Source organism: Mycobacterium sp. NPDC049093, assembly GCF_040704635.1.
GTDB lineage: Bacteria > Actinomycetota > Actinomycetes > Mycobacteriales > Mycobacteriaceae > Mycobacterium.
On sequence record NZ_JBEZJS010000003.1, the window covers coordinates 574,999 to 686,843 of the forward strand.

At 67.6% G+C, this 111,845-nt stretch carries 110 protein-coding genes, 5 tRNA genes and 1 pseudogene (2 of these 116 only partly in view); 63 read left to right on the top strand and 53 right to left on the bottom strand.

Translation table 11 applies throughout. From position 1 onward, the window contains the following. Positions 1 to 590 (bottom strand): annotated as a pseudogene (locus tag AB0876_RS13165) (TauD/TfdA dioxygenase family protein) (it extends 349 nt beyond the left edge of the window). A 298-nt stretch (positions 591 to 888) separates the two neighbouring features. On the opposite strand from AB0876_RS13165, the gene AB0876_RS13170 reads away from it, so the two are divergent. Then, positions 889 to 1,821, top strand: coding sequence for a LysR family transcriptional regulator (locus AB0876_RS13170; RefSeq protein ID WP_526042167.1), 933 nt, complete (start codon positions 889 to 891; stop codon positions 1,819 to 1,821). Beyond that, positions 1,818 to 2,834, top strand: a complete 1,017-nt coding sequence (locus AB0876_RS13175; RefSeq protein WP_526042168.1) for a ketopantoate reductase family protein — start codon at positions 1,818 to 1,820, stop codon at positions 2,832 to 2,834. Before AB0876_RS13170 ends, AB0876_RS13175 begins: the two co-directional genes overlap by 4 nt. On the opposite strand, the gene AB0876_RS13180 is transcribed toward AB0876_RS13175, so the two are convergent. Next, on the bottom strand, positions 2,797 to 4,098 hold the full coding sequence (locus tag AB0876_RS13180) for a cytochrome P450 (RefSeq protein ID WP_491838909.1): 1,302 nt from the start codon (positions 4,096 to 4,098) through the stop codon (positions 2,797 to 2,799). The genes AB0876_RS13175 and AB0876_RS13180 overlap by 38 nt on opposite strands. A gap of 118 nt (positions 4,099 to 4,216) precedes the next feature. Further along, positions 4,217 to 5,086 (bottom strand): polysaccharide deacetylase family protein, encoded by an 870-nt coding sequence (locus AB0876_RS13185; protein WP_526042169.1) that lies wholly within the window; start codon positions 5,084 to 5,086, stop codon positions 4,217 to 4,219. Between the two features lie 59 nt (positions 5,087 to 5,145). On the opposite strand from AB0876_RS13185, the gene AB0876_RS13190 reads away from it, so the two are divergent. Continuing rightward, entirely contained in the window at positions 5,146 to 5,502 is a 357-nt protein-coding gene (locus AB0876_RS13190) for a MerR family transcriptional regulator (protein ID WP_491838907.1), read from the top strand. Position 5,503: 1 nt separating this feature from the next. Here the strand turns inward: AB0876_RS13190 and AB0876_RS13195 are convergent, their stop codons facing one another. Continuing rightward, positions 5,504 to 5,908 carry a DUF302 domain-containing protein gene (locus AB0876_RS13195; RefSeq protein WP_491838906.1) on the bottom strand — a complete coding sequence of 135 codons (405 nt, stop codon included), beginning with the start codon at positions 5,906 to 5,908 and terminating at the stop codon, positions 5,504 to 5,506. A gap of 90 nt (positions 5,909 to 5,998) precedes the next feature. Between AB0876_RS13195 and AB0876_RS13200 the strand changes: the two genes are divergently transcribed. Next, complete coding sequence (locus AB0876_RS13200; protein WP_491838905.1) at positions 5,999 to 6,715, top strand: TVP38/TMEM64 family protein; 717 nt, start codon at positions 5,999 to 6,001, stop codon at positions 6,713 to 6,715. A 3-nt stretch (positions 6,716 to 6,718) separates the two neighbouring features. On the opposite strand, the gene AB0876_RS13205 is transcribed toward AB0876_RS13200, so the two are convergent. Then, positions 6,719 to 9,124, bottom strand: a complete 2,406-nt coding sequence (locus AB0876_RS13205; protein WP_491838904.1) for a Tex family protein — start codon at positions 9,122 to 9,124, stop codon at positions 6,719 to 6,721. Positions 9,125 to 9,229: 105 nt separating this feature from the next. Further along, positions 9,230 to 9,304, bottom strand: a tRNA-Val gene (locus AB0876_RS13210). A gap of 211 nt (positions 9,305 to 9,515) precedes the next feature. Here AB0876_RS13210 and AB0876_RS13215 point away from each other — a divergent pair. The 6 genes from AB0876_RS13215 to AB0876_RS13240 all read left to right on the top strand — a co-directional run bounded on the left by AB0876_RS13215 (position 9,516) and on the right by AB0876_RS13240 (position 11,338). Further along, positions 9,516 to 9,926 carry a hypothetical protein gene (locus AB0876_RS13215; RefSeq protein WP_491838903.1) on the top strand — a complete coding sequence of 137 codons (411 nt, stop codon included), beginning with the start codon at positions 9,516 to 9,518 and terminating at the stop codon, positions 9,924 to 9,926. 109 nt (positions 9,927 to 10,035) lie between these two features. After that, positions 10,036 to 10,108 (top strand) — tRNA-Gly (locus AB0876_RS13220). A 31-nt stretch (positions 10,109 to 10,139) separates the two neighbouring features. Then, a tRNA-Cys gene (locus AB0876_RS13225) sits at positions 10,140 to 10,213 on the top strand. A gap of 16 nt (positions 10,214 to 10,229) precedes the next feature. Next, a tRNA-Val gene (locus AB0876_RS13230) sits at positions 10,230 to 10,304 on the top strand. A gap of 204 nt (positions 10,305 to 10,508) precedes the next feature. Continuing rightward, on the top strand, positions 10,509 to 10,841 hold the full coding sequence (locus AB0876_RS13235) for a hypothetical protein (protein WP_526042170.1): 333 nt from the start codon (positions 10,509 to 10,511) through the stop codon (positions 10,839 to 10,841). A gap of 149 nt (positions 10,842 to 10,990) precedes the next feature. Next, the gene (locus AB0876_RS13240) at positions 10,991 to 11,338 is read left to right on the top strand and encodes a hypothetical protein (protein ID WP_526042346.1); all 348 of its coding nucleotides are present in this window, start codon (positions 10,991 to 10,993) and stop codon (positions 11,336 to 11,338) included. Between the two features lie 35 nt (positions 11,339 to 11,373). Here the strand turns inward: AB0876_RS13240 and AB0876_RS13245 are convergent, their stop codons facing one another. After that, the gene (locus AB0876_RS13245; protein WP_526042171.1) at positions 11,374 to 13,068 is read right to left on the bottom strand and encodes a serine/threonine-protein kinase; all 1,695 of its coding nucleotides are present in this window, start codon (positions 13,066 to 13,068) and stop codon (positions 11,374 to 11,376) included. A 136-nt stretch (positions 13,069 to 13,204) separates the two neighbouring features. Here AB0876_RS13245 and AB0876_RS13250 point away from each other — a divergent pair. Next, positions 13,205 to 13,277: transfer RNA gene (locus AB0876_RS13250), tRNA-Gly, on the top strand. Positions 13,278 to 13,293: 16 nt separating this feature from the next. Here the strand turns inward: AB0876_RS13250 and AB0876_RS13255 are convergent. Further along, positions 13,294 to 13,746, bottom strand: a complete 453-nt coding sequence (locus AB0876_RS13255) for a hypothetical protein (protein ID WP_526042172.1) — start codon at positions 13,744 to 13,746, stop codon at positions 13,294 to 13,296. Positions 13,747 to 13,757: 11 nt separating this feature from the next. After that, positions 13,758 to 15,389 carry an alpha/beta hydrolase gene (locus tag AB0876_RS13260; protein ID WP_526042173.1) on the bottom strand — a complete coding sequence of 544 codons (1,632 nt, stop codon included), beginning with the start codon at positions 15,387 to 15,389 and terminating at the stop codon, positions 13,758 to 13,760. Between the two features lie 156 nt (positions 15,390 to 15,545). On the opposite strand from AB0876_RS13260, the gene AB0876_RS13265 reads away from it, so the two are divergent. The 4 genes from AB0876_RS13265 to AB0876_RS13280 all read left to right on the top strand — a co-directional run bounded on the left by AB0876_RS13265 (position 15,546) and on the right by AB0876_RS13280 (position 19,602). After that, complete coding sequence (locus AB0876_RS13265; RefSeq protein ID WP_491838896.1) at positions 15,546 to 16,112, top strand: TetR/AcrR family transcriptional regulator; 567 nt, start codon at positions 15,546 to 15,548, stop codon at positions 16,110 to 16,112. A gap of 91 nt (positions 16,113 to 16,203) precedes the next feature. Then, a complete protein-coding gene (locus AB0876_RS13270; protein ID WP_491838895.1) occupies positions 16,204 to 16,857 on the top strand; it encodes a biliverdin-producing heme oxygenase in 654 nt (217 codons plus the stop codon). Between the two features lie 228 nt (positions 16,858 to 17,085). Beyond that, entirely contained in the window at positions 17,086 to 18,675 is a 1,590-nt protein-coding gene (locus AB0876_RS13275) for a PPE family protein (RefSeq protein ID WP_526042174.1), read from the top strand. A gap of 117 nt (positions 18,676 to 18,792) precedes the next feature. After that, complete coding sequence (locus AB0876_RS13280; protein ID WP_526042175.1) at positions 18,793 to 19,602, top strand: hypothetical protein; 810 nt, start codon at positions 18,793 to 18,795, stop codon at positions 19,600 to 19,602. Here AB0876_RS13280 and AB0876_RS13285 read toward each other — a convergent pair. Next, a complete protein-coding gene (locus AB0876_RS13285) occupies positions 19,599 to 20,657 on the bottom strand; it encodes a 3-deoxy-7-phosphoheptulonate synthase (RefSeq protein ID WP_526042176.1) in 1,059 nt (352 codons plus the stop codon). The two genes, AB0876_RS13280 and AB0876_RS13285, sit on opposite strands and share 4 nt — an antisense overlap. Before the next feature lie 269 nt (positions 20,658 to 20,926). Between AB0876_RS13285 and AB0876_RS13290 the strand changes: the two genes are divergently transcribed. Then, positions 20,927 to 21,862, top strand: a complete 936-nt coding sequence (locus AB0876_RS13290) for a LysR substrate-binding domain-containing protein (protein ID WP_526042177.1) — start codon at positions 20,927 to 20,929, stop codon at positions 21,860 to 21,862. A 43-nt stretch (positions 21,863 to 21,905) separates the two neighbouring features. Here AB0876_RS13290 and AB0876_RS13295 read toward each other — a convergent pair whose 3' ends face one another. Together AB0876_RS13295 and AB0876_RS13300 are read right to left on the bottom strand one after the other, a co-directional pair. Next, positions 21,906 to 23,042: a TDT family transporter gene (locus AB0876_RS13295; protein WP_526042178.1), complete on the bottom strand. Its 1,137-nt coding sequence runs from the start codon at positions 23,040 to 23,042 to the stop codon at positions 21,906 to 21,908. A 75-nt stretch (positions 23,043 to 23,117) separates the two neighbouring features. Further along, positions 23,118 to 24,278: a CynX/NimT family MFS transporter gene (locus AB0876_RS13300; RefSeq protein ID WP_526042347.1), complete on the bottom strand. Its 1,161-nt coding sequence runs from the start codon at positions 24,276 to 24,278 to the stop codon at positions 23,118 to 23,120. A 140-nt stretch (positions 24,279 to 24,418) separates the two neighbouring features. Here AB0876_RS13300 and AB0876_RS13305 point away from each other — a divergent pair, with 140 nt between their 5' ends. Next, positions 24,419 to 25,081, top strand: coding sequence for a FadR/GntR family transcriptional regulator (locus tag AB0876_RS13305; RefSeq protein ID WP_526042179.1), 663 nt, complete (start codon positions 24,419 to 24,421; stop codon positions 25,079 to 25,081). On the opposite strand, the gene AB0876_RS13310 is transcribed toward AB0876_RS13305, so the two are convergent. Next, a complete protein-coding gene (locus AB0876_RS13310) occupies positions 25,069 to 25,413 on the bottom strand; it encodes a winged helix-turn-helix transcriptional regulator (RefSeq protein ID WP_526042180.1) in 345 nt (114 codons plus the stop codon). The two genes, AB0876_RS13305 and AB0876_RS13310, sit on opposite strands and share 13 nt — an antisense overlap. Before the next feature lie 45 nt (positions 25,414 to 25,458). Between AB0876_RS13310 and AB0876_RS13315 the strand changes: the two genes are divergently transcribed. Continuing rightward, entirely contained in the window at positions 25,459 to 26,193 is a 735-nt protein-coding gene (locus AB0876_RS13315) for an SDR family oxidoreductase (protein ID WP_491838887.1), read from the top strand. 1 nt (position 26,194) lies between these two features. Here the strand turns inward: AB0876_RS13315 and AB0876_RS13320 are convergent, their stop codons facing one another. Continuing rightward, on the bottom strand, positions 26,195 to 27,535 hold the full coding sequence (locus AB0876_RS13320; protein WP_064879281.1) for a sensor histidine kinase: 1,341 nt from the start codon (positions 27,533 to 27,535) through the stop codon (positions 26,195 to 26,197). Between the two features lie 167 nt (positions 27,536 to 27,702). Here AB0876_RS13320 and AB0876_RS13325 point away from each other — a divergent pair, with 167 nt between their 5' ends. Genes AB0876_RS13325 through AB0876_RS13340 form a run of 4 tightly spaced genes read left to right on the top strand, consistent with a single transcriptional unit; the run spans position 27,703 to position 30,012 of the window. Then, the gene (locus AB0876_RS13325) at positions 27,703 to 28,449 is read left to right on the top strand and encodes a Clp protease N-terminal domain-containing protein (RefSeq protein ID WP_491838886.1); all 747 of its coding nucleotides are present in this window, start codon (positions 27,703 to 27,705) and stop codon (positions 28,447 to 28,449) included. A gap of 40 nt (positions 28,450 to 28,489) precedes the next feature. Next, on the top strand, positions 28,490 to 28,915 hold the full coding sequence (locus tag AB0876_RS13330) for a PPOX class F420-dependent oxidoreductase (protein ID WP_135361876.1): 426 nt from the start codon (positions 28,490 to 28,492) through the stop codon (positions 28,913 to 28,915). 45 nt (positions 28,916 to 28,960) lie between these two features. Beyond that, a complete protein-coding gene (locus AB0876_RS13335; RefSeq protein ID WP_491838885.1) occupies positions 28,961 to 29,494 on the top strand; it encodes a hypothetical protein in 534 nt (177 codons plus the stop codon). Continuing rightward, positions 29,494 to 30,012: a GNAT family N-acetyltransferase gene (locus tag AB0876_RS13340; protein ID WP_526042181.1), complete on the top strand. Its 519-nt coding sequence runs from the start codon at positions 29,494 to 29,496 to the stop codon at positions 30,010 to 30,012. Before AB0876_RS13335 ends, AB0876_RS13340 begins: the two co-directional genes overlap by 1 nt. On the opposite strand, the gene zapE is transcribed toward AB0876_RS13340, so the two are convergent. Next, positions 30,009 to 31,046: a cell division protein ZapE gene (gene zapE / locus AB0876_RS13345; RefSeq protein WP_491838884.1), complete on the bottom strand. Its 1,038-nt coding sequence runs from the start codon at positions 31,044 to 31,046 to the stop codon at positions 30,009 to 30,011. The genes AB0876_RS13340 and zapE overlap by 4 nt on opposite strands. Before the next feature lie 34 nt (positions 31,047 to 31,080). Between zapE and AB0876_RS13350 the strand changes: the two genes are divergently transcribed. The 3 genes from AB0876_RS13350 to aftC are packed head-to-tail and all read left to right on the top strand — an operon-like array spanning position 31,081 to position 34,783. Continuing rightward, the gene (locus AB0876_RS13350; RefSeq protein ID WP_526042182.1) at positions 31,081 to 31,851 is read left to right on the top strand and encodes a pyrimidine reductase family protein; all 771 of its coding nucleotides are present in this window, start codon (positions 31,081 to 31,083) and stop codon (positions 31,849 to 31,851) included. Between the two features lie 28 nt (positions 31,852 to 31,879). Then, positions 31,880 to 33,457: an alpha/beta hydrolase gene (locus AB0876_RS13355; protein ID WP_491838882.1), complete on the top strand. Its 1,578-nt coding sequence runs from the start codon at positions 31,880 to 31,882 to the stop codon at positions 33,455 to 33,457. A gap of 33 nt (positions 33,458 to 33,490) precedes the next feature. Beyond that, positions 33,491 to 34,783 (top strand): arabinofuranan 3-O-arabinosyltransferase, encoded by a 1,293-nt coding sequence (gene aftC / locus AB0876_RS13360; protein ID WP_491839346.1) that lies wholly within the window; start codon positions 33,491 to 33,493, stop codon positions 34,781 to 34,783. On the opposite strand, the gene AB0876_RS13365 is transcribed toward aftC, so the two are convergent. After that, positions 34,775 to 35,347: a class I SAM-dependent methyltransferase gene (locus AB0876_RS13365; protein ID WP_526042183.1), complete on the bottom strand. Its 573-nt coding sequence runs from the start codon at positions 35,345 to 35,347 to the stop codon at positions 34,775 to 34,777. The two genes, aftC and AB0876_RS13365, sit on opposite strands and share 9 nt — an antisense overlap. Before the next feature lie 92 nt (positions 35,348 to 35,439). Here AB0876_RS13365 and AB0876_RS13370 point away from each other — a divergent pair, with 92 nt between their 5' ends. After that, positions 35,440 to 36,183, top strand: a complete 744-nt coding sequence (locus AB0876_RS13370; RefSeq protein WP_491838880.1) for a helix-turn-helix transcriptional regulator — start codon at positions 35,440 to 35,442, stop codon at positions 36,181 to 36,183. Between the two features lie 33 nt (positions 36,184 to 36,216). Beyond that, positions 36,217 to 36,633, top strand: coding sequence for a peptide-methionine (R)-S-oxide reductase MsrB (msrB, locus tag AB0876_RS13375; protein WP_491838879.1), 417 nt, complete (start codon positions 36,217 to 36,219; stop codon positions 36,631 to 36,633). Between the two features lie 9 nt (positions 36,634 to 36,642). Here msrB and AB0876_RS13380 read toward each other — a convergent pair whose 3' ends face one another. From AB0876_RS13380 to hemE, 4 genes are all read right to left on the bottom strand, one after another. Then, positions 36,643 to 37,386, bottom strand: coding sequence for a class I SAM-dependent methyltransferase (locus AB0876_RS13380; RefSeq protein WP_491838878.1), 744 nt, complete (start codon positions 37,384 to 37,386; stop codon positions 36,643 to 36,645). A 216-nt stretch (positions 37,387 to 37,602) separates the two neighbouring features. Further along, positions 37,603 to 38,298: a hydrogen peroxide-dependent heme synthase gene (hemQ, locus tag AB0876_RS13385; RefSeq protein WP_526042184.1), complete on the bottom strand. Its 696-nt coding sequence runs from the start codon at positions 38,296 to 38,298 to the stop codon at positions 37,603 to 37,605. Positions 38,299 to 38,302: 4 nt separating this feature from the next. Continuing rightward, the gene (locus AB0876_RS13390) at positions 38,303 to 39,658 is read right to left on the bottom strand and encodes a protoporphyrinogen oxidase (RefSeq protein ID WP_526042185.1); all 1,356 of its coding nucleotides are present in this window, start codon (positions 39,656 to 39,658) and stop codon (positions 38,303 to 38,305) included. Continuing rightward, entirely contained in the window at positions 39,655 to 40,716 is a 1,062-nt protein-coding gene (gene hemE / locus AB0876_RS13395; RefSeq protein WP_491838876.1) for a uroporphyrinogen decarboxylase, read from the bottom strand. Before hemE ends, AB0876_RS13390 begins: the two co-directional genes overlap by 4 nt. A 156-nt stretch (positions 40,717 to 40,872) precedes the next feature. Here hemE and AB0876_RS13400 point away from each other — a divergent pair, with 156 nt between their 5' ends. Beyond that, positions 40,873 to 41,409 carry a DUF3000 domain-containing protein gene (locus AB0876_RS13400; RefSeq protein WP_491839345.1) on the top strand — a complete coding sequence of 179 codons (537 nt, stop codon included), beginning with the start codon at positions 40,873 to 40,875 and terminating at the stop codon, positions 41,407 to 41,409. 1 nt (position 41,410) lies between these two features. Further along, positions 41,411 to 42,676 (top strand): HRDC domain-containing protein, encoded by a 1,266-nt coding sequence (locus tag AB0876_RS13405; RefSeq protein ID WP_491838875.1) that lies wholly within the window; start codon positions 41,411 to 41,413, stop codon positions 42,674 to 42,676. A 12-nt stretch (positions 42,677 to 42,688) separates the two neighbouring features. On the opposite strand, the gene AB0876_RS13410 is transcribed toward AB0876_RS13405, so the two are convergent. Continuing rightward, positions 42,689 to 43,588, bottom strand: a complete 900-nt coding sequence (locus AB0876_RS13410) for an alpha/beta fold hydrolase (protein ID WP_491838874.1) — start codon at positions 43,586 to 43,588, stop codon at positions 42,689 to 42,691. A gap of 48 nt (positions 43,589 to 43,636) precedes the next feature. On the opposite strand from AB0876_RS13410, the gene AB0876_RS13415 reads away from it, so the two are divergent. Further along, entirely contained in the window at positions 43,637 to 44,140 is a 504-nt protein-coding gene (locus tag AB0876_RS13415; protein WP_491838873.1) for a phosphate-starvation-inducible PsiE family protein, read from the top strand. Here AB0876_RS13415 and dxs read toward each other — a convergent pair. After that, positions 44,137 to 46,050, bottom strand: coding sequence for a 1-deoxy-D-xylulose-5-phosphate synthase (gene dxs / locus AB0876_RS13420; protein ID WP_491838872.1), 1,914 nt, complete (start codon positions 46,048 to 46,050; stop codon positions 44,137 to 44,139). The two genes, AB0876_RS13415 and dxs, sit on opposite strands and share 4 nt — an antisense overlap. Before the next feature lie 28 nt (positions 46,051 to 46,078). Then, positions 46,079 to 47,371 (bottom strand): Na+/H+ antiporter NhaA, encoded by a 1,293-nt coding sequence (gene nhaA / locus AB0876_RS13425; protein ID WP_491838871.1) that lies wholly within the window; start codon positions 47,369 to 47,371, stop codon positions 46,079 to 46,081. A 188-nt stretch (positions 47,372 to 47,559) separates the two neighbouring features. Here nhaA and AB0876_RS13430 point away from each other — a divergent pair, with 188 nt between their 5' ends. After that, positions 47,560 to 48,648, top strand: coding sequence for a GGDEF domain-containing protein (locus tag AB0876_RS13430; protein ID WP_491838870.1), 1,089 nt, complete (start codon positions 47,560 to 47,562; stop codon positions 48,646 to 48,648). Positions 48,649 to 48,659: 11 nt separating this feature from the next. Here the strand turns inward: AB0876_RS13430 and AB0876_RS13435 are convergent, their stop codons facing one another. Both AB0876_RS13435 and AB0876_RS13440 read right to left on the bottom strand, forming a co-directional pair. Beyond that, entirely contained in the window at positions 48,660 to 49,877 is a 1,218-nt protein-coding gene (locus AB0876_RS13435; RefSeq protein ID WP_526042186.1) for a class I SAM-dependent RNA methyltransferase, read from the bottom strand. After that, on the bottom strand, positions 49,874 to 51,868 hold the full coding sequence (locus tag AB0876_RS13440) for an amino acid permease (RefSeq protein ID WP_526042187.1): 1,995 nt from the start codon (positions 51,866 to 51,868) through the stop codon (positions 49,874 to 49,876). Before AB0876_RS13440 ends, AB0876_RS13435 begins: the two co-directional genes overlap by 4 nt. 107 nt (positions 51,869 to 51,975) lie before the next feature. On the opposite strand from AB0876_RS13440, the gene AB0876_RS13445 reads away from it, so the two are divergent. Together AB0876_RS13445 and AB0876_RS13450 are read left to right on the top strand one after the other, a co-directional pair. Beyond that, the gene (locus tag AB0876_RS13445) at positions 51,976 to 52,650 is read left to right on the top strand and encodes a potassium channel family protein (RefSeq protein WP_088303980.1); all 675 of its coding nucleotides are present in this window, start codon (positions 51,976 to 51,978) and stop codon (positions 52,648 to 52,650) included. Continuing rightward, positions 52,650 to 53,318: a potassium channel family protein gene (locus AB0876_RS13450; protein ID WP_055113307.1), complete on the top strand. Its 669-nt coding sequence runs from the start codon at positions 52,650 to 52,652 to the stop codon at positions 53,316 to 53,318. The genes AB0876_RS13445 and AB0876_RS13450 overlap by 1 nt, the downstream gene beginning before the upstream one ends. 6 nt (positions 53,319 to 53,324) lie before the next feature. On the opposite strand, the gene AB0876_RS13455 is transcribed toward AB0876_RS13450, so the two are convergent. Next, the gene (locus AB0876_RS13455) at positions 53,325 to 54,020 is read right to left on the bottom strand and encodes a DUF3159 domain-containing protein (RefSeq protein WP_526042188.1); all 696 of its coding nucleotides are present in this window, start codon (positions 54,018 to 54,020) and stop codon (positions 53,325 to 53,327) included. After that, on the bottom strand, positions 54,017 to 54,388 hold the full coding sequence (locus AB0876_RS13460) for an OB-fold nucleic acid binding domain-containing protein (RefSeq protein ID WP_036444904.1): 372 nt from the start codon (positions 54,386 to 54,388) through the stop codon (positions 54,017 to 54,019). The genes AB0876_RS13455 and AB0876_RS13460 overlap by 4 nt, the downstream gene beginning before the upstream one ends. Before the next feature lie 134 nt (positions 54,389 to 54,522). Between AB0876_RS13460 and AB0876_RS13465 the strand changes: the two genes are divergently transcribed. Next, a complete protein-coding gene (locus AB0876_RS13465; protein WP_491838867.1) occupies positions 54,523 to 55,242 on the top strand; it encodes an alpha/beta fold hydrolase in 720 nt (239 codons plus the stop codon). 9 nt (positions 55,243 to 55,251) lie between these two features. Here AB0876_RS13465 and AB0876_RS13470 read toward each other — a convergent pair whose 3' ends face one another. Together AB0876_RS13470 and dut are read right to left on the bottom strand one after the other, a co-directional pair. Continuing rightward, on the bottom strand, positions 55,252 to 56,052 hold the full coding sequence (locus tag AB0876_RS13470; RefSeq protein ID WP_491838866.1) for a DUF3710 domain-containing protein: 801 nt from the start codon (positions 56,050 to 56,052) through the stop codon (positions 55,252 to 55,254). Beyond that, positions 56,052 to 56,516, bottom strand: a complete 465-nt coding sequence (gene dut / locus AB0876_RS13475) for a dUTP diphosphatase (RefSeq protein WP_526042189.1) — start codon at positions 56,514 to 56,516, stop codon at positions 56,052 to 56,054. Before dut ends, AB0876_RS13470 begins: the two co-directional genes overlap by 1 nt. A gap of 25 nt (positions 56,517 to 56,541) precedes the next feature. On the opposite strand from dut, the gene AB0876_RS13480 reads away from it, so the two are divergent. Further along, positions 56,542 to 57,021 carry a DUF3093 domain-containing protein gene (locus AB0876_RS13480; RefSeq protein ID WP_064884471.1) on the top strand — a complete coding sequence of 160 codons (480 nt, stop codon included), beginning with the start codon at positions 56,542 to 56,544 and terminating at the stop codon, positions 57,019 to 57,021. Between the two features lie 84 nt (positions 57,022 to 57,105). On the opposite strand, the gene AB0876_RS13485 is transcribed toward AB0876_RS13480, so the two are convergent. Beyond that, complete coding sequence (locus AB0876_RS13485) at positions 57,106 to 57,408, bottom strand: DUF4193 domain-containing protein (RefSeq protein WP_019344626.1); 303 nt, start codon at positions 57,406 to 57,408, stop codon at positions 57,106 to 57,108. Positions 57,409 to 57,573: 165 nt separating this feature from the next. Here AB0876_RS13485 and cei point away from each other — a divergent pair, with 165 nt between their 5' ends. Beyond that, positions 57,574 to 58,224: an envelope integrity protein Cei gene (gene cei / locus AB0876_RS13490; RefSeq protein WP_491838864.1), complete on the top strand. Its 651-nt coding sequence runs from the start codon at positions 57,574 to 57,576 to the stop codon at positions 58,222 to 58,224. Here cei and AB0876_RS13495 read toward each other — a convergent pair. Continuing rightward, complete coding sequence (locus tag AB0876_RS13495; RefSeq protein WP_491838863.1) at positions 58,198 to 59,046, bottom strand: inositol monophosphatase family protein; 849 nt, start codon at positions 59,044 to 59,046, stop codon at positions 58,198 to 58,200. The two genes, cei and AB0876_RS13495, sit on opposite strands and share 27 nt — an antisense overlap. A 157-nt stretch (positions 59,047 to 59,203) precedes the next feature. On the opposite strand from AB0876_RS13495, the gene ppgK reads away from it, so the two are divergent. Continuing rightward, entirely contained in the window at positions 59,204 to 60,025 is an 822-nt protein-coding gene (gene ppgK, locus AB0876_RS13500) for a polyphosphate--glucose phosphotransferase (RefSeq protein WP_491838862.1), read from the top strand. Between the two features lie 205 nt (positions 60,026 to 60,230). Beyond that, positions 60,231 to 61,676 carry an RNA polymerase sigma factor gene (locus AB0876_RS13505; RefSeq protein WP_491838861.1) on the top strand — a complete coding sequence of 482 codons (1,446 nt, stop codon included), beginning with the start codon at positions 60,231 to 60,233 and terminating at the stop codon, positions 61,674 to 61,676. A gap of 89 nt (positions 61,677 to 61,765) precedes the next feature. Here the strand turns inward: AB0876_RS13505 and AB0876_RS13510 are convergent, their stop codons facing one another. Beyond that, complete coding sequence (locus tag AB0876_RS13510) at positions 61,766 to 63,124, bottom strand: histidine phosphatase family protein (RefSeq protein WP_526042190.1); 1,359 nt, start codon at positions 63,122 to 63,124, stop codon at positions 61,766 to 61,768. Positions 63,125 to 63,491: 367 nt separating this feature from the next. On the opposite strand from AB0876_RS13510, the gene lipP1 reads away from it, so the two are divergent. Next, the gene (gene lipP1, locus AB0876_RS13515) at positions 63,492 to 64,421 is read left to right on the top strand and encodes a LipP1 family hormone-sensitive lipase (protein WP_526042191.1); all 930 of its coding nucleotides are present in this window, start codon (positions 63,492 to 63,494) and stop codon (positions 64,419 to 64,421) included. 16 nt (positions 64,422 to 64,437) lie between these two features. Here the strand turns inward: lipP1 and AB0876_RS13520 are convergent, their stop codons facing one another. Further along, complete coding sequence (locus AB0876_RS13520) at positions 64,438 to 66,033, bottom strand: flavin-containing monooxygenase (RefSeq protein ID WP_526042192.1); 1,596 nt, start codon at positions 66,031 to 66,033, stop codon at positions 64,438 to 64,440. A 266-nt stretch (positions 66,034 to 66,299) separates the two neighbouring features. Between AB0876_RS13520 and AB0876_RS13525 the strand changes: the two genes are divergently transcribed. Both AB0876_RS13525 and AB0876_RS13530 read left to right on the top strand, forming a co-directional pair. Continuing rightward, on the top strand, positions 66,300 to 67,076 hold the full coding sequence (locus AB0876_RS13525; protein WP_526042193.1) for an SDR family oxidoreductase: 777 nt from the start codon (positions 66,300 to 66,302) through the stop codon (positions 67,074 to 67,076). Positions 67,077 to 67,081: 5 nt separating this feature from the next. Continuing rightward, on the top strand, positions 67,082 to 67,873 hold the full coding sequence (locus AB0876_RS13530) for an SDR family NAD(P)-dependent oxidoreductase (RefSeq protein ID WP_491838856.1): 792 nt from the start codon (positions 67,082 to 67,084) through the stop codon (positions 67,871 to 67,873). Positions 67,874 to 67,943: 70 nt separating this feature from the next. On the opposite strand, the gene AB0876_RS13535 is transcribed toward AB0876_RS13530, so the two are convergent. Next, positions 67,944 to 69,026, bottom strand: coding sequence for an acyl-CoA dehydrogenase family protein (locus AB0876_RS13535; RefSeq protein WP_526042194.1), 1,083 nt, complete (start codon positions 69,024 to 69,026; stop codon positions 67,944 to 67,946). A gap of 127 nt (positions 69,027 to 69,153) precedes the next feature. On the opposite strand from AB0876_RS13535, the gene AB0876_RS13540 reads away from it, so the two are divergent. Continuing rightward, entirely contained in the window at positions 69,154 to 70,044 is an 891-nt protein-coding gene (locus tag AB0876_RS13540) for an IclR family transcriptional regulator (protein WP_526042195.1), read from the top strand. Between the two features lie 8 nt (positions 70,045 to 70,052). Here AB0876_RS13540 and AB0876_RS13545 read toward each other — a convergent pair whose 3' ends face one another. Beyond that, positions 70,053 to 71,150: an acyl-CoA dehydrogenase family protein gene (locus tag AB0876_RS13545; protein ID WP_526042196.1), complete on the bottom strand. Its 1,098-nt coding sequence runs from the start codon at positions 71,148 to 71,150 to the stop codon at positions 70,053 to 70,055. 74 nt (positions 71,151 to 71,224) lie between these two features. On the opposite strand from AB0876_RS13545, the gene AB0876_RS13550 reads away from it, so the two are divergent. Further along, on the top strand, positions 71,225 to 72,226 hold the full coding sequence (locus AB0876_RS13550; RefSeq protein ID WP_526042197.1) for an acyl-CoA dehydrogenase family protein: 1,002 nt from the start codon (positions 71,225 to 71,227) through the stop codon (positions 72,224 to 72,226). Here AB0876_RS13550 and AB0876_RS13555 read toward each other — a convergent pair. Next, the gene (locus AB0876_RS13555; RefSeq protein WP_526042198.1) at positions 72,176 to 73,612 is read right to left on the bottom strand and encodes a wax ester/triacylglycerol synthase family O-acyltransferase; all 1,437 of its coding nucleotides are present in this window, start codon (positions 73,610 to 73,612) and stop codon (positions 72,176 to 72,178) included. The genes AB0876_RS13550 and AB0876_RS13555 overlap by 51 nt on opposite strands. A gap of 145 nt (positions 73,613 to 73,757) precedes the next feature. Between AB0876_RS13555 and AB0876_RS13560 the strand changes: the two genes are divergently transcribed. From AB0876_RS13560 to AB0876_RS13575, 4 genes are read left to right on the top strand one after another with little or no spacing between them, the layout of a single operon-like run. Further along, complete coding sequence (locus AB0876_RS13560; protein ID WP_526042199.1) at positions 73,758 to 75,404, top strand: class I adenylate-forming enzyme family protein; 1,647 nt, start codon at positions 73,758 to 73,760, stop codon at positions 75,402 to 75,404. Then, complete coding sequence (locus tag AB0876_RS13565; protein ID WP_526042200.1) at positions 75,401 to 76,390, top strand: alpha/beta hydrolase; 990 nt, start codon at positions 75,401 to 75,403, stop codon at positions 76,388 to 76,390. Before AB0876_RS13560 ends, AB0876_RS13565 begins: the two co-directional genes overlap by 4 nt. Before the next feature lie 20 nt (positions 76,391 to 76,410). Beyond that, positions 76,411 to 77,208 carry an SDR family NAD(P)-dependent oxidoreductase gene (locus tag AB0876_RS13570; protein WP_526042201.1) on the top strand — a complete coding sequence of 266 codons (798 nt, stop codon included), beginning with the start codon at positions 76,411 to 76,413 and terminating at the stop codon, positions 77,206 to 77,208. After that, positions 77,208 to 77,981, top strand: a complete 774-nt coding sequence (locus tag AB0876_RS13575; RefSeq protein ID WP_526042202.1) for a glucose 1-dehydrogenase — start codon at positions 77,208 to 77,210, stop codon at positions 77,979 to 77,981. Before AB0876_RS13570 ends, AB0876_RS13575 begins: the two co-directional genes overlap by 1 nt. A 49-nt stretch (positions 77,982 to 78,030) precedes the next feature. Here AB0876_RS13575 and AB0876_RS13580 read toward each other — a convergent pair whose 3' ends face one another. The 4 genes from AB0876_RS13580 to AB0876_RS13595 form a co-directional block, all read right to left on the bottom strand. Next, positions 78,031 to 79,095: an alcohol dehydrogenase catalytic domain-containing protein gene (locus AB0876_RS13580; RefSeq protein WP_491838846.1), complete on the bottom strand. Its 1,065-nt coding sequence runs from the start codon at positions 79,093 to 79,095 to the stop codon at positions 78,031 to 78,033. Further along, positions 79,095 to 80,291 carry an LLM class flavin-dependent oxidoreductase gene (locus AB0876_RS13585; RefSeq protein WP_526042203.1) on the bottom strand — a complete coding sequence of 399 codons (1,197 nt, stop codon included), beginning with the start codon at positions 80,289 to 80,291 and terminating at the stop codon, positions 79,095 to 79,097. Before AB0876_RS13585 ends, AB0876_RS13580 begins: the two co-directional genes overlap by 1 nt. An 87-nt stretch (positions 80,292 to 80,378) precedes the next feature. Continuing rightward, a complete protein-coding gene (locus AB0876_RS13590; protein WP_491838844.1) occupies positions 80,379 to 81,017 on the bottom strand; it encodes a TetR/AcrR family transcriptional regulator in 639 nt (212 codons plus the stop codon). A 43-nt stretch (positions 81,018 to 81,060) separates the two neighbouring features. Beyond that, positions 81,061 to 81,435 carry a DUF952 domain-containing protein gene (locus tag AB0876_RS13595; protein WP_491838843.1) on the bottom strand — a complete coding sequence of 125 codons (375 nt, stop codon included), beginning with the start codon at positions 81,433 to 81,435 and terminating at the stop codon, positions 81,061 to 81,063. A gap of 159 nt (positions 81,436 to 81,594) precedes the next feature. Here AB0876_RS13595 and AB0876_RS13600 point away from each other — a divergent pair, with 159 nt between their 5' ends. Beyond that, entirely contained in the window at positions 81,595 to 81,786 is a 192-nt protein-coding gene (locus tag AB0876_RS13600; protein WP_055113266.1) for a DUF7455 domain-containing protein, read from the top strand. 64 nt (positions 81,787 to 81,850) lie between these two features. Beyond that, entirely contained in the window at positions 81,851 to 82,849 is a 999-nt protein-coding gene (locus AB0876_RS13605) for a YihY/virulence factor BrkB family protein (RefSeq protein WP_491838842.1), read from the top strand. Here the strand turns inward: AB0876_RS13605 and AB0876_RS13610 are convergent. Then, positions 82,839 to 83,075, bottom strand: a complete 237-nt coding sequence (locus tag AB0876_RS13610; RefSeq protein ID WP_055113262.1) for a DUF3039 domain-containing protein — start codon at positions 83,073 to 83,075, stop codon at positions 82,839 to 82,841. The genes AB0876_RS13605 and AB0876_RS13610 overlap by 11 nt on opposite strands. 77 nt (positions 83,076 to 83,152) lie before the next feature. On the opposite strand from AB0876_RS13610, the gene AB0876_RS13615 reads away from it, so the two are divergent. The 3 genes from AB0876_RS13615 to AB0876_RS13625 all read left to right on the top strand — a co-directional run bounded on the left by AB0876_RS13615 (position 83,153) and on the right by AB0876_RS13625 (position 85,581). Beyond that, complete coding sequence (locus tag AB0876_RS13615; protein WP_491838841.1) at positions 83,153 to 83,581, top strand: DUF3099 domain-containing protein; 429 nt, start codon at positions 83,153 to 83,155, stop codon at positions 83,579 to 83,581. Positions 83,582 to 83,698: 117 nt separating this feature from the next. After that, positions 83,699 to 84,688, top strand: coding sequence for a sigma-70 family RNA polymerase sigma factor (locus AB0876_RS13620; protein ID WP_268952398.1), 990 nt, complete (start codon positions 83,699 to 83,701; stop codon positions 84,686 to 84,688). Positions 84,689 to 84,891: 203 nt separating this feature from the next. Further along, a complete protein-coding gene (locus tag AB0876_RS13625; RefSeq protein WP_055113255.1) occupies positions 84,892 to 85,581 on the top strand; it encodes an iron-dependent transcriptional repressor DtxR in 690 nt (229 codons plus the stop codon). A 4-nt stretch (positions 85,582 to 85,585) separates the two neighbouring features. On the opposite strand, the gene AB0876_RS13630 is transcribed toward AB0876_RS13625, so the two are convergent. Beyond that, complete coding sequence (locus AB0876_RS13630; RefSeq protein WP_491838840.1) at positions 85,586 to 86,653, bottom strand: DUF4192 domain-containing protein; 1,068 nt, start codon at positions 86,651 to 86,653, stop codon at positions 85,586 to 85,588. A gap of 170 nt (positions 86,654 to 86,823) precedes the next feature. On the opposite strand from AB0876_RS13630, the gene sthA reads away from it, so the two are divergent. Beyond that, a complete protein-coding gene (gene sthA / locus AB0876_RS13635) occupies positions 86,824 to 88,230 on the top strand; it encodes a Si-specific NAD(P)(+) transhydrogenase (protein ID WP_526042348.1) in 1,407 nt (468 codons plus the stop codon). On the opposite strand, the gene AB0876_RS13640 is transcribed toward sthA, so the two are convergent. Further along, the gene (locus tag AB0876_RS13640; RefSeq protein WP_491838838.1) at positions 88,224 to 89,048 is read right to left on the bottom strand and encodes a trypsin-like serine peptidase; all 825 of its coding nucleotides are present in this window, start codon (positions 89,046 to 89,048) and stop codon (positions 88,224 to 88,226) included. The genes sthA and AB0876_RS13640 overlap by 7 nt on opposite strands. Before the next feature lie 171 nt (positions 89,049 to 89,219). Here AB0876_RS13640 and AB0876_RS13645 point away from each other — a divergent pair, with 171 nt between their 5' ends. The 3 genes from AB0876_RS13645 to AB0876_RS13655 all read left to right on the top strand — a co-directional run bounded on the left by AB0876_RS13645 (position 89,220) and on the right by AB0876_RS13655 (position 92,049). Further along, positions 89,220 to 90,245: a proteasome assembly chaperone family protein gene (locus tag AB0876_RS13645; protein WP_491838837.1), complete on the top strand. Its 1,026-nt coding sequence runs from the start codon at positions 89,220 to 89,222 to the stop codon at positions 90,243 to 90,245. Positions 90,246 to 90,280: 35 nt separating this feature from the next. Continuing rightward, positions 90,281 to 91,303, top strand: a complete 1,023-nt coding sequence (locus tag AB0876_RS13650) for an alpha/beta fold hydrolase (protein WP_491838836.1) — start codon at positions 90,281 to 90,283, stop codon at positions 91,301 to 91,303. 68 nt (positions 91,304 to 91,371) lie between these two features. Next, positions 91,372 to 92,049: a PhzF family protein gene (locus AB0876_RS13655; RefSeq protein WP_491838835.1), complete on the top strand. Its 678-nt coding sequence runs from the start codon at positions 91,372 to 91,374 to the stop codon at positions 92,047 to 92,049. Between the two features lies 1 nt (position 92,050). Here AB0876_RS13655 and nrdR read toward each other — a convergent pair whose 3' ends face one another. Together nrdR and AB0876_RS13665 are read right to left on the bottom strand one after the other, a co-directional pair. Further along, complete coding sequence (gene nrdR / locus AB0876_RS13660) at positions 92,051 to 92,506, bottom strand: transcriptional regulator NrdR (RefSeq protein WP_463745561.1); 456 nt, start codon at positions 92,504 to 92,506, stop codon at positions 92,051 to 92,053. Between the two features lie 164 nt (positions 92,507 to 92,670). Then, complete coding sequence (locus tag AB0876_RS13665; RefSeq protein WP_491838834.1) at positions 92,671 to 93,201, bottom strand: LysM peptidoglycan-binding domain-containing protein; 531 nt, start codon at positions 93,199 to 93,201, stop codon at positions 92,671 to 92,673. A gap of 242 nt (positions 93,202 to 93,443) precedes the next feature. On the opposite strand from AB0876_RS13665, the gene lexA reads away from it, so the two are divergent. Continuing rightward, the gene (gene lexA, locus AB0876_RS13670; protein ID WP_064884422.1) at positions 93,444 to 94,166 is read left to right on the top strand and encodes a transcriptional repressor LexA; all 723 of its coding nucleotides are present in this window, start codon (positions 93,444 to 93,446) and stop codon (positions 94,164 to 94,166) included. 48 nt (positions 94,167 to 94,214) lie between these two features. Here the strand turns inward: lexA and AB0876_RS13675 are convergent, their stop codons facing one another. Together AB0876_RS13675 and AB0876_RS13680 are read right to left on the bottom strand one after the other, a co-directional pair. Continuing rightward, a complete protein-coding gene (locus AB0876_RS13675; protein WP_491838833.1) occupies positions 94,215 to 96,518 on the bottom strand; it encodes an LGFP repeat-containing protein in 2,304 nt (767 codons plus the stop codon). A gap of 188 nt (positions 96,519 to 96,706) precedes the next feature. After that, complete coding sequence (locus tag AB0876_RS13680) at positions 96,707 to 97,867, bottom strand: acyl-CoA dehydrogenase family protein (protein ID WP_491838832.1); 1,161 nt, start codon at positions 97,865 to 97,867, stop codon at positions 96,707 to 96,709. Positions 97,868 to 97,968: 101 nt separating this feature from the next. Here AB0876_RS13680 and AB0876_RS13685 point away from each other — a divergent pair, with 101 nt between their 5' ends. Together AB0876_RS13685 and AB0876_RS13690 are read left to right on the top strand one after the other, a co-directional pair. After that, positions 97,969 to 100,257, top strand: coding sequence for a molybdopterin guanine dinucleotide-containing S/N-oxide reductase (locus AB0876_RS13685; RefSeq protein WP_491838831.1), 2,289 nt, complete (start codon positions 97,969 to 97,971; stop codon positions 100,255 to 100,257). 108 nt (positions 100,258 to 100,365) lie between these two features. Continuing rightward, positions 100,366 to 101,871 carry a PE-PPE domain-containing protein gene (locus AB0876_RS13690; RefSeq protein ID WP_491838830.1) on the top strand — a complete coding sequence of 502 codons (1,506 nt, stop codon included), beginning with the start codon at positions 100,366 to 100,368 and terminating at the stop codon, positions 101,869 to 101,871. 7 nt (positions 101,872 to 101,878) lie between these two features. On the opposite strand, the gene hflX is transcribed toward AB0876_RS13690, so the two are convergent. The 4 genes from hflX to AB0876_RS13710 are packed head-to-tail and all read right to left on the bottom strand — an operon-like array spanning position 101,879 to position 105,824. Then, positions 101,879 to 103,288, bottom strand: coding sequence for a GTPase HflX (hflX, locus tag AB0876_RS13695; protein WP_491838829.1), 1,410 nt, complete (start codon positions 103,286 to 103,288; stop codon positions 101,879 to 101,881). A gap of 46 nt (positions 103,289 to 103,334) precedes the next feature. Continuing rightward, positions 103,335 to 104,213 (bottom strand): diaminopimelate epimerase, encoded by an 879-nt coding sequence (dapF, locus tag AB0876_RS13700; RefSeq protein WP_526042349.1) that lies wholly within the window; start codon positions 104,211 to 104,213, stop codon positions 103,335 to 103,337. Between the two features lie 19 nt (positions 104,214 to 104,232). Next, positions 104,233 to 105,150, bottom strand: a complete 918-nt coding sequence (gene miaA / locus AB0876_RS13705) for a tRNA (adenosine(37)-N6)-dimethylallyltransferase MiaA (protein ID WP_526042204.1) — start codon at positions 105,148 to 105,150, stop codon at positions 104,233 to 104,235. Next, positions 105,138 to 105,824, bottom strand: a complete 687-nt coding sequence (locus AB0876_RS13710; RefSeq protein ID WP_491838828.1) for a class III extradiol ring-cleavage dioxygenase family protein — start codon at positions 105,822 to 105,824, stop codon at positions 105,138 to 105,140. The genes miaA and AB0876_RS13710 overlap by 13 nt, the downstream gene beginning before the upstream one ends. 227 nt (positions 105,825 to 106,051) lie before the next feature. Between AB0876_RS13710 and AB0876_RS13715 the strand changes: the two genes are divergently transcribed. Beyond that, positions 106,052 to 107,395 (top strand): DUF349 domain-containing protein, encoded by a 1,344-nt coding sequence (locus tag AB0876_RS13715; RefSeq protein ID WP_491838827.1) that lies wholly within the window; start codon positions 106,052 to 106,054, stop codon positions 107,393 to 107,395. 50 nt (positions 107,396 to 107,445) lie between these two features. On the opposite strand, the gene AB0876_RS13720 is transcribed toward AB0876_RS13715, so the two are convergent. Then, a complete protein-coding gene (locus AB0876_RS13720) occupies positions 107,446 to 108,096 on the bottom strand; it encodes an Rv2732c family membrane protein (RefSeq protein ID WP_491838826.1) in 651 nt (216 codons plus the stop codon). Beyond that, positions 108,084 to 109,673 (bottom strand): tRNA (N6-isopentenyl adenosine(37)-C2)-methylthiotransferase MiaB, encoded by a 1,590-nt coding sequence (miaB, locus tag AB0876_RS13725; protein ID WP_491839342.1) that lies wholly within the window; start codon positions 109,671 to 109,673, stop codon positions 108,084 to 108,086. Before miaB ends, AB0876_RS13720 begins: the two co-directional genes overlap by 13 nt. A gap of 158 nt (positions 109,674 to 109,831) precedes the next feature. On the opposite strand from miaB, the gene AB0876_RS13730 reads away from it, so the two are divergent. The 3 genes from AB0876_RS13730 to AB0876_RS13740 form a co-directional block, all read left to right on the top strand. Next, positions 109,832 to 110,560, top strand: coding sequence for an amino acid ABC transporter ATP-binding protein (locus AB0876_RS13730; RefSeq protein ID WP_491839341.1), 729 nt, complete (start codon positions 109,832 to 109,834; stop codon positions 110,558 to 110,560). A 24-nt stretch (positions 110,561 to 110,584) separates the two neighbouring features. Then, positions 110,585 to 111,394: a glutamate ABC transporter substrate-binding protein gene (locus tag AB0876_RS13735; protein WP_491838825.1), complete on the top strand. Its 810-nt coding sequence runs from the start codon at positions 110,585 to 110,587 to the stop codon at positions 111,392 to 111,394. Between the two features lie 63 nt (positions 111,395 to 111,457). Continuing rightward, on the top strand, positions 111,458 to 111,845 hold the 5' portion of the coding sequence (locus tag AB0876_RS13740) for an amino acid ABC transporter permease (protein WP_491839340.1). 293 nt of this gene lie beyond the right edge of the window; only the first 388 of its 681 coding nucleotides appear in the window; its start codon is at positions 111,458 to 111,460; its stop codon lies off the right edge, out of view.

Consider the following 111,845-nt stretch of genomic DNA (forward strand, 5'->3'; position numbering starts at 1 on the left):
GGGTGATACGTCACCAAGTTCGCCTCGCGTACCTTGCGATCCCGCTGGCTGCCGGCCACTGCCCGGGTGTTGAACTGGTGCCTGATGTCGAGCGTGTCGGCGAAGTCACGCAGATCCTTGGGCAGGTTCTCTTATGCCGCAACGAGATTGGTCCAGGCGGTGTCACCGCCGTAGGGCGGCAGGATGTGTGCCCGCAGGATCGACGCCGCGGGCGGGTTCACCAGTGCGGTGACGTCGGTGTGCCAGCTGTTGTCGTAGGAGGTGCGCTTGCGGCCCAGATGGCGCTCGTAACGGCGGCTGTCGATCGGCAGGATCTCGGGGAACCCGTCCGGCGCTTCCTCCTCGTGCGGATGGGCCGGAGTCACCTTGCCGAACTTCCCCGCGAAGGCGACCTGTTCCGCGTGGCCGATCTCCTGGTCCCGGAAGAAGATCACCTTGTAGGTGTGCAGCGCATCGCGGATCTCGTCCACGACACCGGCCTCCAACTCGTCGCGCAGATCGACACCGCGGACTTCGGCGCCGATGTAGCCGGCAACCGGCACGATGTCCAGACCCGTATCGGTGAGCGGCTTTTCGGTGACATCAGTCATCTGTGGACTCCCTTGTGGTGGCGTGATGGTGGGCTGGCGAGGCGTCGTTGACCGTCTCGCTCAGGTCAGAATCGACGCGCAGGTGGTGGTGAACAAGCGTCTGTGGCTACCGGAACCTTTCAGTGCGACTTAACATCTCAGGCACCGCCCGCAGGTGCGAGAATTACAACCGGCGTGATTCCTGCGCCCGGAATGTGCCAAAACCCCTGATCAGGGCGGCGAGACGGGCCCAACCGGCCGCACATGTCAGCGGCCGCGCCGATCTGTTCTGCGATCATCACCTCGCAGGAGGTGCCTGATGCTGGACTTACGTCGGATGATGCTGCTGTCCGATCTCGCAGACCTCGGCTCGGTGACCGCCGTGGCCGAACATCGCAACATCACGAGTTCTGCAGTATCCCAACAACTTCGTGTCCTGGAGGAAGAAGCAGGCGCAGTCCTGTTCCGTCGGGACGGACGAACCCTCGGACTGACCCGCAGCGGCCAGGTCCTCGCCGAGCATGTGCGTCGCGTCCTGGCCGCCGTCGACGACGCCATGAGCGCGGTCGCCGAAACCAGGGACCGGGTGGCAGGGCAGGTCGCCATCGCCACGTTCAACATGGGGATTCCGACGCTGGCCGTTCCCCTGATGCAACGGCTCAGCACCGCCGAGCCGGATCTACGTGTGCAGGTTCAGCAGGACACGAGTTCGGGCGCGTTGCGCCTGCTGCGTCAGGGTGAGGTCGACGTCGCGATCACCTGCCACTACGACGTCCTAGGCCCCGACTCCGCCGGCGGACTGACCACCGTGCCGTTGCTGTTCGAACCACACGTGCTGCTGGCGCCCACGCAGTCCCACCTGAGAATCCGCACCCAGGGCCTGTCCGCCCTGGCCGACGGGTTCTGGGTGACCGGCCCTCAAGGCTCCGGTCTGGAGATCGCCGCGACGCATGCGTGCCAGAGCGCCGGTTTCACCCCACAGGTCAAGCACCGGCTGATCGGCGCCCAGAACATCTGCGAGCTGGCGGCCACCGAGGTAGCGTCGGCCATTGTGCCCCGGTTGTCGGTTCCCTCCAGGCTGGAAGGACTGCTCGTGGACGACCTCACTCTCGGCGGACGCACCATCAGTGCCGTGGTGCGCGCCGGCCGGCAGCGCGATCCCAACATCGCACTGATCCTGCGCACGCTGCGGACGATCGCCGAACAGGCTTTGCCCGGACAGTCCACCGAGCCGCTGGGTGTCGCGTCGTGACCACGGCCCGACCGCTCGTGGTGTATGGGGTCGGCGCGATCGGCGGCGTGATCGCCGCACGGTTGCGGCTGGCCGGATTCGACGTGACAGCTGTCGCCCGCGGAGAGCACCTCTCCGCGATCCGCGCCCGAGGCCTCACCCTGGTGACACAGGCCGGTACCGATGCCGTGGCCCTCCCGGCCGCACCGAGCGCCCGCGACGTCGGCTGGTCGGCCAACCCGGCGGTGATACTCGCGGTCAAGAGCCACCAGACCGCCTCCGCCCTGGATGATCTCAGCGCCTACGCCCCGCCGGATACCGCGGTGTTCGTCGCGCAGAACGGAGTGGCCAACGAGCCCGCCGCGCTGCGGAGGTTCGCCAATGTTTACGGCGTCACCGTGATGCTCCCGGCAGCTCACCTCGACCCCGGCGTGGTCATTCAGCAGAGCCACCCGGTGGCGGGAATCCTCGATCTCGGCCGCTACCCCACCGGCCATGACGAGCCTGCCGAACAGGTCGCCGCCACGCTCCGCGAGTCCGGGTTCCATTCCTCGGTTCGCGACGATGTCATGGCGTGGAAGCACCGCAAGCTGATCGCCAACCTGGGCAATGGTGTGATCGCGGCATACCGTCCGGGACCCGACGCCGATGAACTGGTCGCTCGTGCCCGCACGGAGGCCGAACACGTGCTCACCGCGGCCGGCATCCCCTTCGTCACCGCCGAGCAGGATGCACTGCGCCGCGGGGATCTACTGCAGGGCAGGGTCAACGACGATTACCTGAGCTCCACGTGGCAGAGCGTGGCCCGAGGCCACACCCAGGTCGAAACCGACTGGTTCAACGGTGAAATCGTGCTTCAGGCCCGCCTGCACGGTCTGCGGGCGCCCGTCAACGAACTGATCCAGCGAGTCACCGCCGAACATGCCCGGGTGGGCCGCCCGGTGCGTTCACTGGACGCGACCGCCGCCCTCAAGAAGCTCGGGGCGGAGTCTCACCCTAGGCAACCGCGGTCCACGCAACCGGCAGGTGTTTGACGCCGTGCACGAACGCTGAACGCAGGATAGCCGGCTCGCCGATCGCCACGATGTCGGGAACCTGGCGACGCAGTTCATCGAAGGCCACCCGGATCTCCCGCCGGGCAAGATTGGCTCCCAGACAGAAGTGCACGCCGCCACCACCGAACCCGATGTGCGGATTGGGATTTCGCAACACGTCGAACCGCCATGGCTCGGCGAAGGCCTGCTCGTCACGGTTGGCCGAGTTGTACCACATCGAGACCTTGTCTCCCGCCTTCATCTGAACGCCGCCGCGCTCCACGTCCTCGGTGAGGGTGCGCCGCATGAAGATGATCGGTGACGCCCACCGAACGATCTCTTCGACTGCAGTCGGAGAGATCGTGTCGAAGTCGTTCCACCACCTGGCGCGTTCGTCGGGATAACGGCTCAGCGCCACCATGCCGTGGCTGATGGCGTTGCGGGTCGTATCGTTGCCCGCCGCCGTCAGCAGAATGAAGAAGGACGCGATCTCGTTGGACGACAACCGTTCTCCGTCTACTTCTGCCTCGACGAGACTCGTCGTCAGATCGTCTCCGGGATGCGCGCGGCGCTGTTCGGCCAGTGCCACGCCATAGCCGGCCAACTCGGTGGCGACCTGCAGATACCCAGTGAAATCGTCGGTGGACACCTCGTCGTCCCCAGCTCCCATGAGCACCGAGGTCCAGTGGAAGAGCTTGGCCTGATCTTCTTCTGGCACGCCCATCATGTCGCAGATGATCTGTAGCGGCAGCGGCGAAGCCACCTCCTCGACGAAGTCCGCAGTGCCATCCGGGTGTGCGTCCACCATGGCGGACACCAGCCGCTGGGCCCTGTCCCGCACGCTCTGCTCGATCCGCGCGATCACCTTCGGGGTGAAGGCCCGGTTGACGATGCACCGCAGCCGGGTGTGGCGGGGATCGTCCAGTGTGATCATCGACCCGAAGAACTCGGCAATCTCGGCGGGAACGTCGTTGAGTGTGGTGCTGGTCGGGCTGGAGCTGAACAGCTCGGGATGCCGGCTGGCGAAGTGCACATCGTCGTAACGGGTGAACGCCCAATGCCCGGCGCCGCCGGGAAATCCGGCGTATTCGGCCACCTCGAAGAATGAGATTGGCGCGTCGTGACGCAATGTGGCGAAGGCGCCGTCGCGAGCGTCGTCGTCACGCCCCCAGAAGTCGAGCGATCCGAGGTCGATCTCGGCAAGGGGTACCGATGGTGGCACGGCGCCGTTGTCACGGTGGGCGATGCCGGTGATTGCTGTCATCGTGGTCCTCCCGACCTTCCCGACGGCGCGGACCCCCGGTCACCGGCCCCACCGCCCTACCGCAGTCTGACACCCCGCACTGCGACGGTCCAGCATTGTGAGCCCAATCGTGCTGCGGCTATTGGCGTTCGCAATCAATCCGCACATGCGCGGCGATCTCGTCGCTGGTCGTCAACCATATGTCGGGTTGAGCGGCCAGAAATTGCAGAACCTGATCGAAGTACTTGTGCCGGAACGGTTGCCCGATCACGAAAGGGTGCAGCGCCAACGCCATCACCCGCCCGCTGATGGCCGAATCCGCGTGCAGCTGCTGATACTGATCGACCACCATCTGCACGAACTCAGCTCCGGTGAAACCGTTCCCGAAGATCAGCAGATCGTTGAGCTCGACCGAATACGGCACACTGAGCATGCCCGGGACCGCCAACGGATAGGGCTGGTCATCGTTGGTCCAATCGAGGACATAGTGAAAACCGAGTTCGGCCAACAGTTCCGGAGTGTGCGCGGTTTCGGTCAGGCCCGGCCCCATCCAGCCCTGCGGGCGCCGGCCCGTCGCGTCGGCGATGTCGTCGGCAATGGTGGTGAGAATCCGACGCTCCTCGTCGACAGCCAACCCGGTGTGCAGAATCGAGTTGGTCTGCCCGTGCGCCAGCCATGCCCAGTCCCGTTCCACACCGGCGGCGACGATCTGCGGATGGTGTTCGATGACGGCCGTGTTCAGCAGCACGCTGGGACGGATACCGTGCCGGTCGAGGGCCTCGATGGTGCGCCAAATCCCCACCCGCGCGCCGTAATCCCGCCAACCGTAGTTGAGCGCATCCGGGGTCAGCTCCGCCGTCCCCGGCCAGATACTCGTCGAGGGCCGATCGACGAGGAAATGCTCGACATTGAGTCCGATGTACACCGCCACTCGGGCGCCACCGGGCCAACGGATCGGCGGGCGTTCGGTGATCGGACTGTAGGCGAAAGGCGGTTGCGACGTGGTCATGGCGAACCTTACGAGCTCACACCAATGTCAGGGTCAAGTCGGGTGGGTATAACTGGCATATGCGCATAGGCGAACTCGCGCGTCGCACCGGGGTCAGCCAACGGTCGCTGCGCTACTACGAAGAGCAGGGACTGTTGGCGTCGGACCGCACATCTGGTGGGCAACGCGAGTATCCGGAGAAGGCTGTCGACCGCGTGATCCGCATCCAGGAGCTCTACGCCGCCGGACTGCACAGCCGCACCATCTCGTCGCTCCTGCCGTGTATGCGCGACACCGACGGCGGGCCGGCCCCTCAGGCCACGCCCCGGCTCCTCACCGAGCTGACCACCGAACGCAACCGGCTCGAGCAGGCAATCAGGGACCTGTCGACCTCACGCGAGATTCTCGACGGCGTGATCGACGCGGCATCGGAGTGATCTAAAGACTGTCGAGTGCTGCCTGCAGGCGGCGGCCGACCTCGGCGGCGATATCGGCCAGTGCCGGCTCGTCGGTCACCTCGGCCATCAGCTTGGGGTTCATCGCCTCGACGACGACCACGTCCTCACCACCGCGGCCGGTGCGCAACACCACGTTGCACGGCAACAGCACGCCGATCGGCGGAAACGCGGCGAGCGCCTTCTGGGCGAACTGGGGATTGCAGGCACCCAGGATCAGGTAGTCCCCCACCTCGTCACCGGCACCACCGCCCAGTTTGGCGTTGAGCGTGGCCCTGATGTCGATCTCGGTCAATACACCGAACCCCTGGTCGGCAAGCGCGTCTCGCGTGCGCGCGACCGCCTCATCGAACGGGCCTCTCGTGGTGGCCACCAACGCGATGTCCATCTCCTGGTTCCTTTCGTCCCGTCGTCGCACCCCGATTGACCTCACGCTACGCGCCGCGATGCCACGCGGTACGGAACAATCGTGGACGCCATGACTGACGACGACGATCCCCCCGCCATCAACCGGCGACCGCACATCCTGCGGCTCGTCGCCTTCGCGGCCTTTCTGTTCGGGCTTTTCTATCTGGTGGCCGTCGCGCGCGTCATCGACGTCGGCGACATCCGGGCCCTGGTCGCCTCGACGGGGCCCGCCGCGCCACTGGCGTATGTCGTGGTGTCGGCCTGCCTCGGTGCACTGTTCGTCCCGGGCCCGATCCTGGCCGCGGGCAGCGGGGTGTTGTTCGGTCCGGTGTTGGGCACCTTCGTCACCTTGGGCGCAACGGTGGGCACCGCGGTGGTGGCCAGCCTGATCGGGCGACGCGCCGGCCGCGACAGCGCCCGGGCTCTGCTCGGGGCGCAACGGGCCGATCGACTGGACCACCAGATCGAACGGGGCGGTCTGTGGGCGGTGGTCGGACAGCGGTTCGTTCCCGGACTGTCCGACGCCCTGGCGTCCTATGCGTTCGGAGCCTTCGGGGTGCCGTTGTGGCAGATGGCAGTCGGGGCGTTCATCGGCTCGGTGCCGCGCGCATTCGTCTACACCGCGCTGGGCGCGTCGATCGGTGATCTGTCGGCCCCGCTGGCCTATACGGCGATCGGGGTGTGGTGCGTCACCGCCGTCGTCGGGGCGTTCGCCGCCCACCGCGGCTACCGCTCCTGGCGCCGCCACCACTCCGGGGCTGATCAGGCCCCGGAGCAGACGCCCTAACCGCTACTTGCCGAAGCCGGCGTTGCGCAGCGCCTCGGCCATCGAGCCCATGGGCTGATTCGAGTCCCGGCGACCGGAGTTGTTGCCGCGGTTCTGGTTTCGCCGGTCACCGCCGCGCCCCTGATTGCCACGGCCTTGGTTGCCACCACTGTCACGACGGTTCTGGCCGCCCTGACCGCCACGATCGTTGCGGTCGGGGCGCTTTCCCTGCTGCGGAGTGTCGTTGAGCCGCAGGGTCAGTCCGATCCGCTGCCGTTCCACGTCGACCTCGACGACCTTGACCTTGACCACCTGACCCGACTTCACCACCTCATGCGGGTCGGAGATGAACCGGTCGGCCATCGCCGAGACGTGCACCAGTCCGTCCTGGTGCACGCCCACGTCGACGAAGGCGCCGAAGGCGGCCACGTTGGTCACCACGCCCTCGAGCACCATGCCGGGCTTGAGGTCGGCGACCTTCTCGACGCCGGCGGCAAAGGTGGCGGTGGAGAACGCCGGCCGGGGATCACGCCCGGGCTTCTCCAGTTCGGCCAGGATGTCGGTCACGGTGGGCACACCGAACCGCTCGTCGGCGAAGTCGGTCGGCTTGAGACCCCGCAGGGTGCGCTCGTCACCGATGAGCTCGGCGAGCGTCACGTTGGAGCGGTCGAGGATGCGCCGAACCACCGGATAGGACTCGGGGTGCACCCCGGAGGCGTCCAGCGGGTCCTCCCCGTCGCGGATCCGCAGGAAGCCCGCGCACTGTTCGAAGGCCTTGGGGCCCAGCCGCGGAACGTCCAGCAGCGCTTTGCGGCTGCGGAAGGCACCGGCGCTCTCACGGTGGGCCACGATGGCCTCGGCCAGGGATTCGGTCACCCCCGACACCCGGGCCAACAGCGGCACCGAGGCGGTGTTGAGATCCACCCCCACCGCGTTCACCGCGTCTTCGACGACGGCATTGAGACTGCGCGCCAGCGAGCCTGGCGTCACGTCGTGCTGGTACTGCCCCACCCCGATCGACTTCGGGTCGATCTTGACCAGTTCGGCCAGCGGATCCTGTAGACGACGGGCGATCGAGACTGCGCCGCGCAGCGTCACATCGAGGTTCGGCATCTCCCGCGCCGCGTATTCGGACGCCGAGTACACCGAGGCACCGGCCTCGCTGACCATGGCCTTCGCCGGCGCGTTCGCCCCGGCCGACCGGATGTCGGCGATCAGCTCACCGGCCAACGCGTCGGTCTCGCGCGAGGCGGTGCCGTTGCCGACGGCGATCAACTCGACGTTGTGCCGGGCGATCAGGGCCGCCAGTGTGGCCTTGGCCTGGTCCCACTGCTTCTGCGGCTGGTGCGGGAAGATCGCGCACGTGTCGACCACCTTGCCGGTGGCGTCGACGACGGCGACCTTGACCCCGGTGCGGAAACCCGGGTCCAGACCGAGAGTGGCGCGGGTGCCGGCCGGCGCGGCCAACAGCAGGTCCTTGAGGTTGCGGGCGAACACGGCCACCGCCTCCTCCTCCGCGCGCTGCCGGAGCCGGATGCGGGCGTCCACAGCGGCCGAGATCATCAGCTTGGCGCGCCAGGCCAACCGCACAGTGGTGGTCAGCCACGGAGTGGCCGGGGCCTTGGCAGCCATGTCGATGCCGAGCGACTGGGCGATCATCGCCTGGTAGAGGTCGTCCTCACCGCCGTCGAAGTTGAGTGACAGCGCCTGTTCCTTCTCGCCGCGCAGCACTGCGAGCACCCGGTGTGACGGCATGTTCTCCAGCGGCTCGGAGAACTCGAAGTAGTCCCGGAATTTCTGCGCGGCTGGGCTTTTCGCCGCTTCTTCGGACCACGGGCCGGTGCGCAGCGAACCGTCGGCCCAGAACTTTTCGCGGGTCGCGCCGACCAACTCGGCATCCTCGGAAGCCCGCTCGATGATGATGTGACGGGCACCTTCCAGTGCGGCGGCCGCGTCGGCGACGTCGTCGTTGAGGAACTCGCCGGCCACCTCGTCGGGCACCAGCGTCGGATCGGCCAACAGCCGCTCCGCCAGCGGCTCCAGCCCGGCCTCCTTGGCGATCTGGGCCTTGGTGCGCCGCTTTGGCTTGTAGGGCAGGTAGATGTCCTCGACCCGGGCCTTCGTGTCGGCGGCCATCAGGGCCGCCCTGAGCTCGTCGGTGAGCTTGCCCTGCTCCTCGATCGAGGCCAGCACGGCTTCCCGACGCTGGTCGAGCTCACGCAGGTAGCCCAGGCGTTCTTCGAGCGTGCGCAGCTGTCCGTCGTCGAGACTGCCGGTGACCTCCTTGCGGTACCGGGCAATGAACGGGACCGTCGCGCCCTCGTCCAGCAGCGCCACGGTGGCGACGACCTGTCCCTCGCCCACGGCGAGTTCCTCGGCCAGACGGGCAGTTACAGATTTGATGGTTCCGACGGTCACGCTCTGAGTCACGTCGGAGGACCCTACCGAATCGGACGGACAACACTCCGTCACCGCCACGTGTGTGTCCGGCCACGAAAAAACGGCCCCGGATTTCTCCGAAGCCGCCTGAGGTGCTGGTGGTCCCGGCTGGGTTCGAACCAGCGACCTTCCGCGTGTGAGGCGGACGCTCTCCCACTGAGCTACGAGACCGTGGGAACGACGTCGAACACTAGCACGCGTTTCCGGTCAGACCCGAATCGGTATCCAGCCGATCGACTTGTTTGATTTGCCAAATATGCACGCCGATGCGGGCGTATGGTCACCCGTCATGGTTCACCTGCGGGTCCGCTGGCCGGCGGTCAGCGGCGCAGTTTTTGCTGCTAGTGCACTATTTTCGGGTTGCCACAGCGCCCCGGGCGCCATGACAGATCAGGCACCGGCCGTAACGCCCAACATCCAGAGCGTCGCCGACCTGGTGAACCGGCAGGTCACAGGCCCGACGAGCTTCGACTCACCGTCGGGCAACGTGCGGTGCTACCTCGATACCGCGACCGCGCGTTGCGACATCATCGAACGTAACTGGGCCCCGCCCCTACGACCGGCCAGTTGCGCGTTCGACTACGGCCACGGGATGACGCTGAGCCCCGGGCGCCCCGCGCAATTCGCATGCGCCGGCGACACCGCGCCGCGCGCGGACCTCCAACTGGCCGACCGAGACTCGATCACCGCAGGGGTGCTGCGCTGCGAGAGCACTGCGACGGGCATCACATGTCTCGACGTGAAGAGCCGCCACGGGTTCACGCTCTCCCGGCAGGCCTATCACCTGTTCTGAAACACCGTTTTTGACCGCGCTTTGCCCTCCCGTAATGGGGATTTGTGTCTGCGCACGTCGGTGGACTAATGTTCTGCATCGCGACGGGCGACGATCTCGCTCGTGGCGCGCGGATGTAGCGCAGTTGGTAGCGCATCACCTTGCCAAGGTGAGGGTCGCGGGTTCGAATCCCGTCATCCGCTCGAAGGTGCGATTTGTGGCATCAACCCCAGTGGTGGAGTGGCCGAGTGGTGAGGCAACGGCCTGCAAAGCCGTGCACACGGGTTCGATTCCCGTCTCCACCTCCAAGAAGGTTTTCAACCCGCGCGATTAGCTCAGCGGGAGAGCGCTTCCCTGACACGGAAGAGGTCACTGGTTCAATCCCAGTATCGCGCACCATAGTTTTACGAGGTGAGGTCCGGTTTTTACCGGGCCTTTCTTGTTTCTGGGCCCTGGTGCAAGGTTCGGCTCCCGGTCGCGATGGAGACTTTCGGCCGAGTGGCCGAACAGGTGATACGCCACCCGACGATCGACCTACACCCAGCACACCACGAAGCTCACTGATCCCTCAGAAGGCCTGATTCCCAAAGTAAGTGGGGGACGATGATCACATTCTCCAAGCCGACCAAGCGGCGTGTTCTTCGATCGCTGGTGGCCGTGGTGCTAGCGAGTTGCGTACTGACTGGCACCGCGGTCTGCATCGGGTTCATCGTCAACCACGAGGGCGAACCTGTATCGGGCGGCGAGTATGTGCACCTGGCGCTGCTTAGCCTGACGCTATGGGGACCGATGTACCTCGTCATCGTCTGGCCGCTCAGCGTTCCACTCATCGCCGGTATCACGGCTCTGGTCGCCTATACCCACGTAGGCGACGACAAAACCGCACTGCCTGATGACCCGAAAGTCAGCTTTCCAGAAGACAATCCCGAGCAGTAGCCCATTCCCGTCGCCTGAATGTGAAGCAATCGACACGATCGAGTAGCCGACAGATGCCCTGCCGGACGGAGTGGTCGGACGTAGCGAGCGAGTAAGGCATCTCGTTCGATCAACGGGTCGTTCGAACATATGATCGATCCGTGGGCGACATGCAGGCCATCGGCTACGGCGGGCAACCCGTCCGTGACGCGTTCCGCGTCGTACGGCCACCCGAGCCCGTCCTGGTCGACCTGGTCGCTCTGTTCCCCCGCGAACCACACCTCACGGGCCGCTACCACCCGTTGGGCATCCAGATGAGCAAGGTTGTCGAAGGCACGCTGACCTGCTGGGCGCTGTGCGAACAAGGCCAGTGGTGGGGCCTCGTCACCTACCCCATCCGCTTCGGCGCGAACGAAAAGACAGTGATCCACTGGATCCCCGCATGGGTACTCAAGCCTCATGTGGGACAAGGAGAAAAGGCTTCGCAAGGTGTTCGAAAGCGTCGCCGACGAAGCTGATCGGAACGCTGCCGATCCGCCGCCCGCACCGGTACCTACGCCGGCGGGAGGGGCTGAGCGGCGGCCGGAATGGGGTTCGGGATGATGGCGCCGATCGCCGGCGGTGGCGCCACCGGAGGGGCGGGCGGCGGAGGAGGAGGCAGCGCAGGGCCCGGCGGCAGCGGCGGGGGCAATTGAGGTGGGGGCGGCAACGGATCCACAACCGCGGCAGGGTCGGCGATCGGGCTGCCCGGTGGAACTTCGTCGAGCCGGCTCGCGAGAACCGGGACGGTGATCACCGCACCTTGCAGCCCACACTCGTTGGACTGGATGGTGGTGGTTTGAGCGCCGGCCAGCCCGCCGTCGGGCTGCGGTGTCAAAGCCAAGGCCGTATCCGTTGCCTGTGTCAGCCCGACGTTCGGGGCCTCGCAGGGCAGTGAGCCCTGCCCCGGATCCCCCTGCCAAGAGTTGTTGATGAAGCGGAATACCGCCGTCATGCCGCCGCCATCGAGGTAGGGAACGGCATGGTTGGTGCTGTCCATGCGTGTCGACGTCGTGACACATCCCGAGGGCGTACAGGCCGATCGGAATGCCCACCAGTAGCTTGCGATCTGGTTGCCCGCCGCGGGCCAGGGGTTGCCGTTGAGAGTGGCGTGGGGGTTGTCGTAGTCGAGGCGGTAGAGGCCGTCGAAGACCGGGCTGCTGGGCGCTGGGATGGCCGCCGCGTTCGTGGCGCCGGCAACGGCTGTGCTCGGTGGTGGGCTCGGCTGCTCGCTGGCTGCGGCGTCAGCGGATGGCCACAGCTGCCACATGCCGACACCGGCGACGACGCAGACGGCGGCGGTCGCCGCTATGGGCACCCAGCCTGGCGTCTGGGGCAACCGAAACCCGGGCGGAGACATCGGGGCAGCTGACGCCGGCGCCAAAGTCACCGCGGGCAACGGGGTTTCATCGGCCAGGGCGTGGGCAAAAGTGCCGCAGCTGACGAATCGGTCAGCCGGGTTCTTGGCCAGAGCTTTGGCCAGCACCGGATCGAGGTCGGCCAGCTCGGGCCGCACGTCGGCCAACGCCGTCGGTTTGGAGTTGACGTGGCGGCTGACGACAACAGCCGGATTGGGATGCTCGAACAGCTGCGTCCCGGTCAACAGGTGGTAGGCGGTGCAGGCCAGCGCGTACTGATCTGCGCGGCCATCGACGTCCTCCCCCATCAGTTGTTCGGGCGCGGCATAGCCGGGGTTGTCCGCAGCCTCGGCGTTGCGTGCGACACCGAGGTCGACCAGAACGGCGTGCGGCTCCGCATCACCAGGGGCGTCGGTGACGATGATGTTGGCCGGCCCGACGTCGCGATGCAGGGAACCGTGCTTGTGTGCGTAGTCGAGCGCACCGGCGACCGCGATGATGATGCGGAAAACCTGTTCGCGCGGCATCCCGTCGGGGTACCGCTGATCGAGGAGACCAGCGAGATTCGCGCCGTCGACGAAGTCCCTCGATATCCAGAACTGACCGTTGTGTTCCCCGCGGCCACGGACCCTGGCGATGCTGGGATGCCACAACGCGGCGGCCACATCCGCCTCACGGTTAAACCGCTCCCGGTATCCGGGCTCGTCGGACCAGTCCTTGGGCAGCACCCGCAGCGCCTCACTGCCACGACGCCGGGGATGCTGAGCGACGTAGACCTCCCCCGCCCCGTCCGGCCCCAGCGGGCGAACGATCCGGAACACGGAGAACGTCTCATCGACGTTGAGCGCCATCCAGGAATCCTACGAGCTGGCGGCCGCGCCGTATACGTTGCCCCGCAATGCAAGTCAAAACCGAGGGATTTGTGTCTGTGTGCGTCCGTGGGCTACTGTTCGGCTTCGCGACGGGCGACGATCTCGCTCGTGGCGCGCGGATGTAGCGCAGTTGGTAGCGCATCACCTTGCCAAGGTGAGGGTCGCGGGTTCGAATCCCGTCATCCGCTCAGAAGGCCGAGTCGGTCAGCGCGCCACCGCGTACCGCTCGGTTGTCCAGCGGCCCAGTTCTGTGCGCCAGGTGAGCTCGACCTCGGTCTCGCCCGCAGCGGCCAGCACCACACCCAGGCTGACGGAGTCACCCGGATCCACCGAACTCACGGTTTTCTCGGCCGACCCCGATGAGTTCGACGCCTTGGCCGTGACCGAGCGAGCCTTGTCGCGCCCCGTGTTCTCCACTCGCATGACACCGTCTTCGGCCCAGACGACACGCCACGCGACGAACGACTTCTCCGTCCCCAGCTCGCGACCGCGAGCCGCTTCATCCATCACCTGCCCGATGAGGATCCCGAGCTGAGCCTGGTTCACCCGAATCCGCTTGGCGAGCACTTCGTTGCGCCACGCCACGGCACCGATCGCGAGCAAGACCGGCCAGAACAAGAACACCACACCGACGACCCACCCGAACAGTCCACCCACAAGTGCGCAGACTATGCGAAGCGGCCGATCGCGTCCTGAATCCGCGGGGTCAGCGCGGGATCCCAACCCTTCGGCGCGAGGATGTCGACCCACAGGTCAGCGGCATCCGGTCCGAACGCATGCCCATACCCGTAGGGCACGTCGGCGGAGAAAATCATGTCCAGCGTGACCTGCCAGAAGGTGACCAACGGTAGCCAGCGCATCCCCGGGTCCACGTCGGGCCCCAGCGGTTCCCGCAACCAGTCCGGCCGGTGCAGCAGCAGGTCGAACGACCACCACGTGATCGGATCGCTGGCGTGCTGCCAGAACACCACACGTGGAAACTCCCAGGGCTCAGCGAGATTCACGTCGGAGGTCCGGGAGGCGAAGCGGATATGGCGTCCTCCGTCGATCACCGGTAGTCGTTGCAGCGAGCCGGGATCCCGGTTGGCGGTGAGTCTCCCCCACGGCTGCGCGAAGTTGGGCGTTCCCACCAACAACGCGCCATCGGTGCGGCTGACGATATCGGCGCCGGAGGCGAACGCCGACTGGCCACCGAAGGAACCCAGGCTCTCCCCGAACACCACCAGTTTCGGCCGCTTGATCTCCGGCAGCGCCGCCCAGACCCGGCGCACCGCTTCGAACAATGCCTGCCCTGCCAACGGTGGGGTCTCCCGGTCTGCGATGAAGGACAGCGCGCTGGGCAGGAACGAATACTGCATCGACGCGATCGCGGTATCCCCGCCATTGACGTATTCGAGGGCGGCCGCCACATTCGGGTTCACCCAGCCACGCCCGGTGGTGGTCACCACGGCCAGCACCTTGCGCTCGAAGGCGTGGGTGCGGTGCAGCTCGGCGACCACCTGCCCGGCGATGCCGTCGACGCTGTCGGCGGAGGTGCGGCCGGCGTACACCCGGATCGGCGTACGTGCCGGGGTGCCGGTGACGGCCGAGATCTGTTCGGCGCTGGGGCCACCGGCCACGAAACTTCGGCCTTCACGCCCGAGGGTGTTCCACGCCTGCGCCGACGCCGGCGAACCGGAACGCTCCGGCACGCTCGGCTGCGTCACGCCCTCGACGGTGCTCTTGTCGGCCGCCTTCGCAGAACGTTCGGCCATGCTCAGCAGGCCGCGGTGCAGGGCGCCGTCGAGCCCCATCACCACCAGCGTCACCACGATCACCACGGCAGCCAACCGGGCCACCGGACCGGGCACGAACCGGCCACCGATATCAGTCAAACGATGGGTGGCCCAACGTAATCCGCGCCCGATCGCCACGAGCGCCAGTGCGATCACCAGGGCGAGGAGCAGCACCAGGAAGTAGAACGACCGCTCGGCACGAGGCATGCCGATCAGGTCGCGCAGAATCTGCTGCCACCATGACCCGAGCACCAGGAACGTCGGGACAACCACGGCGGCGGCACCGGCCAGTGTCCACCACCCGATCCGGCGGGTGCGCGCGGACCATTGCGGGCTGATCCCGCAACGCCGCACTACCCACGCCGTCGCGCACCCCAGCCCGTATCCGATCCCGACACTGATACCCGTCGCGACGCCCTGCAGATACCACGCCCGCGGCAACAGAGACGGGCTCATCGACCAGGCGAAGAACAGCAGCGCGACGGCCAATCCGACCGGATGCAGGGCGCGCGCGGCTTGTGCCACGCGCCCACGGATGGGTAAGTCCCGCAAGGCTCGCAGCACGACGTACCGCCCTTCATTCAGTTGGGTATCGAGACTGTAGTGGACGGCGGGTTCTCCACCTGCCGGCTAAGGCTGGACTAACAGAATTCGCAGGCAGGGCGGGCGTTAGACTCGAGCGTGCCCAGGATCAGCGCCTCATCGGTCGAAGAACACCGCGAGCAGATCCAGCAGCGCATCTTCGAGGCATTCGCCGCCCTGATGACCGAGCACAGCTTCGACGCGATCACCATGGCCAAGCTCGCGGCCGAGGCCGGCATCGGGCGGACCGCGATCTATCACCACTTCCCGGACAAAGAGTCGGTGGTGATCGCATTCGCGTCCCATGAGACGAGCCGCTACCTCGACGGGCTGCGCAACGCCCTGTCCGAGGTGGACGATCCCGTTGGGCGACTGAGGGTTTACATCCGGCACCAGCTCGAAGCCGGGCAGGAATTCCACATGGGCATGGGCATGCAGCTCTATGGCGCCCTGTCGGACGAGACCATGCTGGCCATCCGCGATCACGTGGTGGCGGTCGAGGACGTGCTGCGCGAGATCCTCGCGCAGGGCGTGGCCGACGGGCAGTTCACCGTCGACGACGAGGCCGCCACGATGTCGCTGATCCACGCGTGCCTGGCGCCACGCCACCTTCCGGTGGCCGCCATCGAGCAGTTTGTCCTGCGCGCACTGTCCGCAAAAACGTAGGTCCCCACGGCGCGCGACCCGGTGCTAGGTTTCCTGACAGATTGTCGGCATGATGTTGACAACCTGTCGTTAAAACACCTGGAGCCAGAGTATGCCGAGCGCCGTTGCCCCCGAGACCGTCCGATCGCTGTCCGTCGCCATGCGCGAGGACTCGCGAAGCGAACACGAGGCCGCCGAGCAATCGTCGTTCATGTCGGAGTTGCTCAGCGGGCGGGTCAACGGCCAGGGCTACGTTGATTACCTGCTGCGACTGCGCGCGGTCTATCGCACCCTGGAGGACACGGTCCGAGCCCGACGGACCGACCCGGTCGTCGGCGCGTTCCATGACCCGATGCTGGAACGGTTGGCCACGATCGACGCCGACCTCGACCATTGGGCACCGGACTCAGCGCGCGAGGTCCACTCCCCCGCCGCCCAGGCCTACTGCACCAGGATCGCCGAATCTGATTGGGGTGGAGCACTTCTGGCCCACCACTACACCCGTTACCTCGGCGACCTGTCCGGCGGCCAGGCCATCGGCCGAGTCCTCGACCGGTCCTTCGACCTGGACGGCGCCGGACTGTCGTTCTACGAATTCCCGATGCGCCCAAAGCCGTACAAGGACGCTTACCGGGCCCGGCTCGATGGTCTCGACCTCGATCAGGGCGACATCGACCGCGTCGTCGACGAGGTCAAGGTGGCCTTCGCGCTGAACCAGGCGCTGTTCGACGAACTCACCGCCAACCTGCCGGCCTACCGCCGCTGACCCACGCTCAGACGAACTGACGATTGCGCCATCCACATAGGAACTTCATACCCCAAATCGGCAAAAGTTAGCTTATGCTAACCATACTTAGCCACTGGGGGAGCAAAGCGATCGAGAGGAGAACCGGGCTGCTGGCACGCGCTGCATCCCGGACAACGCGATGACTATCTGCACCCCCGTCCACCCGTCGGCAAACGACGCCACGTCGCCCGTCCTGGACGGTCTGTCATGACCACCCCGGTGTGGATGGCGCTGCCTCCCGAAGTGCATTCAGCTCTGCTCAGCAGCGGTCCGGGCGCCGGGCCACTGCTGGCGGCGGCAGGGGCATGGGCCTCGTTGAGTACCGAATACTCCTCGGCTGCAACCGAATTGACGACAGTGATGGGTACGGTGCAGGCCGGGGCGTGGGAGGGGCCCAGCGCCGAGCGGTACGCGGCGGCGCACCTGCCCTACCTGGCCTGGCTGGGCGCCACGAGCGCGAGTAGCGCACGGGTGGCCGCCCAGATCGAGACGGCAGCGGCCTCGTACACCGCCGCTCTGGCAGCGATGCCGACGCTGGCCGAACTGGCGGCCAACCGCACGACCCTCGGTGTGCTGGTGGCCACCAACTTCTTCGGGATCAACACCGTCCCCATCGCGGTCAATGAGGCGGACTACGTACGGATGTGGATCCAGGCCGCGACCACGATGACGGTCTACCAGGCGTCCACCGAGGTTGCGGTGGCGACCACACCGCCGTCGACGGCGGCACCGGTACTGCTGGCGCCGGGGGTCGGGGAAGCGGGCTCCGGGTCGGCGACGATGATGCAGTCTGCCGCTGTGGCCCGGGCCGGCGAGTCGGGCGCTTCCCTCAGCCTGAGCGATGTGCTCAGTTCGTACGAGGAGTTCATCGAGTGGATCAAGGCCAACGATCCGATCGGGAACTGGCTGGCCGAACAGTCTGAGCATTTCTACGGGATGTACGACCAGCTCAGGGAATTCATTCTCGAGCCCTGGCGGATCCCGCAGGTCCTCGCCGAGATCATCGCCGATCCGTCGTTGTTGTTCAGCACCTACATCAACGCGTTCTTCCTCGGCGCGTACACCGCAGTCTTCGCCGTGCTGGGCACTCCGCTGTACGCCGCGGCGGTCGCCGCGGCCTCCCCCGCGATGCTCGGCCTGCTCGGGATCGTGGGGCTGGCCCAGGCATACGACATTCCGATCGACGCGCCGGCCGAGGAGATCGCCCGCGCCGAGCCGCCCGCGGTCGCCGCGATGCCCGGCTCTGCCGCGCCGGCATCGGTGGCGGCGGGCGCCGCACCTGCGCCTGCACCTACCTCCGCTCCCGCCGCCCCTGCACCGTCGACTCCCACTCCGATGCCCGCCGGAGCCGAGCCCGCCCTGTATGCGGTGCCGGGCGGGGGTGCCGGATTCGGTTTCGGCGCGACGTCGCGGTACAGCGCCACCGCCAGGGCTTCGGACTCGGTAGGAGCGTCCGCTGCGGCTGCCGCCACGGCCGCGGCGATCAACAAGCGCCGGTCGCAGGCCCGCAAGCGACGCAGCGGAACCGCCAAGGACCGCGGTTACCGCTATGAGTTCATGACGGCCGACGGTGTCGCCGCACCGCCGTCCGGGCAACCCGTCACCACGAGCGCCTCCGAGAGTGGGGCCGGAAACCTCGGATTCACCGGAACCGCAGTGAAATCGACTGTTGCCGGACCGGCCGGGCTGACCACGTTGACCGACGACGCCTTCAGCGACGGAACGACGATCCCGATGATGCCCGGTAGCTGGCAGTCCGGGGCGGACGCCCCGCTCGCGACAGAGGATGACGCCTAACCGATCCATGTTGAGTCGGTGAGCAATTCGTGAGAACCCGCGGGATCTGCCGTCCACGGGCAGCGACACCCGGGAACTCATGGCAATACTGGTGATTCCGCCGGAAGGGAGCACCAGGTGAGCAGTGGCACCACACAGTCGTCCGCCTGGGAGAGCACGCTGCCGCACTTCTCCACCGTCGAAAAGCACGGCCACATCACCGTGTCGGTCTCCCGACCGTCAGAAACGCTGCGATTCTTCGCGGCACTCACCTTCATCCTGTGGGTACCAGTCGCCGTCGGCGCAGCATTCTGGATCCACAGCATGCAGACCCGTGACCCGTCGACCTGGTTGGGCATCGCCGCGATCGTCGGCTCGTTTCTTCCCGCCATCCTGGCGACCATCGTCGCCGACGAGGCCCGCGACACCTTCGGCCAGCGCAGCACCGGCAACCGGGTGGCCCTGATACCCGCCCTCGCCGGCGTCGCGGTCGGCCTGCTCGGGGCAGCGGTGTGGATCGGCGGCTGGACCGGCGGGGCCCTGGCGCTGGTCAGCGTGGCGTGCTCGGGCGGCGCAGCGCTGGCCACCGCGGGGGCGTGGCGGGGCATCCGCCATACCCGTCGCCGGCAAGACCGGCTGGCGGCCCTGCGCCGGCACGGTGCGCGTTCGCCCGGCGAACTCCGCAACGTGGAATTCCTGACGCGCTGGACCGGCGACGACCCCGAGTTCACCGTCACCGTCGCATTCGAGGGACCGACCGGACGCCGGTTGGTGAGGGCGAACATGGTCGCCCATCACTCCCGGGTTCCGCTGGCCGGCTCGCGCGTCGTGGTCTTCAGCGCACCTCACGACACGGGCGACGACGTCCTCATCGAACTCGACGCGGCCAACCCGCCCAAGTTCGACCGTGACCCTGGCGGCCGGTACCGCAAACCGAGCGGCAACTAGCCCGCGCGCTTGGCAAGCTCGCGCAGCACCAGATCGGTTGCGTCCCAATCCATGCACTTGTCGGTGACGGACTGGCCGTAGGTGAGCGGCCGGGCCTCGGGCGACTGCGCCCCGGCGACCAGGAAGCTCTCCAGCATCACACCGCTGACCGGCAGACCGTCCCGCACCATCTGAGCGACCTCGGTGGCCACCACTGCCTGGCGGACGTGATCCTTGCCGGAATTGGCGTGGCTGCAATCGATCACCACACGGCCGGGCAGCCCGGCGCCGGTCAACTTGGCCGCGGTCGCGACTACTGCGTCGGCGTCGTAGTTCGGTCCCGCGGTGCCACCACGCAGGATGACGTGGCAGTCCTCGTTGCCTGCGGTGTTCACCAGCGCACCGCGGCCCATATCGTCCATCCCGAAGAAGACATGTTGAGCGGCAGCGGCTTTCACACCGTCGACCGCGACCTGGATGTTTCCGTCGGTGCCGTTCTTGAACCCGACCGGCATCGACAGGCCCGACGCCAGCTGGCGATGTACCTGCGACTCGGTGGTCCTGGCGCCGATGGCTCCCCACGCCACGGCGTCGGCAATGTACTGCGGGCTGGTCGGTTCCAGGAACTCGCACCCGACGGGCAGGCCGATGTCGATGGTGTCGAGTAGGAGTTGACGAGCGACGCGCAAGCCGCGGGTCACGTCGAAAGTGCCGTCCATACCGGGGTCGTTGATCAGGCCCTTCCAGCCGATCGTGGTGCGCGGCTTCTCGAAGTACACCCGCATCACGATCTTGAGCTGATCTTTGAGCTCGTCGGCCACCTTCACCAGGCGGCTGGCGTACTCCAGCGCGGCCGCGGGATCGTGCACCGAACACGGGCCGACGACGACCAGCAGCCGGTCGTCCCGACCTGCCAGGATGTCGGCGATCTCATCGCGGTCGCGGGCCACCCGCTCCGCGCGGCGCTCCCCCAGCGGGAATTCGGTCAGCACATCGTGCGGGCTGGGGATCGCGCTGAAACTGCGAACCCGTCGGTCCGATGTGGCTGGGGCTTTGGCGATCTGCGCCAAGTTCATTTTCGAGGTGCCTTCCTGGTGGTGGGCACCTGCAAGAGTTCCGGCGCCCTGTAACGACGAAAGGCAGCGACCGATGGTCACTGCCTGGGCTCCGGGTGGATGCGTGCTTAGTGCTGCGCTTTATCGGCTCCGCCCGGAGCCTCGATAAAGCGCCAATAGCTGGCACACACGCCGATAGTCACGTCGGCCAGGCTACACCACGTCCGGCGCGACGCCCCAACCGGTGCGTTCACAACCGTGATTTGTGACCACGCCCTACGATCCTGGGCATGCCGCTCAGCCCCCGGATGCCCGAGCTGGCAGCGTTCGAAGTGCTGCTGGCGATCGCGCGTGCCGGCAGCATCGGAGCCGCCGGTCGTGAGCTGGGTCTCACCCAGCAGGCGGTGTCGGCGCGGCTGGCCTCGATCGAATCGCAGACCGGGGTGCGGCTGGTACAGCGCAGCCCCTGCGGTTCGCAGCTGACCGCGGCCGGTGCGGTCGTCGCCGAGTGGGCCGACCAGTTGCTCGACGTCGCGGGGCGGGTGGACGCCGGCCTGGCGTCGATGCGTACCGAGAGCCGCGATCGCGTCACCGTCGCGGCCAGTCTCACCATCGCCGAACAACTCATGCCGCGCTGGCTGGTGTCGCTGCAGGCCGACGCGGCACGTCGCGGAGTGAACGCACCCGAGGTCATCCTCACCGCGGCCAACAGCGATCAGGTGATCGCCGCCGTCCAGGACGGGTCGGCTGACCTCGGCTTCATCGAATCCCCTGGCGTGCCGACCGGACTGCACAGCCGGGTGATCGCCCATGACGAGCTGGTCGCCGTGGTGCCCCCGGATCACAAGTGGGCCCGCAGATCGGCTCCGGTCAGCCCCGTCGAGCTCAGCGAAACACCTTTGGTGTCAAGGGAAACCGGTTCGGGCACCAGGGATGCCCTCAGTTCTGCGCTGCGGTCCGCGCTGGGTCAGTCGAGCCGGCAGGCCGACCCGGCGATCGAACTGTCCTCGGCAACCGCGATGCGTGCCGCGGTGCTGGCCGGCGCCGGGCCCGCCGTGATGAGCCGACTGGCCGTCGAAGACGACCTCACCCTGGGCCGGCTGCGTGAGGTACCCGTCGACGGACTGGACCTGCACCGCGAACTGCGGGCCATCTGGTCGGGTGGCCGCACCCCGCCGGCCGGGGCGGTGCGCGAACTGCTCAGCCACATCGCCTCGGCGCGTTGAACCCGGGCCACCGGAACCTGGTGCTCGATCCGTGCCGGTGACTTCAGCCGCGCAGTAGCCGACCGGTCCGCACCCCGCGAAGGGTATTGGTCGCGACGGTGGCCCATGCGGCCAGCAGCAGCACGTACAAGGCGACAGCCAGCCAGGAAATGGCGACGGCACCAGTGGCGACGCCCAGTGCAGACGCTCCCGTCACACAGGTCCCCACCGGGAAGGTGAAGCTCCACCAGGTCAGGCTGAATGACAGCCCACGGCGCGCACCATGCACAGTGAGTGCCGTCGCGAGGCAGAACACAAACGCTCCGAAGCCGCCCATCACCAGGCCGTAGACAATCCCGAAGGCGTGCAGAGCGGAGACCGTGGCACTGTCGGTGAGCACCGAGCCGGCATGGGCGGCCAGCAGATTGGCCGCGGTGATCGACTGACCGACGACGCCGAGCACGATCCACACCGTCGGAATCGCCTGCACCTGACTGAACCCGCCGTGCATGAGCCGCGAATACACCATGGTGGTGGTGATCAGGCCCGCCAGCAGGCTCAGACCGAACATGGCATAACAGGCGACCAGCAAGGTCATCCCCGCTTGTCCCGGACCGAGGTGCGACAGCAGCAGGGCGCCGGTGGAGGCCGAGACCATGGGTGACACCACTGGCATCATCCAGGCCGGCACGGCCTCGACGTCGGCGTGATCCTCACGGGTGATCATCGCGAACGGAAGCCACAGGCTGACAACCAATCCCAGCGCCGTGCCGGCGATCCACAGCACTACGTCGAGGGCCAACGCCGCGGACGGGCCGACGATGCCCGGCCCGAAAAGCAGCGCACCCGCTCCGACGGTGAGCAGCGCCATCGCCGGGGCACCGTAGAACTGCCCCACCACCTGGTGTCCGGCATAGGCCTTCGCCTGTGCCCGATGCCGGATCCAGTGCGTGGCGAAGGCCGCGGTCAGGATCACCAGCACGGTGGCGGCGAGAATCCATACCGCAGTGCCGAACTCGTGCAGCCCCGGCAGGTGCAGCGGCAGCGTGGCCGCCGCCGTCGCGACGATTCCGGTGCCCATCACCGAGGCGAACCAATTCGGCGTGATGTGCCGGAAGGCCGAACTCGCAGTGTCCAATTCGGCCAGCAGGGCGGTATGGAACGGCCTTGCCGCGGTATAAGTCGCCGTGTAGGTGGTCACCTCACCATGCTGGTGGCCGCGACCGGTCAGCGGTAGGCACCCCGATCTTGTGGCGTCACAAGCCAGGCTTGTGACTCACACGTATCGGTTCCGGCCGGCCAGCGCGCCCGCCACCATCTGCACCAGGTAGATGACCATCACCATGGCAAACGGCGCCGTCCAGCCGGCGGTCATGTCGTGAAGCAGCCCGAACGAGAACGGACCCACACCGGCAAGAAGATAGCCGAAACCCTGCGCCATGCCGGAGAGCCGTGCGGTGTCCTCCGCGTTACGCGCGCGCAGCGCAATCACGGTGAGCGCCAACGAGAACACGCTCATCCCGATGCCCACGAAGAAGCTCCACAGCAGCGGCGCCGCGCCGGGATCGACGAGCAGCCCGATCATGCCGATCATGCCGACCACGCCGAGCCCCACGATCCAGCCACTCTGGTGCTTCTGCTTGGCCGCCAGCGGCGGCACGATCAGGCTGATCGGGACGGCCAGGATGGACACCAACCCGAGCAGCAGGCCGGCGTCGGTCTTGCTGACCCCGCTGTCGATGAACACCTCGGGCAGCCAGCCCATGACGATGTAGGCCAGGAACGACTGGCAGCCGAAGAACAACGTGATCGTCCAGGCCAACGGACTGCGCAGCAGCGAGCGACCGGCCGTCCCCGACGAGGCCGCCTCGGTGCGGGCGGTGCTGATTCCCCGCGCGCCCACCAACCAGAACAGCAGCGCGAGAATGGCCACCAGCGCCCAGGCACCCAACGCGCCCCGCCATCCGCCGAGCAGAGGCTCCAGCGGTGGGGTGACCGCTGAACCCAGCGCCCCGCCGCCCTGCAGGGCCGCGGTGTAGACACCGGTCATCAGTCCGATCTGGGCCGGAAACGAACCCTTGATCACGACCGGGATGAGCACGTTGACCAGCGCAATGCCTCCGGTGGCGACCAGCGTTCCGCCGATCACCACGTACGGTCCGTCGAGCACCCGGGCCACCAGGCCGACGCTCAGAATCACCAGGGCGACCGAGATCGCCCGGCCCAAACCGATCCGGCGGGCCAGCCACGGCGCGGTCAGACCCGCCGCGGCGAAGCACAGGCCGGGCAGAGTGGTCAGCACGCCGGCCCACACGGCCGAGGCGCCGAGCGACTCCCGCATCTCGCCGAGAACCGGCCCGATGCTGGTGATCGCCGGACGCAGGTTCAGCGCGGTCAGGACCACCGCCACGATCAGCAGGGCACCGCCCGCCGCCATCTGTGCAGGGCGTACCTCTACGGCACCGTCGAGTTCGAGCTCCAGATCGTGCTCGTAACCGTTCAGCGTTTCCTTGCGCAGAGACCTACTCACCCGGTTATGATGCCATACATCCCATGATTGGATGAAAGGACTTTCACGTGCCGCTCGCCACAACGCGACGCACAGGCCTCGTCGACCAGGTGATCGAGCAACTGCGCACCCTGGTCACCTCGGGCGAATGGCCGGTCGACAGCCGCATCCCCACCGAGCCCGAACTGGTCGAGGCCCTCGGCGTGGGACGCAACACCGTGCGCGAGGCGGTCCGAGCCCTGGCACACAACGGCATCTTCGAAGTCCGGCAGGGTGACGGCACCTATGTGCGGGCCACCAGCGAGGTATCCGCGGCCCTGCGCCGGCTGTGCGGATCTGAGCTGCGCGACGTGCTGCAGGTCCGGCGCTGCCTTGAGGTGGAAGGTGCCCGCCTGGCCGCCGTCGCGCGCACCGAAGCGGACCTTGTCGAACTACGCGCCCACCTGGCACACACGGACACCACGGACCACGCTCAGTTCACCCACTCCGACACCGAGTTCCACCTGGCCGTCGTGCGGGCGTCGCACAATCCGGTACTCGTCGAGATCTACCGCGGGCTCCTTGAGGCGATCACCGCCAGCGTCGCGACGACGAGCGCGGGCCCCGGCGGGATGTTCCCGCACGACGATCTGGTCGAGGCGATCGCCGCCGGCGATGTGGAACGTGCCGGACAGGAGGCCGCAGGTTTCCTCGATGAACTGCTGGAGAGGTCCCCGGCTCAGGATTGCTGAGCCTTCCCCACCTTCCAGGACTCCGCCCAGTCCCACAGCCCCGACAGCGCCGCCCCCAACCCGGCACCGGCGACCGTCAGTTCCCAGGCCCCGGTTTCATTCTTGACGACCAGCCCGGCCGCCACGAGTTGTTGCAGCCGCTCCGACAACATGCTCGACGAGCAATTGCCCATGTGTCGGCGCAGTTCGAGGAATCCCAACGACCCCGGTTCGAGCTCCCAGATCACCCGCAATACCCAGCGCTGGCCCAGCAGCTCCATGACGGCCAGCATCGGCGCATTCGCCGGGTCTTCACCACGGCGAACGAACTCGGGTCCACTTGCGCTTCTCATTTAGAACCATCATATTGGTTCTAAATCAGAAGCACGGAGGCAGTCATGAAAGTCGCGCTCGTCACCGGCGCATCACGTGGGATCGGCGCCGAGGTCGCGCACCAACTCGGAGCCGCCGGCGTGCACGTGATCGTCAACTACCGCGAGAAGATCAAGCGGGCCAAAGCGATCGTCGACGCCATCGAGGCGAGAGGCGGCCAGGGGTCCGTCGCGGGGGCGGATGTGTGCGATCCCGATGCGACCGCCAACCTGATCGACCACATCAGGGATACATTCGGCCGCCTGGACATGTTGATACTCAACGCTTCCGGCGGCCTGGAGCGTGGCGCCGACGCGGGCTACGCGATGCGGATCAACCGCGACGCCCAGGTACGCCTGGCCGAGGCGGCGCTGCCGCTGCTCGCCCCCGGCGGCCGCATCGTGTTCGTCACCAGCCACCAGGCCCACTTCCACGGACAACAGCCGGTTCCCGACGATTACCTGCCCATCGCCGCGAGCAAGCGTGCCGGCGAGGACGCGCTGCGTGCGATGCAGTCCCGTTTCGACGACGCCGGTGTGTCGTTCGTGGTGGTGTCCGGCGACATGATCGAGGGCACGATCATCGTGCGGCTGCTGGCCCGCCGAGACCCCGATGCCGTTTCGGCCAGACAGATTCACGGCACCTTGCCCACCATCGAGGAGTTCGCCTCGGCGATCGTCGACGCCGCGCTCGAACCGGTCACCTCGGGCGACACCGTGTATGTCGGCGGTGCCGATTACGTCGCCACCGCGCACCCCTGACTCAGAAGGGCGCGTCCTCCACCCGCCGGGTCAACGGCAGCTGCAGCAGCAACCGCGCGCCGCCCAGCGGGCTTTCCGTCAAAGCAGCTGTGCCACCGTGCAATTCGGCTTGCTGGGCGACGAGTGCCAGACCCAGACCGGATCCCGACCGCGACGCTGTCGATCCGCGGGCGAACCGCTCGAACACTTCGGCCCGCTCGACCTCAGGCACCCCGGAACCGTTGTCGTCGACGACGATCTGCACGTCGTCGGCCGAACTGACTGCGCTCAGCCGGATTTCGGTGGCGCCACCGTGCTTGACGGCGTTGGCGATGGCGTTGTCGATCACCAGACGCAGGCCCGCCGGCATGCCCAGCATCAATACCGTCGGCGAGGGCATCAGCGTGGCGCGCAGTCCCGGATACGTCCGCAGCGCGTCGTGCGCCGCGCGGTCGAGCAATTCGGTGACATCCATCGGCACGAAGTCCTCGACCGTGGTCAGCTCCCCCTGCGCCAGCCGCTCCAGGGCGGTCAGGGTGCCCTCGATGCGGCTCTGCGTGCGCATGACGTCCCCGATCACCTCCTTGCGCTGCTCGTCGGTCATGTCCAGCGTCGACAGCACTTCCAGGTTGGTACGCATCGCGGTGAGCGGGGTCCGAAGTTCGTGCGAGGCCACCGCGGCGAAATCGCGGGCCGATTCGAGCGCGGCCTTGGTGCGCTCCTGTTCGTTGCCGATGCGGGCCAGCATGCCCTCGACCGCCTCGGCGATCTGCACGGCCTCACGCACACCGCGGACCTGTACCTCGTCGGGCTTGGACTGGGCGTTGATGGCACGGGCCTGCTGAGCCAGCAGCCGGAACGGCGTGATCATCACCAGCGAGATCATCCAGCCCACCACGATGGTGCTGCCGATGACGCCACCGCAGATCAGCAGGACCCGCAGGTGCAGTTCATCGATCCGGCGCTGCGTCTCGGCCAGTGGTGCACCGAGCGCGATGGTCGCGGGGCCCGCCGTGAAGGTGCGTACGCGGTACTCGACGCCGTCGATCGTGGTGTTCGTGTAACCGTTTTCCAGCCGCGGAAGGACGATGTCGCTGGGCACCGAGACGCTGACGCCTCCGATGTGGGCGGTGCGGACGAGACCTCCGTCGTCGGGCATGGCCTTGTCCGCCGATCCCTGCTTGGTGGCGGTGAGCAGCGTGCTGACATCGCCGAGGCTGCTCAATGAATCCAGGCGCCGATCCAGCTGGCTGTACTGGTCGTTGGTCACGCCGATCCACACCCAGGTCCCGAGCGTGATGACGGTGACCACCACCGACAGCGCACCCACGATGACGATCGTGCGCAACGACAACACGCGCATCACCGGCCGCAGCACGGGGCGCAGCAGCGTCAGGACGCGATCTTCGAGATTCACCGGCGCTATCTTGCCCGATCCGGGCGAGCGGGCGCCGCCAGCACCGCACCGTCGACGCCCATCATCGTCAACTCATGGTTGACGATCAACTTTCGTCAACCTACAGTTGACGCATGAGCAAACCCGTCACCATCTCCAACCCCGTCCGCCTCGACGACCTCATCGGCGCGATCAAGAAGGCTCATACCGAACCGCTCGAGCAGTTGATCGATGCCGTGATCGCCGCCGATGCCCTCGGCGAGATCGCCGACCACCTCATCGGGCATTTCGTCGACCAGGCCCGGCGCTCGGGCGCATCGTGGACCGACATCGGCAAGGCCATGGGCGTCACCAAGCAGGCCGTCCAGAAACGCTTTGTGCCGAAGGTCCCCGATTTCGACCCGGCCGCCCTTGACCCCAACGCCGGATTCGGCCGGTTCACCCCGCGGGCCCGCAACGTCATCGTGGTCTCCCAGAACACCGCGCACGAAGCCGGCAACACCGAGATCACCCCTGATCACCTGCTGCTGGCACTGTTCGCCGAGCCCGACGGCCTGGCCGCCAAACTCCTTGTCAGCCAAGGAATCACCGCTGAGACAGCTCGCTCGAGCATCACCCTGCCGCCGCCCGCCGGGACGGTACCGGCACTGATCCCGTTCAGCGCCGCGGCCAAGAAGGCGCTGGAACTGACATTCCGTCAGGCACTTCGGCTCGGCCACAACTACATAGGGACCGAACACATCCTGCTCGCCCTCGCCGAGGCCGAAGGCGAGGACGGGCCCCTGCACCGACTCGGCGCGGACCCCGAACGGTTCGAGACCGAACTCGCCGCGGCCCTGGCGCCGTTCACCGCGGAAGGCCAGGACAGCGCCGAACAGTGAACCCGGGAATGAAAGCGTCCGCGCAACCGTAGAACCTGACGTGTTACTCAACGACGCCGCACGCGAATTCATCGGCGCAGGTGCCGATGCCACGCTGGTCACCCTGAACCCGGACGGGAGCCCACAGGTCACCCTGGTCTGGGTGGCGCTGCAGTCCACACCGGACGGCGACGAGCTGGTGACCGCGCACCTGGCCGAGCACAAGAAGGTGCGCAATGTCCGACGCGACCCCCGCGTGGCCCTGACGATCGTCGATCCCGGACGGGTGGGCGAAGCGATGCGCCCCTACCTGGCGATCACCGGTACGGCCCGCATCGTCGAGGGCGGGGCACCGGAACTCCTCAAGGAGCTGGCGCAGACCCTGGCCGCCCCCGATGTTCCGTTTCCGCCCAAGGACGCACCGCCCGGTTGGCTCACCCGCATCCGGATCGACAAGGTTGGCGGCGTCGGCCCCTGGGTGTCCTGACCCATCCGGCTGTAACACGTTTCAATTTGTGCGATCATGCCTGGCATGCCTCGCTGGTTTGCGCTCATGTTCACGGCTGTGGTCGCCGCCGTCGCCGCCCTGGTGGCCCCGCCGACGGCCTCGGCCGAAAGCGCCCCGATCGGCAACATCGGCCAGACGCTGCGGGTCGAGACCGACAACGGCGTCGTCGCCGACGTCACGGTGCACGACGTGCTCGCCAGCGACGTACCGCCCGGTTGGGGCTGGAACGGCTCGCCGCGCTGGCGCGCCCAGGGCGGCCCGTGGCGGGCCCCGATCACCGTGACCACCATCGCTGCACCCAACCCTTACGCGATGGCGCTGGCGTTCACGTTCAACGGCGTCACCCCTTACGCCGACGCTTACGCCCCCAAACACACCGATGCGCCCAACCGGCTCGAGGCAGCGCTGCGCAATGCGCCTCCGGGAGCCACCGTCAACGGCGACGTCTACTGGGACGTCTACCGCGCACTGGTCACCAATGTGGTGTTGACCGACACCAAGACGGGCAAGCACCTGGCGCAGTGGAACCTGTGGCAGCCGGGCGCGCCCCTGCCTTGATGATCGCCCGTGCCACGGCGGCGGACCTTCCCGAACTCGCCGCGGTGGCAGCCGCCACCTTTCCGCTGGCCTGTCCCCCGTCGGTGACGCCGGACAACGTTGCCGCCTTCATCGCCGAGAACCTCTCCGAGGCCCGCTTCGGCCAGTACCTCAACGATCCGGACCGGATCGTTCTGGTGGCGCGTGACGGCTCGATCACGGGCTACGCCATGCTGATTCACGGCGTGCCCGACGACGCCGACGTGCAGCGGGCAGTGACGCATCGACCCGCGCTCGAACTGTCCAAGATCTATGTGCTGCCCGATCGCCACGGCCGCGGTGCCGCGCAGGCCCTGATGACCGAGACGCTGCGGACCGCGACCGATTCCGGCGTCGCCTGCGTGTGGCTCGGGGTCAACCAGGAAAACCAACGCGCCCAGCGCTTCTACGCCAAGAACGGTTTCACCGTCAGCGGCACCAAGACGTTCCGGCTCGGGACGGGTGTCGAGAACGACTACGTGATGGTCCGGCCCGTCTAGGCCGTTCTCTGCGCGGCAGCCGTCAACGCCAGCAGACGCGAGGTGGCCCGCAGGTACTTCTTCCGGAAGCCTCCGGCGACCATCTCGGGGCTGAAAATGGTGTCCAGCTTGGTCCCCGACGCCAGCACCGGGACACCCGCGTCGTAGAGCCGGTCGGTCAGCGCGACCAGTCGCAGCGCGACGCTCTGGTCCTCGATCGGGTGCACCCCGGTGATGAACACCTCGGTCACATCCTCGATCAGAGCGTGATAGCGCGACGGATGCATGGTCGCCAGGTGCGCACACAGCACGTCGAAGTCGTCGAGGGTCGCGCCGACGACGCCCTCGGCCCGCTGCGCCACCTCGTCATCGGACAACGGCTCGGGCGCCGGTGGCAGATCGCGATGCCGGTAGTCGGGCCCCTCGATCCGGACGGTCGTGAATATCTGGGCCAGCGTGTTGATCTCGCGCAGGAAGTCCTGGGCGGCAAACCGGCCCTCGCCCAACTGCTCGGGCAGCGTGTTGGAGGTGGCCGCGATCGAGACGCCGCGCTCCACCAACGCCGAGAGCAACCGCGAGATCAGTGTCGTATTGCCCGGGTCGTCGAGCTCGAACTCGTCGATGCACACCACCGAATACTCGGAGAGCAGGTCGATGCACTCGTTGTAGCCGAACACGCCGGCCAGCTGAGTCAGCTCGCCGAACGTGGCGAACGCGGTCGGGGCGTCCCCCTGGGACAGCGTGTAATACGTCGAGGCCAGCAGGTGGGTCTTGCCGACGCCGAACCCGCCGTCCAGGTACAGCCCGACCCCGGGCAGGACCTCGCGCTTGCCGAACAGCTTCTTCTTGCCCGCCCGGCGAATCGCAGCCTGTTCGCAGAATTTGCGGCAGGATTCGACCGCGGCGGCCTGGGACGGTTCGGCCGGGTCCGGCCGGTAGCTGTCGTAGCTGACGTCGGCGAACGTCGGCGGCGGAATCAACTGTGCGACCAACCGCTCCGGAGTGACGGTGGGATGACGATCGGCGAGATGAGCGACGCCGCTGGACCCGTGCATTCAGGCAGCGTAACGACGTGCTCCAATTCAGTTCATGTCCGATGACACCGCCGGGACAGACCTGACCGTGCTGGGAAACGTCGACAAGATCGCCGACGGTCAGCTGGCTCAGTACTACGCCTACCCCGATGACCTGCAGCGATGTTGGGTCCGGGGCAACATGATCAGCAGTCTGGACGGCGGCGCCACCGAGGACGGCAAGTCCGGCGGGCTGGGCGGTCCGGGCGACCGGGCTGTGTTCAATCTCATGCGCCAGAGCGCCGACGTCATCCTGATGGGCGCGGCGACGGTGCGGATCGAGAACTACTCCGGTGTACAGCTGTCAGCCGCCCAACGGCAGGAACGCCAGCGGCGCGGACAGGCCGAGGTGCTGCCGATCGCCGTCGTCACCGCGTCGGCCGCCCTCGACCACGAAGCCAAATTCTTCACGCGCACCGAGGTCCCACCGTTGATCCTCACCGCCACCCAGACCGTGGCCGACGCGCGTCGGCGGCTGGGCGGGGTCGCCGAGGTGCTCGGCGCCTCCGGCGCGGACCCGACGCGCGTCGAACCAGCCGTTGCGCTGCGAATCCTCGCCGAACGCAAGCTCTTCCGGGTGCTGACCGAGGGCGGCCCGTCGCTGCTGAGCCTGCTGATCGAAAACGAGCTACTCGACGAGTTGTGCCTGACCGTGGCACCGGTCCTCGTCGGCGGCGTGGCTCGACGCATCGCCACGGGTCCGGGCCATGCGCACACCCGGATGCGGCCTGCTCACCTGCTCACCGACGACGAGGGCTACCTGTACACCCGCTACGTCCGCGGCTAGTACAAACCGTGTCGCTACTGTGGTCAGCATGCGTCATCAGCTGGTGAAAGCCCTGCGGAGGTCGGCGGTCGCCGCACCTGTCCTGTCACTACTGCTCACCGCATGCTCACCCCTGCTGGCCGCAGATCCGCGCTATGCCACCAACTCCGGCGCCCACCCGCAGGGGCAGCCGGAAACCACCTCGGCCGCCCCAGCCGGCCCGCCCGGCATCGAAGCGCCCAAGAACGACCTGTCCTGGCGGGACTGCACGCCGCGCGTGTTCAACGGTGCCGGCATCCAGCCGCTGCCCGACATCACGCTGGACTGCGCGACCTACGACGCCGATCTCGACTCGATCAACGGGGCCACCGGCACGCTCAGCATCGGCGTGGTGCGGGCCCGGTCCACGCAGACCCCGGCCGATGCCGGCCCGCTGGTGATGACCACCGGATCCGACATTCCCTCCTCGGTGCAGCTGCCGACGTGGCTGGCGCACTCGGGAACCGACGTTCTCAAATCTCATCCCGTCGTCGCAGTGGACCGGCGCGGCATCGGGATGTCCGGCGCACTGGACTGCCGCGACGTCTACGACCGTCAGGAAATGCTGGACCAGACGCAGTTTCAGGCCGGCGATGATCCGGTGGCCAACCTGGGCGCGGTCACCATGACCGCCACGACCAGTTGCACCGACACCATCGCCCCGGGCGACTCGGCCTACGACAACGCCCACGCCGCCGAAGATCTGGAACGGCTGCGCAGCACCTGGGATGTGCCCGCCCTGGCCCTGATGGGCGTCGGCAACGGCGCCCAGGTGGCACTGGCCTACGCCGGCTCACACCCCAACAAGGTGTCCCGGCTGATCCTGGACTCCCCGCTGCCGCTGGCCGTCGGCGCCGAGGCCGCGGCCGAGCAACGCGTCAAGGGACAGCAGGCCGCACTGGACGCCTTCGCCGCGCAGTGCGTGGCCACCAACTGCCCGCTGGCGCCGGATCCGAAGGGCGCCGTCGACGCTCTGCTGGCCGACGCCCGGGCCGGTCGCGGCCCCGGCGGGGCCTCGGTGGCCACCCTGGCCGACGCGATCACCACCGGCATGGGCTTCCCCCAGGGCGACCGCGTGGCCGCCACCAACAACCTGGCGAACGCCCTGGCCGCGGCTCGCGCCGGTGACGCCGGCCCGATCTCGGGCCTCATCACCCAGGCGGACAACCTGCGCCAATCCGACGGCCAGTTCGTCAACTCCTGCAGCGACGCCCTCAACCGGCCCACCCCGGACCGGGTCCGCGAACTGGTGGTCGCCTGGGGCAAGCTCTACCCGCAGTTCGGCGCCGTCGGCGCGCTGAATCTCGTCAAATGCCTCAACTGGCCCAGCGGCACGGCACCGAAAGACCCGCAGGACCTCAAGATTCCGGTGCTGCTGCTCGGCGTGCGCAACGACCCGATCGTCGGCAGCGAGGGTGTCGCCGCCGTCGCCGCGACCATCATCAACGCCGGCGCCAACAACCGGCGGGTGATGTGGCAGGGCATCGGCCACGGCGCCAGCATCTACACGCCGTGCGCGCTCCCGCCGCTCACCGGTTACCTCGACAGCGGCAAACTGCCCGAGACCGACACGTACTGTCCTGCCTGACGCGGGGCACGATCGGCGTCGGTGTACGGTTCGCTGGTGGCCGAAGCAGAACCCCCGACCAATTCAGTCCGAGTCGGTCTTCTGAACTCCTTCCGTCCCCGCACCTCCGCGCCGAGCACCGCTTCGGTGCTGCGCTCGGTGTTGTGGCCGATCGCGATCCTGTCGATCATCCATCGCAGCTACGTGCTGGCGACCAACGGTTACATCACCGACGACTTCGGGCCCGTGTATCGCGCGGTCTCGAATTTCCGCCGGCACTGGGCCATCTACAACGAGCATTTCAACTTCGTCGATCCGCACTACCTGTACCCGCCGGGCGGCACCCTGCTGCTGTCTCCGTTCGGGTTCCTGCCCGAGTTCGCGTCGCGCTTCTGGTTTGTCGCGTTCAACGCGGTGGCCGTGATCATCGCGGCCTGCTTTCTGGTACGGCTGTTCAAGTTCTCCCTGACCTCGGTGGCGCTGCCGGCGCTGCTGTTGGCCATGTTCTGCACCGAATCGGTCACCAACACACTGGTTTTCACCAACATCAACGGCTGCGTGCTGCTCGGTGAGGTGCTGTTCTTCTGGTTCCTGCTCAAGGGCGGCACCCGCAACGTCCTGATCGCCGGCGCGGCCATCGGTCTGACGCTGGTGGTGAAACCGCTGCTGGTGGTGCTCCTGCTGCTGCCGCTGCTGAACCGGCAGTGGCGCGCGCTGATCACGGCCGTCGGTGTGCCACTGGTGTTCAACGCGGTGGCCTGGCCGCTGTCGGCCGACCCGATGGGCTTCATACGCAATACCGCGCCCTACATCCTGGAGACCCGCGACTACTTCAACTCCTCGATCCTGGGCAACGGCATCTACTACGGGCTGCCGATGTGGTTGATCATCGCGCTGCGCCTGGCCGCCGTGGTGCTGGCAGTGGTCAGCCTCTGGCTGCTGTACCGCTACTACCGTGAGCGCGATCAGCTGTTCTGGATGCTGACCTCCTCGGGTGTCCTGCTGGTCAGCTCGTGGCTGGTGCTCGGACTGGCCCAGGGCTACTACTCGATGATGCTGTTCCCGTTCCTGATGACGGTGGTGCTGCCGAACTCGGTGATCCGCAACTGGCCGGCGTGGCTGGCCGTCTACGGATTCATGACCATGGACCGCTGGCTGTTGTGGCGTTGGCCCACCACCGGCCGCTTCCTGGAGTACATGAAGATCACCTACGGCTGGTCACTGATGCTGATCGTGGTGTTCTGCGTGCTGTACTTCCGCTACCTGGACGCCAAGCAGGACGGCAGGCTCGACGAGGGTATCGACCCGCCGTGGCTGAGCCGCCCCAAGGAAGCCGAATCAGTCTGAGGTGAACTGCATGACCTGGCCCGCCAACCGGGTACGGGTCTGCATCGCCAGGCCGTGGCGCGCACACACCTCGTCCAGTTCATCGGGATTCACCAGCCGGAACGGTGACCGGTCGAGCCGGTGGATCGCGGTCGCCATCGGGGTGCGGGTCAGGTCATAGCCGGTGAACACCCCGCCGGGTCGCAGCACCCGGGCGATCTCGGCGACCGCTTTCTCCCAGTCCACGATGTGGTGCAGCATCAGGCAGCTGAGCACCGAATCGAACGAGTCGTCGCCGAACGGCAGGTCTGTGGCATCGGCCCCGCGCACGGTCACATTGTCGAATGCCCCCAGCCGGCGGGCCGCGGTGCGCACCATGGCCGGGTCGAAGTCGGTGGCGGTGATTGCCAGCTCTGGGTTCGACTGGCGTAGCCGGGCCGCGACATCACCACTGCCCGAACCGATTTCGAGCACATCATTCCCGAGTCGATCGACCGGGATGCTGCCGAGCACGGCCTGCCCGGTTCCTCCGCGCCAAAGCGCCGTCTTGCAGAATGCGCGCTCGATCCGTGACATTGCCGGCATGAGAGCTCCCGTCCTCGATGTGCTGATACTCCACCCTGACCGGTTGTCGCCGCCATCGCTTGTACCGATCGGTCGTATGAGAGATTGAGGTGATGAGCGAAGACCGCGCCGCCTGGTCAGGTGCACTGGCGGTCGTTGCGGGTGCCCTGTGCTACACCGGCAAGCTGTCCGACGCCCGCCGACATCGCCACGCGGCCGCCCAGGTGGTGCGGTCCTGGGCAGGTCCGTTCGAGCTGGCCGATGCGCACGGACGCCGAGAGGTGACCTCCGCCGCGGTCATCCCGCCGGGGCGGGACCATTCGATCCGGATCCTCACGCCCACATCGGGGGTACTGGTCTTCCTCGACCCGAGCGCTTTCAGCCGTACCAGCCCCGACAATGACGATGTGGCCGAATGGGTGTCGACCGGTCGCGAACTTCCCTGTTGGACAAGTCCGTTGCCACCGGAACAGCTGCTCGACGACCTGATGGCCGCTCCGCCCACCGGCTACGCCCGGCCGACGGCAGAGAGCTGGCACGCGAGCGTGCTCGCCGCGGTCGAGTTGGTCCCGCGCCTGCTTCCGGACCCGGTCCGGCTCACCGACGTCGCACAACAGGTCGCACTGTCACCGAGCCGGCTCGGTCGGCTGTTCAACGAGCAGGTGGGACAGTCGTTTCCGACGTACGTTCGCTGGGCGCGCCTACGCTGCGCCGTGGAAGCCCTGCGCGACGGGGCATCGCTCACCGACGCCGCCCATGCCGCCGGGTTCACCGACAGCGCACACGCCAATCGGGTCTGTCACGAGATGTTCGGAATGGCACCGAGCCAGGCCAGCCGAGAACTGGTGTGGGCATAGCGCACACTGACGCGGAGCACGTAGCGTGGAAACATGACGACCGACGGTCCCAAGCTGCAACTGACCGATGACGAGTGGCGCGAGAAGCTGACCACGGAGGAGTTCGCCGTGCTGCGCCGGGCGGGCACCGAGCGCCCGTTCGTCGGTGAGTACACCGACACCAAGACCGAGGGTGTCTACGAGTGCCGGGCCTGCGGCGCCGAGTTGTTCCGCAGCTCCGAGAAGTTCGAATCGCATTGCGGCTGGCCGTCGTTCTTCGATCCGGCCGATTCCGCCGCGGTGATCCTGCGGTCGGACACGTCGCTGGGCATGCGGCGGGTCGAGGTGCTCTGCGCCAATTGCCACAGCCACCTGGGCCACGTTTTCGAGGGCGAGGGCTACCCCACCCCGACCGATCAGCGGTACTGCATCAACTCCATCTCGCTGAAGCTGGTGCCCAAGACGGAGTGAGGTTGGGCCTCAATCGACCCGGGTGGCGTGCACCTCCCAGAACGGCATGTGCACCCGTCCGTCGACCAGCCAGGGTTCGATGACCCGCAGCCGCTCCAGCAGCGGGGTCATCTGGTCGGCCATGTCAGGGTTGCGGGCCGCCATCATCTCGAAGACCTCGACGCTGACATTGCCCTGGTAGGTGGTCGTGCCGAGATAGGTGATCTCCCAGCCGGCGTCGGGAAGCACCCCACGGAAATCGTCGGCCGTCATCGAACGCGGCATCTTGAAGCCGTTGACGGTGTGGTCACCGAATTCGTACATGTAGAGCCGCGCACCGGGTTTCGTGGCCCGGTGCAGGGCCCGCGCGTACGAGTTCTGCAACTCGGGCTCGTCGGTGAAGACGTGATAGAAGGCGGTGTCGACGACGGTGTCGAACTTGCCTTCCAGCCCCTCCAGCTTGGTCGCGTCGGCCACCCGGAAGTCCACCGTCACGCCGGCCTTCTGCGCGTTCTGTCTCGCCCGTTCGATCGCGGCCGGTGAGGCGTCGATGCCCGTGGCCGACAAGCCTTTTGACGCGTAGTGGATGGCATGGTGACCAGGTCCGGTGCCGGGATCGAGCACCTCACCCTTGACGGCGCCCAGCGCGACGAGCTGCTGCACGACCGGCTGCGGCCCGCCGATGTCCCACGGTGTCGCGGCGGGCAGTCCATGCGCCGTCCGCTCGTCGCGGTACATCTCTTCGAAGCGATCGGATTCTTGCGGAGCAGTCATGTCCGCGAGGGTAGACCCGCTGACTGAAAGCCCAGGTCAGTCCACCTGCGGTCGTCACCCCCACCGTCACACCCACTGTCACGCTGGAGTGGCGCTCGACGGGCAGGGTCACTCTGGCGTGACAACGGGCCACGAACCCAACCCTCATTGTCACGCTGGAGTGGGCGTCGGGCTCGACAGCCACTCCAGCGTGACAACGACAGAAATCGCCGAATGCTACGGCAGCTTGGCGACCAGGTCCTCGACGCTGACCCGCGGGCCGGTGAAGAACGGCGTCTCCTCGCGGGTGTGGCGGCGGGCATCGGTGGCCCGCAGATCGCGCATTAGGTCGACGATGCGATGCAGCTCGGGCGCCTCGAAGGCGAGGATCCACTCGTAGTCGCCGAGCGCGAACGCCGGCACCGTGTTGGCCCGCACGTCCTTGTATCCGCGGGCGGCCATGCCGTGCTCGGACAGCATGCGCCGCCGCTCCTCGTCGGGCAGCAGGTACCACTCATAGGACCGGACGAACGGGTACACGCAGATGTAGTTGCCCGGGTCCTCGCCGGCGATGAACGCCGGGACGTGGCTCTTGTTGAACTCGGCCGGCCGGTGCAGCGCCACGCTGCTCCACACCGGGTCACTGATGCGGCCCAGTGCCGTGGTGCGGCGGAAGTCCGAATAGGTCGCCTGCAGCGCCTCGATGGTCTCGGCGTGGGTCCAGACCATGAAGTCGGCGTCGGCCCGCAGGCCGGCCACGTCATACAGGCCGCGCACGACGACTCCGCGCTCTTCCTGGGTCTTGAAGAACGCCGCCGCCTCGTCGGTCACCTGGGTGCGTTCTTCACCCAATTCCCCGGGGCTCACCGCGAACACCGAGAACATCAGGTAGCGGAGGGTGGAGTTCAGTTCGTCGTAGTCGAGCTTGGCCATGCGCCTATCGTGCCACGCCGCCGCGCACCAGTTCCCCGGCCGCCCGGGTGGCGGTGCCCACACATGCGGGCACCCCGATCCCGTCGAGATAAGCGCCGGCCACCCCCAGGGTCGGCGGCAGCCCGGCGCGCAGTTCGGCGACCAGCTCGCCGTGGCCCGGACCGTACTGCGGCATCGCGTCGATCCAGCGGTGGACATGGCTGTCCACGGGATCCACCGTGACACCGAACAGCGTGTTCAGATCGCGTGCCGACCAGGCCAGCAGGTCGTCATCGCCGGTGTTGGCAGCCATGTCATCGCCGTACCGGCCGAAGGACAACCGCACCATCTCGACATTCCCGCGCCGGCCCCACTTGCGGGAGGACATGGTGATCGCCTTGGCGTTGAGGCGCTCCCCCGCGGTCACGAGCACGCCCGATTGCTGCGGCAACGGTGTCCCGCCCGGCAGCGCCAGGGCCACCACCGCTGCCGATGCCACCCGGATGCGCCGGGCCGCGGCCGCCGTCTGCGGTGCGATGTGCTCGATCAGCGACGGCAGGTGCGGCGCCGGCACCGCCAGCAGCACCCCGTCCGCGTACCAGCCGGCCCCCTCGTCGTCGAGCACCGACCAGCCGCGTCCGTGCCGGTCCACCCGCACCGCGGTGACCTGGGCCCACCGCGCGTCGGCCCGGCGGCGCAGCTCCTCGAGCAGCACGGTGTAGCCGCCGTCGACGGCGCCGAACACCGGTGCGTTCGACGGCGGCGGCAGTGCCTCGCGCACCGCGTCGGTGAGGCTGCGGGCCCCGCGGTCCAGCGCGGCGGCCACCGACGGCACCGCCGAACGCACTCCGATCGTCATCGACGATCCGGCGTACACGCCGGTGAGCAGGGGGTCGACGGACCGCGTCACCACCTGCGGGCCGAACCGGTCACCGACCAGCTCGGCGACCGACGGATCGGCGCCCGGAGTCCACTTCAGTGGCCGCGCGCGCTCGTCGAGGATGCGGGCCACGGTCTGGTCGTCGACGAGACCGAGCAGCGACGACGCCTGCGCCGGAATGCCCTGCACGGTGCCTTGCGGCAACTGATGCATCCGCGCACCGCTGTAGATCAGCGGGCGGGTGCCGGTGGGGCTGAGCCGTCGGCCGGCCAGTCCCAGCTCGTCGAGCAGGTCGAGCATCTCGGGCCTGCGCACGATGAACGCCTCGGCGCCGACATCGAACGGCTGCCCGCCGACCCGTTCGGTGCGCAGCACGCCGCCCAGCCGGTCCGCCGGATCGAGCAGCGTGATCTGCGCCCGGGGTCCGGCTGCCAGCCTCAACCGATAGGCGGCGACGAGTCCTGAAATACCGCCGCCGACAATGCAATAGGACGCACTCACAGGGAGTGCACCAGGGTCACCGCCTCGGTGATGATGCCGGGATCGGTCGCCGGCAGCACACCGTGGCCCAGGTTGAAGACGTGCCCGGCCGCCCCGGCGGCCACTGCTGCCCGCCCGTCGGCGACCACACGGCGCACCGCCTCCTCGGCCACCGGCCAACCCGCCAGCAGCACCACCGGATCCAGGTTGCCCTGCAGTGCGCGGCCGGGCTCGACCCGGGCCGCGGCGTCGACCAGAGCGGTACGCCAGTCCACCCCGACCATGGTGGCCGGCGCGGACCCCAGCGCCTCCGACATGGCGCCCAGCAGTTCTGCGGTGCCGACCCCGAAATGCGTCATCGGCACGCCGGCCCCGGCCATGGCGGCGAACACCCGCGTGGTGTGCGGCAGCACGTAGGCGCGGTAATCGGCCAGCGACAGCGTCCCGGCCCAGGAGTCGAACACCTGCAACGCATCAACCCCGGCGTCGACCTGGGCCTGTAGGAAGGCGATGGTCAAATCGGTCAGCGAGGCCATCAGGGCGTGCCAGGTGGCCGGCTCGCCCAGCATCATCGCCTTGGTGCGCTCGTGGTGTCGGCTCGGACCGCCCTCGACCAGGTAGGAGGCCAGCGTGAACGGGGCGCCCGCGAAGCCGATCAGCGGCACGTCGCCCAGTTCGCGCACCAGCATCGAGACCGCCTCGGTGACCGGCGAGACCTGTGCCGCATCAAGCGGTTTCATGGCCTCGACATCCGCCCGCGTCCGGATCGGCTGTTCGATCACCGGACCCACGTCGGGCACGATGTCCAGGCCGATCCCGGCGGCTTTCAGCGGCACCACGATGTCGGAGAACAGGATCGCGGCGTCCACCCCGTGCCTGCGCACCGGTTGCAGGGTGATCTCGCAGACCAGTTCCGGGTCGAAGCAGGCGTCCAACATGCGGTGCTGGGCGCGCAGCGCACGATATTCCGGCAACGACCGGCCGGCCTGGCGCATGAACCACACCGGCACACGGTGCGGAGTGCGGCCACTGGCGGCGGCAAGGTAGGGGGATTCGGGCAGCTCCCGGCGGGTACTCATCGGCTCCTATGGTGCCACGACCCGTCTGACGCGGGCCGTTGCCGGTTCGTGACTGCCTCACTCCGGCGCGCCTGCGTACCGTCCTTGCCTTATCAGCTAGCGTCAAAAGCCGTGACCTCTGCCGAACCGGCCCAGTTCCGGACGGCGGTGGCGGCGATGAGCGCCACCACCGTACGGCCGGAAATCGAGCTGGGTCCGATACGACCGCCCCAGCGGCTGGCGCCGTACAGCTATGCGCTGGGCGCCGAGGTCCGACATCCTGAGGCGACGGTCGTCCCGGAGCGTTCCGAGGGCGACGCCTTCGGACGGTTGATCCTGCTGCACGACCCCGAAGGCGCCGAGGCCTGGGACGGCACCATGCGGCTGGTCGCCTACATCCAGGCCGACCTTGACTCCAGTGAGGCCGTCGACCCGCTCCTGCCCGAGGTGGCGTGGAGCTGGTTGGTGGATGCCCTGGACACCCGCGCGGAGCACGTCACCGCGCTCGGCGGCACCGTCACCGCCACCACCTCGGTCCGCTACGGCGACATCTCCGGCCCGCCGCGGGCCCATCAGCTCGAGCTGCGGGCCTCCTGGACCGCCACCGATCTGGAGTTGGGACCGCACGTGGAGGCATTCTGTGAAGTTCTCGAGCACGCCGCCGGGTTGCCGCCGGCCGGCGTCACCGACCTGAGTTCCCGCACGCGCGCTTGACATGACCGACGAAAACCTTCCAGTCTCAACAGACTCAGGCGCTGCCGAGCCCGAAGAGTCCGAATCGACCCCGCTGCTCTCCCCCGCCGAAGGGGTGCCCGAGGTCTGTGTCACCGCCGGTGAAATCTCCTCAGCGGCAACATCTCTGGCCAAGGGCAGCGGCCCGTTCGCGATCGACGCGGAACGCGCGTCGGGCTTCCGCTACTCCAACCGTGCGTATCTGGTGCAGATCCGCCGCGCGGGTTCGGGCACCGCGCTGATCGACCCGGTCAACCACGGCGGCTCCCCCATCGACGCGATGGCGCCGGTGGCCGATGCCCTGTCCCAGGACGAATGGGTGCTGCACGCCGCCGACCAGGACCTGCCATGCCTGTCCGAGATCGGCCTGCGCCCGGGCAAGCTCTATGACACCGAACTGGCCGGTCGGCTGGCCGGTTTCGAGCGGGTCAACCTCGCGGCGATGGTCCAAAGGTTGCTCGGCCTGCAGTTGATGAAGGGCCACGGCGCGGCCGACTGGTCCAAACGCCCGCTGCCTGCCGATTGGCTCAACTACGCCGCGCTGGACGTCGAGGTACTGCTGGAACTGCGCAACGCGATCGCCGCGGTCCTCGAGGAGCAGGGCAAAACCGACTGGGCGACACAGGAATTCGAGTATCTGCGCACCTACGTCGCCCAGCCCACCCGGCGTGACCGCTGGCGGCGCACCTCCGGTATCCACAAGGTGCGCAACCCGCAGGCACTGTCGGCCGTACGCGAGCTGTGGACCACCCGCGACACCATCGCCCGCGGACGCGACATCGCACCCGGACGGATCCTGCCCGACGCGGCGATCATCAACGCCGCCACTACCGACCCCAAGACGGTCGAGGAACTGATCGCCCTGCCGGTCTTCGGCGGCGCCAAACAGCGCAAGAGCGCGAAGGTCTGGCTGGACGCCCTGGCCCGGGCCAGGGACAACACCGATCCGCCCGAGGCCAACGACGCTCAGAGCGGCCCGCCGCCCGCAGCGCGGTGGGCCAGACGCAAACCGGAGGCCGCGGCGCGCCTTGAAGCCGCCCGGGCCGGTCTGGCCGAACTGTCGCAGCGGGTCTCAGTGCCCGCCGAGAACCTCATCACCCCCGAAGTGGTGCGCCGGTTGTGCTGGGACTGGCGTCCTGTCGGCGACGTGGCCACCGCAGTGGAGGAATTCCTCGTCGAGGCCAACGTCCGGCCGTGGCAGCGGGAACTGACGGTGCCGGTGCTGGCCGCCGCCCTCAGCTCCGACTGAGCCTCCGCCGATTCATCCGCCCACCCGGCCGATGTGGGCCAGGAAATGCGTCAGCACCCCCTGCGGATCCTCGATCTGCGGCCAGTGCGCGATGTCGTCGGCAAGCATCACGACGTCGGGATCGGGGATGACCTCGAGGTAGCGCTTCGCCATGTGCCGCCCGGAGTTCGGGTCCGACGGCCCGTCGATCAGCCGCATCGACACGTCGGTCTCCCGCATGGCCCGCACCCACCGGTTGCGGTGGGTATAGCGGTCGTTGACGAACCGTCCGACCTTGTGGACGACCCGCTTCCCGTCGTTGAACTCCAGGATCTGGTGGAACTTCTCCATCAGATCCTGCGACGGTTTGGTGTTCACGCCGAACATCTCCCTGATGGTGGGCTCCACCAAACGACGTGAGAACCGGCTGCCCTGCAGCGGACTCATGATGTCGCCCAACGGGGTTCGCGACATCGCCTTCTGCAGGAGCCGTGGCGTGTAGGCCTCGTTGAACAGTCCGCCGTTGAGCCAGGTGATCGATTCGATGTTCAGTGCGCCGTAGGACCGGTCACCGAACTGGTGGCGGGCCAGCAGTTCCTGACCCACCGAATCACCCAGGTCGTGGGCCAGGATGTGGGCGCTGCCGACGCCGAGGTGATCCAGCAGCGCCTCGTGCATGTCGGCATGGTCGGGCACCGTGTAGCCGTAGGCCACGGGCTTGTCGGAGAACCCCATGCCGATCATGTCCGGCGCGATGACGGTGAACCGCTCGGTCAACGTCGGCCAGATCAGTGACCAGTCCCAGGAGTTGAACGGATAACCGTGGATGAGTAGAAGATTCGGCCCGCTACCCTCGACCCGGTAGAAGATGTCGAAGCCGAGGTAGTCGAAAGACTGCCCGGCGTCCTTCCAGTTCTGCAGTTCGGCGTCCATGTCTGAAACCTATGCTGTCTGCGCGGGGACTGGAATATCGTCGATGCGATGGCGCAGCAGCAGGAAGCCGAAGACGAACAGGAACGAGAGCGTTTCGCAGACCGTGCCCTGAGGATCGCCGAGGATGCGGTCTACTGGTCGATCGCGGCACTCCTGCTCGTCGGGTCAGTCGTGCTGATCGTCGCGCAGGTCAACACCTTGCTGCGACTGGGCGGCAGCCCGACCACCCCCATCATGCTGGAGCTGCTGGACGGCCTGCTGCTGGTCTTCATCTTCGTGGAACTGCTCTATGCGGTGCGGACCTCACTGCGATCTCGTGAGCTGGTCGCCGAGCCGTTCCTGATCGTCGGCATCCTGGCCTGCATCAAAGAAATCGTCGTGGTGTCGGTGGACGCGGCCAAGCTGCTCGACAAGGGTCCGGAGTTCGCCCGCGCCATCGTTCAGGTCGGCGTGCTCGGCGGCCTGGTGCTCGTCCTGGCCATCGCCATCTTCGTGCTGCGGCTGCAACGCCGCGGCGCCGACCACATGCGCGACAAGCCGGACGATTCCTAGTCGACCTGGTGGCTGACTTCCTGCTCGCCCACCCGCGCGCCGATCGCGGCGATCCACCCCGTGATCTGGCGGGCGATGTGCTGATCGGTCAGACCGACCGCGGCGAGCACCTCGCCGCGCGAAGCATGCTCCTGGAACACCTGCGGGACACCGAGATCCCGGCATGGCACGTCGATCTCGGCGTGGCGCAGTGCCGCCGACACAGAAGAACCGATGCCGCCGTGCACGCCGTTGTCCTCGACCGTGACCACCAGCTTGTGCCGGCGGGCCAACTCTCCGATGGCGTCCGGAACCGGTAGCACCCAGCGCGGATCCACCACAGTGACACCGATGCCCTGGTTGCGCAGCCGCTCGGCGACTGCCAACGCCATCGACGCGAACGATCCCACCGCGACCAACAGCACGTCCTCGGTCAGCCCCTCGGCCGGGACGGCAAGGACGTCGATGCCGCCGCGCCGCTCAAGCGCCGGAATGTCTTCGCCCACATCGCCCTTGGGGAACCGCAGCGCCGTCGGGCCGTCGTTGACCGCGAGCGCCTCCCCGAGTTCCTCCCGCAGGGAGGCACCGTCGCGGGGGGCCGCGACCCGGATGCCCGGGATGATACCGAGGACCGACAGGTCCCAGACCCCGTTGTGGCTGGCCCCGTCGGGCCCGGTGACACCGGCCCGGTCCAGCACCATGGTGACCGGCAGCTTGTGCAGTGCGACATCCATCATCAGCTGGTCGAACGCGCGGTTGAGGAACGTGGAGTAGAGGGCCACGACCGGATGCAGGCCACCCATCGCCAGGCCGGCCGCCGAGGTCATGGCGTGCTGCTCGGCGATGCCCACGTCAAAGAACCTGTCCGGGAACCGGTCCCGGAACGCACTCAGACCCGTGGGCCCCGGCATGGCCGCGGTGATCGCCACGACATCACGCCGTTTGGCGCCGACCTTGACCAGCTCGTCGGAGAACACCGACGTCCAACCGGGAGCGGAAGCCTTCGTCGGCAGCCCCGTCTCCGGGTCGATGACGCCGCAGGCGTGCATCTGATCGGCCTCGTCGTTCTCGGCATGCGCGTAGCCCATCCCCTTGCGGGTCACCACGTGCACGATCACCGGGGCCTTGAAGCCGCGGGCATGGCGCAGCGCGTTCTCCACGGCATGCTCGTCGTGACCGTCGATCGGGCCGACGTACTTGATGCCCAGATCGGTGAACATCACCTGCGGGGCGATCGCATCTTTGATGCCGGCCTTGATGCTGTGCATGCACTGGTAGCAGAACTCACCGACGACGGGCAGCCCACGGACCGCCTTGCGGCCCTCCTCCAGGATGCGCTCATAGCCCGGCTGCAACCGCAGCCCGGCGAGATGGTCGGCGAAGCCGCCGATGGTGGGCGCGTAGCTGCGGCCGTTGTCGTTGACGACGATGACCACCGGCCGGCCGCCCGTGGCGATGTTGTTCAGTGCCTCCCAGCACATGCCACCGGTCAGGGCGCCGTCACCGACCACCGCCACCACGTGGCGATTGCGGTGTCCGGTCAGCTCGAAGGCCTTGGCCAGACCGTCGGCATAGGACAGTGCGGTGCTGGCGTGGCTGGACTCCACCCAGTCGTGCTCGCTCTCGCTGCGCGACGGGTATCCGGACAGGCCGTCCTTGCACCGCAGGCTGTCGAAATCCTGTGCGCGACCGGTCAGCATCTTGTGCACGTACGCCTGATGGCCGGTGTCGAAGACGATCGGATCGTGCGGCGAATCGAACACGCGGTGCAGCGCCAAGGTGAGTTCGACGACCCCCAGATTGGGGCCGAGATGTCCGCCGGTTGCAGCGACCTTGTGGATCAGGAACTGACGGATTTCCTGTGCCAAATCAGTCAACTCGGACTGTGACAGGTGCTGCAGATCAGCGGGGCCGCGGACCTGTTCAAGCATCCAGCCAGTGTACGCACGCATCCCGAAGTCAGTCCTGTCGAGGCTGATAGATATCGGGCACACCGTCGTGGTCGGCGTCGACGGTCTCCAACTGGTGAATACGGCGATATGCGGCATTGCGCGACACCAGAACCACCGAGGCCAGCAGGCCCGCCACCACCGATCCGGTGACGACGGCGATCTTCACGTCGTCGTCAGCCACCGTGGAGTGCCCGAAGGCCAGTTCACCGATGAGCAGCGAGACCGTGAATCCGATCCCGGCCAACATCGCCACTCCGAGCACGTCCCGCCAGGCGAGATCCTCGTCCAGGCTCGCGTGGGTGAAGCGGGCCAGTAGATACGTGGTGGCCAGCACGCCGATGGGTTTGCCGAGCACCAGGCCGGCGATCACCCCGATGGTCACGGGGTGTGACAGGGCGCCGGCGAAGCCCGACCAACCACCGACCGTCACGCCCGCCGCGAAGAACGCGAACACCGGCACGGCAAACCCTGCCGACAGCGGGCGTACGAGGTGTTCGAAGTGTTTGGCCGACGCGTGGCGGCCCAGTACCGGAACGGTGAACCCGAGCACCACCCCGGCCACGGTGGCGTGCACACCACTGGCATGCACGAGCGCCCAGGCCACGATGGCCGGCGGCATCAGGATCCACCACTGGCGCACACCCCGCTGCACAGCAAACGCGTACAGCGCGATGGGGATCAGCGCGGCGGCCAACGGCCCGAGCGCCACGTCATCGGTGAAGAAGAAGGCGATCACCGCGATGGCCAGCAGATCGTCGACCACTGCCAGCGTCAGCAGGAAGATACGCAGCGCCGCGGGCAGGTGCGTGGACACCACGGCCAGCACCGCCAGCGCAAAAGCGATGTCGGTGGCGATGGGTACTGCCCACCCGCCGACGTTCTCGGGATGGCCCGAGAACAGATTGATCCCGACGAAGATCGCCGCAGGTACCACCATGCCGCCGACGGCTGCCGCGATGGGCAGCGCGGCCCGGGCCGGGTCCCGCAGGTCCCCCGCGACGAACTCGCGCTTGAGTTCGACGCCCACGACGAAGAAGAAGACCGCCAGCAGACCGTCGGCGGCCCAGGCCGACAGGCTCAGGTTCAGATGCAGCGACTGCGGGCCGATGACGAACTCCGAGAGCCGGTGATACCCGCTCGACCACGGCGAGTTGGCCCAGACCAGCGCCGCGCCCGCGGCGGCCAGCAGCAACGCCCCGCCGACCGTCTCGGTGCGCAGCAGATCGGAGACCCGCTGCCACTCCGGCCACGACCCGCGAGCAAGCAGACGTCGGCTGGTGTGTTCACGGCGATTGCTCATCGGGCTCCTGTGGTCAGCATGCATCGATCGCCGACCAGACTTCCCGGCACACCTGCGGTTCACGCTAACAGGTGCGGCATGCGAGCAAATGTCGATGAAGTCCGTGGCAGCGCCTCAAACCGGCGGCGAAACGCCGACCATCATGATTACGTAAGGTGTAGGCGAAGTCGATTACTCCGGGGTGCTGGTTGAGTCCATTCGATCACTATTACGCGCGTACCGCCCTGCTCGCTGCGCAGGGCAAGCGCGCCGGTATGCAGCGCCTCGTCGGGGTCACCATCGTCGGACTGAGTCTGGTCCCACTGCTGTTGCTGGTCAGTCCGATGGGGCCGCGGGGCGGCCTCCAATACGTCGCAGTGGCGGTCGGCATCGGCGGCCTGACCTTGGCGCAGTGGTGGTGGCGGCGGCAGTGGCCCAGCCGCACCCAGTCGTGGACCGTCGTGACCCTCGGGACGGCCTGCATCGCGGCGACCTGCATCCTGCTGGTGGATCCGGTGGTCGGCCTCATGGGTTCCAGTTCGTTGAGCCTGATCACCGCCTACACCGCATTCCTGCACAGCCGCCGGGTATTGCACCTGACCTGGGTGGCCTCCGGCGCCGTGGTGGCCTTCCTCGGGGTCCGGGTGGGCCTCACCGACGTCTGGCTGGGGGCCGTCGGCACGCTGGTCGCGCTCCTGGTGATCCTGAGCACCTCAGCGCTGTGCCGGATGGCAGTCGAGCTGATCGAACCCGACCGCGTCCAGCATCCGAGCGAGATCGACCCGCTGACCGGTCTGCTCAACCGCGAGGCCTTCGACATGCACACCGCCACGATGCTCGGCTCCCACAGCCGCCACGACGACCAGTACCTGGTGGTTGTGGCCGTCGGCATCGATGACATGGCGCTGCTCAGCGACATGGACGGCAGCCATAGCACGTTGCACGCCCGCGTCGCCGTCGCCCAGGCGATCCGCGAGACCGTGCGCCACAAGGTTCCGCTGGCCCACGTATCCGACAGCGAGTTCCTGATCGCCGACGTGTTCAAGACCAACGATCCGTCACCCCTGGTCAACCGGATCCGCATGGCGCTGACCACCACGCCCATGCGGTTGACCGCCAGCATCGGCAGCGCGTGCAGCCAGCTGCGTCCGCTGACCGAACTGCCCACTCCGCAGATCGTCGACGCCCTGGTGGCCCTGGCCGTCACCGCCATGAACCAGTCGAAGGCCCAGGGCGGCAACCGCGCCACCTACGCCCACTTCCCCACCCCCACGATGGGCCCCGACGCCCAGGAGTGAGCCGGGCCCGTTCAGCGGGTCAGCACCGCGACGCACTCGACGTGATGGGTGAGCGGGAAGGAATCGAACACCCGCAATTCCTCCACGGCGTAGCCGTGCCGCAGATACAGCCCCACGTCGCGGGCGAATGACGCAGCCTCACAACCGATGTGGATCACCCTCGGCGCCTCGGTGGCGGCCAGCGCGTCGATCACCTCACGCCCGGCACCGGTGCGGGGCGGATCGAGCACCACGACATCGGGACGTCCCGACTGCGCAGACAGCGCACGCCGCACCGAATCGGTGACCACCGAGACCCAGGGCAGGTCGGCCAACGCGCTGCGCGCGGCACGCGACGCCCCTCGGGAGGTATCGACGGTCAGCACCCGTCCGTCGGGCCCGACCTGCTCGGCCAACGCGGCGGCGAACACCCCGGCACCGCCGTACAGATCCCACGCCGTCATCCCAGGCTGCAGCCCGGACCGATCGGCCACCAGCCCGCTGTAGAGGGCGGCCGCATCACGGTGGGCCTGCCAGAACGCCGTCACCGGCAGCATCCACTGCCGCGCGCCGATGCGCTGCACCGCCTCGTACTCGCCTTCGATCACGCGCGTCTGACTCTTCGAACCGGCCACGCGACCGTCTTTGCGGCCGGTCTTGGGGCCCGACTGCACGACGTGCCTGCGGCCGTCGGAATCCAGCACCGCGTGCACGTGCGCGCCGGGCGTCCAACGCATCTCTGCCAGTCCATCGGTCAGCTCGGCGGGCAGTTGTGCGCAGTCGAGATCGGTGAGCAACTCGGCGCTGTGGTAGCGGTGGAATCCGGCCCGGCCGTCGCCGGTCGTGTCCAGCCGTACCCGGGTGCGCCAGCCGAGTACCTCGCCGGCACCGACCGGCTCGGCGACCGCGCTCTGCTCGTCGCGCCACGTGTATCCGCCCAGCCGGGCCAACTGGTTGGCCACCACCGCGCCCTTGAGCCGACGCGCCGCACCGGGCTCGGCGAATGCCAGATCGCAGCACCCGGCACCGTCGACGCCGGCGATCCGGCACAGCGACACAACCCGGTCCGGTGACGGGTCGATCACCTCGACAACCTCTGCGTGCCAATATGATCCGCGCTCGTCAAGCACCTTGACCCGTACGGTCTCGCCGGGCAGGGCATAGCGGACGAACACCACGCGGCCGTCGTGGCGGGCCACGCAGCTGCCGCCGTTGGCCGCCGGGCCCGTGATCAGAGTCAGTTCCGTCATTCCAAAAATCCCCTGCGCGCGTCGCCCGGAGTGGCGCGAGGCTGCAGCGCCTTGAGCCGCTCCGACGAATTCAGTTGCCACGGAACCGATGTCACCATCACGTTCGGCATGAACAGCAGCCGGCCCTTGAGCCGCAACGCGCTCTGGTTGTGCAGCACCTGTTCCCACCAGTGCCCCACCACGTATTCGGGGATGAACACCGTCACCACCGTGCGCGGCGATTCCTTGGTCACCCGTTTGACGTAATCCAGTACCGGCCGGGTGATTTCGCGGTAGGGCGAGGCGATCACCTTCAACGGCACGCTGATGTCGCTGTCTTCCCACTGGTGCACCAGCGCACGGGTCTCGGCGTCGTCGACGCTCACCGTGATCGCCTCCAGCACGTCCGGCCGCGTGGCCCGCGCGTACGCCAGCGCCCGCTTGGTCGGCAGGTGCAGCTTCGACACCAGGACCACTGCGTGGTTGCGGCTCGGCAGGACGATGTCGCCCTCCTCCTCGTCTTCCCGTTCGAGTTCGCGGGCGACGGTGTCGTAGTGCTTGTGAATCATCTTCATCACCACGAACATCGCGGCCATAGCCAGGATGGCGATCCAGGCACCGGCGACGAACTTGGTGACCACCACGACCACCAGCACCGTGCCGGTGGCCGTCAGTCCGACCGCGTTGATGACCCGTGACCGCATCATGCGCCGCCGCACCGCAGGATCGGTTTCGGTGCGCAACAACCGCGTCCAGTGCCGGACCATGCCGATCTGGCTGAGGGTGAACGACACGAACACACCCACGATGTAGAGCTGGATCAGCGCGGTCGTCTCGGCGCGGAACGCCACCACGAAGGCGATCGCGGCGAAGGCCAGGAACAGGATGCCGTTCGAGAACGCCAGCCGGTCACCGCGGGTATGCAGCTGCCGCGGCAGGAAGCGGTCCTGGGCCAGGATCGACCCGAGCACCGGAAATCCGTTGAACGCCGTATTGGCGGCCAGCATCAGGATCAGTGCGGTAACGAGTGCGATGAGAAACAGACCAGGGCCGAAATTGTGGAAGACCGCATCGGCGAGCTGAGCGATCAACGTCTTCTGGTGGTAGTCCGCCGGCGCACCGATCAGCTGTTCGTGAGGCCGCTCGGCGATCTGCACCCCGGTTGCCTTGGCCAACAGGATGATGCCCATGAACAACGACACGGCGATGACACCAAGTAGCAACAGGGTGGTGGCGGCATTGCGCGACTTGGGTTTCCGGAACGCCGGTACTCCGTTGCTGATCGCCTCGACACCGGTCAGGGCCGCCGAACCGGACGAGAACGCCCGGGCCACCAGGAACACCAGCGCGAAGCCCAGCACCTCGCCGTGCTCGGGGCGCATCTCGAAATCCGCGGATTCCGCGCGCAGCGGATGGCCCAGCACGTAGATCTGGAACAGCCCCCAGCCCAGCATGATGTACATGCCGATCATGAACGCATAGGTCGGGATGGCGAACGCCGTCCCCGACTCCCGCAATCCGCGGAGGTTGAGCGACGCCAAGACGACGATCGCAATCACCGCGAACAGCACCTTGTGCTGGGCGATGAACGGAATCGCCGAACCGATGTTCGACATGGCCGAGGACATCGACACCGCAACCGTCAGCACATAATCCACCATCAGCGCGCTGGCCACCGTGAGGCCGGCGGTGGGCCCGAGGTTCGTGGTGACGACCTCGTAGTCACCACCACCGGACGGGTAGGCGTGCACGTTCTGCCGGTAACTGGCGATCACGATGAACATCACGGCCGCCACCGCCAGGCCGATCCACGGCGTCAGGGAATAGGCCGTCAGCCCGGCCACCGACAGCACCAGGAAGATCTCCTCCGGTGCGTAGGCCGTCGATGACAGCGCATCGGACGCGAACACCGGAAGGGCGATCCGTTTGGGCAGAAGCGTGTGAGAGAGCTTGTCGCTGCGGAACGGCCGCCCCAGTACCAACCGGCGCGTTGCCGTCGAAAGCTTGGACACGAGAGCCAAGACTAAGCCCGAACGCGAAAAGTCGTCACAAAGCTGTAGCGTTCGAGTGCAACGGTTGAGCGCAACAGCGCTCCTCTGTCACCGGAAAGGACCGTCGGGTGCGTGTAGTCGTCATGGGGTGCGGCCGGGTGGGCGCGTCCCTCGCAGACAGCCTGGCCCGCATCGGCCACGAGGTCGCGGTCATCGACCGCGACACCACCGCGTTCCACCGGCTCTCGCCGGAGTTCGCCGGTGAGCGCGTGCTCGGCATGGGCTTCGACCGTGACGTGCTGCTGCGCGCCGGCATCGAGGAGGCCGGGGCGTTCGCCGCGGTGTCCTCGGGCGACAACTCCAACATCATCTCGGCCCGGGTGGCCCGCGAGACGTTCGGCGTCGAGCGCGTGGTGGCCCGTATCTACGACGCCAAGCGCGCTGCCGTCTACGAACGGCTGGGCATCCCGACCGTGGCGACCGTGCCGTGGACCACCGACCGTCTGCTCAACGTGCTCACCAGGGAGACCGAGACCACCAAGTGGCGCGACCCCTCGGGCAACGTGGGCGTGGCCGAACTTCCGCTGCACCAGGATTGGGCCGGGCACCTGGTCACCGATCTGGAGGCGGCCACAGGTGGCCGCGTGGCCTTCATGATCCGGTTCGGCAACGGCTACCTTCCCGAACCCAAGACCGTGATCCAGGCCGGCGACCAGGTGTACGCAGCCGCGGTATCCGGGCACATCGCCGAGGCGCTGGCCATCGCGGCGCTGCCGCCCAGCGAGGACTTGGAGTCGCACTGATGAAGGTTGCCATCGCCGGGGCCGGGGCCGTGGGTCGCTCCATCGCCCGCGAGCTGCTCGAGAACAACCATGATGTGACGCTGCTGGAGCGCAATCCCACCCACATCGACGTCGATGCCATCCCGGCCGCACACTGGCGGCTCGGCGATGCCTGTGAGCTCACCGTGATGGAGTCGGTCAAGCTCGAGGAATTCGACGTGGTGATCGCCGCGACCGGTGATGACAAGGTCAATGTCGTGGTCAGCCTGCTCGCCAAGACCGAGTTCGCGGTGCCGCGGGTGGTGGCCCGCGTCAACGATCCCCGCAACGAGTGGCTGTTCGACGAGAACTGGGGTGTGGACGTGGCGGTGTCGACACCGCGCATGCTCGCCTCGCTCGTCGAGGAGGCTGTCGCCGTCGGCGACCTGGTGCGCCTGATGGAGTTCCGCAAGGGGCAGGCCAACCTGGTCGAGATCACGCTGCCCGACGACACCCCGTGGGGCGGCAAGCCCGTCAAACGGCTCGAGCTGCCGCGCGACACGGCCCTGGTGACGATCCTGCGCGGAGCCAGGGTGATCGTGCCCGAATCCGACGACCCCCTCGAGGGTGGGGACGAGCTGCTGTTCGTCGCGGTCACCGAGTCCGAGGACGAGCTGCGCGAACTGCTGCTGCGTCCGGCGCCGCGCTAGGCCGCCTCAGTCGGCGCTCTGCGTCGTATCCTGCGCGTGCACAGCGCGCTGGGCGGCCCTGATGGCCAGATACGTCACCAGCGCGGCCACGGCGGTCAGCGGCCAGCCCATCGCGATACGTGCGAAACCCAACCAGCCGGTCTGGTCGGAGTCGTACAGATACTGCTGCACCAGAAACCGCGACCCGAACACCGCAACCCAGGTGAGGGTGGCGATGTCGAATGCCAGCACCGCCTTACGGACCTCGCGCCAGGCCCGGTCGTGGGTGTTCACCCAACCCCAGATGTAGCCGACCACCGGGCGCCGGACGATCACCGACACCCCGAACAGCACCGCGTACACCAGAGAGCTCCAAATGCCAAGCAGGAAATAGCCTTTCGACTCCCCCACCACGTAGGCGATCAGGGCACTGACGCCCACGGCGAAGAATCCCGACACCGCGGGCTGAACGGATTCGCGGCGGATCAACCGCCAGATGAGGATCAGTGTCGCCACGCCGAGCGCGGCTGCGATCGCCGGCATCAGGCCGAACGCCGTGGACACCGGGACGAACACCACCACCGGCAGCGACGAATAGATCAGGCCGCTGACGCCGCCCATCTGATCGAGCACCGCACGTCCGCCGCCATGGGCAGGAGTCAGCGCCGGGTCACTCTCGGGGGGTTCAGGTGCGTTGCCTGTGTCCTCTTCGGGTTGGCTCACTTCTGAATTTCGTAGCGGGGGTTGTAAATCGCCTTCGCGCCGTTCTCCAGCTTGCCGACGCGGCCGTGCACCCTCAGAGTGCACCCCGATTCGATGCCCGGAATACGGCGCTGTCCCAGCCACACCAACAACACCGTGTCGGTACCGTCGAACAATTCGGCCTTGATGCCGCCGGAACACCCCTTGCCGTTACATTCCACGCTGCGCAGGGTGCCGACCATCGTCACTTCCTGGCCGCGCTGAGCGTCGATCGCTTTCAGCGCGCCGGTGTTGGCGGCCTCATCGCTGAGCTCTTCGACATCAAGCTGTTCGGGGTCTTCCGTCAGGCGTCGCGTAAGCCGGCGCAGATACCCTTCGGCCGTAGCCATGGCCTCTCCTGACCTTCTGCGGATCCACTGTGAATCCGCCCAACCAACGCCACCGTAGACCTCTTGTGCACCGAATGCCACGTGGGGTGTGGGTCGGCACGCCGACGATTTGACCGGGCAGGCACGATCGTGTGATGAGCGTCATTCTGCGCGGTGTTCCCACCGTTCTCCTGCCCGGCACCGGGTCCGACGACAACTACGTCTACCGGGCATTTTCCGATGCGCTGCATGATGCCGGCGCGCTGGTGGTGACCCCGCCACCGACTCCGGACCGGCTCGTCGAGGGCTACCTGCAGGCGCTGGACGACGCCGCCCGGTCCGGCCCCATCGCGGTCGGCGGAGTGTCCATCGGCGCCGTCGTGGCGGTGCGGTGGGCGTTGGACCATCCCGGCCGGGCCGTGGCGGTGCTGGCCGCCCTGCCGCCGTGGACGGGGACCTCCCAGCACGCCCCCGCGGCGCTGTTGGCCCGGCAGTCGGCGGATCTGCTGCGGCGGGACGGGCTGGCGGCCACGGTGGCCCAGATGCGGGCGTCCAGCCCGCCGTGGCTTGCCGACGAGTTGGCCCGCTCCTGGGTGGGTCAGTGGCCCACCCTGCCCGACGCGATGGAGGAAGCGGCCGGTTACCGCGCACCCGGCAGTGCCGAACTCGAACAACTTCGGATACCGATGGGCGTCGCGGTCGCCACCGACGATCCGGTGCACCCTGCCGAGGTCGGCTACGAATGGGTGACTGCCGCACCGCAGGCGGCGTTGCGCTCGGTCACGCTCGAACAGATGGGGCTCGACACCGGCGTGCTGGGGGCCGCATGTGTGGCGGCGCTGCAGGAGGCCGCCAGCGACACTGTCGCGAGCTGAGGCGGGGCCTCAGCCGCCGGTGATGGTGCGCAGCTGCTGCATCGCCGAGCCCTGCACGCTGCGCCGGGCCACCGGCTCGGCCGGCGGCTGGTCCTGCGGCGGGGACTGTGACGCAGCTGCGAGCTGCTGGGCGGCCTGCTGCATCGCGGCCTGCTGCGCCGCGGCCTGAAGTTGGGCGGCCATCGGCTCGGGCAGCTCCACCTGCAGCGGTGTGCGTACCGGCAGGGGGGTGTCCCCGCGACGAATCACGGTGTCAGCCAATGATGCCCGGGCCTCGTCGGCCAGTGCGTCGATGGTTTCCGGGGCGCCGTTGACCACACAGCGCACCATCCAGCGGTAGCCGTCGACACCGATGAACCGCACCACACCGCCATTACCCGCGCCGACCACCTCGCGGCCCCACGGGCCGTCCTGGATGGCCACGGAGCTGGCGTCCTTGCGCAGCGACTCGGCGAGCTCACCGGCCACCTCACGCCAGAGGCCTGCGCTCTTGGGCGCGGCGTAGGCGGCGATGGTGAACCGCCCGTTGGGCGTCACCACCCATACCGCGCTGGGCGCCCCGGCCTCGTTGAGCTCAACCTGCACCTGACCGCCGTCGGGCATGGGGATCAAGACCGAGCCGAGATCGAGCCGCCCCTGCACCGCGACGGCGGGGTCGTCGAAGTCCTCGACTTCGAACGGGCCCTGATCATCGGCCCAGTCGTCGCTCTGGTCCTCGTCAGCCGCTTCTGCCGCAGCCGGTTGTTCGACAACCTGCTCATCAGCTGTGCCGTCTGCCGAATCGTTGTTCTTGCGTTTTCCGAATGCCATCACAAACTCGCATGTCCGCCGGAGGAACCGTGGCCGCCATCGCCACGGGAGGTGTCAGCCAGGCCCGCCTCGTCGAACGAGGTCACCTCGACCAACTCGGGCAGTTCTACCCGCTGAACCAACAGCTGGGCAATCCGGTCACCGCGGTTGATCACGATCGGCGTGTGCGGATCGAGGTTGATCAGCGAGACCTTGATCTCGCCGCGGTAGCCGGCATCTACGGTGCCCGGGCTGTTGACGATCGAAAGACCCACGCGTGCAGCCAAACCCGAACGCGGGTGGATCAGGCCCACCATTCCGCGCGGAATGGCCACGGCCACGCCGGTGGGCACGAGCTCCCGTTGCCCGGGGGCCAGCTCGACATCGCGCGCGCTGTAGAGGTCTACGCCCGCGTCACCATCGTGCGCCCGGCTGGGCATCGGTAGTTCGCGGTCCAATCGGACGACCGCCAGAGAGGTGGACACGACGTCACAGATTACTCTGAGCCGCGTGTCAGACACGCGCGCAACCGCCCAAAGCGTTCACTACCGCGAACGTTTGTGGGTGCCCTGGTGGTGGTCGCTGCCCGCTGCGGTGCTGGCAGGAGTGATCGCATTCGAGATCGGGCTGGCCGCGCCGGCGATCCCGGCGTGGTTGCCGTACGTGCTCCTGTTCGGCGTGGCGGCGGCTGTGCTGATGTGGTTCAGCAAGACCGAGTTGAAGGTCGTGCGCGACAGCGGGGGCGACACCGAGTTGTGGATCGGTGACGCGCACCTGCCGACGAGCGTCATCTCGCGCGCCGCGGAGGTCCCGCGGTCGGCGAAGTCGGCGGCGCTGGGCCGTCAGCTCGATCCCGCCGCCTACGTGGTGCACCGGGCCTGGGTAGGCCCGATGGTCCTGGTGGTGCTCGACGATCCGGATGACCCCACCCCGTACTGGTTGATCAGTTCGAGGCACCCGGATCGGGTCCTGGCGGCGCTCCGCGGCTGAGCCGCGAGTTCAGCGCCAGTGGCTGAGCCGCGAGTTCAGCAAGCGCGGCTGAGCCGCGAATTCAGCTCCAGCGGCTGCCGCCGGTCAGGCGGCGCAGTCCGTGCAGATCATCACGCCGTTCTTCTCGCTTGCCAGCCGGCTCCGGTGATGCACCAGGAAGCAGCTGGAGCAGGTGAACTCGTCGGCCTGCTTCGGGACCACCCGTACCGACAGTTCCTCGCCGGACAGGTCTGCGCCCGGCAGCTCGAACGACTCGGCCGATTCTGATTCATCGACATCCACCACGGCGGACTGCGCCTCGTTGCGCCGCGCCTTGAGCTCCTCGAGCGAATCCTCAGAAACCTCGTCTGCTTCGGAACGCCGCGGAGCGTCGTAGTCGGTAGCCATCGTCTGTGTCCCCTCCCTTACCTTGCAGCAGAGCTTTGTACCAGCGTCGAACGCATTCCCCAAATGATTCGTGCCCGTATTGCCACACGTTTCACTGTGATTTACATCACAGTACCGTCTGAGCTCTGGTGCGTCAGCGAACACCGTTGCCCTTAGAGTGCATGTGTGGTCGCGCAAATCACCGACGGCACCGCCTTCGACCGACACGGTCGACCGTTCCGTCGGCGCAGTTTCGTTCCCGGCATCGTGCTGTTCGTTGCACTTGCGGTCGTGACGATGATCGTGTGGATCATCGCGCTCAACCAACCGACCGATGTGCACGTTGCCGCGGTCTGCAACAACCCGCCGCCGGCCGCTGATCCGGCGGCCCCGAAGCTGGGCGAACAGGTGGCCTTTTCGGCGATGACCGACGTCACTCCGGCCCCGCTGGCCGAGACCAGGATCCGCGTACTCAACGCCAGCGGCCAGGGCGGGCAGGCCGGTGAGGTGGCCGGCGCACTGCGCGATCTGGGATTCGCCCAACCCGAGGCGGCCAACGACCCGATCTACGCCAACACCCGGCTGGAATGCCAGGGCCAGATCCGGTTCGGCCCGTCCGGCCGCGCCGCTGCCGCAGCGGTCTGGCTGGTGGCCCCGTGCACCGAGCTCTTCCAGGACGAAAGGCCGGACGCCACAGTCGATCTGGCACTCGGCACGGAGTTCAGTGAACTCGCCAGCAACGACGACATCCGGGCCGTGCTGGCCAGCCTGCGACCCGACGCCACCGCTCCGTCGGATTCCGCACTCCTGTCAAAGATCCATACCGCCGCCTGCTAGCGCGTCGCGCAGACCGTCGGCGATGCCCGGCGCCGACGCCGCCGCATACTCGGCGCCGGGTGCGGTCGGCAACCACACCGTCGCCCCCGCTTCGGCCGCGATCAGCGCCGCCGCCGCCCAGTCCCAGACCTGGACGTCCTCTTCGTAATAGGCGTCCAACCGGCCGGCGGCAACCATGCACAGGTCGAGCGCGCACGAACCGATGCGACGCACGTCGCGCACCGCGGGCAGGATGTGTGCCAGCACACCGCCCTGCCTCGCGCGCCGGTCGGGATCGTAGGAGAACCCGGTACCCACCAGCGCCATCGACAACTCGTCGACGGCACTGCACCGCAACGGGGTCCGCACCCCTGCCCGCACCACCTCGGCGCCGTGCCCGAGTGCGGCCGAGTACACCTCGCCGGCGGGCACATTCGCCACGGCCCCGGCCACCGACCGGCCGTCGTACTGCGCGGCCACCGACACCGCGTAAGCCGGGATGCCGTAGACGAAGTTCACGGTGCCGTCGATCGGGTCGAGCACCCAACTCAGGCCGTCACGCCCTTCCTGCTGGCCGCCCTCCTCCTCCCCCAGGATCGCCTCTGACGGCCGCAACACCGCCAACCGCTCACGCAGCCACCGTTCGGTTTCGGTGTCGACGATCGTGACGGGGTCGGTTGGGGTGCTCTTGGCTCTCACGGCTCCCGGGGCCGGCGCCCCGTCGGAGTCCGCGGCGGCACCGAACACCTCGGCGCGCCGGCGCGCGACGAACTCTGCGGCTTCGGTGGCAAGTTGCTCGGCCACCGCCCTCAGGGCGGGAGCATCGAAACTGTTGTCGGTCACGGCTCTATCGCAACACCTTCCGACGGAAAAGTCGCTTCCGGGGGGATGCCGGACCGCACGCGCGGGCGTTGGCGAGCAACTAGGGTGGGGGCGCGCTTGGTTTGTCCCTACCCCTGTCCGACAGCATCCTCACCGCCTGTCCCTCAAAGGAGCACCCATGACCGCACCCGACGCGCCCGCGCCAGATCCGGTTTCCTCCGAAGCGCCTCAACGCCGCGGATTCGGCGTCGACGTCGGCGGCAGCGGGATCAAGGGCGGCATCGTCGACCTCGACACCGGACAACTCGTCGGCGAGCGGTTCAAGCTCGACACGCCGCAGCCGTCCACCCCGGAATCGGTGGCGAAGACAGTGGCTGCGGTGGTGGCCGAGTTCGGCTGGACCGGCAAGGTGGGCGTCACCTACCCAGGGGTGGTCACCGAAGGCATCGTGCGCACCGCGGCCAATGTCGACAAGGGTTGGATCGGCGTCAACGCCTCCGAGGTGATCAGCACCGCTCTCGGCGGACTGCCGGTGCGCGTACTCAACGACGCCGACGCCGCGGGCCTGGCCGAGGAACACTACGGGGCGGGCAAGGACAACTCCGGTGTCGTGGTGCTGTTGACCTTCGGCACCGGCATCGGCTCGGCGGTGATCCACAACGGGGTGTTGTTGCCCAACACCGAGTTTGGCCACCTGCAGGTCGACGGCAAGGAAGCCGAGCACCGCGCCGCCTCGTCGGTCAAGGAGCGCAAGGATTGGAGTTACGCGCGCTGGAGCGAAGAGGTGAACAAGGTTCTGGTGACGATCGAGAACGCGATCTGGCCGGACCTGTTCATCGCCGGCGGCGGCATCAGCCGCAAGTCGGACAAGTGGCTCCCCCTGCTGAAGATCCGCACCCCGATCGTGCCTGCGGCGCTGCTCAACACCGCAGGCATCGTGGGGGCGGCCATGGCCAGTCAGGTACCGGGGGCCACCGACCCGCAAGCTACCAATCGGTAACTTTGCCGGGTTGGGTCGGTCACGTGTCGAAATTTGCCGCTCGGCACGGTGAACTCCCACACTGTCGTTACAATGGTCCTCGGCGGCCGCCTACCGAATAGCGGTGAATATCCCAGCCGATAAGAACGCCAACATTCGATAGCAGACGCTTTCGGTGGACTATGCCCATACCCACCGAGAATTTCGCGAGACCGAAAGGGTGTACGTGGCAGCGACAAAAGCAAGCCCGGCGACCGACGAGCCGGTGAAGCGCACCGCTACCAAGACTCCCGCCAAGAAGGCCCCGGCCAAGCGGGCAGCCAAGAGCACTGCAGCCAAGGCCGAGGGCGGCACCGCCACCAAGCGCGCTCCCGCCAAGAAGGCGCCCGCCAAGAAGGCCGCCAAGGCCACGGCGAGCAAGCCCGAGGACGTCAACGACGATCTGGAGACCACCGACGACCTGGAGGCAGGTCCAGGCGAGGATCTCGACGTCGAGGACACCGACCTCGAGCTCGACGACGATCTCGGCAGTGACGACGACGTCGAGGAGTCGGGCGACGACGAGGACGACGAGGACGAGGCCGAGGAAGGCAAGGACGCCAAGGCAGCCGCACCGGCCGCGGGCAAGGCGGCCAAGTCCGACGAGGAGCATCCCGAGCCGTCCGAGAAGGACAAGGCCTCCGGCGACTTCGTCTGGGACGAGGAAGAGTCCGAGGCACTGCGGCAGGCACGCAAAGACGCCGAGCTGACGGCCTCGGCCGACTCCGTCCGCGCCTACCTCAAGCAGATCGGCAAGGTCGCGCTGCTCAACGCCGAGGAAGAGGTCGAACTCGCCAAGCGCATCGAGGCCGGGCTGTTCGCCACCCAGAAGATGGCTGAGTTCGTCGAGAAGGGCGAGAAGCTCACCACTCAGGTGCGACGCGACTACCAGTGGATCTGCCGCGACGGCGATCGCGCGAAAAACCATCTGCTGGAAGCCAACCTGCGTCTGGTGGTGTCGCTGGCCAAGCGCTACACGGGCCGCGGCATGGCGTTCCTGGACCTGATCCAGGAAGGCAACCTCGGTCTGATCCGCGCGGTCGAGAAGTTCGACTACACCAAGGGTTACAAGTTCTCGACGTACGCCACCTGGTGGATCCGTCAGGCCATCACCCGCGCCATGGCCGACCAGGCCCGCACCATCCGTATCCCGGTGCACATGGTCGAGGTGATCAACAAGCTCGGCCGTATCCAGCGCGAGCTGCTGCAGGACCTGGGTCGCGAGCCCACGCCCGAAGAGCTGGCCAAGGAAATGGACATCACGCCGGAGAAGGTGCTGGAGATCCAGCAGTACGCGCGTGAACCCATCTCGCTGGACCAGACCATCGGCGACGAGGGTGACAGCCAGCTCGGTGACTTCATCGAGGACTCCGAGGCCGTCGTGGCCGTCGACGCCGTGTCGTTCACGTTGCTGCAGGATCAGCTCCAGTCGGTGCTGGAGACGCTGTCCGAGCGCGAGGCGGGCGTGGTCCGGCTGCGGTTCGGCCTCACCGACGGTCAGCCTCGCACGCTCGACGAGATCGGCCAGGTCTACGGCGTCACGCGTGAGCGCATCCGCCAGATCGAGTCCAAGACCATGAGCAAGCTGCGCCACCCCAGCCGCTCGCAGGTGCTGCGCGACTACCTGGACTAGGTTCCGGGTCGGGAAGCCGACAGACAACGAGACCGGCCCCCTCCGTTCGACGGAGGGGGCCGGTTTCTTACTTGCCGTCCGAATCTTTCTTACTTGCCGTCCGAATCGGAGGAAGCCTTTCCGGACGCGGCGCCGCCACGCGAAGTGCTTGCCGCGCCGGCACTCTCGGACACCTTCTTCGCAACGTCCTTGATGCCGGTGACCGAGGACTTCACCGTCGACCTCAGCTGACCGGCGATATCGGAAACGCCGGCGCGAGCCTGCTCGCCGGCCCGCCTGGTATCCGCGAAGGCCTTCCCGGGCCTGACGAGGTTGCCGCGCGACAGATCCGTTGCACCCTTACCTCGCAGCGAGGCCGTCACCTTCTCCTCCACACTGCTGTGATCGGACCCGGCCGATGCCTGCGCTTCCTTCGGGTCGGACACCTCCGCGTTGAGCGACTTCAGCATGTCCGTGGCCGAACCGGTGGTCGGGACAGCACCCTTGACCGGATCGGACACCTTGTCGGTGAGCTCGGATACCGGCTCCGGATCCGGGGCGCTCACCTTGCCGATGGCCTTGTCGACCCGCTTGATGACCTCGGCATTGATCGCCCGGTTGAACTTGGCCACCGAGAACGAGGCATCGGCCATACTGCGGTTGATCGCCGTCGCCACCTTGATCACGTCACCGGTGGCGAAGGCGTCCGTCACCTGTTTCATGGCGGCATCGAGCTGGCGGGTCAGCGTCCGCATCTGCAGCCCGACCTCATGCCCCAGTGTCGCCTCGGGACTGAACCGCTGGCCGTTCCAGTCCACGACGGTCCAGCCGTCCTCGGGGTTTCCCTCGATGACGACGTAGTCGGTGTTGCCCAGCGCATGCTGGCTCAGCAGCATGCCCTTCTCCGCCAAGGTGAGGTTCTTGGCGTTCATCATGGTCCAGAACATGATGGTGCCGCCGTGCGAGAACACGACGACGTTGCGGTCACCCTTGTCGTACATGGTCTTCAACGCGCCGTCGACGCGCGCGTCGAACTCGTTGCCGTCGATCGAACCCGGGATTCGGGCGCCGAGCTGACCGGCGAACGCCCACGCGATCGGCGCCTTGAGGTAACCGTCCAGCGCACCGCTCTCGGGTGTGCCCTCGTAGTCGCCGGCCTCGATCTCCTGCAGGCCGGGCAGCACCTGGATCGGCAGGCCCAGATACGCCGACATCGGTTCGGCGGTCTGCTGGGTGCGGATCATCTGCGACGCGTAGATCGCGTCGTAGTTGTTGTCCCCCAGCCTGTCGGCCACCGCCTGAGCCTGCTCACGGCCCAGCGGGGTGAGCGAAGGCCCCGGCGTCGAGGTGTCGATGTTGCCCGACGTGTTGCCTGCGGACTGACCGTGACGCACGAAGGTGACCCGCATGTTCTCGGCAGCCCATGCGGGCAGCACGGACATCACGAAAAAGCCGAAGGCTATCAGCATGATGCCCAGGCCTCTCCATGTCGTTCTCGAACGACGACGCACAGCGGGTGCGGTGCCGTTGTCGAACCTGCTTGGTCGGACCATTTCCCCTCCATCTATCAGGTGGTCGAGCACGTCGTGGTGACAGCTCGGATCTGCCCCGGCGAATACGACTCCCCGACTGAGGATTTCGACGAGCGGCAACCGATTTCCGGGTGTCGACCGCCTCACTGCGCCGGGCCATGTGATCGTGCGCACTCACCGCGCGTCCGGGCGCAGCAGTCCCGCTCAGCGGTACAGCGGGAACCGGATTCCCCATGTCTCACTGCGCGGTACACCGCAGTCGGAGACAGGGCCGATGTGATGTTGTGAAGCACAGGAGGCGGATATGAAGGTCGATCCGGAGATCGCAGCGCTACTGCCCGCGCTGAATACCGGTTTCCCGGCTGTCGAGACGATGGGCGGAACCGAGGCCAGGGCCGCCGTGCGGTCCCGGTACCGACCGCCGCCGCAGCCCCGCCCGATCGGGGCGATCGAGGATCGGACGTTTCCGGGACCCGCGGGCGACATTCCCGTCCGGATCTATTGGCCGGCAGTGCCATCCGGCGTCCCGGCACCGATGGTGGTGTTCGCGCACGGCGGCGGGTTCGTGTTCTGCGACCTCGACACCCACGACGACCTGTGCCGATCACTGGCCAATGGCATCGGTGCGGTGGTGGTGTCTGTCAACTACCGCTTGGCGCCCGAGGCGCGGTGGCCGGCAGCGGCCGAGGACGTGTACGCCGCGCTGTGCTGGGTCGCGCGCCGGGGCACCGAACTCGGCGGTGACGCGGCGAAGCTCGTCGTCGCGGGCGACAGTGCCGGCGGCAATCTCGCCGCCGTGACCACAATTCTTGCCCGTGAGCGCGGCGTGCCGGAGATCGCTTGTCAGGCACTGCTGTATCCGGTCATCGCAGCGGACTTCGACACCGAGTCGTACCGGAGATTCGCCACCGGTTTCTACAACACCCGGGCCGCCATGGCGTGGTACTGGGATCAGTACGTTCCCGACACCGGGGACCGAGCCCATCCACAGGCCGCGCCACTGCACGCGGACCTGCGCGGACTGCCGCCTGCCGTGGTCGTCACCGCGGGCTTCGACCCGTTGCACTCCGAAGGCGAAGACTACGCGGCAGTGCTTGCCGCCCACGGGGTTCCGGTTGTGTACCGCAACTATGCCGGCGCCATCCACGGGTTCATGACCATGCCGTCACTGACGTTGGCCGGCCAGGCCGCACAGCAGGTGTGCGCGGATATCCGCGCCGTGCTGGACTCCTGAGCCTCCGCAGCGGCCCCTATCCGGTCAGATCCTGGTGGATGTCAAAGCCCTTGTACCCGGCGGCAGCGACATCGGCGATGATCTCGCCGTACACGCCGAAACCGCCGACGAACGGCATGAACACCCGCGGTTTGCCGGGTATGTTCGCCCCGAGGTACCACGAATTCGCCTGCGGCATGAGGGTTCCTGCGGCACGTCGGGTGCATTCGGCCACCCACTCGGCGGCGGCGTCTTCACGGGCCTCGATCGCCGGAGCTCCGTGGGCGTCGAGGTAGGCGATCGCATCGGCCACCCAGTTCAGGTGCAGCTCCGAATGCAGCACCATGTTGGCCAGCACCGAGGGCGCGCCCGGACCAGCGATGTTGAAGACGTTCGGGAAGCCCGGCACACCCAGGCCCAGGTAGGTCGCGGGCCCCTCGGCCCACGCCTCGTTGAGGGTGCGCCCGCCCCGGCCGACCACGTTCAGTTTCTGGACCGATCCGGTCATCGCGTCGAATCCGGTGGCCAGCACCAACGCATCCACGTGGTAATGCGCATCGGTGGTATCGATACCCGACGGGTCGATCCGCTCGATCGGCGTCGCCCGCAGATTCACCAACGAGACATTGTCCCGGTTGAAGGTCTGGAAGTAGTTGTCGTCGGTGCAGATTCGCTTCGCACCGATCGGATGATCCTTCGGAATCAACACGTCGGCCACCGCCGGGTCGTCGATCACGGCGCGGACCTTCTGCTCCCAGAACAGTCGTGCGGTGTCGTTGGCCTCGATGGTGACCAACTGGTCCGGGAAGGCCTTGGAGAACAACACTCCGCCCAGCTCCCAGCGCCGCTCGTAAGTCTGCTGCAGTTCCTCGGCAGAGACGTCCAGGGCGGACTTGGGATGGGGCTGGTGCGGTGAACCGCCGCCGCTGAGCATCGAGAGCCTGCGACGTTCGGCGTATCCGGCCTTCTGCGCGGCCCGCGTCTCATCGTCGAGCGGAATGTTGCCGGCCGGCACGCTGTAGTTCGGGGTGCGCTGAAAGACGATGAGCTGCTCGGCTTGCCGGGCGAGGTACGGAATCGCCTGGATACCGGAGGATCCGGTACCGATCACACCGACCCGCTTGCCGGTGAAATCAACGCCTTCGTGCGGCCAGTGTGCGGTGTGATAGACCTCGCCCGCGAACGATTCGAGACCCTCGATCGCGGGAATGTTCGCGTTGGACAGCGGTCCGACCGCCAGGATGCAGAAGCGCGCGGAAACCACGTCGCCGCGGTCGGTGCGGACCTGCCAGCGCAACGCCTTCTCGTCGAGCACCATGTCGGTCACCCTGGTCCCGAACGAGATGTCGCGCCGCAGGTCGAACCGGTCGGCCACATGGTTGAGGTAGGCCAGGATCTCCGGTTGGGTGGCGTACTTCTCGGTCCAGTTCCACTCCTGTTCGAGATCCTTGTCGAACGAGTAGGAGTAGTCGACGCTTTCGACGTCGCACCGGGCGCCCGGATAGCGGTTCCAGTACCAGACTCCGCCCACGCCGTCGGCGGCCTCGAACACGCGGACCGAAAGGCCTTGCTGCCGAAAGCGATGCAGCGCGTACAGCCCGGCGAAACCGGCTCCGACCACGACGACATCCACTGCAGCAGGTGTTACAGCGGTATCCGACGGAGCTGACTGCACTGTCACAATCGTTGCCTTTCGCTTCACTGTTCGCCTGCGTCACGTTACGAACGACCGGGTGCGCTGGACAGCAGGTGTCTCACTCACCGGTACGACTCCCGCTGGGTGAGACTCACGCCCGGACGACCACCACCGCGGTTATCGTGGCGTTCACCCTGCGGCCGCGGTGTGGCTGCATCAACGCTGGATCCAGCTCGGTTTCAACCTGAAAGGAAGTTGTTGGGATGCAAGCAGATTCGGATAGCTTGTCAGATGTCGTAGCGATCGTCACCGGTGGTGCGCGCGGCCTCGGAGCGTCCTTCGCCCGACAGATCGTCACGCGCGGGGGCAAGGTGGTGATTTCCGACGTACTCGACGACGACGGTGCCGCTCTGGCCGCAGATCTGGGCGGCAACGCGCGCTACATCCACCTCGACGTGACCGATGCCGGGCAGTGGCAGTCCGCGGTGGAGCTCGCCCTGTCTGAGTTCGGCAAACTGAACGGCCTGGTCAACAATGCCGGCATCTCGACCGGCCAGTTCATCGAACATGAACCGCTCGACCATTTCCGCACCGTGCTCGAGGTGAACCTGGTCGGAGTGTTCAACGGCCTGCAGGCCGTCATCGCCCCGATGCGCGCCGCCGGTGGCGGCTCCATCGTCAACATCTCCTCGGCCGCAGGCCTGATGGGCCTGGCGCTGACGGCCGGCTACGGCGCCTCGAAATGGGGCGTGCGCGGCCTGAGCAAGATCGCCGCGGTGGAACTCGGCACCGACCGGATCCGGGTGAACTCGGTGCATCCCGGCATGACATATACGCCGATGACCGCCCAGGTTGGCATCACCCCGGGCGAGGGCAACTACCCCAACACGCCGATGGGCCGCGTGGGCGAGGCCGATGAGATCTCCGGTGCCGTCTGCTATCTGTTGTCCAGCGCCTCCAGCTACGTCACCGGTGCAGAGATCGCCGTCGACGGCGGCTGGACGGCCGGACCGACCGTGAAATACGTGATGGGACAGTGACGATCATGAAACGACTTGAGGGACGCCGGATCCTGGTGACCGGCGCGGGATCGGGAATCGGGCAGGCCACCGCGCTGCGGCTGCTCGACGAGGGTGCCGCGGTGGTGGGCGCGGACATCTCCGCCGACGGCCTGGACGCCACCCGGCAGAGCGCACAGCAGGCCGGCACCGCTGACCAGTTCACGGTGCTGACGATGGACATCGGTGACGAGGCGTCGGTGGTCGACGGCGTGCGCACCGCGGTCGAGGCGCTGGGCGGACTCGACTCGGTCGTCAACGCCGCCGGGATGCTGCGCGCGGTGCACACCCACGAGATGACGCTGGCGGCCTGGAATCAGATTATCGGTGTCAACCTCACCGGGACGTTCCTGGTGATCCGCGAGGCGCTGCCTGCGCTGCTGGAGAACCCGCAGAGCGTCATCGTGAACTTCAGTTCCACCTCGGCAGCATTCGCCCACCCCTATATGGCGGCCTACGCGGCCAGCAAGGGCGGCATCCAGGCGATGACCCATGCGCTCGCGCTGGAGTACGGCAAGCAGGGCCTGCGGGCAGTCAGTGTGGCACCGGGCAGCATCAAGTCTGGAATCACCGATGCCACACCGGGACTCGTTCCGGCTGACAGCGACTGGTCGCTGTTCGCGAAACTGTCGCCGATCATGCCGACCACTCTGGCCTCTGGTGGTGCCGGCATGGGCGATCCGTCCGCGGTCGCCGGGGTGATCGCCATGCTGGTGTCCGACGACGGCGCGTTCATCAGCGGCACCGAGATCCGCATCGACGGCGGCACCCACGCCTGATCCCGAGCGACGAAAATGGTGGGCGGCACCGATCTTGGTGCCGCCCATCATTTTTCGCCGTGCCGCCAGGTCAGAGCGACACCATCTTTGACTCGGTGACCACGGTTGCCAGGCCTACGTGGGCATCCCGCCACAACCGCTGCACCGGGTTGCCCCGGCGCAGGGCGTCGACGTTCGAGTGACAGACGATCTCATCGAGCGCCCGCACTGCCCGGCGAGCCGCGGCGATCTGATCGCGGCGTGCGCGGGCTCGCATCCCGGTGTCGATCGGGCCGTCCAGCACCCGGTTGAAGGACGCGGTGAGCGTGTCGAGCAGCACCAGCCGCGACGCCCGGATCTCGGCGGCCGCATGTTCTTCGACCGGTCCGTCGGCACCGGTCACCTCGACATGGTGACTCAGTGCGCCCTCGGCCATGCCGATCACCGCGGCCGTGATTCCCAGCGGCGCGATGGTGCTGAGCGGGATGTGGTAGATCGGGTTGCGCAGGCCGGCATGTCCCGGCGCGGTGCCGTCGACGATGCGGTTGTGGTTCAGCAGCCGATGTCCGGGGATGAACACGTCGTCGATCGTGATGTTCTTACTTCCGGTGCCGATCAGTCCGATGGCATTCCAGGATTCGTCGTCGATCCGCAGATCTTCCCGCGGCACAAGCGAATACCCCAGGCCCTCGGCGTCGCCGGTGCCGACGACCCGGGCGCCGACGACAACCCACTCGCAATGGTCGATGGCCGCGACCGATCGCCACTCGCCCGAGAGCCGGTAGCCCCCGTCGACGGGCAGGAGCACGCCGGCCGGTGTATGAGCCGAGGCGATCCAGACATCGGAGTCGGCCTCCCACACCTCGTCGCGCAGCCGCCGGCCGGCCGAGGCCAACGCCCACGGCGGCACGCCGACCGAACCGGCAACCCAGCCCGCCGCCCCGTCCAGCCGGGCGATCTCGAGCACCGCCTCGGCGAAGTCACCTGGGTGCGTTTCGATGCCGCCGAACTCCTCGGGCTGCAGCATGTGCATCACGCCCGACTCACGCAGCGCCTCGACGGCCCGACCGTCGAGCCGGCCGAGCTTCTCGTTGACGGGCCCGAGTGCCAGTATCAGATCGGCATTCTCGTGGATGCCGTCCAGAACGTCCCTGGTCATTTCAACACCACGCATCGAAAACTCCTTGTCGCGCGTATCGCATGTTGCCCACCATGGTGAGGTACCGCTCCTTTACGCTTGCGCCGGGATCTCGCTGAGTGAGATTGTGGGGGACTCAGTGATCGACGTCCTAGGGGGCGCAGTGCCGGCATCCACCAGAAACGCGACGGCTCGGCCACGCGCCGAATCCGGTGAGGCGGCCGTTTCGATGGTGGATCGCGTCGCCCTGATCCTCAACTCCTTCGATGAACCCGGCAAACATCTACGGCTGGATCAGATCGCCACGCGCACGGGGCTGCCCCGGTCCTCGGTACATCGCATCCTCAAACAGCTGCACAGCGCCGGCCTCCTGCAACACCGCCCGGACGGCTATTCGCTGGCGGCCTCCCCGCTGCCGGTGACCCGGATGATCGACCACTCACAGCTACGCAGCGTGGCGTCACCGACCCTGTCCCGACTCCATGCCGACACCGGTCTCGTGGTCCACCTCGGCGTGCTCTTCGGCGGTGATGTCATCTACCTCGACAAGGTGGCCGGACGCAACAGCGCGGTGGTGCCCACCCGCGTCGCGGGCCACACGCCCGCGCACGCCAGCGCCTTGGGCAAGACCATGCTGGCCGAGCTTCCCGCCGAGGAGGTCGATGCCGTCCTGGGGCCGCGCCTGGCCCGGTCCACCCGGTCCACCATCAGCGATCTGGAGACGCTGCACCGCGAACTCGCGCGGATCCGGTCGCGCCACGGGCTCGCCTACGACAACGAGGAGCTGGCGATCGGTCTGACCAGCGTGGCGGCGCCACTGCGCTCGGCCGACGGCGAAGTGGCAGGACTGTCGTTGACGGGCGCGGTTCCATTGCATCGCCTGCAGCGCACGGCCCCGTTCGTGATCAGGGCGGCCCGGCACATCTCCCAGCAACTCGGCTCCCAGCAAACAGGTGCGCGCGATTCCACCTCGATGGCCACGTCGCAGGCGCAGGCCACCGACAACATGCTGTCGCGCGTGCTGCGGACACTCACCTCCGACGCCTGGGTCTGACCGGCCGGCTACCAGACGATCTCGTCGACCTCCATGCCGAACGAGTGTCGGCCGACGAGCGAGAGCACCTGCTCCACGTTGCTGGCAACGTGGGTCTGCGCGGTCTGGACATCGCGCCACACCCGTTCCACCAGCGAGTCCCCGATAGCATCACCATGCGAGCGCGCCATGAACGTTCGGATCGCCGCGACAGCGCGCCGGGAGGCCAGTACCTGGTCCCGCCGCGATCGCAGCACCAGGTCGTTGCCGGGCGCCAGATCGCCGCGCGCGCAGTCCATGAGATCGCCGAGGTTGCGTTCGATCTGCCGGTTCGACAGGTCGAGATCGCTGCACGCCATGGCCACCGGATCAACCGGCGAACCCCGCCCGGGCCGCAGTGCGGACAACACGTTCTCGGCCGCGCCCAGCAGTGGAACCGTACCCGTGTGGGTGTACATGGTGGGCTGCGGCAACCGGTACAGCGGAGCCAGCGAGCTGAGCTGGTCGCTGCTGACCCAGCCGAACGTGCGGTACCGCGGCACGACCGCACCCGAGACGACGACGTCGTGGGCACCGATACCGCGCAATCCCACGCTGTTCCACGTCGATTCCACGACGTAGTCCTGACGCGGCACCAGCGCCACCAGGAAGTCCTGGGCCGCACCGTCCTCACCGACCAGCACCGCGGCGGCCATCAGCCACGACGCGTGCAGGATTCCGGTGCACCGGCTCCACCGGCCCGACAACCGGAATTCGTCCCCGACGCGTTCGAGCCGACCGGTAGGCGCATACGACTCACAGAGCAGGGTCCGTGGATCCGGGCCCCACACGTCGCGCTGGGCCCGGTGATCGAACAACGAGAGATGCCAGGTGTTGACGCCCAACCCACCGGCCAGCCATCCCGTGGAGGTACACGCCGCTGACAGCTCACGGGTGACCGCCAGGTACTCCGCCGGGTCGGCCTCGGTCCCGCCGAACGCCTTGGGCCGCAGCATCGCAAAGAAGCCGGCATCGTGCAGGCCGGTGATCACCGAGGGATCGACGGCACCGGTACGGTCGACATCGGCCGCGGCCGCGGCGATCGCCGGCAGTGCCTGGCGTACTGCGCCGCGCACATTCTGCGTCATCGTTGCCGCCCTGTCCTGCCCGTCCGGTGTGTCACCATCGTGAATACCATTCGTCGCCCTTCCCAGGAGGTCATATGGCCGAGCCGCCCGGTGCGCCCGACGTCGAGCCCAGCCGCTCGGCCGCTGAATCGATTGCCGTCGTGCGTGATTCGGGATCCGGCCGGTTGATGCAGCCGGTGCGATACGGCGGGCGGGCAGTGCCGCCGGCCGAGTTCCTCACCGCGGTGGCCGACCTCGCCGAGCGCGACGGGTCGACGGGATGGCTCGCGGCGGCCGTCAACGCCGCCGCCTACGCGGTGGCCGGGCTGGGCGACCCTGCCGCCGAACGGGTGTGGGGCGCCGACGCCCGTGCATTGGTGACCGCTGATGCGGATCCGGTGGGACGGTTGGCCGCCGGCGACGGCCAGTTTCGGCTCACCGGTCGCTGGGAATCGGTGACCGGCGCCCACGTCGCGGACTGGCTGCTGCTGGGCGCCCTCGACGGCGAGACGGTCCGGTACGCCCTTGTCCCCCGCAGCGCGGTCCAGGTGGACGGCGACGGCGGCCCGCGTGGTCTGGACGCGGCCGGAATCGGCGATGTCACAGTGTCGGACGTGGTCCTCGACAGCAACTCTCTGTTCGCCCTGTCTGACGACAAGGCCTGGGACAGAGGCGAATTCGACGATGATCGACCTCCCTACCCCCTTCTTGCCGCAGCCGGGCAGGCGGCAGCCGTCGTCGGCGCCGCCTCCGGGGTGTGGCAGGCGCACGTCGGTCAGGTCCGCCGGCGGCTGGGCACCTCGTACGGCAGCGAGGACACCACCGAACTGACGGCCTCGGCGGTACTGGTGGCGACGGCGGAATCCGACATCGACGCCGCTCGGCTGCAACTGTCCACAGCACTGAGTGCCGATGCCGACAGCGCGGCCTCGGCGCTGCGCCAGGCCGTCACCCGCGCGCGCAATGCCGCCGACGAACTGTTGAGCAGCGGCAACCGCCACGCACTCGATGTAACGGACCCGGTGACCCGGCTGTGGTTCGACGTCCTAGCCGGATACCGCCTGACGATCCGGCGCTCGATGCCCGCCGTCGACTGAACCGGCGCGCGCCGCCAACTCGGCCAGAACCTGCGGCACCCGGTCGGCGATCCCGTACGGATCCGACACCTGATCGCCACAGGTGAGCACGCAGATCGCCATCTCGTCGCGGTAGCTCCAGCCGGTGAAGTTCAGGCCCATCGGGAACACGATCGGCCCCGACGAGATCAGCTGCTCGATCGGCGCACCGCCCCAGTACAACGTTTCCTGCGGACCGCGCATGTTGGATGCGATCAGGCTGAACATCGGACGGCGCTTCATCTTGGCCCCGAGGATCGGCAGCACACGCGAGTACAGCCAGAACAGCGGCCAATACTCCATCCAGTCATGCTGCAGCCAGGCGTCCCGCTCGGCCTGCACCTCGCGCGCTGCCCGGGTGGCCGATGCGACCGCCGCCAGGCGCTCCACCGGGTCGGCGATGTGGGTGGCGAGGTCGACGTTCCAACGCGCCACCTTGTTGCCCCATTCGGCCTCGGTTTCGGCCGGCCGCATCGACACGGGCACCACGGCGGTCATGCTCTCGTCACTGGCCTGTCCGGTCTCGGCCAGGTAGTCGCGCAGGGCGCCACCGCAGATGGTCAGGAACACATCGTTGATGGTGACGCCGAATGCCTTGGACACCCGCTTGATCTCGGTGACGTCGCACCGTCGGTAGGCGAATCGACGGCTGGCCGAGAACGGTTCGTTGAACGGCATCGCCGGTGCGGCGAAAGCCTCTGCGTAGCCCGGCTTTCCGGCCTTCTGCCGGCGGTGGATCACCCCGGTGACGGCCACGGTGCGGGCGATGATGCTGGGGAAACGGGCCAGCGCGGCGATCTGGTGACGCAGCACCAGCGGCCACCAGACCCATGGTGCGGGCCGCTGCTCGTTGCGCAGTGCGGTCCGCCCCGGCTGCGGTAGCGGGGTCGCCGGGTCGGCGCTGTACAGCGTTTCGAGCAGACGTAGCGAGGCGGTGCCGTCGGCGACGGCATGGTGGATCTTGAGTACCAGGGCGATGCGGCCGTCCTTGAGGCCTTCGACGTACCAGAGCTGCCAGGCCGGCCGGTCGCGGTCCAGGGCCACCTCGAAGATCTCGCCGATGGTCGCGGCGAGCTCCTCGTCACCACCGGGCGCGGGAGCCGTGGTCCGCTGGACGTGGTGTTCGATATCGATCTCCGGACGCGACACCCACCACGGCCGGCCGAAGCCCACCCGTGGGGACAGCAACTGCCACTGCATCGGTTCGACCTGATCGACCCAGCCCTGCACGGCGCTCTTGATCCGGTCGAACGTGAGCGGTTCAGAAACCTGGTCGGGATCCAGAACGACGGCCTTCATCGTGTGTTGCGGTTGGACCGAGCTCTCCCATGCCAGAAAGCTGTTGTCCTCGCCCTTCAAACGCCGCATTCTCAACCTCGCTTGTCCGCCGCCGATACGGCTCTCCTGTGGCTGCCATCACTCTTCACCAATCGTGTGTCCCAGGAGACAAGCTGTCTCGGCCAGCGAGACTTCAGGGCCCGCACCGGGCCCGATGCGACCTACGGTTTGCGCCATGAAGCGAGCTACTCTGCGCCCATCCAGCCTCGCCGCCAGGATCAACCGGTTCCGCGTGATCGCCCGTAGCCTCGCCGTGCTGCGTGAGTCCGGCCTGTCCGGTGGAGCGGCCGACGGGATCCGGCAGGCAAAGTTGGTCCGCCAGTTCGGCGGCTTCGCCGCCGTCATCGAAAGTGCCGCGACCCGCGATCCCAACGCCATCGCGATCACCGACGAATGGGGTGACGTGACGTTCGCCCAACTCAACGACCGGGTCAATGCCCTTGCCCGGGCCTGGAACTCACGCGGCATCGGTGCGGGCTCGGTGATCGCGGCGCTGTGCCGGGACCACCGCGGCCTGGTCACCGTCCTGGCCGCGGCCGGTAAGGTCGGGGCGCAGCTCCTGCTGATGAACACCGGGTTCGCCAAGCCGCAGCTCGCCGATGTGGCAACCCGCGAGAAGGTCACCGTGCTGATCTACGACGAGGAGTTCACCGACCTCGTCAGCGCCATCGATCCGGGCGTACGCCGATTCCTGGCCTGGACCGACGAACGCTCGGCCGCCGACGTCGAGGGTTCATTGGAAGGTCTGATCGCCGCCACCTCGCCGGCACCGGTCGCCGCGCCCGCCAAACCCGGCGGCATGACGCTGCTGACCAGTGGCACCACCGGCACACCCAAGGGCGCCCCGCGCGGCAAGACCTCTCCCCTGTTCTCCGCACAGTTGCTGGACCGGGTGCCGCGCCGCCGCGGTCAGACCTGCATGCTGGCCGCGCCGATGTTCCACGGCACCGGGCTCGGGCAGGCCGTGCTCTCGCTGGCCCTGGGCAACCGCCTGGTGCTGCGGCGGAAGTTCAACCCGGAGGAGACGCTGCGCGCGGTCCAGAACCACCACTGTGACGTACTGGTCGTCGTGCCCACGATGCTGCAGCGAATCCTGGCTCTGCCCAAGGATGTTCGCGACAGCTACGACACCTCGTCGCTGAAGATCATCTTCGTCTCGGGCTCGGCCATGCCGCCCGACCTGGTCACGCGCACCCTGGCCGAGTTCGGTCCGGTGCTCTACAACCTCTACGGCTCAACCGAACTCGCGGTCATGACCGTGGCGATGCCCGAGGATCTGAAGCACGATCCACGCACCGCCGGCCGGGCCCCGGTCGGGTGTGCCGTCCGCCTGTACGACTCGGCGGGCAACGAGATCACCGAACCCGGTGTGATCGGACGGGTATTCGCCGGCAGTGACGTGAGCTTCGCCGGCTACACCGACGGCCGCACCAAGGAATCGATCGACGGATTGCAGAGCAGCGGGGACGTCGGCCACTTCGACGACACCGGCCGCCTCTACATCGACGGCCGTGACGACGACATGGTGATCTGCGGTGGCGAGAACGTCTACCCACTGGAGGTCGAGAACCTGATCACCAGCCATCCCGAGGTCGACGAAGTGGCGGTGATCGGGGTCAGCGACGACGACTTCGGCCAGCGGCTCAACGCCTACGTGGTGCTCGTCGACGGGGCGACGCTGGGCGCCGATGAGATCAAAGACTATGTGCGGGCGAACCTGGCCCGGTACAAGATTCCCCGCGACGTCGAGTTCCTCGGCAAGCTGCCCCGCAACGCCACCGGCAAGGTGCTGCGCGGCGAGCTCACCGGAGGTGCCCGGTGAGCGGCTCACGCACCACCGAAGACACCATGAAGCGCGAGGTCGCCGGCCGGATGGGCGACGCGTTCGCCCCGATCCTCGAAGGCAGCAGTGACCCGATCGAGGCGGCGGCCGAGGTACGGGCCCGGCTCAAGGCCAGCCGCCGGCCGGCCCAGCCCGTTCCGGTGGGCAACGTCGAGGACCGCACCGTTCCCGGTCCCGCAGGTGAGATCCCGGTCCGGATCTACCATCCGGCGGACCCCGAGCCTGGCACTGCCTTGCCCGTACTGGTCTATTTCCACGGCGGCGGATTCGTGCTGTGTGATCTCGACTCACACGACTCGTGCTGCCGCAGGCTCGCCAACGGCATCGGCGCGATCGTGGTCTCGGTCGACTACCGGCTGGCACCCGAGCACCCCTACCCCGCCGCGGTCGAAGATGCCTGGGCGGCAACAGAATGGACGGCTGCCCACGCCGTCGAGCTCGGCGCTGACCCGGCCCGGATCGTGATCGCCGGCGACAGCGCGGGCGGCAACCTGGCTGCCGTGATCGCCATGACAGCCCGCGACCGGGGCGGACCCGCGATCGCGTTCCAGTTGCTGATCTACCCGGTGGTGGATCAGCGTCGCAAGTCGTCGCTGTCCAGCCCGCACACCAAGAGCGGGGTGCTGACCGCCGAACACATGCAGTGGTTCACCGCCCAATACCTCGGCGCGAGCGGCGCGCAGGCCGAGGTGTCGGCATCGCCGATTCTCGGTGACCTGACCGGACTTCCGGATGCGCACGTGCTCACCGGGGCCCTGGATCCACTGTGCGAGGAAGGCGAGGAGTACGCCCGCCTGCTCGCCGCCGGCGGCGCGACAGTGAGCGTCCGGCGTTACGAGCGGGGCTTCCACGGCTTCTTCAACCTCGCCGACCATCTGCCCGCCGCGGCGGAGGCCACCGAAGACGTGTGCGCCGTCGTCCGCGACGCCCTGAAGTCCGACCTGAACAACCAAGACCACACCTGAAAACCACTGAAAGGCAACCCATGAAGCTGAGGAACTCCCGCGCTCTGGTCACCGGCGCGAGCCGCGGCCTGGGCAAGAGCATCGCCGAGGTGCTGGCCGCGCGCGGTGTCGACGTCGCCGTCGTGGCCCGTGACGCCGAAGCGCTCAACCTGCTCGTCAAGGAGATCGGCGGCAAGGCCTACCCCACCGACCTGGGTGACCCGGCGGCCGTGGAGGGTCTGCTGGACCGGGTCGAGGCCGACGGACCGGTGGACATCGTGATCAACAACGCCGGTATCGACCACGTCGGCCGGTTCCATCAGGTCAGCCCCGAGCAGATCCGCAACCTGCTTCAGGTCAATCTGGCTGCGCCGATGGACATCTGCCGCCAGGCGATACCCCGCATGGTCCAGCGCGGGCGGGGCCACATCGTCAACGTCTCGTCGATGGGGGCGATTTCGCAGGGGCCTGGACTGACCCTGTACGGCACGTCGAAGGCCGGGCTGAGCCATTTCACCGCGGGCATCCGCGGCGAGCTCCGGGGCAAGCCGGTCGGCACCACGCTGGTCCAGGTCGGCGAGGTCAAGACCGACATGATCGACCACATCCGCGCATTCGGTCCGGCGCGGCGCACCATCGAGCGGTCGATCCGGTGGCGGATGATTCCGCGCGACCAGTTGGACCCGGCAGTGGTTTCGGCGGCGATCGCCGATGCCATCGAGAACAACCGTCGCCACGTCATCCTGCCGCGCAACATCGTCCCGATGGCGAAGTTCACCGAATTCCCCCGCCGCGTCTCCGAACTCATGCTGACCGGCATCGACCAGGACAACGACTGATGCCCGGCGTGGACCTGACCGGCAAGGTCGCGATCATCACCGGCGCCGCCCGCGGACAGGGCGAGGCCGAGGCGCGGCTGTTCGCCGCGCTGGGCGCCAAGGTGGTGCTGACCGATCTCCTCGTCGAGGAGGGTGAGCGGGTCGCCGCGTCCATCGGCGCCGCCGCCCGCTTCGTCCGCCACGACGTCGGCAACGAAAATGACTGGCGCACAGTGGTCGACACCGCTGTGCGCGAATTCGGCCGCGTCGACGTGCTGGTCAACAACGCCGCCATCTGCAAGGTGGTGCCACTGGCCGAGCAGGACACCGCCGGGTTCGAGCAGATGCTACGGGTCAATCTCATCGGCGCGTTCCTCGGCATGCAGGCCGTCACCGAGCCGATGCAGGCCGCCGGCGGCGGATCGATCGTCAACATCTCGTCGCAGGCGGGTGTGCAGGGGCTGGCCGGCTACACCGCCTACGGTGCTTCCAAGTGGGGCCTGCGCGGGATGTCGAAGGTCGCGGCGATCGAGCTGGGCCCGTTGGGTATTCGGGTCAACACCGTCTATCCCGGCATGATCGACACCCCGATGATCGCCCATCTCGAGGTCGAACGCGGACTGGGTGGCCATCCCGGTGCGCCGCTGACCCGCGTGGGCACGCCCGAGGAGGTCGCCGATGTCGTCGCCTTCCTGGCCTCAGATGCGTCGTCGTACATCACCGGCGCGGATCTGACCGTGGACGGTGGTGCCAGCGCGGGCCGGATCCCGGTGACCCCGGTCCACACCAACTGACCCCCGAGAGCAGGAGTCGGCGCCCTGCGTGCAGAGCGCCGACGCACCCTCACTGCCCCGGCAGGACCAGGATCTTGACGTGCGCCTCGGGGTCACGCAGCGCCTCGAACGCATCACCCAGGCCGTCGAGGCCGACCCGCCCGGTGATGATCGCCTCGGCATCGATCTCGCCTGCGGCCAGCCGTGCCAGCACCTTCTCGTAGGCCTGGTCGTAGGGGCCGTGACCGAAATTGATGGCGATCTGCCGCATCTGGGCGACCACCGGGATGATGGTCTCCTCGGCGAACGGCGAGGCCACCACCTGGATACGCGAACCCCACGGCAGGGTGTGGGTCAGTGTGTTCAGGGTGCCGACGCGTCCGCTGCACTCGTAGGCGATCAGGAGACCCTGCGGATCGGCCCGGGCGGTCTTCCCACTGCCCAGCAGCTCGTTGTACACGGCGATCGGATCCTGCTCGTCGGGGTCGACGACGATGTCGGCACCCATCTTCGCGGCGAGCTCGCGGCGCTTGGGTGACGGCTCCGACGCGATGACGGTGTGCGCCCCGGCGGCCTTGGCGGCCAGGATCGTTCCCAGACCGATCGATCCGCATCCGATCACCAGAGCGGTGTCCGCGGGCGTCAGACCCGACTGCTGCATATGCATCTCGCCGACGTGGAGCGGCTCGGCCAGAGCGGCGTGCTCCAGCGACAGACCGTCGGGCACGTGCCGAACCCAGAAGGCGTCAACGACGATGAACTCGCCGAAGGCCCCGTGGTATCGGTTCGAGTAGCCGATGATCGTCGGCATTCCGTTGCCCTGCTCTGTGGTGATGCCGAGCCCGGTGACCCGGTCCCCCTGGGTGAAATCCTCGACACCCGGGCCGGTTTCGACGACGGTGCCGGACCACTCGTGGCCGAGAACCACCGGACGGGTGGCGTCGAACACCGCGAATGGATACCCCGCACCGGCGGCCACCTCGACGAACCGGCACGGATCCTTGGACATGCTCAGGTCACTGCCGCAGATGCCGCAGGCGGCCACTTTGACGCGCAGTTGCCCGGGCCCGGTGGCGGGCGGTTCGGTGACATCGGTGACGGTGAACTGACCGTCGAAGTACTCCGCGGCGCGCATCACGCCCCCTGCCCGGCGAGCTGCTCGGCAGGCTGGCCGTAATAGTCGGTGTGCGCCTGGGTGATTGCGCCGATCAGGCCGCCCAGCAGGTATTCGCTGTTGTCCTCGGCGAACTGCATGCTGGCCTGCCGGCCCGCGTTGCGGTTCTTGAAGTGCGGGACGACCTCCGACGCGAACAGCTCGTAACTGCGCTTGGTGTCCTCCCAACTCGCCATGTCCACATGCATGATCAGAAGGGTGCCGAACCCGCCGGTCTTGTCGATGAGGCGTTCGATCTGAGCGATCGCGTCCTCCGGGGTACCGATGATGACCTGACCGAACTCGCCCAGATTGTCGGTGCGCCACTGGTTGATGATGCCCTCGGGCGTCTGCGCCCAGTCGGGGCTGATGCCCTGCTGCCGGTTGACGTACTCGGCGATGGCATGGATCCGGCGGCTGACGGCCCGCTCGGCTTCGGCCCGGGTCTCGGCGATGAACATCGGATTGACCAGGCGCCAGGTGGAGCGGTCCGCCTGATACCCGTTCTCGGCCGAAACCTTCTCGTACACACCCCAGTTGCGGTCGAGTACGTCGAACCCGCTGGGTGAGCTGGCGGCCAGTGACAGCAGGGACAATCCGTGCGTACCGGCGAGCACCGAGCCGTTCGGCGAGATGGTCGAGGCGGTCGCCACCTCGATGCCGGCCGGGTCGTAGGTCGGCAGCTGGGCCCGCCCGTCGCGCAGGGTGAACCAGTCGGTCGCCATGTTGACGACCTCGCCGCGCAGCAGACGCAGCACCGCCTCCAGCGCCTCGCCCTGCATGCGGCGCTGGTCGATCGGGTTGATCCCCATCATGTGTGCGTCCAGCGGGATCTTGCCCGGCCCGGTGCCGACGATCAGCCGGCCGCGGGTCTGCAGATCGAGCTGGGTGATGCGGTCCGCGGTGACCAGCGGGTGGTGGTACGGCAGCGACATCACGCCGGTGCCGAACCGGATGCGCTCGGTGCGCTCGGCCGCTGCCGCGATGAAAACGTCGGGCGCAGGAACGATTTCAGATCCGGTCGAGTGGTGCTCACCCATCCAGGCCTCATCGAAACCGAGATGGTCGAGATGCTCCATCAAGTCGATGTCGCGGCGCAGCTGCAGGGCCGGGTCGGCGTTGAGGGGGTGATAGGGCGCCAGGAACGCGCCGAACTTTATCGAACTCGAATTCCACATGCCCGGCACGTTATCTGGATCGACTGATTGGATCAAGTGATCCATAAATTTGGGCCTGCGAAACCCCTCCGGCACCGCCGTGATGGGTCAGGCCCCGAGCAGCCGATCGACGCCGCCGACGACGAACCGCACCAGGTCTTCGTAGAAGTCCCGCAGTTCGGTCTCGTCCAGCCGGTTCCCGTTGCGGCGCCATCCGTCGGCCCGGCTCAGCGCCTGGATGAAGTTCATGATCGAGATGGCCCAGCGCAACTCCAGGCGCGCCGGATCAGAGTCCGGAAACGCCCGCTGCACCTGGGTGAACAACTCCTCGGGCAGGTGCTGCTCGGTGTCGAGCATCACCGGATTGTTGTCCTGCGAGATCTGAGCGATGATCTTGATCCACCGCATCCCCCGGACCCGGTGGCGGAGCAACAGTTTCAGATACGGCTCGGTGACCGCGCGGACAAGGGCATCAGCGCTCGGCGCGTTCGGATCGGCCGCGAGTGCCGCCACGTTGGCCGCGATCTCGTCGCGCACCGGCGCACCGATGTCGGTGAGCACCGCGCGCAGCAGGTCGTCCTTGGAGCCGAAGTGATAGTGCACCGAGGCCGCGCCGAGTCCCGCGGCCGCATTGACCGCCCGCACCGACACCGCGTCCACCCCCTGGGCGGCGAACAGCCGTTCGGCAGCCTTCACCAGGCGCAGCCGCGTGGCCGCGCCCTGCCGGTTCTGGGCCGCGACAGACACCCGACGAGCATGTCACGCGCCGAGCAGGCTGCTCAGCTGCGCTCTACGCCGACGGCGTGTCGTCGGTGAGCGGCGTAAACCGACCCTCGCCATCGGGCGCATAGGTCGTGGTGGTCATCACAGCGTCCACCGGCAACGGACCGTACAGATGCGGAAACAACATCGCGTCGGGGTCCGTCGGAACTCCGGGTTCCCAGCGCACCGGATCGGTCAACTTCGCCGGATCGATGTGCAGCAGCACCAGGTCGCGCCGTCCGGAGTACAGCCGATTCGCCGGCAGATGCACCTGCTCAGGCGCCGAGAGGTGGACGAAGCCCTGCGCCCCGAGCGAGTCCGGACGGTGCTCACCGCTACGCTGAGCCGTCAGCCAATCCTCGACGCTGCACAAGTGAACCAGGACACGCGGGGATGGATGCATACCGTCAGCTTGCCGGGCCAGCAACACGGCGGCCAAGTGAGACACGACACACCGGTGAACCCTTGGGGAACAAGGCCGGAATCCAAAACGTCTGACAGAGTAGACATACGCAATCAAGGCGCCTTTGCCGAGATGCGCAGAGCAGAAGACGGAGGAGCCATGAACGCAACTCTGACAAGCCCGGAGCTAACCAGAGCCGACCGCTGCGATCGTTGCGGTGCGGCCGCACGCGTGCGCGCGAAGCTGCCCTCGGGGGCCGAGTTGCTCTTCTGCCAGCACCACGCGAACGAGCACGAAGCAAAGTTGGTCGAGCTGGCAGCAGTGCTGGAGACCAGCGCGGCAGACGCCTGACCGCCAACAGCCGGCACCACCCGCCTGGGCAGGAGCACGTTTCGTCAGTAATGCTTGACTGGTCATGACTGGCCAGCCGCTTCCAGTACCACCATCACGCCACCACATCTGGCATCTCACTCGACGCACGTTGTCGAAGAGCTGGGACGATTCCATCTTCTCGGAATCGGCACAGGCGGCGTTCTGGTGCGCGTTGTCACTTCCTCCCCTGCTACTGGGGATGCTCGGCAGCCTGGCCTACATCGCACCGTTGTTTGGGCCGGACACCCTGCCGACGATTCAGGATCAGCTGATCAACGCGGCGAACAGCTTCTTCTCCCCCAACGTCGTCAACGAGATCATCGAACCGACGATCCGCGACATCGTCAGGGGCGCCCGCGGCGAGGTGGTGTCGGTGGGTTTCGTGATCTCTTTGTGGGCCGGGTCGTCGGCGGTGTCGGCGTTCGTGGACTCCATCGTGGAGGCCCATGATCAGACGCCGCTGCGGCATCCGGTGCGGCAACGCTTCTATGCGTTGGGCCTGTACGTCGTCATGCTCGTCTCTGCCATCGGGATAGCGCCGCTGCTGGCGCTCGGGCCGCGGGCGGTGTCCGAGCACATTCCGGACAGTCTGGACAACGCACTGCGCTACGGCTACTACCCGGCGCTGTTCCTCGCGGTGTTCGTGGGGGTGACTGTGCTGTACCGGGTCTCACTGCCGGCTCCGATCCCGACGCACCGACTGGTGCTGGGAGCGGTGCTGGCGACGGTGGTGTTCCTCGTCGCCACGTTCGGGCTGCGGATCTACCTGACCTGGATCACGAGCACCGGCTACACCTACGGCGCACTCGCCACGCCGATAGCGTTCCTGCTGTTCGCGTTCTTCCTGGGTTTTGCCATCATGCTCGGCGCCGAACTGAATGCGGCGATCCAAGAGGAGTGGCCGGCGTCGGACACGCATGCCAGGCGGCTGCGGGAATGGCTGGAGGACAAAGCCCTCAACGGCTCCCACAATGACGAGGCCCAGGCGCCGGCAGAAACACCCGCGCCCGAGCCGGTCGAACCGCCGCCGCCTACTTCTTGAGCGATTCGTAGATCTTCTTGCAATCCGGGCACACCGGAGAGCCCGGCTTGGCCGACTTGGTCACCGGGAACACCTCGCCGCACAGCGCGACCACATGCGTGCCCATGACCGCACTTTCGGCGATCTTGTTTTTCTTGACGTAATGGAAGAACTTGGGGCTGTCGTCGTCGGTCCCGTCGTCGACGCGTTCGTCGGTGTCCGGGCGCTCGATGGTCTGGGTCTGCATAGTTTTATTGTGCCTGGCTGCGGGGCATAGGGAAATCCGCATGCCACGACCCGGTCAGGGTGTGGAACAGTAGAGGCATGAAACAAAGCCACGAGCTGAGTTTCGACGACGATTTCGGCGACGATTTCGGCAAGGAAGCCCGCCCGGTTCTCATCACCAAAGCCGCACCTGCCTACGAAGTGCAGCACCGCCAACGCGTCCGCAAGTATCTGACGTTGATGGCCTTCCGCATCCCGGCGCTCATCCTCGCCGCGGTCGCCTACAACATCTGGCAGAACGGACTCATCTCGCTCGCGATCATCGTGGCGTCGATACCGTTGCCCTGGATGGCCGTGCTGATCGCCAATGACCGTCCCCCGCGAAGCGCCGAGGAACCACGGCGTTATGCCGGCCGCGGCGAGCGGATCCCACTGTTCCCCACCGCAGAGCGGCCGGCGTTACAGAAGGACCCGTTTATGCCACCGCAACCGGACGCAGCGCGGACCGACCGCGATGAGCCCAGCTGAGCGGCTTCTTTAGCCATTCTCAGGACATTCTCAGGTCGGTTCGGAAAAACCGCAGCTCAACGGGCATGAATCCGGCGGTCGGCGGGAACTCTCATGGGGTCTACGACGTTGTAGATCATGACAGTTCGAGCTGATCAGGAGGCCGTCATGGCAAATGCCACCACAAGCCGCGTCGACAGTGATCTGGATGCCCAGAGCCCTGCCGCCGACCTCGTGCGCGTGTATCTGAACGGCATTGGCAAAACGGCGTTGCTCAACGCCGCCGATGAGGTAGAACTCGCAAAGCGCATCGAGGCGGGCTTGTACGCCCAGCACGTGCTGAACACCAAGAAGCGCCTGGGCGAGAACCGGAAGCGTGATCTGGCCACCGTCGTCCGCGACGGTGAGGCAGCACGGCGGCACCTGCTGGAGGCCAACCTCCGCCTGGTGGTGTCGCTGGCCAAGCGCTACACCGGTCGCGGCATGCCGCTGCTGGATCTGATCCAGGAAGGCAACCTGGGCCTGATCCGCGCGATGGAGAAGTTCGACTACTCCAAGGGCTTCAAGTTCTCCACGTACGCCACCTGGTGGATTCGCCAGGCGATCACCCGCGGGATGGCGGACCAGAGCCGCACCATCCGGCTCCCGGTCCACCTCGTCGAGCAGGTCAACAAGCTGGCGCGGATCAAGCGGGAGATGCACCAGAACCTGGGCCGCGAGGCCACCGACGAGGAACTGGCCGAGGAGTCCGGCATCCCGGTCGAGAAGATCAACGACCTGCTGGAGCACAGCCGGGACCCGGTGAGCCTGGACATGCCGGTCGGCACCGACGAGGAGGCCCCACTGGGCGACTTCATCGAGGACGAGAATGCGATGTCCGCCGAGAACGCCGTCATCTCCGAACTGCTGCACACCGACATCCGCCACGTGCTGGCCACGCTCGACGAGCGTGAGCAGCAGGTGATCCGGCTGCGGTTCGGCCTCGACGACGGTCAGCCCCGCACCCTCGATCAGATCGGCAAGCTGTTCGGTCTGTCCCGCGAGCGGGTCCGCCAGATCGAGCGTGAGGTCATGTCCAAGCTCCGCAACGGCGAGCGTGCGGACCGGCTCCGCTCCTACGCCAGCTAGTCCCTCCGCCAGATGTGCCCCGTCGGTTTCCGGCGGGGCACGTCGCACATCTGGAGCTGTTTCGGGCCTCGCCGGGCGGTTCCGGGCCCATGTCCTGGGGTTTTGCCCCAGGCTGTGAGGTGCCCGACGCCCCGATGTTGCGCCGCAGTTCAAGAGCCGGAAACGGTAGACTGAGCCGTGACGTTTGGGCTGGGAAGGCGCGCATGAACGATCTGGTCGACACCACCGAGATGTACCTGCGGACGATCTACGACCTCGAGGAAGAGGGCGTGGTGCCGCTGCGCGCCCGCATTGCCGAGCGGCTCGACCAAAGCGGTCCGACGGTCAGCCAGACGGTGTCGCGCATGGAACGCGACGGCCTGCTGCACGTCGCCGGTGACCGCCACCTGGAGCTGACCGACAAGGGACGTGCGCTGGCGGTTGCCGTGATGCGTAAGCACCGGTTGGCCGAACGGTTGCTCGTCGACGTGATCGGGTTGCCGTGGGAGGACGTCCACGCCGAAGCCTGCCGCTGGGAGCACGTGATGAGCGAGGACGTGGAGCGGCGCTTGGTGCAGGTGCTCGACAACCCCACCACCTCGCCGTTCGGCAATCCCATCCCGGGCCTGTCGGACCTCGGCGTCGGCGCAGCGGGCTACGACGATGTCAGCCTGGTCCGGCTCACCGAACTCCCGGTCGGGCTGCCGGTGGCCGTGGTGGTCCGCCAACTCACCGAACACGTTCAGGGCGACACCGAACTCATCGGTCGACTCAAGGATGCCGGCGTGGTACCCAATGCGAGGGTCACCGTCGAGGCCAATGACCACGGCGGCGTGATGATCGTGATCCCGGGGCACGAGCAGGTCGAGTTGCCCCATCACATGGCGCACGCGGTCCGCGTCGAGAAGGTCTAGCCACTCAACCGGCCCTGCGGCGCCACGTCCGCCGTGGCGGCAGTTGCACGCCGAGCTGTTCGGCCAACCGATAGCCGGTGACCGCCAGCTCCCGGATGCGCTCCGGCCGCATGCCCGCTTGTAGCGCGGTGTCGAGCATGCCCGCCATCCGGTGCGTGGGCCGTGCGTCCAACGCGGCATCGAGCGATACCCCGGCCAGCGGCCCGTCGCCCCGCGCATACGCCGAGAAGGCCAGCAGAACAAGCGCTTCGGCGCGCCACGGATCGGGCAGATTACGGGCCAACAGCGCCCACAACGCTTCGGCCTGCTCCGCGCACTCCCCGACCGCCAGCGCATAGAGCGTGTCGCGGACCCTCGGATCGGCCAACCCGACGGCCAACCGCGCCAACTCGGTACTGCCGGGCGCATCTCCCTCGGCCACCTGCGCCGCTGCCCGCATTGCGGCCTCGACGTCCCCGCGCACCTCGTCGTCGGGCCGGATGTCCGGGCACCCCGGCCGCTGCGCCGCGAGCTCCAATGGCCGTTTCATCGAGGCCGCGGCCACGAGGTCCGGCCGGATCACCCGAAGTAGCTCGTCACGGCTGCCGTAGAGCCGCCGGCCGTCGAGCACCGCAGCTGCCGCCAGTGGTGACGCGCCCGGGTCGTCCACGTATCCCTCTGCGCCACAACCGTCGGCGCAGTGCCAGAACCCCCCGGCGGCCACCTTGTCCACCACGTGCGCGGCGTAGAGCTCGATGCCGTCCGCGGCCAGCGCCTCGTCCAGCACCGCCGCGAGGTCGCGGTAGCGGTCATCGCACACCCGGCAGTCCCGGCTGTGATCGTCCACGACCACAGCGATCACGGCGTCCGCGCCGGCGTTCGCCGCGAGGTCGACGAGGTGCGCGACGCGGCCCGACATGTCGTCGGCCAGATCGGCGCGCATGACGCAGCCCAACTCGCCCCGGTCGACGGTGACGAGCACGAGGCTGCGGTGCGGGACGAAGCCGAGCACCGCGGGCAGTGCGGCGATCAGCGCGCCGGGGCGGTTGAGGTGGAAGTCGAACTCGGGCGAGGAGGGCGATGGTGTAGTCATGGCCCGACCGTGCCAACCCGCCCCGTCACCGATCGCGGCCCGAACCGGGCGGCGGCAGTGGTTGGGGATGGACTCTGCGCTGGGGATAACCCGTTTGTTCACTCGGTATTCGGCGTCAGCCACATGTGCCGGTTCCGCAACCCCGCGTAGACAGTTGACCCATGGGTTCGATGCAGGAATATGACCTCGTTGTCATCGGTTCGGGTCCTGGGGGCCAGCGCGCCGCCATCGCCGCAGCGAAACTGGGCAAGACCGTTGCGGTGATCGAGCGGGGCATGATGCTCGGCGGAGTGTGCGTCAACACCGGCACCATTCCGTCCAAGACGTTGCGTGAGGCCGTCGTCTACCTGACCGGTATGAGCCAGCGCGAACTCTACGGCGCGAGCTACCGCGTCAAGGACAAGATCACCCCCGCCGATCTGCTGTCCCGCACCCAGCACGTCATCGGCAAGGAGATCGACGTCGTGCGGTCTCAGCTGATGCGTAACCGCATCGAGCTGTACACCGGGCACGGCCGATTCTCCGACGAGCACACGATCCTCGTCGAGGATCCCAACCGAGCTGAATTGGTCACTGTCCGTGGCCGTTTCATCGTGATCGCCACCGGAACCAAACCGGCCCGACCGGCCGGCGTCACGTTCGACGAGGCACGCGTGCTCGATTCCGACGGCATCCTCAATCTCGCGACCCTGCCCACCTCGATGGTGGTGGTCGGCGCCGGGGTCATCGGCATCGAGTACGCCTCGATGTTCGCGGCGCTGGGCACCAAGGTCACCGTGGTGGAGAAGCGCGACGACATGCTGGAGTTCTGCGATCCCGAGATCATCGAGTCGTTGCGCTTCCACCTCCGCGACCTCGCGGTGACGTTCCGGTTCGGCGAAGAGGTGACCGCCGTCGACATCGGCACCTCGGGCACGGTGACCACCCTCGCCAGCGGCAAGCAGATCCCCGCCGAGACCGTGATGTATTCGGCCGGACGCCAGGGCCAGACGGATCACCTCGACCTGGCCAACGCCGGTCTGGAGGCCGACGCCCGCGGCCGCATCTACGTCGACGACAACTTCACCACCAAGGTGGACCACATCTACGCGGTCGGCGACGTCATCGGATTCCCGGCGCTGGCCGCGACATCCATGGAGCAGGGCCGGTTAGCCGCGTACCACGCCTTCGGCGAACCCACCAAGGCCATGATGAGCCTGCAGCCGATCGGCATCTACTCGATCCCTGAGGTGTCGTTCGTCGGGGCGACCGAGGTCGATCTGACCAAGGATTCGATTCCGTATGAGGTCGGCGTATCCCGGTACCGCGAACTGGCGCGCGGGCAGATCGCCGGGGATTCCTACGGGATGCTGAAACTGCTCGTGTCCACCGAGGATCTGCGGCTACTGGGGGTGCACATCTTCGGTACCAATGCCACCGAGATGGTCCACATCGGGCAGGCCGTGATGGGTTGCGGCGGCACCGTCGAATACCTCGTCGACGCGGTGTTCAACTATCCGACGTTCTCCGAGGCCTACAAGGTCGCGGCGCTGGACGTGATGAACAAGCTGCGCGCGCTCAACCAGTTCCGCTACTGACAGTCCGATTCGAGGGCCGCCGGCGCCGCGTCGCCGGGGCCGTCGGCCTCGGCGCGGACGAGCAGGCGCGCGATCCGGTCGTCGAAGCGCGGTGAGTAGGACACGTCGTCGTCGCAGCCGCCGCCGTCGAGTCCGCCGACCAACCCGGTCACCGTCGACCCCGAAACCCACGGGGCACCGCTGAAACCATCGGTCACGCCCGCACAGGCCAGGGCCGGGAATCCCTGCAGTGACGACTCGGTCGCGCCGCGGCACGCCATCGGGCTGCCGCCTTCACCCATCGGGTAACCGGTCACCGTCACCGGGCTGCCCGCCGCCGGCGCCGACCCCAGGGTCAGCCCGCCACCGGATTCGGCCAGCAGGCTGGCGGTGGAATCCCCGGTCACCCGCACGATCGCATAGTCGGCCTGAGGATCCTGGTTGGCGAGCCAGCGCGAGTCCAGATACACGCTGCTCACGTGCCAGGTGTCACCGGCGCCCGCGCCGAAACCGGGGACGAACGTGGTGTCGACACCGTCGAGCAGGCAGTGCGCGGCCGTCAGGATGAGGTCAGCTGTCGGGGTGGCCAGCACCGACCCGCTACAGGTGTGCGTCGTGGTATCGCCCAGGAAGAGCGCCCCCACCCGACGATCCGGCGTCACCGACTCGACCCCGGCCTGCGACAACGCGCTGGCCGCAGCCGGTGTGCTGCTCGGCGGGGCGGTCGTGAGGCTGGCTGCCGCCCCACCGGTGGTGGGGCCCGGAACGGTGCACGCCGCCGCCCCGGCCGCCGTCAGGGCAGCCGCGACTGTGAATTTCGCCATCCGGGTCGCGCGCATCATCACGATTTTGCCTGATCGCGCGGAGAACTGCCGGAATGCGACCCCCAGCCCGGCGCGTTCGAACGCACAAGCGGGGCGGAACGAACCCGCAGGACGGGTATGCGGGACACTGGACGATACGGCGGTAGGCCGTCACAGCGTCCTACCGCAGCGAGGAGACGAAGCGAGATGACCGACACCAGCGACACCCCCGATCAGCACTACCAGCCCGACCAGAGCGGCATGTACGAGCTTGAGTTCCCGGCCCCGCAGCTGTCGTCTTCGGATGGACGCGGCCCGGTGCTGATCCACGCGCTGGAGGGTTTCTCCGATGCCGGCCACGCGATCCGCCTGGCCGCCGAGCATCTCAAGGACACGCTCGACACCGAGCTGGTGGCCTCCTTCGCCATCGACGAGCTGCTCGACTACCGGTCGCGCCGGCCGCTGATGACATTCAAGACCGACCATTTCACCAGCTACGACGAACCCGAGCTGAACCTGTACGCGCTGCACGACGGCGTGGGCACGCCGTTCCTGCTGCTGGCCGGCCTGGAGCCGGACCTGCGGTGGGAGCGGTTCATCACCGCGGTGCGGCTGCTCGCCGAACAGCTCGGGGTCCGCCAGGTGATCGGCCTCGGCACCATCCCGATGGCGGTGCCCCACACGCGCCCCGTCATGCTCACCGCGCACGCGAACGACAAGGAGCTGATCGCCGACCACACCCCGTGGGTCGGCGAAGTCCAGGTTCCGGCGAGCGTCTCCAACCTGCTGGAGTTCCGCATGGCCCAGCATGGGCACGAGGTGGTGGGGTACACCGTGCACGTCCCGCACTACCTGGCCCAGACGGCCTATCCGCCGGCTGCCGAGGCGCTACTGGCCGAGGTCGCCCGGACCGGTTCGCTACAACTGCCGTTGGAGAAACTTTCCGAGGCCGGAGCCGAGGTCTACAGCAAGATCAACGAGCAGGTAGAGGCCAGCGAAGAGGTGGCTCAGGTGGTGACCGGGTTGGAGCGCCAGTACGATGCGTTCGTTGCCGCACAGGAGAATCGGTCTCTGCTGGCGCGGGATGAGGAACTGCCCAGCGGTGATGAGCTGGGAGCCGAGTTCGAACGGTTCCTCGCCCAGCAGACCGGTGACAAGCACAAGGACGACAGGTACAAAGACGGGCGGGACGGCTTCGGCGACGGCTTCCCGAACGGCGACAACCACTCATAGCAGCCCGACACCGGGCGAGGGCGAGGTTGACCAGCATGACCGAACGCAAGCCCCATCTGCGGACCGTCCGCGAGCTCACCCCGACGCTCGAATACCGCACGATCCACGGATACCGACGGGCCTTCCGGGTGGCCGGATCCGGTCCGGCGATCCTGCTGATCCACGGCATCGGTGACAACTCGACCACCTGGCACACCGTGCAATCGGCGCTGGCACAACGGTTCACCGTGATCGCTCCGGATCTGCTCGGCCACGGCAGCTCCGACAAGCCGCGTGCGGACTATTCGGTCGCGGCGTACGCCAACGGCATGCGCGACCTACTCAGCGTGCTCGACATCGATCGGGTGACCGTGGTCGGACATTCACTCGGCGGTGGCGTGGCGATGCAGTTCGCCTACCAGTTCCCGCAGTTGGTGGATCGGCTGATCCTCGTGGGCTCCGGTGGCGTCACCAAGGATGTCAACGTGGCTCTGCGGGTGGCCTCGCTCCCGATGGGCAGTGAGGCGCTGGCCCTGCTGCGACTGCCCCTGGTGCTGCCGGCGTTGCAACTGGCCGGTCGGGCCGCGGGCACCGTATTGGGCTCAACCGGTCTCGGCCGCGACATCCCGGACATGCTGCGTATCCTCGCGGATCTGCCGGAGCCGACGGCATCGTCGGCGTTCGCCCGGACCCTGCGCGCCGTCGTGGACTGGCGCGGCCAGGTGGTGACCATGCTGGACCGCTGTTATTTGACCGAATCGGTGCCGGTCCAGTTGGTCTGGGGTGAAAGCGATTCGGTCATCCCCGTCAGCCACGCGCACATGGCGCACGCCGCAATGCCCGGTTCCCAGTTGGAGATTTTCTCCGGATCCGGGCATTTTCCGTTCCACGACGATCCCGACCGCTTCGTCGAGGTGGTCGAACGCTTCATCGACACGACCGAACCGTCGGTGTACGACCAGGACCGGCTCCGCAGCCTGCTGCGCAGCGGCCGGACCGAGGCGACGATGAGCGGGCCGTTCGACACTCAGATCGCGGTGCTCGACGCAATGGACGCCGACGAGCGCAGCGCCACCTGACCTGCTCCCCCACGAGGTTCCCCGAGCGGCCCTCCCGGACGGCGCGGGCCGCGACGTAGCATCGGTCTATGGCCATCGACGTCACTGTTTTGCGTGTGTTCACCGACTCCGAGGGCAAGCACGGCAATCCGCTCGGCGTGGTCGACAACAGCAACGTCGCCCCCGCCGACCGTCAGCGGATCGCCACCGAATTGGGTTACAGCGAAACGGTATTCATCGATCTTCCGCAGCCGGGCGGTAAGTCCGCCAGTGCCCACATCTTCACACCGGTCGCCGAACTGCCGTTCGCAGGACATCCCACGGTCGGCGCATCGTGGTGGCTGCGCGAAAAGGGGTTGCCGGTCAACACATTGCGGGTGCCCGCCGGGATCCTTCCCGTCGAGTACGACGACGATCGCGCCATCGTCAATGCCCGCTCGGAATGGGCCCCGGAATTCGCCATCTATGACCTGGCCACGGTCGACGAGGTGCTCGCCGCCGACCCTGACGATTTCGATGACGCCTACCTGTGGGCCTGGAGCGACGAAGCGCACGGCACGTTGCGATCCCGATCCTTCGCCTCGCATCTCGGGATTCCCGAAGACGAGGCCACGGGGTCGGCGGCAGTACGGATGACCGACTATCTCAGCCGGGATCTCACGATCCTCCAGGGAAAGGGTTCGGTGATCGAGACCCGCTGGAGTCCGGAGGGCTGGGTACGTCTGGCCGGCCGCGTCGTCAACGACGGCACAACCCAACTCGACTGAGCTACGCCTCGGCGCGATGCGCCCGCAGGGCTTCGATTTCGCGCTCGAAGTCCTCGGCGGAGGAGAATGACCGGTACACCGAGGCGAACCTCAGGTAGGCGACCTCGTCCAGTTCGCGGAGCGGTCCGAGGATCGCCAGGCCGACCTCATTGCTGGGGATCTCCGGCGTGCCGAGGCCGCGGACCGCGTCCTCGACCTTCTGCGCCAAGACATTGAGCGCATCGTCGTCGACCTGCCTGCCCTGACAGGACCGGCGCACTCCGCGGATGACCTTCTCCCGACTGAACGGCTCGGTCACCCCGCTGCGCTTCACCACGGCCAGCACCGCGGTCTCCACAGTGGTGAACCGACGTCCGCACTCCGGGCACGACCGCCGGCGCCGGATGGCCTGCCCCTCGTCGGTCTCGCGGGAATCGACGACACGCGAATCAGGATGACGACAGAACGGACAATGCATTACCGCTCCTTCGTCATGCCGCCGGACAACTAGTTCGAGCGCCCTTGAGCGTACCCGCGATGCCCTCGGCAGACTCACCGCCGGGTCCAGTGGCATGTAGGTGCTCACGCCGACACCGGCCAGTGATGCTGCCTGCCAGGACGTTTCAGCGGACATTGCGCTGCTCAGCCAACCGGTGCGAGCAGTGTCTGCCCGGCGTCGACCGCGGCAGAGTCGAGTTGGTTGAGGTCACGAATCTGCTCGACGACCCGGGCCACCGGAGCATCCGGGGCAACCCGGCGTGCCACCTGCTGCAGCGACTCCCCGGACTTCACCTGGACCACCGCGAGTTCCGCCGGCTGCGGGCTCTCGGCCCCCATCACCCCACCGAGTTGGGCCACCAGGCCGAGCCACACCGTGATACCGGCGGCGACCAGGGCCAGTAACACCGTGGTCAGCGGCGTGATGGGCCGGCTGCGGTGCGACGCCCGCGACATCAGCACACCGGTTCCGCGGTAGTGGACCGCACCGGCGGCGGGGCGGGCACGGCCCGGGCGCTGCGCCCGCTGCACCCGGCGTACCGGCCGGGCCACACCGGTACCGAAGGTGGCGCTGCCCCTGGCGCCTGCGGCGCAGCGGGCCCGCTGCGGTGAGGACTGGGGCACGGCCCGAACAGCGCGGGAACGGCTATCGGCGGGGATATCGATGATCGCCATCTGACTGCCTTTCGGTGGACTCTTTCGCTCTTGTGTTCGAACATACTCGCTCAGGTGTTCGATTGATAGAACATGTGATCGAACTGTTGCCAAACGATAGAACAGGGCACCGACAAGTTCCGGCCACGAACCCCGCGCACGAGCACGAACCGCCGCCCCATGCGCCCCACCAGCAGACACGCCCACAACACGCGTCGAACACATGTTTGATTAATGTTCGATCAGGGACTACATTCGGCCCCATGAGCGACGACCGCAGCAGGGACGGCAACACGGAAAGCCCGGCCGGATCGGACGGCGCGGGTCCACGCCGGGCCGAGGGCGGCCTCACCGACCGGCAACGCACCATTCTCGACGTGATCCGCGCGTCGGTGACCACTCGCGGCTACCCGCCCAGCATCCGCGAGATCGGCGATGCGGTCGGATTGACCTCGACCTCGTCGGTCGCCCACCAGTTGCGCACCCTGGAACGCAAGGGCTACCTGCGCCGCGATCCCAACCGCCCGCGCGCTGTCGACGTGCGCGCCGCCGACGATCCGACGGCCGCCGCACTGGTGTCCACCGACGTGGCCGGCTCCGACGCGCTCCCCGAGCCGACGTTCGTGCCGGTGCTCGGCCGTATCGCCGCGGGCGGCCCCATCCTGGCCGAGCAGGCCGTCGAGGACGTCTTCCCGCTGCCCCGCGAATTGGTCGGCGAGGGCTCACTGTTCCTGCTCAAGGTTGTCGGCGACTCGATGGTCGATGCGGCCATCTGTGACGGCGACTGGGTGGTGGTACGCCAGCAGAGCGTGGCCGACAACGGCGACATCGTGGCAGCCATGATCGACGGCGAGGCCACCGTCAAGACGTTCAAGCGGACCCGCGGTCAGGTCTGGCTGATGCCGCACAACCCGGCATACGACCCGATCCCGGGCAACGACGCAGCGGTGCTCGGCAAGGTCGTCACCGTGATCCGCAAGATCTGACCGGACGAGGGCCCGGCCTCACCTGACGGCTGCCGAGCCCCACAGCCCTCAGTCCGTGCGCACGAACCCGTTCGTGCGGGCGAATTCCTCACTGGCGAACCAGATCTCGGCCACTGCGTCGTCGTACTCGCTACTGTCGGGCGCCCAGTACCGTCCGGACTTCGTGTCCGCCTTGATCGGATAGCCCTCCGGCGCACGGTGGGGATCGTCCAACGGCAGATGGATAGCGGTGGCAGTCGGTATCTCGTCGAGTTCGATGGCGGCGTGGCGCCCGCTGTGCGCCTCGCTGCTGTATGCCTCGGCCTCGGTGATGACGCGGGTCGGCGCGGTGTCGACGTTGTCCTGATCGCTCGGGACCGCCAGGCCGCTCAGCCCTGCGAAACCCTGTGCCTCACGCACTCCGCCCACCGGACCGGGCATTGACCCGGTATCCACCAGGTCCTCGTCCACGAGTTCCGCTTCGATGTCGTCGACATCGTCGCCCTCGGCGACCTCCTCGAATTCGGCGTCGATCGGCGTATCGAGATCCTCGTCGCCGAAGTCGTCGTCCTCGAAGTCGTCATCTTCATAGTCGTCTTCGAAGTCGTCATCGTCGTCATAGTCGTCGAAGCCCTGCTCCCCGACCAACTGCGAGGAATCCTCCGGCGGTTCCTCCTCCTCGCCCGGCACCCCGTAACCACTGGCCGATCCGTGCGGAGCGGCCCACTGGCTGACCGGAATGGCGATATCGGTGGGGCCGTCGTACGGAGACGCCGCGCCTGAAGATTCCTCGCCCGGGCCGGCGAACCGCGCCGTCGCGGCGTCGCCGTACGCAGCGCTCGGGCCGTAGCCGTTGGCCGCGTCGGAGCCACCGCCATCGCGGTACTCATCGTGGTCGTACCCACGCGAGCCGTAGCGCGCGTCGTCATATCGACCCTCGTCGTAGGACGAATCTCCCGGTCCGCCGTCGTAGTCGTCGTCGAACGGATCGTGGTCGAAGTCGTCATCGCCACCGGCGCGGCGACGGTGCCACAGTGCGGCACCGACGATCAACCCGGCGAGCAGCACGACCGGGATCACCGCGATCAGCCACCACCAGCTCCAATGCCAGGAGAACGGCTTCTTGCTGTCGGTGTCGGAGGGCTGCGGTCCGGCCGCCGGGGTCTGCCCGAGTCCGGGAACCTGCAGTCCGCTCAGCTCGGAGGCGAGTTTCGACGGCTCGGTGGTGAACTTGTCGGCGTCGCGGTCCCACGAGATCGCTCCCCCGCTGAACCGCTGGCTGATGACACCGCCGTCTTCGGTCTGGTCGGCCATCGGGGCGCCCAGCGCGCCCTTGGCCCCACCGAGCTTCTCCCAGGCCGCGTTCATCGCGCCCCGCACGATCACCGCGCCGTAGTCGGGGGTCCAGAAGATGACGGGGTTGTCAGCCGCCGCGAAAGTGCTGATCCGGCTATTGGGACCCAACCCGCCCTCGGCCTCGCTTGCGGTCGGGAAGCCCAGATCGCCTTCCGGGCCACCGACGCTTTCATACTTTTCGAGCAGCTGGCCGGTGATGGCATTGGCCCCGGTGGCCGGGCTGTAGAAGATCTTGCCGCCGGCGTACTTCTGGCCGAATCCACCGTCGCCGATTGGATACTGGTCGCCGTCCTTGGCTCCCAGCGGTCCCATCACCCCGCCCGCCTCGCGACGCGCAGCGGCGATCGCCGAGGCGGGGTCCGACGGTACGTCCAGACCGGCCAGCTGATCGGCCAGTTCCGGCGGCACCGTGGTGAACGCCTTGGTCTTGCGGTTCCAGGAGATCTCGCCGCCGGTGAACTTCTGGGAGATCACGTCGCCGTCGAACGTCTCGTCGTCGGCGGGGACGCCCAGTACTCCCGCGGAGCCGCCGAGCTTGTCCCATGCGGCGTTGATGGCGCCCCGCACCACCCGGGCACCGGTGGACGGAGTCCAGAAGATGACCGGGTTGTCAGGCGCACTCAAGGTCGAGTTGCGGCTGTCCGCGGCACGTCCGGCGCCCTCGTCGATGGTGGGAAATCCCATGTCGCCGTCGGCCGGGCCGCCCAGCGACTCGTACTTGTCCAGGATTGCGCCCTGCATGAAGTGCGCGCCGGTTGCCGGGGTGAAGAACATCTTGCCGCCGGAGAAGTTCTGCGCGAAGCCAGAACCCACCGCGTACACGCCGCCCTGCCGCGGCCCGAGCGGGCCGCCGTCCCCACCGTTGGCCTCCCAGGCGGCCGTGACCGCGGCGTCGGCATCCGACTCCGGGGTGGCCGAAGCCACCGCCGGCACCACCAAAGCAGCGACTACGAGTGCGAGCAGGCCGACCGCCAACCGCCACACGGCCGCGTTCAGCCTCGCTCCCGGCCTAGTCATGCGCCCTCCCCGCTCGTTCGGCAAAGTTTCCTTAGAAATGTCCCGCCCGGACAACTTTGCGTCAGCACGTGACGATAACCAACTAACGTGGCCGATCATGACCAAAAAAGGCCCAATATCTGGGTCCGAAGACCCAGATTTGGGCTTTTTTGGACGAGTACCGGATAAATCGGGGGCCGATCGGCCCGCTAGACACCCAGCCCGCGACCGATGATCTCCTTCATGATCTCGGTGGTGCCGCCGTAGATGGTCTGCACTCGGGCATCCAGGTAGGCCCGCGCAACCGGGTACTCACGCATGTAGCCGTAGCCGCCGTGCAGCTGCAGGCAGCGGTCGATGAGCTCCACCTGCTTCTCGGTCGAGTACCACTTGGCCATCGCCGCCTGCTCCACGGTGAGCTTCTCGTCGAGGTGCAACCGAATGAACTCGTCGACCATCATCCGGACCACGGTGGCCTCGGTGGCCAGTTCGGCCAGCAGGAACCGGCTGTTCTGGAAGCTGCCGATGGGCTTGCCGAACGCCTTGCGCTCCTTGGTGTACTGCACGGTCTGCTCCAGCACCGCCTCCATCGCCGCGGCGGCCATGATGGCGATCGAGATGCGTTCCTGCGGCAGGTTCTGCATCAGATAGACGAAACCCTGCCCCTCCTCGCCGAGCAGGTTCTCGACGGGAACCTTGACGTCGGTGAACGACAGCTCGGCGGTGTCCTGGGCCTCCAGACCGATCTTGTCCAGGTGCCGGCCCCGCTCGAAGCCCTCCATACCGCGCTCCACCACCAGCAGGGAGAAGCCGAGAGCACCCTTCTCAGGGTCGGTTTGGGCAACGACGATCACCAGATCGGAGTTGATGCCGTTGGTGATGAAGGTCTTGGACCCGTTGAGGACGTAGTGGTCACCGTCGCGCACCGCGCGGGTCTTGATGCCCTGCAGGTCGCTACCGGTGCCCGGTTCGGTCATTGCGATCGCCGTGATCAATTCGCCCGTGCAGAACTTGGGCAGCCACCGCTGCTTCTGCTCCTCATTGGCCAGCCGGAGCAGATACGGCGCGACGACGTCGTTGTGCAGGCTGAAGCCGATGCCGCTGAAGCGACCGGCGACGGTCTCCTCACAGACGATCGTGTTGTACCGGAAGTCGTCGTTACCGCCGCCGCCGTACTCCTCGGGCACCGCCATCCCGAGAAAGCCCTGCTTACCCGCCTCCAGCCAGACCCCGCGGTCGACGATCTTGTCCTTCTCCCACTGGTCGTGGAAGGGCGCGACATGCTTGTCCAGAAACGCCCGGTACGACTCGCGGAACAAGTCGTGCTCGGGCTCGAACAACGTGCGGTCGTACTTCACAACACTGCCCATGGTGTGACCTCCGGTACTGGTTACTGATTTGGGGCCAACCTATACCAACCGGGTGGTTGGTCAGCCCTGGGGAGGGTGGGTACCGCCCGTAAACTCTGCTCATGCCCCGGTCCCCCATGAGCCTCGCGCACTGGGGCGCCTTCACCGCGAACGTCGCGGACGGCGACATCGCGGCCGTCACCCCGATGGACGGTGACGCTGACCCCTCACCGTTGCTCGGCAACCTCGCAGGCTCGATCCGGCACCGCTCCCGTATCGCCGGGCCCGCAGTGCGACGCGGCTGGCTGCGCGACGGCCCCGGCCCCAGTACCGAACGGGGCGCCGACGAGTACGTCGCGGTCTCCTGGGATGAGCTCTTCGAGTTGCTGGCCGAGGAGCTGCGCCGGGTCGTCCACACCTACGGCAACGAGGCGATCTACGGCGGCTCCTACGGCTGGGCCAGCGCCGGACGCTTCCACCACGCCCAGAGCCAGGTGCACCGCTTTCTGAAAATGCTCGGCGGCTATACGTCTTCCCGCCATTCCTATAGCCTGGGCGCGACCGGGGTGATCATGCCCCGGGTGGTCGGTACTCACGACGACCTGTTCAAGCGCTCCACCGACTGGGAGATCATCAGCGAGCACACCGATCTGCTGGTGTGCTTCGGCGGACTCGCACTGAAGAACACCGGCATCAATCACGGTGGCACCACGGCACATCCGGCCCGCGACGCGCTGCGCCGGATGCGTGAGCGCGGCGGAAAGATCGTGTCGCTGAGCCCGCTTCGTGACGACGTCGACGGCGACTGCCGATGGCTGGCCCCCGTCCCTGGCACCGATGTGGCAGTGATGCTCGCCCTGGCCTACGTGCTGGCCACTGAGGGCCTGGCCGACCTCGACTTCCTCGACACGCACTGCAGCGGATACCAGCGGTTCGAGCGCTACCTGTTGGGCCACGACGACGGTATCGCCAAGAGCCCGCAATGGGCGTCGGCGCTCAGCGGCCTGCCCGCCGGCGAGCTCGCGGACCTGGCGAGGCAGATGGCCGCCTCCCGCACCCTGGTCACCGTCAGCTGGTCGCTGCAGCGGATCCGGCACGGCGAGCAGGCGCCGTGGATGGGCCTGACCCTGGCCGCCATGCTGGGCCAGATCGGTGTGCCCGGAGGGGGTTTCGGGCACGGCTACGGGTCGATGAACGAGCCGGGGTTGCCGCCGCTGCGCTGCGGCCTGCCCGCGCTGCCACAGGGGCTCAACCCGGTGCAGACGTTCATCCCTGTCGCGGCCGTGACCGACATGCTGCTGCACCCCGGCCAGCCGTTCGATTACAACGGACTGCGCCTGACCTACCCCGACATCAGGTGCGTGTACTGGGCCGGCGGCAATCCGTTCCACCACCACCAGAACATTCCGAGATTGTGCCGCGCCCTGTCCCGGGTGGACACCATCGTGGTGCACGACCCGTACTGGACGGCGATGGCCAAGCATGCCGACATCGTCGTGCCCTCGACCACCGCCTATGAGCGCGAGGACTACTCGGGTTCGCGCAATGACCCCCTGCTGGTCGCCATGCCTGCGCTGACCCCGCCGTACGGCGACTCCCGCGACGACTACACCACGTTCTCGGCGCTGGCCGAGCGGCTCGGGTTCGGTGAGCAGTTCACCGAGGGCCGCACGGCACGGCAGTGGTTGGTCCACATGTATGAAAAGTGGTCTGCCGGACTGGATTTCGAGGTACCCGAGTTCGACCAGTTCTGGGCTGAGGGTCACCTGCGGTTGCCCACCGAACCGGGGCTCACGCTGCTGGCTGATTTCCGGGCCGATCCGGTCGGGCACCGGTTGGCCACCCCGAGCGGTCGGATCGAGATCTTCTCGCAGACCATCGACGGATTCGGCTACCCCGACTGTGCCGGCCACCCCCGGTGGTACGAGCCGACCGAGTGGCTCGGCGGTGAGCGGGCCGGCCGCTATCCGTTGCATCTGCTGGCCAATCAGCCCGCGACCCGCCTGCACAGCCAACTCGACGGCGGTGCCACGAGTCAGGCATCGAAAGTTCAAGGGCGCGAACCGATCCGCATCCACCCGGACGACGCGGCGGCCCGAGGGCTCGCAGACGGTGACGTAGTGCGGGTGTTCAACGACCGTGGGGCGTGCCTGGCCGGGGTGATGATCGACGACCGGTTGCGCCCGTCGGTGGTGCAATTACCGACCGGAGCGTGGTACGACCCCGCCGAACCGTCAGATCCCGATTCGATGTGCGTGCACGGCAATCCCAACGTGCTCACCGACGACGTCGGGACCTCGTCGCTGGCGCATGGCTGCACCGGCGCACATGTGCTGGTGCAGGTCGAGAAGTTCGATGGAACGCTCCCCCCGGTGCGGGCACATGAGCCGCCGGTGATCCGGCAACGCTGAAACCGTTGGGCCGCCACCACTTCGGCCGTTTTCCCGGTGACAGTTGCATGCCGGTGCAAAGATCCCTTCAGCGCTGACGGCTTCGTCAGCAGAAGGAGATCCGGGCCGATGCGATTCTCACCCCGTTCTGCTGCCAGGTCACTGCTGGTCGGCGCCGTAGCGGTATCCGGCTCGGTGGTCATCGGCCTGACACCCGTCGGCACCGCAGCAGTCGGTCTGGTGGTCGCGGTGACACCGCTGATCGTCCCGGGCACCGGAACCCCGAACCCGCAGGACTCCAACAACTACCTGGCCAACGCCGTGGCCTACTACGTCCAGCCCAGCGGTAGTTGCGGCGCCGAGGACTGCGCGGCGCCGGTGGCCATCCCCTACATCGCCCAGTTCTGGCCCATCCCGCTCCCCGGCTGGGGCGGACTGGAGGGCGCCAAATGGAACGTGTCGGTGGCCAGCGGGGTCACCCGGCTGACCAGTGAACTCGTCGGTGCCAACAACCCCAGTGCGGCGCATCCCGTGACCGTCTTCGGCTATTCGCAGGGCGCCACGGTGGCCAGCATTGTCAAGGGCAACCTGGCGGACCTGACCGACGAGCAGAAGCAGAATCTGAGTTTTGTCCTGATCGGTAACCCCAACCGCCCTGACGGCGGCCTCTTCGAGCGGCTGGCGATCCTGGGCACCGTGCCGATCCTCGACGCGACGTTCGGCCAACCCACTCCGACGGACACCGGCATCGAGACCTACGACATCGCGCTTCAGTACGACGGCGTCGCCGACGCTCCGTCATGGGTGCTCAATCCGCTCGCCCTGGCGAATGCGCTGGCCGGATTCGAGTACGTGCACGGCTCTTACCTGGACCCCCGAGGCGACGATCCGGACACCGCAGCGCCGTACGGCTACACACCCGAACAGGTGCAGGCCGCGATCGAGAATGCGAAGGCGAACTGCAGCGCCGAAACCCACTGCCAGAAGGTCGACGGCAGTGATACCTACTACGTCACCCTGCCGGCGAAGACGCTACCGATCATGCAGCCGCTGCTCGACCTGGGTACGGCGACCGGTACGTCCGCCGTGGTGATCCCACTCGTCGACCTGGTCTCCCCGATGGCGCAGACCCTGATCGAAACCGGTTACACCAGAACCGACTACAGCAGTCCGACACCGTTCCAGTTGCTGCCCAGGTTCAACCCGGTCAAGTTGGCCACCGACCTGGTCAACGACATTCCGGAGGGCATCCGGGCCGCGCTCAACCCGGGGCTCGACCCACTGCCCGGATGGACCGATCCGACGCAGTCCGGCGTGACCGTCCGAGTCCCGGACGCGGCCGACAAGACCGTTGTCGACACCACGAAAGTCTCCGCTACCTCCGATGACAAACCGCTCCGGCAGCTGAGCAAGGACACCGAGCCCGAGACAGCCCCGAAGCAGCGCCCCTCATCGCCGAAAGCGCTCGCAACCAAGGGACACCCGGCGCGTGACATGGCCAAGTCGCTCCGAAGCAGCGTGCGCAAGGCCCTGGGTCAGGACAGCGCGAAGGACAAGGCCACGGACCGTGCCGAGGCAAGAGACACCAGCACCAAGGACGCGGGCACCAAGGGCAAGAAGAAATCTGCCGCCTGACGCGTGCTCAGAAGGTGGCGAACTCACTCAGGCTCGCGGCCAGTGCCATGGGCACCCGCGCCTTGATGCGGGTGCCGTCGGCAGTGTGCTCGGTGGCGTCCACCCGACCGTCGGCGTGCACCCGTGCGACCAGGTCCCCGCGGTCGTAGGGAATCGTCACGTCCACCGTGGCGTCGGTCGGCGGGATCATCTCCGCCATCCGGGCCCGCAATCGGTCCAGCCCCTCGCCGGTGTGCGCCGAGACGAAGACTGCATCGGGCAAGGCGCGGCGTAGCGCGGCCAGTCCGAGGTCGGTGGCCGCGTCGATCTTGTTGACCACCAACAGCTCCGGCGGCGGGGTGATGTCGTATTCGACGACCACCTCGTTGATCACCTGCCGGACCGCATTGATCTGCGCCAGCGGATGGTCGTCGGACCCGTCCACGACGTGCACCAGCAGGTCGGCGTCGACGACCTCTTCCAGCGTGGACCGGAACGCCTCGACCAACTGGGTGGGAAGGTGCCGGACGAAGCCGACGGTGTCGGTCAGCACGAACGGCCGGCCGTCGTCGAATTCGCCACGCCGCGTGGTGGGTTCGAGCGTGGCGAACAGGGCGTTCTCCACCAGCACACCGGCCCCGGTCAGTGCGTTGAGCAGGCTGGACTTGCCGGCGTTGGTGTAGCCGACGATGGCCACCGAGGCTGCATCCGAGGTCAGCCGCCGGCTGCGCTGGGTGTCGCGGATCTTCTTCATGTCGCGAATCTCGCGGCGCAGCTTGGCCATCCGCTCCCGGATGCGGCGGCGGTCGGTCTCGATCTTGGTCTCACCGGGCCCGCGGGTTCCCACGCCACCACCGGCACCGCCGGCGCGACCGCCGGCCTGGCGCGACATCGATTCACCCCAGCCGCGCAGCCGGGGCAGCATGTACTCCATCTGGGCCAGCGACACCTGCGCCTTGCCCTCCCGGCTGGTCGCGTGCTGTGCGAAGATGTCCAGGATCAGCGCGGTGCGGTCGATCACCTTGACCTTGACGACCTTCTCCAGCGAGTTGAGCTGCGCAGGTGAGAGTTCGCCGTCGCAGATCACGGTGTCGGCCCCGGTGGCCAGGACCACCTCCCGCAGTTCGACGGCTTTGCCCGAGCCGATGTAGGTGGACGGGTCCGGCTTGTCGCGACGCTGGATCAGGCCCTCGAGTACTTCCGATCCGGCGGTCTCGGCGAGTGCCGCCAGTTCGGCCAGGCTGGCATCGGCGTCGGCTGCGCTGCCTTCGGTCCACACTCCGACCAGGACCACGCGCTCCAGCCTGAGCTGGCGGTACTCGACCTCGGTGACATCAGTGAGTTCGGTGGAGAGCCCGGCGACGCGGCGCAGTGAAGCGCGGTCTTCGAGGGCCAGCTCGCCGGTGCTGGGTGTTACGGGATGTTCTGGATGAGTCATATGTACTTACAGGTTGTCACGTGGGTCCGGCCGCGCGCACCCCAATTTAGAGAGCACAGTGTGCCACCGAGTTCTCCCACCACTCGTTGCTCAGTTCACCGCGCGCCACCAGTACAGAGGGGCCGCGCAGGAAGCTGGTGGACTCGGTGATCGTCACGGTGACCTCCCCACCGGGGATGCGCACCCGCAACGTCCCGGTATCGGCACCCTGACCGGCCAGGGCCGCCAGCGCGGCCGCGACGGTGCCGGTACCGCAGGAGCGGGTCTCGCCGACGCCCCGCTCGTGCACGCGCATCGAGACCGCGCCGTCCACCGGAGCGGTCAGGACCTCGACGTTGACGCCTTCGGGGAACAGCTGCGTGTCGAACGACACCGGGGCACCCACATCGAGTGCCGCCAACTCATCCTCGGTCAACCCGACGCAGGCCAGGTGCGGATTGCCCATATCGACGGCCAGCCCGCTGACACTACGGCCGCCGACGACGGCGGTGCCGGTACCGAACTGGTTGGCCTTACCCATCTCGACGGTGACGTCGGCGGCCGTCGCGTCGACCCTGTGCAACACCACCGGACGCGGACCGGCCAGCGACCCGACCACGAACTCGTCGGCGGATTCCAGTCCGGACGCGCGCAGGTAGTGCGCGAACACCCGCACGCCGTTGCCGCACATCTGCGCGATCGAGCCATCGGCGTTGCGGTAGTCCATGTACCAGTCGGCTGCCGCCACCCCGTCGGGCAGCCGCTCGAACACCCCGGCGGCCTGCGCGGCGCCCGCGGTCGTCACCCGGAGCACGCCGTCGGCGCCGAGACCACGACGCCGGTCGCACAGTGCGGCCACGGCAGCCGGCGTCAGCGACAACGCGGCGTCGAGGTCGGGCAGCACGACGAAATCGTTCTGGGTGCCATGTCCCTTCGCGAAAGGGATCGAGCCGAAGATCACCTGTTCAGGATACGTGCCGCCACGCCCGCAACGCGTCGTGCACCAGTCCGTCGGCTGCCCCGTCCAGCCACACCACCCGATGGTCACGCCGGAACCACGAGCGCTGCCGGCGCACATAGCGGCGGGTGCCGATGAACGTCGGCTCCCGCGCGGCCGAGCCGTCTCCCCCGGCGTCCAGGTCGGCCAGCACCTGCGCATAGCCGAGTGCCCGCGCCGCGGTGACCCCGTCGCGCAGCCCTCGACCGATCAGCGTGTGTACCTCGTCCACCAGACCTTCGTCGAACATCAGGTCGGTGCGTTGTTCCAGGCGCTGATCGAGAACGGCTGTGTCCCAGTCCAATCCGATGATCGCGGTGTCCCAGCGGGGTGTGCCGATGCTCGGCGCCGAGGCAGCGAACGGCTGCCCGGTGAGCTCCACGACCTCCAGGGCCCGCACGATCCGCCGGCCATCGGTCGGCAGGATCGACGCACCCGCGGCAGGGTCCACCCGGGTCAGCTCGACGTGCAGGGCGGCCACCCCCACTTCGGCCAGGCGGGCCTCCCACCGCGCCCGCACCGCCGGATCGGTGGCCGGGAACGTCCACTCGTCGAGCAGCGACTGGATGTAGAGCATCGAACCGCCCACGATCACCGGCACCGCACCGCGGGCCGCGATGGCCTCCACGTCGGCCGCGGCCTCCTGCTGATAGCGGGCCACCGTCGCGGTCTCGGTGACGTCAAGGACATCGAGCTGGTGGTGTGCGATGCCGCGCCGCTCGGCGACCGGCAACTTGGCAGTGCCGATGTCCATGCCGCGGTAGAGCTGCATCGCATCGGCGTTCACGATCTCGCCGCCCACATTCTCGGCCAGCGCGAGTGCCAACGCCGACTTCCCCGTCCCGGTCGGTCCGATGACCGCGATGGGCCGGGTCACGGCAGCCATTCGCCGACGAAGTAACCGACGCCGTACGGGGCTCCGCGGTAGAGCTCACGTGCCGATCCCGGCTCGGGCTCGGTCAGTCCGGCCAGTACCTGGTAGGCCACCCTGCCGAGCACGGTTTCGGGCAGCTCGGCCAGCGCCGAGAGGTCTCCGGTGGCCAGGGCATCGTCGACTTGCTGTTGGACCGACGCCGAGTCCGGGTCGTGCCCACCGGGGGCCGCCGGCGTGAGCGTGTTCAGGCCATCGGCGACCACGAGGACACCGACGGGATCCGGAGATTCGTCGAGGCGGGCGCGCAGCGCGCGCCCCCGGGCCAGCGCCTCGCCGACCTGCTCTGATGCGGCAAAGGCGTGCACCTCGATGTCGGCGCCGGGTGCCGCCTGTCCGCGGATCCACCCCGCTACCAGGGCACACAGCGGCAGTGCCACCGGATCGGCCGTCGTCCCGTGACCGAGAGCCACCGGGACGTCGGCGCCGTAGCCGGCGAAGGTCCCGGCACAGTCCGGCCCGTACACCGCCTCACCGGGGCCGACCCCGATGGCCAGCCAGCGCGGCGGTAGCGAACCCGCTGCGGCTATGACGGCCTCCCGGAGGTCGGCCACCTCGCTCGCAGCCGCTCCCACCAGTTCGGGCACCAGGACCGGTGTGGCGGGGACGATCGCGATGGCGCTCAGCACCTCACCAAACTAGTGCGCGGCCCCTTCTGGGCTGCGCGCCGAGGCCCGGTAGGACGCCCAGATCGGCCCGCCTGGGACCCCGTCCGCGCGAGTTTGTCAGGGCATTGCGCCTAAAGCCGTGGGCACGGCACAGCACGACCTGCTTCAATAGCGGACAAAGCGACAGCATCAGGCGCCGCGTCGCGCGGCAGATGCGCGGGCAACCGTGCGGAGTACGAGGAGCGGATATGACAACCAGTGAGCCAGGCGGAGCCACCCCCGAGCCGACCTCCGGGCCCACACCGAGGCCCACTCCCCGGCCCGGACCACCCCGCCCCGTTCCCCGCCCCAGCCGGGTCGCACCGGTGGTTGCCGTGGCGCCGGCCGGCGACCCACACCAGTTCGGCCGCGTGGATGCCGACGGCACGGTGTGGTTGATCAGCGGATCCGGCGAGCGTGTCATCGGCTCGTGGCAGGCCGGCGACACCGAGTCGGCGTACGCGCACTTCGGCCGGCGCTTCGATGATCTGCACACCGAGGTCGCCCTGCTCGAACGCCGGTTGTCCTCGGGCACGGGCGATGCGCGCAAGATCAAATCGGCAGCCGCAGCGCTGGCTGAAAGTCTGCCCACCGCAGCAGTTCTCGGCGATGTCGACGCGTTGAGCGCCCGCCTGTCGGCCATCCTGGAACACGCCGACGAAGCCGCCAAGACCGAGCGGGCCCAGCGCGACGAGCACCGCGCCGCCCAGACCGCACGCAAGGAGGCACTCGCCGCCGAGGCCGAGGACCTGGCGGCCAACTCCACCCAGTGGAAGTCCGCCGGTGACCGCCTGCGCGAAATCCTCGATGAGTGGCGCACCATCACCGGGCTGGACCGCAAGCTCGACGACGCCCTGTGGAAGCGCTACTCGTCGGCCCGCGAGACGTTCAACCGTCGTCGCGGCTCGCACTTCGCCGAACTGGACCGCGGGCGCGTAGGTGCCCGCCAGCTCAAGGAGGCGCTGTGCGATCAGGCCGAGCAGCTGTCCGGCTCGACCGACTGGGGCGCCACCGGTGCCGCGTTCCGTGACCTGCTGACCCAGTGGAAGGCCGCCGGACGCGCCGCCAAGGACGTCGACGACGCATTGTGGCACCGGTTCAAGGCCGCCCAGGACACGTTCTTCGGGGCCCGTAACGCCGCCCACGCCGAACGTGACGCCGAGTTCAAGGCAAATGCCACCGCCAAGGAAGCGCTGCTGGCCGAGGCCGAGAAGATCGACACGACGGATCTGGATGCAGCCCGCGCCGCACTGCGCACGATCGGCGACAAGTGGGACGCGATCGGCAAGGTTCCCCGCGAGCGCGCCGCCGATCTGGAACGCCGCCTGCGTGCCGTCGAGAAGAAGGTCCGCGACGCCCCGGCCGGTGGTGTCGACCCCGAGGCGCAGGCCCGGGCCGACCAGTTCCGTTCCCGCGCCGAGCAGTTCGAGAAGCAGGCCGAGAAGGCGGAGGCCGCCGGTCGGGCCAAGGATGCTGCCGAGGCCAGGGCGAGCGCCGAACAGTGGCGTCAGTGGGCCGACGCCGCGGCCGCCACACTCGGAGAGCGCAGGTAGCACCACGCTCCGAGGGCGTAAATAGCCCCCAGACCTGGGGCTGAGCGCAGCTAGGTCTGGTCGGGCTGGTCCGGCTTCTCACCGGCGGTGTCGGGCTTCGTGACGTCGGTCTTGGTCACGTCGGTCTTGCCGTCGCCGGGCATGGGGATGCCGAGCACGCCGTGCTGCTGATGCTTCGCGGCTTCGCGGCGCCGGTCCTCTTCGGCCGCCAGTTGCAGCGCGGTGCGCGACCACACCACGCGGGCCCAGTGGAAGGTCAGGATGATCACGGCCAGCCACCCGATGATCAGCCCGATTCCGGGGCCGGGATGGCCCGCAGCGGTCTGACGCGACCACACCGCAAGCATCCCGAGCGCGCTGGCCACCGCCGAACCGGCCAGGGCTGTCCAGGCCAGCGCCCAGCGGCGGGTGATCAGCGCCAGGGTGGAGAACCCGACCGAGAACACCAGCGCCAACCAGATGAAGACGCGCGACGGCAGGGAGATGCCGTCATTCAGGGCAGTGGCGTCACCAACCAGGACGTCGAACCCCTTGGTGGTGCCGGTGTGCGGCAGCACGAACGACAGCAGCACCACGAACACGAGGATGGCCACGACCATCGCACGCGGACCCGTGTCGAATTCGCGGGTCACCTTGCGCTCGACGGCCGCCAAGTCGTCCTTGAACCGGTCGAAGTCGCTTTCGTTGCTCAACAGCCACATCCTCCTGATGACGGCGGGGTTTCCGGCGCGCCGATCCGCGGCAGCCCCAGCCCGACGCCGGTACGCGGGCGCCGCCCCGCCTCATGGGCGTCGCCGGCGGGGGTACGGCGGTGGGTCGCCAGCGGGGCGTCGGCGATCAGATGGTGCGGCGCAGCGCCGGTCACGGTGGTGGTGACGATGTCGCCCGGCCGGATCCGCTCCACGTCGGCGCCGGGGCTGAAATGCACCAGCCTGCCGTCGCGGGCTCGGCCCGACATGCGGGCGGTGCTGGCGTCCTTTCGGCCCTCGCCCGTGGCGACAAGCAGTTCCACCGCCCGGCCGATCTGAGCCTGGTTCTCCTCCAGGGAAATTCGCTCCTGCAGCTCGATCAGCCGTTGATAGCGTTCGGTGACAACGGCTTTCGGCAACTGGTCGGGCATGTCGGCGGCCGGGGTACCGGGCCGGATGGAGTACTGGAAGGTGAAGGCAGTCGCGAAACGCGACCGCTCGACGACATCGAGGGTGGCCTGGAAGTCTTCCTCGGTCTCACCGGGGAAGCCGACGATCAGGTCAGTGGTGATGGCCGCGTCAGGGATCGCAGCCCGCACCTTGTCGATGATGCCCAGGTAGCGGTCGGCCCGGTACGAACGGCGCATCGCCTTGAGGATCCGGTCCGAACCGGACTGCAGCGGCATGTGCAGCGTCGGGCAGACGTTGGGGGTCTGCGCCATCGCCTCGATCACGTCGTCGGTGAACTCGGCCGGGTGCGGTGAGGTGAACCGCACCCGCTCCAGCCCTTCCACCTCGCCGCAGGCGCGCAGCAGCTTGGCGAACGCACTGCGGTCGCGGGGAACATCGGACCAGTTCGTCGGGTCCTCGCGCAAGCGCTCGTCCGCAGCAAACGACACACCGTAGGCATTGACGTTCTGGCCCAGCAGGGTGACCTCGAGCACGCCCTGGGAAGCCAGGGTCTGCACCTCGGCCAGGATGTCCCCGGGGCGGCGGTCGACCTCTTTGCCGCGCAGCGACGGCACGATGCAGAACGTGCAGGTGTTGTTGCAGCCCACCGAGATAGACACCCAGGCCGCGTAGGCCGACTCCCGCGTCGCGGGCAGGGTGGACGGAAACTCCTGCAGCGCTTCGACGATCTCGACCTGGGCGGCGCGGTTGTGGCGGGCCCGCTCCAGCAGCGTGGGCAGCGACCCGATGTTGTGGGTGCCGAAGACCACGTCGACCCAGGGAGCGCGGCGCAGGACCGAATCGCGGTCCTTCTGGGCCAGGCACCCGCCGACGGCGATCTGCATGTTCGGATCGGCCTGCTTGCGCGGGGCCAGATGACTGAGATTGCCGTAGAGCTTGTTGTCGGCGTTCTCGCGCACCGCGCACGTGTTGAACACGACGATGTCGGCGTCGGCGCCGTCGGGGGCCCTTCGGTATCCGGCGTCCTCCAGCAGGCCGGACAGCCGCTCGGAGTCGTGCACGTTCATCTGGCAGCCGTAGGTGCGGACCTGATAGGTGCGCTCAGAGCGCTCGTCGGCCGGGTTCTGTGCGGTTGGCTCCTCGCGCGAGCGCTCGTCGGCCGCGTCCCGGTTCACCATCGTCGTCACGGCCTCAATGGTACGGAGCCACCCGAAACGTCAACGCGGCGGATTGACGAGATCCGGGCAGGCCGGGCCTTCCCTGGGTAAGGTCACCTGCCATGGGTAGCCCCGGCGAGCAGCCGCAGGTCGACGACGCGGCGCCACCAGATGTGCCGATGATCTCACTTCAGGGAGTCAACAAGCACTTCGGACCCCTGCACGTACTCAACGACATCAACCTCGATGTGGGGCGCGGCCAGGTCGTCGTTGTCCTCGGACCGTCGGGTTCGGGCAAGTCCACGTTGTGCCGCACCATCAATCGGCTGGAGACCATCGACTCCGGCAGCATCGCGGTCGATGGCCAGGAGTTACCCGCCGAGGGCCGCAGATTGGCTCAGCTGCGGTCGGATGTCGGCATGGTGTTCCAATCCTTCAACCTGTTCGCGCACAAGACGATCCTGGAGAACGTCATGCTCGCCCCGGTGAAGGTGCGGCGCAAGCCCAAGGCGCAGGCCCGGGAGGACGCCATGGCCCTGTTGGACCGGGTCGGAGTGGCCAACCAGGCCGACAAATACCCGGCCCAGCTGTCCGGCGGTCAGCAGCAACGCGTGGCCATCGCACGATCGTTGGCGATGAACCCCAAGGTGATGCTCTTCGACGAGCCGACCAGCGCCCTGGACCCCGAGATGATCAACGAGGTCCTGGCCGTGATGACCTCGTTGGCCCGTGAGGGCATGACGATGGTGGTGGTCACCCACGAGATGGGCTTCGCCCGCCGGGCGTCTGATCGCGTCGTGTTCATGGCCGACGGAGCCATCGTCGAGGACGGACCACCCACCGAGTTCTTCGACAATCCGAAATCCGATCGCGCCAAAGATTTTCTCGGCAAGATCCTTCATCACTGACGCTCCGCCGAAAGGAACCCGCACATGCCCTCCGCGCCGTTCAAGTTGGTCGGTACCCTCGCGCTCGCGCTCGCGCTCCCCTTCGCCGCGACCGCGTGTGGCGGTGGTGGCGACTCCAGCAAGATCGTCATCGGCACCAAGTACGACCAGCCCGGCCTCGGCCAGAAGAAACCTGACGGCACCATGTCCGGGTTCGACGTCGACGTGGCCAAGTACGTGGCCAACGAACTCGGCTACCCCGAGGACAAGATCGAGTGGAAGGAAGCGCCCTCGCCGCAGCGCGAGACGCTGATCCAGAACGGTCAGGTCGAATACATCGTCGGGACCTACTCGATCACCGATGCGCGCAAGGAGAAGGTCGACTTCGCCGGGCCCTATCTGCTGACCGGGCAGAGCCTGCTGGTGCGCGCCGACAACAACGACATCACCGGGGCAGCGTCGCTGGAGAACAACAAGAAGCTGTGCTCGGTGTCGGGTTCCACCCCGGCTCAGAACATCAAGGACAAATACCCGAAGGTGCAGCTGCAACAGTTCGACACCTATTCGGCCTGCGTCGACGCGCTCAAGAACGGGGTCATCGACGCGGTGACCACCGACGAGGTGATCCTGGCCGGCTTCGCCGCGCAGAGCCCGGGCAGCTTCAAGATCGTCGGTGACACGTTCTCAGAGGAGCGTTACGGCATCGGTCTGAAGAAGGGCGACACCGAGCTGCGCAAGAAGATCAACGACGCACTCGAAAAGATGGAGTCCAGCGGCGCCTGGAAGGAAGCGTTCGAGCGTAACCTCGGCCCGGCCGGTATTCAGACCCCGGCGCCGCCTGCCGTCGACCGCTGACCCGGGGGCAACGCACCGACCGTGGAGCTCCTCAACGAGTACCTCGACAAGATCTCGGCATCACTGCAGATCTTCACCGACCACCGCGACGCGATATACGCGGCGTTCTGGACCACGATCCAGCTGACGGTGTTCTCCGCGATCGGTGCGCTGATCCTCGGCACCGTGCTGGCCGCGATGCGGCTCGCACCGACACCGGTGATGAACTGGCTCGGCACCGCGTACGTGAACATCGTCCGCAACACGCCGCTGACGCTGATCATCCTGTTCTGCTCGTTCGGTGTGGGCCAGACGCTGGGCATCACTTTGGTCGACCCGCATTCGCCGACCTCGCTCGCGGACAGCAACTTTCGTCTGGCCGTGCTCGGGTTGACCGTCTACACCGCATCTTTCGTGTGTGAGGCGGTGCGATCGGGAGTCAACACGGTTCCGCTGGGCCAGGCCGAGGCGG

Bases quoted from the DNA above. Each gene is read 5' to 3' on its own strand.
- AB0876_RS13170 (WP_526042167.1), top strand. From the start codon at position 889: ATGCTGGACTTACGTCGGATGATGCTGCTGTCCGATCTCGCAGACCTC.
- AB0876_RS13180 (WP_491838909.1), bottom strand. From the start codon at position 4,098: ATGACAGCAATCACCGGCATCGCCCACCGTGACAACGGCGCCGTGCCA.
- AB0876_RS13185 (WP_526042169.1), bottom strand. From the start codon at position 5,086: ATGACCACGTCGCAACCGCCTTTCGCCTACAGTCCGATCACCGAACGC.
- AB0876_RS13190 (WP_491838907.1), top strand. From the start codon at position 5,146: ATGCGCATAGGCGAACTCGCGCGTCGCACCGGGGTCAGCCAACGGTCG.
- AB0876_RS13195 (WP_491838906.1), bottom strand. From the start codon at position 5,908: ATGGACATCGCGTTGGTGGCCACCACGAGAGGCCCGTTCGATGAGGCG.
- AB0876_RS13200 (WP_491838905.1), top strand. From the start codon at position 5,999: ATGACTGACGACGACGATCCCCCCGCCATCAACCGGCGACCGCACATC.
- AB0876_RS13215 (WP_491838903.1), top strand. From the start codon at position 9,516: ATGACAGATCAGGCACCGGCCGTAACGCCCAACATCCAGAGCGTCGCC.
- AB0876_RS13235 (WP_526042170.1), top strand. From the start codon at position 10,509: ATGATCACATTCTCCAAGCCGACCAAGCGGCGTGTTCTTCGATCGCTG.
- AB0876_RS13240 (WP_526042346.1), top strand. From the start codon at position 10,991: ATGCAGGCCATCGGCTACGGCGGGCAACCCGTCCGTGACGCGTTCCGC.
- AB0876_RS13245 (WP_526042171.1), bottom strand. From the start codon at position 13,068: ATGGCGCTCAACGTCGATGAGACGTTCTCCGTGTTCCGGATCGTTCGC.
- AB0876_RS13270 (WP_491838895.1), top strand. From the start codon at position 16,204: ATGCCGAGCGCCGTTGCCCCCGAGACCGTCCGATCGCTGTCCGTCGCC.
- AB0876_RS13275 (WP_526042174.1), top strand. From the start codon at position 17,086: ATGACCACCCCGGTGTGGATGGCGCTGCCTCCCGAAGTGCATTCAGCT.
- AB0876_RS13285 (WP_526042176.1), bottom strand. From the start codon at position 20,657: ATGAACTTGGCGCAGATCGCCAAAGCCCCAGCCACATCGGACCGACGG.
- AB0876_RS13290 (WP_526042177.1), top strand. From the start codon at position 20,927: ATGCCGCTCAGCCCCCGGATGCCCGAGCTGGCAGCGTTCGAAGTGCTG.
- AB0876_RS13300 (WP_526042347.1), bottom strand. From the start codon at position 24,278: ATGGCGGCGGGCGGTGCCCTGCTGATCGTGGCGGTGGTCCTGACCGCG.
- AB0876_RS13310 (WP_526042180.1), bottom strand. From the start codon at position 25,413: ATGAGAAGCGCAAGTGGACCCGAGTTCGTTCGCCGTGGTGAAGACCCG.
- AB0876_RS13315 (WP_491838887.1), top strand. From the start codon at position 25,459: ATGAAAGTCGCGCTCGTCACCGGCGCATCACGTGGGATCGGCGCCGAG.
- AB0876_RS13320 (WP_064879281.1), bottom strand. From the start codon at position 27,535: ATGCGCGTGTTGTCGTTGCGCACGATCGTCATCGTGGGTGCGCTGTCG.
- AB0876_RS13325 (WP_491838886.1), top strand. From the start codon at position 27,703: ATGAGCAAACCCGTCACCATCTCCAACCCCGTCCGCCTCGACGACCTC.
- AB0876_RS13335 (WP_491838885.1), top strand. From the start codon at position 28,961: ATGCCTCGCTGGTTTGCGCTCATGTTCACGGCTGTGGTCGCCGCCGTC.
- AB0876_RS13340 (WP_526042181.1), top strand. From the start codon at position 29,494: ATGATCGCCCGTGCCACGGCGGCGGACCTTCCCGAACTCGCCGCGGTG.
- zapE (WP_491838884.1), bottom strand. From the start codon at position 31,046: ATGCACGGGTCCAGCGGCGTCGCTCATCTCGCCGATCGTCATCCCACC.
- AB0876_RS13350 (WP_526042182.1), top strand. From the start codon at position 31,081: ATGTCCGATGACACCGCCGGGACAGACCTGACCGTGCTGGGAAACGTC.
- AB0876_RS13355 (WP_491838882.1), top strand. From the start codon at position 31,880: ATGCGTCATCAGCTGGTGAAAGCCCTGCGGAGGTCGGCGGTCGCCGCA.
- AB0876_RS13365 (WP_526042183.1), bottom strand. From the start codon at position 35,347: ATGCCGGCAATGTCACGGATCGAGCGCGCATTCTGCAAGACGGCGCTT.
- AB0876_RS13370 (WP_491838880.1), top strand. From the start codon at position 35,440: ATGAGCGAAGACCGCGCCGCCTGGTCAGGTGCACTGGCGGTCGTTGCG.
- msrB (WP_491838879.1), top strand. From the start codon at position 36,217: ATGACGACCGACGGTCCCAAGCTGCAACTGACCGATGACGAGTGGCGC.
- AB0876_RS13380 (WP_491838878.1), bottom strand. From the start codon at position 37,386: ATGACTGCTCCGCAAGAATCCGATCGCTTCGAAGAGATGTACCGCGAC.
- hemQ (WP_526042184.1), bottom strand. From the start codon at position 38,298: ATGGCCAAGCTCGACTACGACGAACTGAACTCCACCCTCCGCTACCTG.
- hemE (WP_491838876.1), bottom strand. From the start codon at position 40,716: ATGAGTACCCGCCGGGAGCTGCCCGAATCCCCCTACCTTGCCGCCGCC.
- AB0876_RS13400 (WP_491839345.1), top strand. From the start codon at position 40,873: ATGAGCGCCACCACCGTACGGCCGGAAATCGAGCTGGGTCCGATACGA.
- AB0876_RS13405 (WP_491838875.1), top strand. From the start codon at position 41,411: ATGACCGACGAAAACCTTCCAGTCTCAACAGACTCAGGCGCTGCCGAG.
- AB0876_RS13410 (WP_491838874.1), bottom strand. From the start codon at position 43,588: ATGGACGCCGAACTGCAGAACTGGAAGGACGCCGGGCAGTCTTTCGAC.
- AB0876_RS13415 (WP_491838873.1), top strand. From the start codon at position 43,637: ATGGCGCAGCAGCAGGAAGCCGAAGACGAACAGGAACGAGAGCGTTTC.
- dxs (WP_491838872.1), bottom strand. From the start codon at position 46,050: ATGCTTGAACAGGTCCGCGGCCCCGCTGATCTGCAGCACCTGTCACAG.
- nhaA (WP_491838871.1), bottom strand. From the start codon at position 47,371: ATGAGCAATCGCCGTGAACACACCAGCCGACGTCTGCTTGCTCGCGGG.
- AB0876_RS13435 (WP_526042186.1), bottom strand. From the start codon at position 49,877: ATGACGGAACTGACTCTGATCACGGGCCCGGCGGCCAACGGCGGCAGC.
- AB0876_RS13450 (WP_055113307.1), top strand. From the start codon at position 52,650: ATGAAGGTTGCCATCGCCGGGGCCGGGGCCGTGGGTCGCTCCATCGCC.
- AB0876_RS13460 (WP_036444904.1), bottom strand. From the start codon at position 54,388: ATGGCTACGGCCGAAGGGTATCTGCGCCGGCTTACGCGACGCCTGACG.
- AB0876_RS13465 (WP_491838867.1), top strand. From the start codon at position 54,523: ATGAGCGTCATTCTGCGCGGTGTTCCCACCGTTCTCCTGCCCGGCACC.
- AB0876_RS13470 (WP_491838866.1), bottom strand. From the start codon at position 56,052: ATGGCATTCGGAAAACGCAAGAACAACGATTCGGCAGACGGCACAGCT.
- AB0876_RS13485 (WP_019344626.1), bottom strand. From the start codon at position 57,408: ATGGCTACCGACTACGACGCTCCGCGGCGTTCCGAAGCAGACGAGGTT.
- ppgK (WP_491838862.1), top strand. From the start codon at position 59,204: ATGACCGCACCCGACGCGCCCGCGCCAGATCCGGTTTCCTCCGAAGCG.
- AB0876_RS13510 (WP_526042190.1), bottom strand. From the start codon at position 63,124: ATGCTGATAGCCTTCGGCTTTTTCGTGATGTCCGTGCTGCCCGCATGG.
- lipP1 (WP_526042191.1), top strand. From the start codon at position 63,492: ATGAAGGTCGATCCGGAGATCGCAGCGCTACTGCCCGCGCTGAATACC.
- AB0876_RS13525 (WP_526042193.1), top strand. From the start codon at position 66,300: ATGCAAGCAGATTCGGATAGCTTGTCAGATGTCGTAGCGATCGTCACC.
- AB0876_RS13530 (WP_491838856.1), top strand. From the start codon at position 67,082: ATGAAACGACTTGAGGGACGCCGGATCCTGGTGACCGGCGCGGGATCG.
- AB0876_RS13535 (WP_526042194.1), bottom strand. From the start codon at position 69,026: ATGCGTGGTGTTGAAATGACCAGGGACGTTCTGGACGGCATCCACGAG.
- AB0876_RS13545 (WP_526042196.1), bottom strand. From the start codon at position 71,150: ATGACGCAGAATGTGCGCGGCGCAGTACGCCAGGCACTGCCGGCGATC.
- AB0876_RS13550 (WP_526042197.1), top strand. From the start codon at position 71,225: ATGGCCGAGCCGCCCGGTGCGCCCGACGTCGAGCCCAGCCGCTCGGCC.
- AB0876_RS13555 (WP_526042198.1), bottom strand. From the start codon at position 73,612: ATGCGGCGTTTGAAGGGCGAGGACAACAGCTTTCTGGCATGGGAGAGC.
- AB0876_RS13560 (WP_526042199.1), top strand. From the start codon at position 73,758: ATGAAGCGAGCTACTCTGCGCCCATCCAGCCTCGCCGCCAGGATCAAC.
- AB0876_RS13570 (WP_526042201.1), top strand. From the start codon at position 76,411: ATGAAGCTGAGGAACTCCCGCGCTCTGGTCACCGGCGCGAGCCGCGGC.
- AB0876_RS13575 (WP_526042202.1), top strand. From the start codon at position 77,208: ATGCCCGGCGTGGACCTGACCGGCAAGGTCGCGATCATCACCGGCGCC.
- AB0876_RS13580 (WP_491838846.1), bottom strand. From the start codon at position 79,095: ATGCGCGCCGCGGAGTACTTCGACGGTCAGTTCACCGTCACCGATGTC.
- AB0876_RS13585 (WP_526042203.1), bottom strand. From the start codon at position 80,291: ATGTGGAATTCGAGTTCGATAAAGTTCGGCGCGTTCCTGGCGCCCTAT.
- AB0876_RS13595 (WP_491838843.1), bottom strand. From the start codon at position 81,435: ATGCATCCATCCCCGCGTGTCCTGGTTCACTTGTGCAGCGTCGAGGAT.
- AB0876_RS13600 (WP_055113266.1), top strand. From the start codon at position 81,595: ATGAACGCAACTCTGACAAGCCCGGAGCTAACCAGAGCCGACCGCTGC.
- AB0876_RS13605 (WP_491838842.1), top strand. From the start codon at position 81,851: ATGACTGGCCAGCCGCTTCCAGTACCACCATCACGCCACCACATCTGG.
- AB0876_RS13610 (WP_055113262.1), bottom strand. From the start codon at position 83,075: ATGCAGACCCAGACCATCGAGCGCCCGGACACCGACGAACGCGTCGAC.
- AB0876_RS13615 (WP_491838841.1), top strand. From the start codon at position 83,153: ATGAAACAAAGCCACGAGCTGAGTTTCGACGACGATTTCGGCGACGAT.
- AB0876_RS13620 (WP_268952398.1), top strand. From the start codon at position 83,699: ATGACAGTTCGAGCTGATCAGGAGGCCGTCATGGCAAATGCCACCACA.
- AB0876_RS13625 (WP_055113255.1), top strand. From the start codon at position 84,892: ATGAACGATCTGGTCGACACCACCGAGATGTACCTGCGGACGATCTAC.
- AB0876_RS13630 (WP_491838840.1), bottom strand. From the start codon at position 86,653: ATGACTACACCATCGCCCTCCTCGCCCGAGTTCGACTTCCACCTCAAC.
- sthA (WP_526042348.1), top strand. From the start codon at position 86,824: ATGCAGGAATATGACCTCGTTGTCATCGGTTCGGGTCCTGGGGGCCAG.
- AB0876_RS13640 (WP_491838838.1), bottom strand. From the start codon at position 89,048: ATGCGCGCGACCCGGATGGCGAAATTCACAGTCGCGGCTGCCCTGACG.
- AB0876_RS13645 (WP_491838837.1), top strand. From the start codon at position 89,220: ATGACCGACACCAGCGACACCCCCGATCAGCACTACCAGCCCGACCAG.
- AB0876_RS13650 (WP_491838836.1), top strand. From the start codon at position 90,281: ATGACCGAACGCAAGCCCCATCTGCGGACCGTCCGCGAGCTCACCCCG.
- AB0876_RS13655 (WP_491838835.1), top strand. From the start codon at position 91,372: ATGGCCATCGACGTCACTGTTTTGCGTGTGTTCACCGACTCCGAGGGC.
- nrdR (WP_463745561.1), bottom strand. From the start codon at position 92,506: ATGCATTGTCCGTTCTGTCGTCATCCTGATTCGCGTGTCGTCGATTCC.
- AB0876_RS13665 (WP_491838834.1), bottom strand. From the start codon at position 93,201: ATGGCGATCATCGATATCCCCGCCGATAGCCGTTCCCGCGCTGTTCGG.
- lexA (WP_064884422.1), top strand. From the start codon at position 93,444: ATGAGCGACGACCGCAGCAGGGACGGCAACACGGAAAGCCCGGCCGGA.
- AB0876_RS13675 (WP_491838833.1), bottom strand. From the start codon at position 96,518: ATGACTAGGCCGGGAGCGAGGCTGAACGCGGCCGTGTGGCGGTTGGCG.
- AB0876_RS13680 (WP_491838832.1), bottom strand. From the start codon at position 97,867: ATGGGCAGTGTTGTGAAGTACGACCGCACGTTGTTCGAGCCCGAGCAC.
- AB0876_RS13685 (WP_491838831.1), top strand. From the start codon at position 97,969: ATGCCCCGGTCCCCCATGAGCCTCGCGCACTGGGGCGCCTTCACCGCG.
- AB0876_RS13690 (WP_491838830.1), top strand. From the start codon at position 100,366: ATGCGATTCTCACCCCGTTCTGCTGCCAGGTCACTGCTGGTCGGCGCC.
- hflX (WP_491838829.1), bottom strand. From the start codon at position 103,288: ATGACTCATCCAGAACATCCCGTAACACCCAGCACCGGCGAGCTGGCC.
- miaA (WP_526042204.1), bottom strand. From the start codon at position 105,150: ATGGCTGCCGTGACCCGGCCCATCGCGGTCATCGGACCGACCGGGACG.
- AB0876_RS13715 (WP_491838827.1), top strand. From the start codon at position 106,052: ATGACAACCAGTGAGCCAGGCGGAGCCACCCCCGAGCCGACCTCCGGG.
- AB0876_RS13720 (WP_491838826.1), bottom strand. From the start codon at position 108,096: ATGTGGCTGTTGAGCAACGAAAGCGACTTCGACCGGTTCAAGGACGAC.
- miaB (WP_491839342.1), bottom strand. From the start codon at position 109,673: ATGGTGAACCGGGACGCGGCCGACGAGCGCTCGCGCGAGGAGCCAACC.
- AB0876_RS13730 (WP_491839341.1), top strand. From the start codon at position 109,832: ATGATCTCACTTCAGGGAGTCAACAAGCACTTCGGACCCCTGCACGTA.
- AB0876_RS13735 (WP_491838825.1), top strand. From the start codon at position 110,585: ATGCCCTCCGCGCCGTTCAAGTTGGTCGGTACCCTCGCGCTCGCGCTC.